This window comes from Amycolatopsis alba DSM 44262, from assembly GCF_000384215.1.
In the GTDB taxonomy this organism is placed as follows: Bacteria; Actinomycetota; Actinomycetes; order Mycobacteriales; family Pseudonocardiaceae; genus Amycolatopsis; species Amycolatopsis alba.
In genome coordinates this window covers 575184-690526 of sequence record NZ_KB913032.1, presented here as the reverse complement: position 1 = coordinate 690526, position 115343 = coordinate 575184, and the positions used below count along the sequence as shown (strand labels likewise).

Here is a 115343-nt window from a genome sequence, read left to right as displayed (position 1 = left end):
GAACTCGGCGCGATCGCCTACAACCCCGCTTCCTACGAAGCCGCGCGTACCTCGGGCATCAGCGGGCTCGACACCTGGATCCGCGCGGGTGCCCAGGCTTCGCTCGGGCTGGCGCAGATCGGCTTCTATTCGCTCGCGAAGGGCGGCGCGCAGCCGCCGACCAGCAGCGTTTCGGAAACGCCGACGACCTCGTCCGAAACGGGCTCGCCCACGAGCACCCCGACTTCGACCACGAGCGAACCGGTGCCGACCAGCACCACCACGACCACGACCACGACCACCACCACGACCACAACGACGACGACCACCACGACCACGACGTCGGTGACACCGACGCCGAGCACGTCGTCCCAGTCGGTCAGCCCGCCCGCGCCGAGCACGGTCACCGTCACGAACACCCCGCCCGCAGCCAAACCGGTGCCGGACAAGCCGGCACCGAAGACCGTGGCGCCGAAACCCAAGAAGACCGTCACCCCCAGGGCGTCGACCGGCGCCAGGGTCCCGCCGCCGACCGCGATCGCCACGCCGGTCGCGGTCCCCGGCACGGCCACCGCGGCTTCCCGGCTCGGTGCGTACCTGACGAACCGGCTCGTCGGCGGTGACCACGTCGAGGTCACCGAGGACGGGAAGACCTACGTCGACTACGACGCCACCGCCGATCTCGTGCTGGCCCTGCGGGCGCTGGACGAGCAGCCGGACACGGTCGCCCGCGCCTCGAAGTTCCTGCTCACGAACGAAGCCGTGCAGGCCTACGCCCACGGCGCGCCCTACGAGCAGAGCGGGGCCGCCTACGCCGAGCCGCTCGCGAAACTCGTGCTCGTCGCCGAATTCGCCAAGGCGGACGTCGCCGGGCAGTTGCGCGCCGATCTGGTGAAACTGCGTGGCGTGGACGGCAAGTTCACCGATATCGGGTCCTTCGCCGACGCTGACGAGACCGTCGAGCGGCACTCTTGGGCGGTGCTCGCCACTGCCGCCGACCCCGGCCCCGCGGTCGAACTGCTCCTTTCGCGCCAGTGCGCCGACGGAACCTTTCCGAAGCACCTCGACACCGCGGAGTGCGGCTCCGGCGACCTCGGCGCGACGGCCGCGGCGGTCACCGCGCTGGCCGCCCGTCCGCACACCGACGCCGCGCCGTCGACCAAACGGCCCGACGGCTGGACCGAGCGGCGCGTTTCGGCGTTCGTCTCCGCGGTGGGCGCGCTCGGCGTCCGGCCGACCGGCGAGGGCATGGTGACCGGCGAAGCGGGCGAGCCGGACGTCGCGCTCAGCGCCGTCGTGGCCGCCGCGCGGCAGATCGCCGGCCTCGACGCGAGCGGAACCGCGCGGTCGCTGGGCAAACTGGTCCAGGCCGACGGCGGTTTCGTCAAGGGAGCGGTCGCGGCGAGCGACGGGAAGACCGACTTCCCGACCAGCCTGGCCGCCGCGCAAGGGGTCGCGGGCCGATCCTGGCTCACCGCCGCGGATTCGCCGCTGTCTCCCGCGATCCGGCTGCCGCTCTCGCAGCCGGACATCGCCGCTGCCGTCTCCGGCACCCAGGTGCAGGCGGCCGCCGCCCAAGCTCCTCAGCCACCGTGGCTGATCTGGGGACTCGTCGGCCTCGCCGGGCTCCTGCTGGCCGCCGCGATCGTGCTCGTCTTCCTGCTTCGCCGGTTCATCAAGACAAAGGGGGCTACACCATGAGAAAACTGCTCACCGTCGCGACCGTCCTCATCGGACTGATCGGGCTTTCCGCCGCACCCGCGAACGCGGTCGATCCCGCCAAGGGCTACGACGGGATCTGCACCGGCGCCGACGCGCTCACCGGCACGACCGTCGTCGTCGACTTCCAGGAACTGGACGGCAACGGCGGGACCGCCGCGCCGACGATCACCCGCTGTTCGCCGAACGCGAGCCCCGGCACCGCCCGCACGGGTATCAAGGCGTTGCAGGACGCGGGGATCGCGGTCGCGGGCACCGCCCGCTGGGGGCTTGGTTTCGTCTGCCGCCTGGAAGGCCGCCCGTCCGCGACGGAGACCATCCCGCTGTCGAGCAACCCGGCATACAAGGAACCGTGCGTCAACACGCCGCCCGCCGGCGCGTACTGGGGTTACTGGCACGCCGACGGTTCCGGTACCACCTGGACCTACAGCAGCTACGGCGCGCTCAACCGCAACGTCGTCCCCGGTGGCTTCGAAGGCTGGTCGTTCTCGCTGAACAAGTCGGCGACGACCAACCCGGTTCCCGGTGTCACGCCGAGGAACCCGGCCATCCCGTGAGGAAGGTCTTCGGGGTGGTGGCGGCGATCTTCCTGATCGCCGCCACGGCGCCGTCCGCGCACGCGGTCGACCAGGGCAAGGGCTATCCCGGCTTCTGCAAGGACGCCACCGGGGTCACCGTCGTCGTCGACTTCCAGAAACTCGGCGGCACGACCATCGTGCGCTGCAACCCCCAGTCCACGCGCGGCACCGGGCTGGACGCGCTCAAGGGCGCGGGTTTCCAGATCGCCGGGGTGCAGCGCTGGGGCGAGTCGTTCATCTGCCGGGTCGAGAACCGCCCGTCGGCGACCGAGAATCTCCCGATCGCGGGTCGCGACAAGTACCGCGAGCTGTGTGTCGACACGCCCCCGGCGCAGGCCTACTGGTCGTACTGGCACGCCTCGAACAACTGCGCGTGGGACTACAGCCAGTGGGGCGTCAAGAACCGCGACTTCATCCCCGGTGGTTTCGAGGGCTGGTCGTTCTCCCTGAACGCCACCGCCCAGACGAACCCGGTGCCGCGGGTCTCCGCGGTGCGGCCGGGCACTGAGAGCCAGCCGTGCGTGCCGCGTGAGGAGGCCAAGCCGGTCACCGACGACCCGGCCGAGCAGCAGCAACAGCGGCCACCGGCGGGGAACGGGCAACAGGCCGACGGTCCGCAAGCGACGGAGGAGGTCCGGCCAGGGGAGGCGCCGGTCGCGGGCCCGAGTTCCGGAGCGCTGCCGCCGCCCAAGCCGCGTCCGAGCGCTTCGGCGAGGCCGAAGGCGCAGGACCCGTCGCTGAACGTCGCGTTCACCGGCGGCGAGAACGCCGAGGACGTCAACGTGGTGATCGAGCGCGAATCCGGCGCCAGCGGCTGGGCGCCCTGGGCGGCCGGTGGCGCGGTACTGGCGTTGTGCGTGGCAGGATTCCTGGTCGCACGCAGACGCAAACGCGCACAAGGAGCTTGATGACGTCCTACTTCCTGCCGCGCGACCTGCATCCGGCCGCCTGGTGGGTGTGGGCGCTGGGGCTCGCCGTCGCGGCGACCCGGACGACGAACCCGTGGCTGCTGCTGACCATCGTGGCGGTCACGGGTTATGTCGTCGTGGCCCGGCGCAGCGAGGCGCCCTGGGCGCTGGCGTTCCGGCTCTACCTGTACCTCGGCGCGTTCATCGTCGCGATCCGCGTGTTCTTCCGCGTCGTGTTCGGCGGCGCCGAGGGCTCCACGATCATCCTGCGGCTGCCCGAGATCCCGCTGCCGGAATGGGCGGCGGGAATCCGGCTCTTCGGGGACGTGTCCGCGGAATCGTTGCTGGGCGGGCTTTACGACGGGATGCGGCTGGCGACGATGGTGATCTGCCTCGGCGCTGCCAACGCGCTGGCGAATCCGAAACGGCTGCTCAAGGCGATGCCGCCGGCGTTGTACGAAGTGGGCACCGCGGTGATCGTCGCGCTGTCGGTGTTCCCGCAGCTGGCCGAAAGCGTGCTGCGGGTCCGGCGCGCCCGCAAACTGCGCGGCGGCTCGGGCAAGAAGAAGGTCAAGGCCTTGCACACCGTGCTCATCCCGGTGCTGGAGGACGCGCTTTCCCGCTCGCTGCAGCTCGCCGCGTCGATGGACTCCCGTGGCTACGGCCGCGCGGGACTGGTCGAAGCGCGGACCAGGCTGATCACGGGCACCCTGATGATCGTCGGCCTGATCGGTGTCTGCGTCGGCGTTTACGCCACTTTGGACGGTTCGACGCCCAGATATCTCGCCGCACCGGTGCTTTCCGTTGGCCTCGTGATCGGCCTGGTCGGGTTCTGGTCGGCGGGCAAACGGGTCCGGCGCACCCGGTACCGGCCCGACCGCTGGCATCTGCCGGAGATCGTCGTCGCGGTGAGCGGGATCGCCGTGGCGGCCATCCTGTTCACGACGTCGGAAGTGAACCCGATGAACATGAACCCTTCGCTGATCACCCTGTCCTGGCCTTCGCTCTCGTGGGGTCCGTTGCTCGGTGTCCTGATCGGCGTGCTTCCCGCGTTCCTGACCCCGGTCCCTGAGCCTCCTTACGCCGCACTCGAAGAACCAGTGCTCGAAAAAGAAGGCACGGCATGATCGAACTCGACCACGTTTCCTTCACCTACCACGGCCGTTCCGAGCCGGTGCTCGCCGACGTGACGCTGTCCATCGGCGAAGGCGAGCTCGTGTTGTTCGCGGGCCAGACGGGCGCGGGCAAGTCGACGCTGCTCGGCACGATCAACGGTCTCGTCCCGCATTTCACCGGCGGTCACCTCGAAGGAACGGTTTCCGTCGACGGCGTCACGACGTGGTCCCGGCCGCCGCGCGAGTTCGCGCATCTGGTCGGTGTCGTCGGGCAGGATCCCTTGGCGGGCTTCGTCACCGACACGGTCGAGGACGAACTCGCGTACGGCATGGAGCAGCTCGGCCTGAGCCCGCAGGTGATGCGCCGCCGGGTCGAAGAGACGCTCGATCTCCTCGGCATCGCGGAACTGCGCAGGCGCGCGCTGCGGACACTGTCCGGTGGGCAGCAGCAGCGGGTGGCGATCGGCTCGGTGCTCACCACTCATCCGAAGGTGCTGGTGCTGGACGAACCGACGTCGGCGCTGGACCCGACCGCCGCCGAGGAGGTGCTGGCGACGCTGGCCAGGCTGGTGGAAGACCTCGGCACGACCGTGCTGATGGCCGAGCACCGGATGGAACGCGTGATCCCGTTCGCGGACCGGATGATCCACGTCCCCGGCACCGGGGGAGTGGTCGACGGGACCCCGCCGGAAGTGCTGAAGGACATGCCCATCGCGCCGCCGATCGTCCACTTGGGACGGCTGGCCGCCTGGGATCCGCTGCCGATGACGGTCCGTGACGCGCGACGCCGGGCTTCTTCGCTGACGCTGGGGACTCCGCCCGCGCGGGACACGACCGCGGGCGACGAGCTGCTGATCGCCGACGGCGTCGTCGTGCGGTACGGGCCGAAGGTCGCCGTGCGCGAGGTCGACCTTGCCCTGCGCGCCGGCGAGGTGCTGGCGATGATGGGACGCAACGGTTCCGGCAAGTCGTCGCTGCTGTGGGCGGTGCAGGGGTCCGGTCCCCGCCACGGCGGCAAGGTCACCGTCGGCGGCAAGGACCCGAAGACGCTGAGCAGCGCCGAGGCGCGGAAACTCGTCGGCATGGTGCCGCAGACCGCGAGCGACCTGCTGTACCTGCAGACAGTCGCCGCCGAATGCGAGGCAGCCGACGCCGAGTCGGGAGCGGAGCCGGGGCACAGCCGTGGCCTGCTCGACAGGCTCGCTCCCGGCATCGATCCCGCGTCGCATCCGCGGGACCTTTCGGAGGGCCAGCGGCTCGCGCTCGTGCTCGCGGTGCAGCTTTCGGCCGCCCCGCGGATCATGCTGCTGGACGAACCGACCCGCGGCCTCGACTACACCGCGAAGGCCGCGCTGGCGCAGATGATCGCGTCGCTGACGGCCGAGGGCAAGGCGGTCGTCGTGGCCACCCACGACGTCGAGTTCGTCGCGACGATCGCGCACCGCGTGCTCGTGATGGCGGAGGGGGAGGTCGTCTCGGACGGCCCGACCGGCGAGGTGCTCGGCGGCTCCCCGGCGTTCGCCACCCAGGTCGCCAAGATCCTCGGGGAGCCGTGGCTCACCGTCGACGACGTCCGATCCGCGCTGCCGCAGGAGGTCCCGTGAGCACGGCGCCCGCGGTCCGGCTGGGCCCGCGCTCGGCGACGGTGCTCGGCCTCGCGTCGCTGGCGGGGCTGATGATGTTCGTCTGGCCGCTCCTGGTCCGGGTCGAACCGCAGTCGATGCAGCACGGTCCGGACGCGCCGTTCGTGTTCATCGGGATCCTGCCGATCCTGATCGTCATCGTGCTGGCCGAGATGTCCGAAGGGGGCATGGATTCCAAGGCCCTCGCGATGCTCGGCGTGCTCTCGGCGGTGAACGCGGCCCTGCGGCCGCTCGGCGCGGGGACCGCGGGGATCGAGACCGTGTTCTTCCTGCTGGTGCTGGCCGGGCGGGTGCTCGGGCCCGGATTCGGTTTCGTGCTGGGCTGTACGTCGCTGTTCGCTTCGGCGCTGCTGACCGCCGGGGTGGGGCCGTGGCTGCCGTTCCAGATGATGTGCTCGGCGTGGATCGGGATGGGCGCGGGACTGCTGCCGCGCCGCGTCACCGGCAAGGCCGAGATCGCGATGCTGGTCGGCTACGGGATCTTCGTCGCGTACGTGTTCGGCTTCCTGATGAACCTGTGGTTCTGGCCGTTCATCACCGACGCCGAAGTGCCGTACCACGACGGGCACATCTCCTACGTTCCCGGCGCCCCGCTGCTGGAGAACCTGCACCGGTTCGCCGTCTTCACCCTGCTGACGTCGACGGCGGGCTGGGACACGGGGCGGGCGATCACCAACGCGGTGGCGATCCTGGTGCTGGGGCCCGCCGTGCTCGCGACGTTGCGCCGCGCGTCACGGAAGGCCTCCTACGGCGTGATCCCTTCGTTCACCGACGGCACGTCCCGCGTTTAGTCCGCTACTTGCGTGCGCGGACGTGGTACGCGACGGCGAACGCGACTCCCGCGGCGACGATGATCGCGGCGAACACGGGATGCATGTCCTTCGAGAGGCTCTGCGCGCGTTCGGGGCCGATCGCCCAGAGCGCCAAGGGCGTGGCGTAGGCCGCGGCGAGGGCGGCAGCGCCCCATCTGAGCGCCTTGAGGCGGGCGTCGCGCAGGGTGCCGATCAGCACGACGGCGACCGGGACGACGGCGAGCATCGCGAACTGGCCGATGACCATGATCGGGACGGCCCAGGCCGAGATGATGACGGAACGCGGGGCGCGGCGGACGGTGGTCGTCTGGGTGGACATCGGTTCTCCTCCTGAAGGTTCGAGTGTGGTCAGCAGTGGGCTTCGGCAGTGGCCTTGAGGTCCTTCAGCCAGGCTTCGAGGCCCATACCGAGGAACTGGGTCGAGGTGGGCACGTCGGCCTCGACCTGGGCGCCGGACCAGTTCTCCTCGGTGCGGACGAGGACGCCGCCCTTGACCTCGGTGAAGTTCCAGACGTGGACGCCGTTGTCGATGGTGAGGCCCTCGCCGACCGCGGGCCCGCTCCAGCGGAGGCACTTGCCGCGCTGGATCTGGTGCACGGCCGAGGTGATCGACAGCGTGGTGGCGGGGGTCGTGGCCGTGGCGGGCACCGGGGTGGTCCAGCGGAACCGTGAGTTCTTCCGGAGCGGGCCCCGGTCGAGGCGCTTGGTGGTCAGGACCGGCTCCTGCCAGGACGGCCAGCGCTCGACGTCGGTCTGCAAGTGCCAGATCTTGCTCAGCGGAGCGTTGATCAGGGTCTCGGTCCGGTAGTGGATCGGGGCTTTCGTGTCGATGGTCTTGCCCTGGCACGACAACGGGGCGGGAGTGGCGGTGGCGGCCTGGGCGGGCGTCACCGCGCCACCCAGCAGGCCGATGGCCAGCGGAAGGGCGACTGCGGCGGCACGGGCGGCGGTGCGGCGGCGGGGCTTGGTGTCCGTCATGATCCTGCTCCTTGGTTAGTGCTAATTGCGATAGTTAGAAGCTATAACCACGATGAGGTGAGTGTCAATAGGGAAAGTGATAGCCTCTAACGAGCGAGTCCGGAAGGAGCGGGTCGATGGATGCGGACAGGAAGACCTCACGTGAGCGTTACCGGGCTCAGGTGTGCACGGAGATCAAGCGGCACGCGTGGGAACAGCTGGCCACGACGGGCGTCTCCGCGTTGTCCCTCAACGCGATCGCCAAGCACGTCGGCATGAGCGGTCCCGCGCTGTACCGGTACTTCCCGAGCCGCGACGACCTGATCACCGACCTCGTCCGCGACGCCTACCGGAGCCTCGCCGACGCCGTCCTGGCCGCCGGGCCGGGTGGCGGCGTGGCTGGGGTCGCCCACGCCATCAGGGAGTGGGCGCTGGCGGATCCGCAGCGCTACTTGTTCGTCTACGGCACGCCGATTCCCGGCTACCACGCGCCCGGCGACACCACGAAGATCTCGAACGAGATCATGGCCGTGCTGCTCGACGTCCACGCCGCTCTTCCGGACGACAGACGGGCGACGCCGTTCGCCGCGCATCTCGACGATCATCGCGAGTGGGCGGGTGACCTGCCGGTCTCGTCCGCGGTGCTGTGCCGGGCCTTGACGTTCTGGACGCGGCTCCACGGCGTCCTGTCCCTTGAACTGGCCGGCCACTTCGCCGGGATGGGATTCGATCCAGCGGTGCTGTTCGAGGCCGAACTCGGCACCCTGCTTGACGGCGCGCGTCGGTCGGCCGCAAGTCCGTGAAGGCCTCCTTGAGGGACTCGGAGTCCCTCAAGGAGGCCTTCACGGACCACTCGGCCCACTGGTAATGGTCCACAAAGGACTGTTCCCGCTGAGTGGGGCATGGGGGCGGTTTTCCTGTTGTGCGGCGGGTTTTTGGGTGATCGTTGTGCTAGCTTCCGGGGATGCGCGGAGGATCCAGGGTTCCTTTCAGTCGTACGTTCGCAGTGATCGCGTCGATGCTCCTGGCTTCGCTGATCGGCCCCGCGGCCGTCGCGAACGCGTCGCCGTCGCGGCACGTCTGTGAATGCGCCACCCCGTCGATCGACCGGTTGCAGCAATGGCTCGCCTCCGGTGAGGGCACCACGGTTCCGGCGACCGGCAGCCTGCTCGTCCGCGAAGGTGGCGGGTACGCGGCCAAGGTGGCGTTCCTCAAGGCCGAATGGCACGTGGTCGTCGTCTGGCTGGGGAACAAGTTCGAGGCGCAGGCGAATCTCTCGAAATCCGCCGGTTTCTGGATGACCTACAGCGCGACCGACGACCTCTACGTCCAGCTTCGCCCGGCTTCGCACTGGAGCGGCGGCGACAAGTGGCTCACGAAGGTGCCGTCGACCGGCGGGAAGATCGTCAAGAAGTTCTTCAGTTTCGCCCCCGACGCGTGGACGACACTGCCCGAGTTGGGCAAGCCCAACTACTCCTTCGCCTCGGCGCTGACCGAAGCGCGAGGCCTGGTCTTCGTCGGCAAGACCCCCAACAAGCTCGACTTCCGCGGCCTCGCGATCGACGGATATCAGCCGCCCTGCCTCTGAGTACTTCTCGGTGATTCACCTGTCCGGAGTGGCCGCTATCGCGCACCGTGCCCGATTTGTCCTGTACGGTGAACTTTCAGCCGCCTCCGCACGACCGATCCGAGGAGTACCCCTGATGAGCCTGTTCGACTCGCTGAAGGAAAAGGCCGCCGAACTGCTGGGCGGCGCGGGCGACAAGGTCGGCGAACTGACCGGCGTCGACCTTTCCGGTGCCGCCGACCAGGTCACCCAGTCCGCCGGCGACCTCGCGGGCGCCGGGCAGGGTCTCGCCGAGAACGCCACCGCCGCGGGCCAGGACGCCGTCGATTCGGCCACCGCGGCCGGTCAAGGTGCCGTCGACTCCGCCGGTGCCTTCGGCGACGCCGCCACCGGGCTGGCAGGCGGCGTGATCGATCCGAACGCCAGGGGCTGACCGTCCCCGGAATCCCCCGGTATCCGCGGATACCGGGGGATTCCGTCATTTCCGGGCGATGTGATCAGCGGCACTTTCCGCTCCGGGCCGCCGGTACGCCGCCGGCCGGACGCGGCGCGATCCCCGGCCGCGCGCGACGCGCGTCGGGGCAGCCCAGCCAGGGTCCTCCGGTGGGACGACGTCCGATTTTCGGCATGACGATCTTCCGTTTGCCTTGTCCCGCAAGAGGAATCTCGCCGGACAGGCGAAACGGGCAACGGTTGTGGTAACCCGGTGGCCGCCGGGAATCTCAGTCCGTGATCGTCAACCGACTGAAGCCGATCGGCCTGTGCGCCGCGCTCACCGTGCCCGCGCTCGTCCTGCGGTTCTCCGGCGCCGAACCGGGCGCGGTGGCGGGGCTGCTGCTGTTCGGCCTCGCCGTCGTCGCGGCGTCGTTCCTCCTCGCCTGGGCCGCGGAAGCCGCGCAGGTCGACATCTCCGGCGGGCTCGCGATCGCCCTGCTCGCCGTCATCGCGGTGCTCCCCGAGTACGCGGTCGACCTGTACTTCGCCTACACGGCGGGCTCGAATCCCGAGTACGTCGCCTACGCCGCGGCGAACATGACCGGCTCCAACCGGTTGCTGCTCGGCCTCGGCTGGTCGACCGTCGTGCTGATCGGCCTCGCCGTCGCGAAGAAACGCAGCGGGGCCACGGTCCGGGAACTGGTCCTCGATTCGCCGTACCGGATCGAACTCGGCTTCCTCGCGATCGCCTCGATCGTCGCGTTCGTCATTCCGGGGACGGGACAGATCTCGCTGGTCCTCGGCTTCGCACTGCTCGGGTTCTTCGTGTTCTACCTCTGGAAGGTCTCCCGCGCCGAGCCCGGCGAACCCGAACTGGTCGGCCCCGCCGCCACTCTCGGCGCGCTGTCGAAGAGGCCTCGCCGGATCCTGGTGACCACGCTGTTCGTCTTCGCGGCCGTGGTGATCCTCGCCAGTGCGGAACCGTTCGCGCACAACCTGATCGCCGTCGGGACGGAACTGGGCATCGACCGGTTCCTGCTCGTGCAATGGCTCGCGCCGCTGGCGTCGGAGGCGCCGGAGTTCATCGTGGCGATCTTGTTCGCCCTCCGCGGCAAGGGTGACGCGGCGATCGGCACCCTGCTTTCCAGCAAGGTCAACCAATGGACGCTGCTCGTCGGCAGCCTGCCGATCGCCTATGTCCTCGGCGGCGGAGGGACCGCGCTGCGGCTGGACGCCCGCCAGATCGAGGAATTCCTCCTCACCGCCACCCAGACCTTGCTCGGCGTCGCCGCCTTGCTCGCGTTGCGGTTCCCGCGCTGGGCCGCCTGGACCCTGCTCGGCCTGTTCGCGGTGCAGTTCGCGCTGCCCGGCCAGACCGCGCGCTACGTCCTGTGCGGCGTCTACGCGGTCATCGCGCTCGCCGCCCTGATCCGCAACCGGCGCCACATCCTGCCGACGCTGACCGCCCCGTTCCGCCGGGCCCCCTATGCCGCCGGGAGTAGTCACCAGGAGCGGATTTCGGCCTGAGGACAGAGGTTTTCGCGAGTTTCCACGCTTAGCGTCCAGGTATGACGAAGAGAAGACGAACACTCGCGGCGGGGCTCACGATCGCGCTTTTGGCGAGCCTCGCGCAGAGCCAACCGGCCGCCGGGGCGCAGCGGATCGGCTGGCACGACTGCCGGACCGGGCCGGACGACGCGACCGGGCAACTGCTCGCGGCGGCCGGAGCGACCTGCGGTGAGGTCACCGTTCCGCTGGACCACGCCGATCCCGGCGGCCGGACCCTTTCGGTGGCCGTCGCACGCCGTGCCGCGACCGACCCCGCGCGACGCCTGGGCACCCTGATGGTCAACACCGGCGGTCCCGGACCGTCCCGTGAGGGGGTGGCACTGCTGGCGCAAGGCCTGCCACCGGAGGTCCCGTCCGGGGCGCCATCGCTCGCGGCGCGGTACGACCTGGTCGGGATCGACCCTCGGTTCTTCGGGCTCAGCGCGCCGTTGGAATGCGGCTGGCCCACCGGGCGGTACCTGCAGAGTGCCCAGCTGGCGAGTCCGGACAGGGCCTCCTTCGAACGCGGTGTGGCGGTCGCGCGGGATCTCGCGGCGCGGTGCGTCGGCCAGGGCGACCTCCTCGCACACGCGTCCACCCGCGACATCGCGCGTGACATGGACCTTGTGCGAGCCGCTCTCGGGGAACCGAAGATCTCTTATCTTGGCTGGTCTTTCGGCAGCCATCTCGGCGCGGTCTACCGCCAGCTCTTCCCGCGACGCGTCGAGCGGATCGTGCTCGACAGCGCCGCGGCTCCAGGGGCCGCCGGTCCGGCGCTCACCCGTGAAACCGCTCCGGCGGACGCCGCGGCCTTACGTGACTGGGCACGCTGGGCGGCCGTCCGGGACGGGCGCTACCACCTCGGCGCCACCGCGGACGAGGTGCTGGCCGGAGTGGACCGGATCGCCCGCGAACCGCTGCTGCTCGTCGGCGGCCACCGCGTCGACGCGGCGATGATCCCCGGATTGCTGCTCACCGTCGACGACAGCGACGCGTTCTACGCGGAGTTCAGCGCCCAGGTCGTCGTGCTGCGCGATGCCGCACGCGGCCTCGCCGTCACGCCGACGCCCACGCAGGAGTGGAAGCTTTCCCTGTACACCGACCCGAAGGTGGAACCGGCGTTCGGGTTCAGCGCCACGGTCGCGAACCAGTGCGCGGACCGGGCCGCTTCCCGCGATCCCGAAAGCTACTACCGGGACATCCAGGCGCACCGGGCCGCCGAGCCCTTGTTCGGCCCGCTGGCGCGACACATCACGCCCTGCGCGTTCTGGCCCGTCCGGCCCGCGGAGACGCCCGTCGTGATCGGCAACGACCTTCCCGCGCTGCTCGTAGGGGCTTCAGGAGACCCTGTCACGCCGTATGCCGGACAGCGGGCGCTGCGCCGCGCCCTGCCGGGATCCCGCATGGTCACGCTGGACGGCGCCTTCCGGCACGGGGTCTATCTCTTCGACACGGCGCCCTGCGTCACCGAGGTCGTCGAGTCGTACCTGCTCGGCGGCCCTTTGCCCCGGACCGACGTCACCTGCGCCCGTCACCGCTCGCCGGGCCGGACCACGCCCGCTTCGTAGGCGAGGACCACCGCCTGCACCCTGTCCCGCACCCGCAGTTTGGCCAGGATGTTGCCCACGTGGGTCTTCACCGTCCCCGGTGCGACCACCAGCCACTCGGCGATCTCGGCGTTGGACCAGCCTCGGGCCATCCCGGCCAGCACCTCCCGCTCGCGTCCGGTCAGCGTCTCCGCCGACCGGGCCGCGAGCGGGTCGAGCGGGGGCGCCAGCCGGTCCAGCAACCGGCGGGTGGTGGAAGGGGCGATCACCGCGTCGCCTTCGTGCACCGTCCGGATCGCGGCCAGCAACTCCTCCGGGGTGGCGTCCTTGAGCAGGAAGCCGCTGGCCCCGGCCCGGATGGCGGCCAGCGCGTGCTCGTCGACGTCGTACGTCGTGAGCATGACGACCTTCGGCGCGTCAGGCAGGGTCAGCACCCGTCGCGTGGCCTCGATGCCGTCGAGCACCGGCATCCGCACGTCCATCAGCACCAGATCCGGGTTCAGCCGCCGGGTGTGCTCCACCGCGGCGAGACCGTCACCCGCCTCGCCGACCACGGTCACATCCGCCTGCGACTCGATGACCAGCCGGAACCCGGACCGGACCAGGATCTGATCGTCGGCAAGCAGGACACGGACCGGCTCCCCGGTCACGCCGGGCCGTCCCGCAGGACACCGAGCACCCGCCGGAGATCGCCCAGCGCCTGCCGGGCGCATTCGCCGATCGTGACCAGCGCGGACCGGCAGGCCTCGGGCGAGGTCGCGTACCGGCCGCCGTCGGCCTGCGCGATCACCACCGCGAGCGAATGGGCGACGATGTCGTGCATCTCGCGGGAGATCCGGTTCCGCTCCGCGAGGACGGCGAGCCTCGCCTGCTGTTCGCGGTGGGCGAGCCGCACCCGGCGCAGCGTCCCGGTCGCCCAGGCGGCCACCACCGTGCTGGCCAGGAAGACGCCGACGAGCAGATGCGCGGTCACCGGCGACGGCAGCATCGGCCAGCTCAGCCCGCCCAGCGCGGAGCCGGCGAGACCGGCCGCGAGCGCGGCGCCGCCTGCCCACCGCGGTCCGTAGGCCGCCGCGGCGTGCACCGCCAGAGGTACGGCGAGGTCGGCGGGCAAGGCGCCGATGTCGTTCCGGATCGTGAGCCACTGGGCGCCCGCGGTCGCCAGCACGAGCGCCGCGCACACGCCGGCGTCGCGTCGCCGCAAGGCCAGCGGAAGCGCAAGGAGCAGGGAGAACAGGAAATAGACGGGATCGGCGTCGACGAGCAGTCCGAAAAGGACACAGCAGGCCGCGAGCAGCGACGCGGTCAGGACGTCGACGAGCGACTCATGTCCGCGCAGCCAGGAATCGAGTCGTTCACCGGGCACGCCGTCACCTTATGGCGCCGGGCCCGCCACCACCTCGCCGTGTGGGCTGAAGTCACCTACGCCCGCCGGGCTAGCCCGAATGGAGCAAGAAGGCGAAGGTGGTGAGACAGAAATTTTGTTCTGCGACGCCTGTTGTCGCGCTAACCTTGCCGAAACGACTTCATCTGCGGGGGAGCGGACATGGTCGGAATCTGGATAGCGCTCGGGGTATTGCTGCTGGTGATCGGCATCGCGGTGGTGACCGATCTGCGTGATCGGGGGCGAGGCGGCACCCGCAAGATCATGTTGCCTGGCTGGTCTTCCCGGCGTGCGGATTACACGGAGAACGATCTCGTCCACGGGCGCTGGACCGAGAAGCCGCCGCGTGAGCAGGACGAAGAACTCCAGCGCAGGTACAAGGGGAGCGAAGAGTAGGCGCGCTTCTACGCGGCGGGCCTGGTCCAGCGCCACGCGGCGTGCAGGACGGCGATCAGGGCTTCGTCGTCGGCGAAGGTGGGTTCTTCACCGACCGGTACCCACTTCCGGTCGACGACTTCGCCCTGTCTGCTGGACACCACGGAGATCCCTGGATAGGACAGCTCCACGCGACCGTCGTCGGCCACGTGGCGGGGCTCCCAGCGCAGCTGGACAACGCGATCAGCGCTCATCGACCACAACTTTCCGTACTTGCGTACCTGGTAAGTCGTTCGTCGAGGCCGGTATGTTTCACCCCGCCGTCGCGATCGGCTGCGGATTCCCGCGCCGGATCCGGTTCTTCCGGCGAATTCCGCGGAAAGAATGGCGTCGCGCCAAGGCGGTGACCCCGATCACAGCGACCTCTCGGATCGTGGGAACATGAGGTGTACAGCTGCCGGATCCCGGAGGGTGAATGCTCCGCAAAATGCGTCGCTGGCTCGAATTACTCAGTCTCGGCGGTTTGGCGGTGGTCGGTTTCACGGTCGGGATCGCCGAGCAGCTCGGCTGGCTGGACAAAGTCGCGCCGAAAGGGGTCAGCACGCTGACCCTGATCATGGTCAGCGGTGTGGTCGTGGTGCTGCTCATCGAGCTGACCCCGTTGCGCGCCTTGGAAGACATCCGTGATCGCCTCGCCGGTCTCGACATCGACAGCATCGCCTCGAGCCTCCGCCGTTCGCACTACGGCGGTGTGGTCGAGGTGCACAAACGCTTTCCGGACGACGCGTTCGCCGCCCGCGTCGCGAAGGCCAAACAGATCACGATCCTGAACACCTGGATCCCGAACCTGGAACTGCTGGAACACGAACTGGAGGCCGCCATCGTCGACCGCCGGGCCGAGGTGCGGATCATGTTGCTGCACCCGAACTCGATGCTGGTCGGGTTGCGGGAGGCGGCACTGGGCCGGACCGACGGGGCGGGCAACGCCTTCGTGAGCACGGGGATCACGAACTGCCTCGAAACGCTCTCCCGGCTGCACCGGCGGCTGGCGAGACGTCAGGGAAACCTGAAGGTGCGGGTGTTCAACTCGCAGGCCTCGGTCTCGGTGTACCGGGCCGACGGGCACTACCTGGTCAGCATGTTCCTGCACGGCCAGCTGGCGATCAACTCGCCCCAGTTCGAGATCGAGGGCACGCACGACACCGTGCTCGGCGAGCAGATCCAGCGTGAGCTCGACACGTTGTGGGACATCGGCCGTGACGTGGACCTCGGCGACTGGAACCGAAGCATCGACATGATCCGTTTCTGAGCAAGAGGTGTAGTGATGCGAGACCTTGACGAGTTCGAAGACGGTTTGATCGAGGAGTTCCGCAACCACCCGACGCTGCGGGGCGTCACCGAGCTCTCGCAGGACGACCTGTGGAGTGTCCTGCTGCAGCGCCGCTTCCTGTCGCTGGCCTTCACCATGGCCTACGACCTGGCGATCGACCTGCTCACCGACGAACAGTCCATCAGGATCGCCCGTGTCATCATCCGGGAGGAGTACCCGGACAACTCTTCGCCCGGCAGCACCCCTTCGCATCGCGAGGACCTGATGGCGGACATCCTCGCCCTCGGTGTCCCGCGTGAAGAACTGGTGCGGTCCCGGCGGTCGCTGGTCACGACGGCCTGCGTCGACACCACCATGGAGCTGATCTCGTCGGCGGGCGACTCGAAGCACGCCGACGTCGAACTGCTGACGATCCTGCGCTTCTGGGGCGAAGTGCTGGTCTCCGTCGAGTACGGCGAACTGTGGCGCCGGATCGGCCCGGTACTGGGCGACAAGTCCGTCTTCTACTATCCGCACCACGTGCACGACGCGAAGTCCCGCCCGCTCGCCGCCGCGTCGCCGCTTTCGCTGACGCATTCCGACCAGCTCGGGCTGCGGCTGGTGCAGCTGATCGACTCGACCGAGGCGCGGGAGCGGTTCCGGGAGACCGAACAGGCCGTCGTCGCGGTCAAGACGGCGTTCTACGACCAGTTCACGCCCGGCTCGTGAGTGGCTCGGGTTGAAGCCGACGTGTCTTGAGCGCCACTGTGGTGCGGGGGTGGCGGTGGCGGTGTCGTGTGTCCAGCGGGACGACACGCTTGCCCCGGCCCGGCCGCGTGTGGCGTCCGTCCAATCACGCGAGGCGGCCGGCCCCGCATTGGGGTCGTGAGTGACAAGGACGGTCAGAGCGGACCAGCATTTACCTACCCGCGCCTGACCTGAGCGAAGGTGGCGGTTTCGCGGCTGTCGGGCTTGACGGTGAAGGAATCAGGACGTTGAACGTCCTGATTCCTTCACCGTCGATCAAGGTCGCACCGGTCACGACCGGTGGCAGATACGCGACGGGGGAAGCTTCCGGACGTACAACGTCCCGAATCCCTCATCACCGAGACCGAGCGTGGAGGATTCAGGACGTTCAACGTCCCAAATCCTCCACACCCGACCACCAATCGCACCAGTGGGCAGGCAAGGACGGTCAGAACCGGCCTTGCCACTCACGACGGGGTCACTCGCCCACGAGACCGGAGAACCGGCCCAGCGTCTCCTCGCGCCCCAGCGCCTGCGTGATCGAGTGCAGGTCCGGGCTCCGGGTCGAGCCCGTGATCGCGATCCGGATGATCTGTGAAGCCTCGCGAATGGAGCCGGGGAAGCCCTCGGGGTTCTTCTTGAGCTCCTTGGCGTTCTTCGCGAAACCGTGCTTCGCCGCCACGTCGCGGATCTGCTGGAACCACTCCTGGCCGTCGTCGAGCTGCTGGTAGTTCCCGACGAAGTCACGCACCACGGCCTTGACGACCTCGCCGTCGACGCCGAGGGCGGTGATCCGCTCGTCGTCGGGGCCGGCGACGGTGGCGTGCAGCTGCGGGAAGAAGAATCCGTAGACGGCGCGGAACTCGCTCCACTTCTTCAGGTCCTTGCGCGGGTTCTCGGCACCGTCGCGTTCGACGGCGAGCGCCCGCAGCGCCAGGTCCGGCTCGGCGTCGAGGACGGCGAGCAGCGCGGGGTCGAAACGCTCCGCCCAGGCGCGGACCTCGTCGAGGATCTCGGCGCCGGACAGCGTGGCGATGTGGTCGGCCGAGATGTCGTCGAGTTTGACCAGGTCGACGAGCGGGCCCGCGACGCCGCATTCGTCCAGGTTGATCGGCTCGGCCAGGGCCTGGTCGAGCGGCATCTCGGCAAGCCGTCCGTTGGCGAGGCCGCGCAGGTAGTAGAGGACGGCCTTGGTGGGGTAGCCGGACTCGATGTAGAAGTCGACGCTCGCTTCCGGGTCCTTGCGCTTCGACAGCTTGCGCTTGCTGCCGCCCTCCTGCTTCATCAGCGGCGCGATGTGCGCGTAGGTGATCGGCTCGAACGCGAGCGCCTCGAACAGCTGCTGGTGCACCGGCACCGACGAGATCCACTCGTCGCCGCGGATGACCAGGTTGACGCGCATGAGGTGGTCGTCGACGGCGTGCGCGAAGTGATACGTCGGCAGCCGCGGGCTCTGGTCCGAGCTCTTGAGGATGACGACGTCGTTGCGGTTGGCCTCGGCCTCCAGCGGGCCGCGGATGGCGTCGGTGAACCGGGCGCGGGCGCCGGTGTCGTCCGGGGCGCGGAAGCGCACGACGTACGGGTCGCCGGCGTCGAGCTTGGCCTGGACGTCGGCGGGGGCGGCGTCACGCCAGATGGCCCACGAGCCGTAGTAGCCGGTCGGCAGCTTCGTCGCCTGCTGCCGGGCGGTGATCGCCGCCAGCTCGTCCTTGGTGGCGAAGTCGAGGTACGCGCGGCCTTCGCGGAGCAGGTGGCGGACGTAGGTCAGGTAGATCTGCTCGCGCTCGGACTGCTGGTACGGGCCGTAGTCGCCGCCGCGGTGGATGTCCTCGTCGGCGGCGAGGCCGAAGTAGGCGAAGCCGCGCTCGAACTGGTCGATGGCGCCTTCGACCTCGCGGGACCGGTCGGTGTCCTCGACCCGGACGAGGTAGCGGCCCTCGCTGCGGCGGGCGATGTCCTGGTCGATGGTGGCGACGTAGACGCCGCCGATGTGGACGAATCCGGTCGGCGAAGGGCCGAACCGGGTGACCTTGGCGCCCTCGGGGAGCTCGCGGGCGGGGTAACGCTGTTCCCAGTGCTCGGGCTCGGGCAGGTCGGCGGGGAAGAGGGCGTCGATGACTGCTCGGTCCAGCATGGCGGTTCAGATCTCCCGGCGTCGTGGTGCATGGCGGTTTTCGCCACCGAAGAGAATAACCGTCCGGCCTCCGGGCCTGATGAAGGTGGGTCCCGAAGCGGCCGGAAGCCGAATCGAGACGTGCTTTTCCGTCGGTGGTTCCCGCTAAAATGGGCCTTGCCGGACATCGGGGAGGAATTCGGTGACCACCGATAGCTCACTTCGTGAAGAACCCCAGCTCACCATCAGACCAAAACCCTCGGCCTTCTTTCTGCGCCGCCGCTTTCTTCGCGGTTTCGGGCCCGCGCTGGCCTTCGCCGTGAGCGGGCTGATCGTCCTGCTCGTGTCGGGGACGGTCGTGGTGCCCTTTCAGCAGACACTCGTCCTGCGCGGCAAGATGGGCTCCAAATCGGATCTCTTCGCCGACGCGAAGGTCCAGGAAATCCTGATGCGCCACCACATCCGGGTCCACGTGACCAGGACGGGCTCACGGGACGTGGCCACGCACGACCTCAGCCAGTACGACTTCGTGTTCCTGTCCGGCGAGCCCGCCGCGGGCCTCGTCCGGCGGGCCAGGGCGGACCAGTGGACGGGCACCGCGCGGCAGCCGTTCACCAGCCCCATCGTGCTGGCGACGTATCGCCGCTACGCGAAAACACTGGAGAAGGAAAAGATCGCGAAACCGGTGGGACAGCAGAATCCGCTGTACTACACACTCGACACCGAGAAATTCATCCAGGCGATGAGGCAGGAGCGCTCCTGGGACTCGCTGGGCATCAGCACCTTCGGCGCGGCGAACGGGAACCGGGTACTGGCCCAGACCTCGAACATCTGCGACTCCAACTCGGGCGCGACGTACCTGACCCTGCTGGCATTCCTCGAGAACGGCCGTCGGGTCCCGGTCGTCGACCCGCGACCGGCGGGCGAGCCCGCCGGTCCGCCGGGCCTGTCGGCCGCGCAGGAGCTGGCGAGCCGGATCAAACCGCTCGTGGCCGCGCAGGGCTTCCCGTCGTCGGACCTGTCCGAGTCCTACGCGAACCTCGCCGAGGGCGACAAGCCGATCGTCGTCATCTACGAGCATCAGTACCTCGCCATGCAGTTGCGGGCCAAGGCGCAGAGCGGGCAGCCGGACTCCGACCGCGTCCTGCTGTACCCGAAGGACAACATCCTGACGAAACCCCAGTTCCTCGCCCTGAAGCCGGAAGCGGAACGGCTCGGCGAACTGATCACCTTCGATCCCGATCTGCAGCGCCGCGCGATGGAGCTCGGATTCGGCGTCGCGACCCCCGCGGGCAGCACGAAAAGCACGCGGCTGTACGACTTCCTGCGCGAGCAGGGGCTGACGGCTCCCGAAAACGCGGACAACGACAGCACCACGCCACTGCCGGACAACCCGGTGCTGGAACAGATGATCAAGACCGTCGGGGACTGCCCGTGAAGCGGCTCCTCGCGGTCTTCTGCTGCCTGCTTCTGCTGGTCGCCGCCTGCACCAGCGGCGGGGACAAGATAAAACTGCGTGTGCTGGCCAGTTCCGAACTGGCGGACCTCGGGCCGATCCTCGAAGACCTCCGCGAGGAAACGGGAATCGAACTCGAGATGGATTTCCAGGGAACGGTCAACATGAGCACGGCTCTCGTCCCCGGCAGGGCCACGCACGATCTCGCCTGGATCTCCACCGACCGGTTCTTTCAGCTCGACTTCCGGCGGGCCGCGGACAAGGGGGAGCGGCCACTCACCACCAAGACGATGATCTCACCGGTCGTCGTCGGGGTGACCCCGGCCAAGGCGGCGGAACTGCGCCGCGGCAAACCGGACGGGAAGCTGTCCTGGGCGGATCTGGCGGATGCGGCGGCGGGCGGCGGGTTCCGGTTCGCGATGGCCGACCCGGCGAAGGCGACCAGCGGGCTCACCTCACTCGTCGGGGTGGCGACGGCCGCCGCGGGGACAGGGGCGGCGCTGCGGCTCGAAGACGTGAAATGCGACAAGCTGCGAGGATTCCGCACCGGGCACACGCTCACGGCGGACACCTCGGCCGCGCTGGTCGACCGGTTCGCCGAACGCCAGGACACCGACGCGATCATCGGCTACGAGTCCACTTTGCTCACTCTCAACGCGAGCGGCAGGCTCAAGACACCGCTCGAACTGGTGTACCCGCGCGACGGCATCGTTCAGGCGGACTACCCGATCCTGTTGCTCGACCCGGCCAAACGGGAGGCCTACGACAAGATCGTCTCCTGGGTCAGAAGCCCGGCGACGCAAAAGAAACTGATGGAACGGACCTTCCGGCGGCCGATCACCGGCGACGTGGGGCTCGATCCGAGGCTGCCCGCCTCGATCGGGAACTCGCTGTACTTCCCCGACGACCCGGCCGTCGTGGACAAACTGCTCGACGACTACGCCGTCCGGCCGCCCGGCCGGGTGATCTTCGTGCTCGACTTCTCCGGCTCGATGAAGGGAGCGAGGATCGACGCGCTCCGGGCGACCATCGCCGGGCTGAGCGGCGGCCCGGACGGCGGGTTCGACCGCTTCTACCGCGGCGAGCGGCTCACGGTCCTGCGTTTCGGCGGGAAGATACTGGGGGACAAGGAGTTCACCGTCAACGGGCCGCAGGATCTCGACGCCCTGCGCGCCTTCGTCGCGGCCGAAGACTTCGACACCAGCACCGCCGTCTGGTCGGCCCTTGGCGAAGCCTACGCGAAAGCCGGCGCCCATCGCCGGGCCGAACCCGATCGGGACGTCTCGATCGTGCTGATGACCGACGGCGAGAGCAACGCCGGCACGGGTCTCGAAGAATTCCTTCGCGCACCAAGAGATCCAGCGGTGCACACGTACGCCATCCGGTTCGGTGAGGCGAATCCCGCCGAACTGGGCCGCGCGGCCACGGCCACCGGCGGCCGGATGGTCGACGCCAACGCGACATCCCTGCTCGACGCCTTCAAGGAGATCCGTGGCTGCCGATAATCTGTGGTGGGAAGTCTGGGGAATGTGGCTGGGCGTCTGGGCCCTGACCGTGGCCGCCTTCCTCGTCGCCGCCGTCGTCTTCGTCAAACACTGGCGCCGCGCGCGATCCGACGGTGACCAGGGGATGATCCGGGGCATCGGCTTCTACCTGCACACGAAATCCGTGATGGGCCTCTATCAGCTGCATCGCTACAACGAGGCACTGGAACAGGAGGTGGAGAAGCGGCGGAGCCGGGGCTGGCGGTTCTGGGGGTCGGGCGGATTCGGTCCGCTGAAAGGCGAATCGGAGCGCACCGACACCGACGAGGAGTTCCGGCGGTACATCCGCAAGGCCGAGCCGATCACCGTGATCGGCATCGTGATGAAGGTGCTGGAGAAGCACCACGACATCATCTACGTCGATCTGGCGAAGCAGGAGCTCGTCCAGAATCGCGCGCTGGTCAAGGAACTCGGCTGGTCCGACGGTCCCGAGAGCACTCGTCAGCTCAAGACCCGGCTGCGCGGCATCGAGGCGTTCGTCTCCGTGAAAGGCCTGTTCCGCAAACGTTCCCAGACCGATACCGAGACGGTTTTCGTCGCACCGTACGGAAATCCGGACGACCCGGAACTGGGCAGGCGGATCCGCTTCACCTGCGTGACCGGCGACCTGCGGGACACCGCGCCCTCAGGTGCCTTCCGGGCGCGGTGTCTCGGCAAAGTCGAGGACTGGGACCCCGAAACCGGCGAACTCGTCGTCCATCCCATCGCCATCTTCAAGTAACCCTCCCTGCTCCACTTGGCGCAGTCGAAAGCCACACGTCGCCCATGGTGCTTCGCACTGTCGGGCGACGGGGGCGAACCTGCACGATTCCGGTATCCAACACCGCAGGTTCGACAGGGAGATTTCCCATGAAGACAGCCATTTCCGATGACCTCCGCCGCTTCTTCGCCGACTCCGGCGTCGACGTCACCGCGGCCGGGCAGGCCGAAGTCGAGGTCGTGATCGATCACTTCGACAACTGGAAGAACACGTCAAGCGGAGGTGCCTTCGGCTGCTTCACCGGCGCCTGCTGCATGATGTCCTGAGTGGTCCGCGCAGAAGCAGCCGACACCTTTCGCGATCCAGTCCTGGCCTTCCCATTCGGGGTGGCGTTCGATCATCAGCGCTTCGACCTCCGCGGCGATGGTCTCTTCGGGGAGAGCCGAGTCGCGCCGCGCCCAGGTCTCGTCGCGCAGCAGTTCGAGGTACTCGCGGACGTCGGTCAGGATCCGGCGTCCGGAGACGGCGCCATGGCCGGGGACGACGATGTCCGGCCCGGTGGCGTCCAGCCGGCGCAGGACTTCGATCCAGCGTCGTCCCGAGACGTCGGTGTCGTACGGCGGGAACCACGGGAAGATCGAGAACTGGCCTGCCTCGACCAGGTCCCCGGTGAACAGCACACCCGCGTCGGGCACGGTCACCACCTGATCGCCCTTGCTGTGGGCGCGTCCGGTGGCCTCCAGCCGGACGACCCGTCCACCGAGATCGAGGTCGTACGCGTCGTCGTAGACCACGTCCGGGGCGACCGGTTCCACGCCTTCCAAGGCCCGTGCGACCGGCGCGCCGAGCCCGCGGAACATGTCGAGATAGCCCGGTCCTTTGTGGACCAGGTCGGCCGCCTGCGCGCCGTTGACGAGATAGGTCGCCTCGCCGGTGAAGACCTGCGCGCCGAAAGCGTGCTCGGGGTGGAAATGCGTCGTGGTGAGGTGGATCTTGCGGCCGCGGGCGTATTCGGCCGCGAAAGCGAGCACCTTTCCGGCGTTGCGAGGACCGAGCCCGGTGTCGACGACGAGCACCGAGTGCTCGCCGCCGATGACCCCGATGTTGGGGACGAGGTCGACGCCGAGATTCGGGATCACCACGAGGTCGCGGGCGATTTCGCGGGCCTGGCCGGGGTCGACGGCAGGCTCGTGGGTGAGTGGTTCGAAAGGCATGACCCCACTGTCGCCCCGTTGCCCGTCAGGCGTCCAAGACCGATCTCCTCGCCCCGATACCGGCTGGGTATCATCGCAGGTGATGGAGCTTCGTCTGCTGCGCTACTTCGTGGCCGTCGCCGAGGAGAGACACTTCGGCCGGGCGGCCGCGCGGTTGCACATGACCCAGCCGCCGTTGAGCCGGGCCATCCGGCAGCTGGAGAACGACCTGGGGGTTGTCCTGCTGCTCCGCTCGGCCGCCGGTGTCGAACCCACCGCCGCCGGAACCACCCTGTACGCCGAGGCTCGTACCCTGCTGGACCAGGCAGACCGCGCCCGCGCTCGAGTGACGGCGGCCGCCACGTTCACCATCGGCACCCTCGCCGACGGTGCTGGGGAGGCAGGCACCCGGCTCGCCGCGGCGTTCCGGCGGCTTCATCCCGAGGTCTCGATCCGGTTCCGCGAGGCGGACTTCACCGATCCCACCACCGGCCTGCGCGCCGGGCTGGCCGACGTCGCGCTGACCCGGTCGCCGTTCGACGAAACCGGGATCAGCGTCCGCGTCCTGCGCTCGGATCCGGTCGGGCTCGTCCTGCGCACCGGCGACCCGCTCGCCGGTCGTGCGTCGCTCAAGCTCGCCGACGCCGCCGACCGGCCCTGGTTCCAGCTGCCGGAGGGGACGGACCCGCTGTGGCGCGCCTACTGGAACGGGGCCGCGCCCGTCGGCGAGCGGCCAGCCGGACCGGTGGTGCGCACGGTGAGTGAATGTCTCCAGGCCGTACTGTGGAACGGTTCGGCCGGTATCGCGCCGCTCGGGCACGCTCTTCCCGACGGGCTCACCTGGGTGCCACTGACCGACATGCCGCCGAGCCCGCTGGTCGTCGCCTGGATGACCGGGCGGGAGAGCCCGCTGATCCGTTCGTTCGCCCGGATCGCGCTCGGCGGGGTGTAGAAACACCGGTTCCGGGGAATCCATCGGCATGCCGGAATCACGTTCGGAACCCGACGACGCGACCGTCGACGCCGTCGGAAAGCTGGTTGCCGCGTTCGAAACGGTCGAACAGGCGCGAGGGCATCTGTACGCCTTCCATCACCTGACGGGTAGCGCCGACTTCGCGCTCGACGAGGCCACCGACGCGCTTCGGAAGGCCGGGCATCCCGAGTGGGCCGAGCGGATCCGGACCGAGCTGACCTGGCTCAACGTGCTGCCGGAGCGGTGGACCTTCCAGCTGATCGAGGAATACGACGACGGCTACTACGCGGCCTTCCGCGGGATGACGCGGGAAGTCACCGGCGACCTGACCGGCGGACGGCGGCATCTGCACGAAGAACGGATCAAACGGCGGCGCCGTACCGAGGGGCGGCCGGGGCACGAGATGGGCGAGCCCAGCACCTGAGGCTCAGAAGATCGACCACCCGGTCAGGGTGGTGAACCGGTCCAGCGCCGCGACACCCGCGACGGAGTTGCCGCGCGCATCAAGACCGGGGCTCCACACGCAGACCGCGCACCGGCCGGGGACGATCGCGACGATGCCGCCGCCGACCCCGCTCTTGCCGGGAAGCCCGACACGGTAGGCGAATTCGCCAGCCGCGTCATAGGTGCCGCAGGTCAGCATCACCGCGTTGACCCGCTTGGCCCCGCTCAGTCCGAGCAGCCGTGAGCCGTCGTTGCGCAGGCCGTGGCGGGCGAGGAAGACCGCCGAGCGCGCGACGTCTCCGCAGTTCATCGCGATCGAGCACTGGCGCACGTACTGGTCGAGGACGGCGGGCACCGGATGGCGCATGTTCCGATAGGACGCCATGAAGTACGCGAGCGCGCGGTTGCGGTCGGCGTGCCCGGCTTCCGACGCGGCGACCTCGGCGTCGATAGCGATGTCCGGCCGGCCGCTTTCGTCGCGGAAGAATCGCAGCAGCTTCTCCGCCGCGTCCCCGTGGTGCGCCAATTCGTCGGTCACCACGAGCGCGCCGGCGTTGATGAAAGGATTGCGGGGGATCCCGTCCTCGTTCTCCAGCTGCACGAGCGAGTTGAACGGGTTGCCGGACGGCTCGCGGCCCACCCGTGCCCACACGCCGTCCCCATGGGAAAGCGTGAGCGCCAGGGTGAAGACCTTCGACATGCTCTGGATGGAGAACGGCACCTCCCAATCGCCGACTCCGTGCACCCCGCCGTCCACCTCGGCCACCGCCATGCCGAACTGCCGGGGCTCGACCCTGGCCAGTGCGGGGATGTAGTCGGCGACGGCCCCGCGGCCGATCTCGGGCGCGACGTCGTCGGCGATCCGGTCCAGCAGCGCTGCGAGGTCCACGGCCGTAGCGTAGGAGCCCGCCTGCGCGCGCGAAGATCGGGGTTCGCGGGCGAATTTGTCAAATCGAAAAGGGAAATTCCAGTAAAACCACCAGAGTGACGTCCCGCACACCTTAAGTCTTCCTTAGCACTGTTGGTGACGTGCCGCACACGCTCTAGCGTCTGGCAACCATGGATTCCTCGCTGCTCACCGAAAAAGGTGAAAGCTACTCAAAAGCGCTGGGCAACCGCCAAGTGCAGATGATCGCCATCGGCGGCGCGATCGGCGTCGGGCTTTTCCTCGGTGCCGGTGGCAAGCTCCACCAGGTCGGGCCGTCGCTCGTCCTGTCGTACGCGCTCTGCGGCATCGCCGCCTACTTCGTGATGCGCGCGCTCGGTGAACTCGTGCTGCACCAGCCGACTTCCGGCAGTTTCGTCACCTACGCCCGCAAGTTCATCGGGCCGTGGGCGGGGTTCGCCTCCGGCTGGATGTACTGGGTGAACTGGGCGATGACCGGGATCGCGGAGATCACCGCGGTGGCGATCTACGTGCACAAGTGGCTGCCCGACGTTCCACAGTGGATCACCGCGCTGGTCGCGCTCGGCGTGCTGATCGTGGTGAACCTGCTTTCGGTGAAACTGTTCGGCGAGCTGGAATTCTGGTTCTCGGTGGTCAAGGTGCTGGCCATCGTGGTCTTCCTGATCACCGCGATCGGGCTGGTGCTCACCAGCGCCGACATCGGCGGCACCACCGCGGGCGTGCACAACCTGACCGCCCACGATGGATTCTTCCCGGCCGGTATCGGCATCGCCCTGATGACGCTGCAGGCGGTCATCTTCGCGTACTCGGCGATCGAGGTCGTCGGCATCGCCGCAGGTGAGACCAAGGACGCCCGCAAGGTGCTGCCGAAGGCGATCAACGGTGTGGTCTGGCGGATCGGCGTGTTCTACGTGGGATCCGTGCTGCTGCTGGCGATGCTGCTGCCGTGGCCGTTCTACAACGGCGGGGAGAGCCCGTTCGTCACCGTCTTCAGCCGCCTCGGGATCCCTGGTATCGGCGACGTGATGAACGCGGTCGTGCTCACCGCCGCGCTGTCGAGCGTCAACTCGGGGCTCTATTCCACCGGCCGTATCCTGCGCGCGCTGGCGGACAAGGGCGAAGCGCCGAAGTTCGTCGGGAAGATGAGCGGTCGTCAGGTGCCCTACGGCGGCATCCTGTTCACCTCGGTGGCGTACCTGCTGGGCGTGGTGCTCAACTACCTCGTGCCGAAGGACGCTTTCGACATCGCGATCGCGATCGCCTCGCTCGGCGTGATCACCACCTGGGCGACGCTGGTCTTCTGTCAGATGCGGCTGCGCCAGGCGGCGCTGCGCGGGGAGCTGGAACGGCCGTCCTACCGGATGCCGTGGGCGCCCTACAGCGGCTGGGCGACACTGGGTTTCCTCGCGCTGGTCGTGGTCCTGATGGGCTTCTCCGACGGCGCCGAGAAGATCGCGTTCTACTCGATTCCCGTGCTGGTCGTGGTGCTGGCTGTCGGCTGGCGGATCGTGGGGAAGCGGCAGCGGCAAGAAGTGGGCTGACTTCCCGCATTTCGTCCTCTGAACGCGACACGCGTTCAGAGGACGAAATGCGTGGGTCAGCTCGAAGTGGGGAAGTTGAAACCGGAGGCTCCGGGGCCCGCACTGTGCGGCCACCGCGTCGTGACGACTTTCGCCCGCGTGTAGAACCGGACGCCCGCCGGACCGTGGATCGGACTGTCACCGATGAGGGAGTCCTTCCAGCCGCCGAAGGAGTAGTACGACATCGGCACCGGGATGGGCACGTTCACCCCGATCATCCCGACCTTCACCTCCCGCTGGAACCGCCGCGCCGCCTCACCACTGCCGGTGAAGACGGCTGTCCCGTTGCCGTAGGGGTTCGCGTTGATCAGCGCGATCGCCTCGTCCAGTGTGGACACCCGCACGATCCCGAGCACCGGCCCGAAGATCTCGTCGCGGTACGCGGACATCTCGGCGGTCACGTTGTCCAAAAGGGACGGTCCGACGAAGAACCCGTCCTCGTGACCGGCGACGCGCAGCTCCCGGCCGTCGACCACCAGGGTCGCGCCCTGCTCCGTGCCGAGGGTGACGGAGTCGATCACCCGCTGCCGGGCGGCTTCGGTGACGACGGGACCCATGTCGTTGCCGGCGTCGGCGCCGGGGCCGACCTTGATCCCGGCCGCCTTGCGCTTGAGGATCTCGACGAGCCCGTCGCCCGCCGAACCGACGGCGACGCCGATGGAGATCGCCATGCAGCGCTGCCCGGCGGAACCGAACGCGGCCGCCGTGAGATGGTTCGCGGCGTATTCGAGATCGGCGTCGGGCAGGACGACGGCGTGGTTCTTGGCCCCGCCCAGCGCCTGCACGCGTTTGCCGGTCGCCGTCGCGCGCTCGTGGACGTACCGCGCGATCGGGGTCGACCCGACGAACGACACGGCGGCGATGCCGGGATGCGCCAGGATCGCGTCGACCGCGACCTTGTCCCCGTTGACCACGGTGAACACGCCATCGGGAAGACCCGCCTCCGCGTACAGTTCGGCGACCAGCCGGGACGCGGACGGGACCCGCTCGCTGGGTTTGAGCACGAACGTGTTGCCGGTCGCGATGGCGATCGGGTGCATCCACAGCGGGACCATGATCGGGAAGTTGAACGGCGTGATCCCGGCGACGACCCCGAGCGGCTGCCGGAAATCGTGCACGTCCACGTCCCGCGAGACCTGGTCGGAGAAGCCGCCCTTCAGCGCGTCGGCGATGCCGCAGGCGTACTCGACGATCTCGCGGCCGCGGACGATCTCGCCGCGCGCGTCGTCGATCACCTTGCCGTGTTCGGCGGAGATGATCCGCGCGAGTTCGTCCTCGTGTTTCACCAGCAACTCGCGGAAGGCGAACATCACCCTGGTCCGCTGCGACAACGACGAATCGCCCCACGACTCGAAAGCCTTGCCCGCGGCGGCCACCGCAGTGTCCACATCGGACGGCTCCGCGAGCAGCACCTCCGCACGGGCCCGCCCGGCGGCCGGGTCGTACACGGGAGCTGTGCGGGTGGAGCCCGCCGTGGTCGCGGCGCCGTTGATCCAGTGCTCGATGGTCTTCACGCGTTGTCCTCCACGGGTGTTCACAGCAATCCGACGGCTGTGTCGACAGCCTTGGCGACGTCGCCGTCGCGCGGGTAGAGCAGGGAGCGGCCGACCACGAGGCCCTGCACGGTCGGCAGCGCGAGCGCGCGCTGCCAGGCGGCGAACGCGGCGTCGGGGTCCTTGACCTCGCCGCCCAGCAGGACGGCGGGCAACGTCGAAGCGGCCAGCACGCGCTCCATGTCCTTCACCACCGGGAGTTTCAGCCAGGTGTAGGCCGACGACCGGCCGAGAGCGGAGGCGATGGTGATGGAACGGATCACGGCCTCGGGGGAGAGGTCGTTGCGCAGGCGGCCGTCGACCCAGTCCGCGACGAACGGCTCGACCATCGCGATCAGTTTCCGGTCGGCGAGGCCGTTGATCGCGTTCGCGGTGTTCTCGAGGACGCTCGGTGTCGCCGGGTCGGTCAGGCAGATCCTGGTGAGCGTCTTACCGCCGTCGAAGCGCATCCGCTCGATCGTTTCGGCGTCGTAGCAGGCGAAACGGTCGTCGATCTCGAAACTCGACCCCGCGAGCCCGGTACGGTTCATCGAGCCGATGACGGTCTTGCCTTCGAGGGCGCCGAGGAGCAGCAGATCGTCGATGATGTCCGGCGTCGCCAGCACACCGGTGACCCCTGGCCGCTCCAGCGCCAGGCCGAGGCGGTCCAGCAGTTCGCCGCGGTCGGCCATCGCGAGGGGATCGGAGCCGACGCTGTTCGCGCCGCGCGCCGGATGGTCCGCGGCGATGATCATCGTGCGGCCCTTGTCGTTGAACGGCGATTTCGCCCGGACACGGGTGGCCGCGGCCACCGCGATGGCCTCCGGGTCACGCACCCGCGCGGCGACTACCCGGCGTACTGTTTCGGACACCCTTTGTTCCTTCCGGCTCGCGTGATGCCCCGACCATCGCAAGAGCCGGAAGACTTTGTCAAGACATATGGACATAAGGTCATAGTGGCGGGCCACGATAGGCTCCGCGCATGAAACCCTGGGTGCCCGGTGAGATCGTGGTGGATCCGAACGGCCCTGAGCCGCTGTACTCCCAGGTCGCCCGGCAACTCGGCGCCGCGATCGAAGACGGCAGGCTGCCGAACGGCGCCAGGCTGGACAACGAACTGGATCTGGCCGCGCGGCTGCACCTGTCCCGGCCGACCATCCGCCAGGCGATCCAATCGCTGGTCAATCAGGGGCTGCTCGTCCGCAAACGCGGTGTCGGCACCCAGGTCGTCCGCACGAAGGTCGCCCGGCCGCTGCGGTTGAGCAGCCTATTCGACGATCTCAGCGAAATCGGGGACAAGCCGGAGTCCGTCGTGCTGATCAACCGGGTCGAGCCCGCGGGCGACGAGGCGATCGAGCACCTCGAGACGCCGGGCCTGGCTCGCGTCCGGCGGCTGAAGCGGGTGCGTTCGACCGGCGGCGAACCGCTGGCGATCATGAACAACTACCTGCCGGACGGCATCATCGACCCGGCCGACGACGAGCTGCGGGACAAGGGTCTCTACCAGTTACTGCGTTCGGCGGGTGTCCGGTTGCACGCCGCTCAGCAGAACGTCGGCGCCCGCCAGGCGACCGAGGAGGACGCCGAACTGCTGGACGAGAAGCCGGGAGCGGCGCTGCTCACCATGCGGCGCACCACCTACGACGAATCCGGCAGGGTCGTGGAACACGGATGGCACGTGTACCGGGCCTCGCGCTACTCCTTCAATCTCTCACTGACCAACAACGTCTGACGGTTCGCGTTCCAGGTCGGACTCCAGCGCCGCGTACACCGCGGGGCGGAACCGGCGCAGCCAGCCGGCGAGCGCGAGCCCGGCCAGCGCGACGATCAGCAGCAACCACGGCAGCAGCGGGACGACGCCGTTGCTCGACCCGGCGAGCGTCGGGAAGTTGAGGATCGCCAGCGTCACGATGAGCCCGAGCCCCACCGCGCCCAGTCCGGGGGCGATCAGCGTCTTCACGACCCGGCGGTCCCGTGTCCGGCGGAAGTACACCAGGATCGCCACCGCCGCGAACAGCTGCAGGGTGAGGATGCCCAGGGTGCCGAAGCCGGTCATGCTCGCGGTGAGGTCGGCGACCGGGTCGAGCCCGGAGAGCCGGAAAGCCAGCGCCACCAACGAACCGAAGGCCAGCTGGACGATCGAGGCGTAACGCGGTGCGCCGTTGCGCCGATCGGTCTTGCCCAGCAGGCGCGGCAGCACGCCGACCCTGCCCAGCGCGTACAGGTACCGGGTCGCCGAATTGTGCAGCGCCAGCAGGGCCGCGAACAGGCTGACCACCAGAAGCAGCAACATCACCTTGGTCAGCGGGCCGCCGAGGTACTCCTGAGCGACCGAGAGCACGAGATCCCCGCTCGACAGATGCGCCGCGGCCACGTCCTGCGCCTGCTCGGCACCGATCGCGCTGACCACCGCCCAGGTCGTGAACGCGGCGAACACCCCGATGAACCCGATGGCGATGTAGGTCGCCCGCGGGATCGTCCGCTTGGGATCCTTGGCCTCCTCGCCGAACAAGGCCGTCGCCTCGAACCCGATGAAAGCGTTGGCGGCGAACAACAACGCCAGGCCGCTCGCACCCTGGAACATGACGGACGGGCTGAACGCCGCGAACGAGAAACCGTGCCGGAACAGCACGCTGAAGTCCATGATCAGCAGGATCGACACCTCGAGGATCAGCGAGGCTCCCAGTATTTTCGCGCTGACCGCGATGCCGCGACGGCTGAGCAGGAGGACCAGCACGACCGAAAGCGCGCTCCAGAAGAGCCAATCGAGTTTGAGCCCGAAGACGTCGTCGATCGCCGTGGAGGTGAAGAAGCCGCTCGTGCCGATCGCGCCCGCCACGAAACAGTTGTAGCCGAGCATCGCGACGAACCCGGCGACGAGCCCAGGAGTCCGGCCCAGCCCCTTGACCACAAAGGCGTAGAAGCCGCCCGCGCTGGTGAGCACCCGCGACATCTGCGCGTAGCCGACCGCGAACAGCAGCAGTACGACCGTGGCCAGCAGGAACGCCGCGACCATGCCGCCGCCGTTCCCGACCGCGATGCCGATGGCCGCGATGACGATCATTCCGGTCAGTGGCGCGACAGCGGCGAGCACGAGGAACACGATTCCTGGCACGCCCAGGACATTCTTGGCGAGCGACGTGTCGTCTCGGCTCATGCGGTGCTCCTCATCTCGGCTGGAAAGCCAGTATGGGAGCGGCCGAGGGTGTGGGCTTTGGCTCTGCGCGCTCGGCGCTTGTTCGCCCGCGCCTAGTCTTTCGGTCCGGCCCCTGCTGCTGGGCCTCGTGAGCGGCGCTGGCTCTCTTGGGACGAAAGCGTCGTGAGACTCCGGTGAACGTCGGCTGATCACTCGAGTTCCGTCCCTGATCACGAGTGATCGCCGTCTGATCACGCGAGATCGCCCGAATACGGCACCTTTGACCTTCTCCGCAATAGCCACCTTTATCGCTCGCGCCTCTTTCCTTCGGTTGGAGTCACCTATCCATTCGGTTGATAGCACAGGTGTTCGAATCGGTGTACTATTGATCTTGTGGCCAGCGACAGCGCATCCCCGACGACATCCACCGAGTGGTGGCGTGCCGACACGGCGGTGCTGCATGCCCGCAAGCAGGAACTCGAAGTCCTCAAGCGGCAGCTGGACGCGGAGCAGAACGCGATCTTGGCGGAGATCAACATCCGTGGGGTTCGTGGCTGCTCGGGTCATTCGACGCTGGCGTCGATGATCTATGAGGATTTCCGTGTCACCGCGAAGGAAGCCGACGATCGGGCCGACCGGGTCCTGGCTCTGCATCCCGGCCCTTCTATCGGCGGTGATCCTGCTCCGCCTTTGGCGCCGTTGACTGCTGCTGCTTCCGCGGAGGGCGCGATCGGGGGTTCGCAGATCGATGCGATCATCAAGACCCTCGCCCGGATCCCTTCCATCATCCCGGAAGAGGACGTGCGGGGCGGGGAGAAGATCCTCGTGGATCTCGCTCGCCACGCTGGGCCGCGGGCGATCGCGCAGGCCGGGCGGCGGCTGCTGGACGAGCTCGATCCCGATGGGAAAGAGTCCCGCAACGAGGACCCCAAAGATGGTCGTCCGGAACTGCGGTTCGTCAAGCACCGTGACGGCACCCTCGGCCTGAAGGGCACCCTCGACCTGGAAACGTATGCCCGGTTGAAGTCCGACCTCGACCCCATGGCCAAACCCCACAAAGCCATCGACGGAATCCGTGACTCCCGTACCCATGACGAACGCTACGGCGACGCCTTCACCGACTATGTGCGGCTAAAGACCACCAGCCGGAACTTGCCCGGTCAAGCCGGGGAAGCCACCCACATTCTCGTCACCATGTCGTACGAGGACCTGATCCGGGACATCGGCGAAGCGCATCTGGATCTGGTGGGGCCGATCAGCGCTACCGACGCCCGGATCCTGGCTTGTGATGCTCGTGTCCGGCCTGGCGTTCTGGGTACCGCGGGTGAGCCTTTGGACATCGGCCGGTCGAAACGTACCGTGTCCCTGGCGCAGAAGTACGCTTTGACCCTTCGTGATGGTGGCTGTGCTTTTCCGGGGTGCGATATGCCGGTGCCACGGTGTACGGCGCACCATATTGTTTTCTGGCGGCACCACGGTGAGACGAAGATCGACAATTTGGTGCTCTTGTGCACGAAGCATCACCGGCTGATCCACCGCAGCGAATGGAAAGTCCAGATCGCCCAAGACGGACTCCCCGAATTCACCGCACCCGCCTACCTCGACCCCACCGGCCAACCCAGACGCAACACCATGCACCTCAGAACATAGGCCGAACACTTGCATGACACCGGTCAGCACCAAGCGCGGCAGGGACCTGGCCGGTCGCCCGTTGATGCCTGTCGCAACGTGCCCGGAACCTCAGGCGCGAGTGGCCGGGAAGGAAGGCCATCCGTGCGGCTTGTCCAGGATCTCGATGGTCGCCTGGTCGACCAGGAAATACTGTCCGCCGTCTTCGCGGGGATTCGTGTAAGCCGCCGTCGCGACGAGGCGTTCGAAGTCCGCCATCACCGTGATGGGGTAGCCGCCGTCGAAGATCTCGCCGTGCGCGGCCGTCGCGACGGTCCCGGTTTCGTACCAGGTCACGAAATACTGGGCGGGACCGACCGCGAACACGCGCAGCGTCTTTTCCTTCTGCCGGACGCCGGTGAAGTCGCCGGACACGCCGGTCCAGATCATCGTCGTCTTGTCCGCGTAGTGCTGCTCCAGCACGTTCCCCGAGCCGTAGTGGAAGTTCGCGCGCAGTCCGACGAGATCGTTGCTGAGCTGGTGGGTGCCGGTCACGGGGAAGAAGCGGACATCGAGTTCCACGGGCTGAACCTCCGGAAGGATCGCGGTTTCCGAAGGTTTAGCACCGGGAATGTCCAGAATCGTTGTCCGGCGAGGCAATCCTGTTGTCGGTGAACGCGGGGCTCAGCCGAACATGCCGGGCTGGTAGTCGCCTGCCGAGGTTCCCGCGATGACGTTGAGCCGGTTGTACGCGTTGATCGTGGCCACCAGCGAGATCAGCGCGCCGATCTCGTCGTCGTTGTAGTGCTTGCGCACGTCGGCCCAGGTCTCCTCGCTGACGCCGCCGTGCGCGTCGGAGATGCGGGTGCCCTCCTCGGTGAGCGCCAGTGCCGCGCGCTCCGCCTCGGTGAACACCTTCGCCTCCCTCCAGGCGGCGACCAGGTTGAGCCGCACCGAGGTCTCGCCGGCGTGCGCGGCGTCCTTGCTGTGCATGTCGGTGCAGAAGCCGCAGCCGTTGATCTGGCTGGCGCGCAGCTTCACCAGCTCCTGGGTCGCGTGCGGCAGCGAGGACTCCTCGATCGGGCGGCTCGCGGCGCCGAGGCGCTTGACGAACTTGACGGCGACCTCGTTCTCGAACAGGTTGAAGCGCGCTTCCATGATCTTTCCTCTCCGTCGGTTTCTGCACACATGACGATCCGGCCGAGGAGGTTGTGACAGCTTTCGAAGTGACGCCGGTCACTGGCGCAGGAGGTCCGCGAGGATCTCGGCGCCGTCGACGGGTCTGGCGGCCGTGGGCAGCGAGACGATCCGGGTAGGTGACCGGGCCATCCTGCACATCTGAGCGGGACAATTGCGTGAAAGTGCGCTAACAGAGCATTGACGTTGCACAAAACTGCACCTAACGTGACAGCTATTGCGCACAACTGGCACGGATGGGGAGTTCATGAGCGGGACCTTCATGGCGGCGGAGATCGCGAGCCAGCCCGGCTGCTGGCGGGACGCGGCGGCCCTGGCCTCGGCGAACAGTGATCTGCTGCCGCCGCCGGGCGCGCGGGTCGCGATCGTCGGCTGCGGCACGTCGTGGTTCATCGGGCAGGCGTACGCCGTCCTTCGCGAGTCCGCGGGGCTCGGCGAGACCGACGCCTTCGCCGCGTCGGAATTCCCGGTGGGTCGTGGCTACGACCATGTCGTGGCGCTGACCCGGTCGGGTACGACGACCGAGGTCCACGCCCTGCTGGCGAAGCTGCGGGGCAAGACGCCGACCATCGCGATCACCGGCGTGCCGCCCGAGATCGAGAACGCTGCGGACACGATCGTCGACCTGTCCGTCGTGGACGAACGCTCGGTCGTGCAGACCCGCTTCGCCACGACCGCGCTGGCGATGCTGCGGGCGCACCTCGGCGAGGACCTGACCGCGGTCGCCGATCAGGCCGAACGCGTGCTCGCCGAACCGTTGCCCGAAGAACTGGTGAGCGCGGAGCAGTTCAGTTTCCTCGGCACCGGCTGGTCGGTGGGCATCGCGAACGAAGCGGCGCTCAAGTTCCGCGAAGCCTGTCTGCTGTGGACCGAGTCGTATCCGGCGTGGGACTACCGGCACGGCCCGATCAGCATCAGCGAACCCGGCCGCGTGACCTGGATGTTCGGGCAGGCGCCGGAGGGGCTGGCCGAGGACGTCGCCCGCGCGGGCGGCCTGTTCGTCGAGAGCGGCCTGGACCCGCTTGCCGACCTGGTCCGCGCGCAGCGCGTCGCCGGGGCGATCGCCGCCCGCAAGGGGCTCGACCCGGACAACCCCCGCAGTCTCACCCGTTCCGTCGTCCTGACCTGAGGCCGCCGTGATCGTCACCGTCACGCCGAACACCGCGCTGGACGTCACGTACACGGTGGACGGTCTCCGGCCGGGCGAGGTGCATCGGGTGAGGGACGTGCGGCACCGGGCGGGCGGCAAGGGTGTCAACGTCGCCCGTGTGCTGCGCGCGCTCGGTGCCGACGTCCGCGCGATCCTCACCGCCGGTGGTGCGACGGGGTCCGTCGTCGAGGACGACCTCGCGGCGGCGGGCATTCCGGCCGAGGTCGTCCCGATCGGCGGGGAGACCCGGCGCACCACCACGGTCCTGGCGGACGACGGTTCGGTCACGCTGCTGAACGAGCCCGGTCCCCGGCTCGCCGAAGACGAGTGGCAAGCGTTTGCGGCGTCCGTTCGAACCCGGAAACCGGATGTGCTCGTCTGTTCGGGCAGCCTCCCGCCGGGAGCCGGGAGCTACGCGGACCTCCTCGGAGACTCTGAGTCCATTTTGGACACTTCCGGCCAAGCCCTGCTCGACGGCTTGGCCGGACGGCCGTCCGTGGTCAAGCCGAACGCCGACGAACTGCGCGAGGTCACCGGCCTGCGGGACCCGGTGGCCGCCGCGGCCGAACTCCGCAGGGCGGGAGCGGGCGCCGTCGTCGTCTCGCTGGGCTCCGAGGGGCTGCTGGCGGTGACCGGCTCCGGCAGCTGGCACGCGGCACCATCCACTGTGCTGCGTGGCAACACCACCGGCGCGGGCGACGCCGTCGTCGCGGCGCTCGCACTGGGCTTGAGCGAAGGCGAATCGTGGCCGGACATCCTGCGCCGGGCCGTCGCGCTGTCCGGCGCGGCCGTGCTCGGCCCGCTCGCCGGCGACGTCGACCTCGCGCACTACCAAGCCGAACAGGGGCTGGTCGCCGTGCGCGCCCGCCCGGATTAGGAGAAACCGTCATGCCTCTGGTGGGAACCGGGGAGATCGTCGGAGCCGCCGCGTCGGCCCGGCAAGGCTGCGGCGCGTTCAACGCGATCCAGCTCGAACACATCACCGCGATCGTCGACGGGGCCGCCGAGGCGGAAGCGCCGGTGATCGTGCAGCTGAGCCAGAACGCCGTGAAATACCACGGCTCACTGGTGCCGGTCGGCACGGCGGCGCTGGCCGCGGCCAGGGATGCGGCCATGCCGGTCGCGGTGCATCTCGACCACGCCGAATCGGCCGACCTTGTCCGTGAGGCCGTATCGCTCGGCTTCGGCTCCGTCATGTTCGACGCGTCCAAACTGGACTACACCGACAACGTACGCGTGACGCGTGAAGTCGCCGCGTACTGCCACGACCACGGAGTGTGGGTCGAAGCCGAACTCGGCGAGGTCGGGGGCAAGGACGGCGTCCACGCACCCGGCGCGCGCACCGATCCGGACGAGGCGGCGGAGTTCGTCGCGTCCACCGGCGTCGACGCGCTGGCGGTGGCGGTGGGCAGTTCGCACGCCATGCTCACCCGCGACGCCGCGCTGGACTTCGAGCTGATCGCACGGCTGAAGGAGCGGGTCCCGGTGCCGCTGGTGCTGCACGGTTCGTCCGGCGTGCCCGACGACGGGCTGGCCGAAGCGGTGCGCGCCGGGATGACGAAGATCAATATCGCCACCCAGCTCAACAAGGTGTTCACCGCGGCCGTCGCGGACGATTGGCGTGCGCATCCGGACCGGGTGGACCCGCGGAAGTACCTCGGTGCCGGACGGGCCGCGGTCGCCGTCGAGGTGCGGCGGCTCTTGGGAGTGCTCAAGCTTGATCAGGGTTGAACCGGTCAAGGTGACGATTAAGCAGACTTTGCGCGATTGAGTGTTGACATGTGCGCGAAACCTTACGAAACTGCGCAATAACAAGCAGAACTTGTGTGATCTTCGATCCAGGTGGTGGCGGATGCGGGTAGGCAGGCTCACGGCATTGACGGCAGGGGCGGCGCTCCTGCTCGCGGGATGCGGCGGCGGGGACACGGCCGGAGGCACCGGCGAGAACGCCCTCCCTGGCGTCGACCAGTTCCTCAACGCGCCCTGTCCCGAAGCGGGGGTGAAACCCGCCACGGACAAGGAATTCACGTACTGGTCCATGTGGACGGCCGACGAGCCGCAAGGCAAGGTCCTGCAGAAGGCCTTCAAATGTTTCCAGGAGAAGACCGGCGTCAAGGTCGACGTGCAGTGGCTGGGCCGCAAGGCCTACACCCAGAACCTGGTGCCCGCGCTGAACACCGACGCCGTGCCGGACCTGTTCGATCAGGACGTCAGCAAGGTCGGCGCCGCGATCATGACGCCGGGCGGCACGCAGAGCGTCGACGACGTTTTCGCGATGAAGGTCGGCGAGGGTGACAAGACCGTCAAGGACGTGCTTTCGCCCAGCTCGTACGACTTCCCGCAGAACAAGGACCGCGAGGGCCACAACTTCATGGTCCCGTACACGATCCAGTCGAGCGCCTGGTGGTTCAACAAGGACACCGCCGGCGACATCCAGCAGCCGAAGACGATGGACGAGCTGATCGGCCTGTTCGACAAGGCCAAGGCCGACGGCAAGTCCGCGATCAGCCTCGACGGCGATATCCCGTTCTACAACATGTACTTCTTCACCCAGCTCGCCGAGCGCTACGTCGGCGCGGGCGGCATCTACAAGGCGGCCACCGACAAGACCGGCCAGGCGTGGAAGACCGAGCCCGGTTTCCTCAAGGCCGCCGCCGAAACCGCGAAGCTGCCCAAGCACTTCATCGACGGCTGGGACGCGGCGAAGTTCCCGCAGGTGCAGCAGCGCTGGGCCGACGGCGACTCCCGTTTCCTCTATGTCGGCAGCTGGGCGCCGAGCGAGACCCGCGAATACCTGGACAAGCAGGGCGCCGGGACGAAGATCAACTACGGCTCCTTCCAGTTCCCGATGCCCGCGGGCGCCACGCACGACACCGTCGAGCAGATGTCGATCGGCTTCTCGGTGACCAAGAAGGCCAAGCACGCCGAGGCTGCCAAGGCGTTCATCGCCTACTTCCTCAACAAGGACCTGCTTTCCGGGATCCCCGCGGTGGCCGACAACCTCGTGCCGCGCGCCGACCTCGCCGTGCCGGACGACCTCAAGCAGGTCAAGGCCGCGCTGGACGACCCGAAGAAGGAACACGTCCTGCAGTACGACGGGATCGACGGCATCGCCGGCGGCAAATGGCAGACCGACGTCTTCGACCCGGCCGACATCGCGCTGCTGAAGGGCCAGATCACCCCGGAGCAGTTCGTGGACCAGCTCGCCACCAAGGGCGCCGAGTTCTGGAAGAACCAGGGTTGATGGCCACGGTCACGACGACTCCGGCACGGGCCGTGAAAGCCGGCGCGCACCTGCGTCGCAAGAAACGGCTGTTCTGGCCGTTCGCCGCGCCTGCGCTGGTGCTGTACCTGGCCTTCCTGGTGCTGCCGACGATCGCGACCGTGGTGCTGAGCTTCACCAGCTGGGCCGGGGCGGGGGACACACCGAAACCCAACGGCGTCACCAACTACACGCAGATGGTGTCGAGCGACTCGTTCCAGTACGCGTTCGGCAACACGCTGATCTACGTGTTCCTCGGCGGGATCGGCACGTTCGCCCTGGCCTTCCTGTTCACCATGGTGCTGCGGGACATGAAGGGCGGGAAGATCGTCCGCGCCATCCTGTTCTTCCCGAACATCGTGGCACCGGTGGCGCTCGGGATGTTCCTGGGCTTCGTCTTCAAGTACCAGCCGGGGAAACAGGGCCTGGCGAACTACGTGCTGGAAAGCCTCGGCGCGGACGCGGCGAAGTTCCTCGCACCGTCCAATGTGACCGGTGTGGTGACGGCATCGCTGATCTGGGCCAGTTCGGGCTTCTACATCACCATCCTGATGGCCGCGGTCGACCGTATCCCGCCGTACCTCTACGAGGACGCGGAACTGGGCGGCGCGTCGCCGTGGCAGAAGTTCAAGAACATCACGCTGCCGATGACCTGGGACGTCGTCGGCGTCGCCGGGGTGCTGTGGACGATCAACGCGCTCAAGATCTTCGAGCTGGTGTTCGTGCTGGCCGGGCCGGGCACCTACGCCCCGCCCAACGAGGCGTGGACGCTGGGGATCTACGTGTTCGACCGGACCTTCGGCTCGAACGGCACCCCGGACTTCGGTGCCGCCTGCGCCTGCGCGGTGGCGATGATCGCGCTGGTGTCCGTGCTCGTCGTCCTGCTCCGTCGTTTGATGCGCCGTGACGCGATCCAGTTCTGAGTTGTCTATGGGAGACGAAATGTCCGTCACCGACGTCGAGGCGCCCGCGCGGCGACCGGCGAAACCGGTGCGCAAGCCGCCGCGGAAACCGCGTCCGGCACCGGGCTCGAAACGGTTCAGTCCGTTGCGCGTCGTGGGCTCCACGATCGTGTGGCTGTTCACCGCGGGCAACATCCTGGTGCTGTACTGGCTGCTCACGGCGTCGTTCAAGACGCCGGTGGAGATCTTCACCAAGCCGTTCGCCCTGCCGTATCAATGGTTCAACGTCGGCAAGCCGTTCCGGAACTTCATCTACGCCTGGAACAACGCGGGCTTCGGCGACGCCGTGCTCACCACCGTGGTCCTGGTCGGGCTGGCGACCGTCGTGACCGTCGTCGTTTCGGCGCCGTGCGCGTACGCCCTGACCAGGCTGGGTGTCCGCGGCGCGGGACCGATGACGAACGTCGTCGCGATCGGCATGGGCGTGCCGTTCCAGACCGTGATCATCCCGCTGTTCGTGGTGCTGAGCAAAGTCCACATGGACAACGAGTACGGCCTGTTCGTGCTGTACGTGGCCCTGTCCATCCCGTTCACGGTGTTCCTGATGACCGGCTTCTTCCGGTCGCTGCCGGACGAACTGGAGGAGGCGGCCGCGCTCGACGGCGCGTCGCCGATGCGCACGTTCTTCTCGGTCATGCTGCCGCTGACCCGCGGCGGCATGATCACCGCGCTGACGCTGAACGCCATCGGCCTGTGGAACGAGACGCTGCTGGCGATCGTGTTCCTCAAGGACCAGGCGCATTTCACGCTCTCCCGCGCGCTCTTCACCTTCTACGGGGCCGCGAGCTACCAGTCGGAGTACGGCGGCCTGATCGCCGGGGTGGCGATCGTCGTGCTCCCGATGCTCGTGCTCTACCTCGTGCTCGCCCGCCGGATCATCACCGGCCTGACCCTCGGCGCCGGAAAGTAGGACCTGATGGCCACCGTGACCTTTTCCGACACCACCCGCTACTACGCCGGGGTGGAACGCCCCGCCGTGGACGGCCTCGATCTCGAGGTCTCCGACGGCGAATTCCTGGTGCTGGTCGGCCCGTCCGGCTGCGGGAAGTCGACCACGCTGCGGATGCTGGCCGGGCTGGAGGGCGTCGACGACGGCTCCATCCACATCGGGGACCGCGACGTCACCGAACTGCCGCCGAAGGACCGGGACATCGCGATGGTGTTCCAGAACTACGCGCTGTACCCGCATATGACGGTGGGGGAGAACATCGGCTTCCACCTGAAGCTGGCGAAGATGCCCAAAGACGAACGCGAACGCAAGGTGCGCGAGGCCGCGGCCGTGCTCGACCTGACCGAGTATCTCGACCGCAAGCCCGCGAAGCTGTCCGGCGGGCAGCGGCAGCGGGTCGCGATGGGCCGGGCGATCGTGCGCGAGCCCAGCGTCTTCCTGATGGACGAACCACTGTCCAATCTGGACGCCAAGCTCCGGGTGCAGACCCGGACCCAGATCGCGTCCCTGCAGCGGCGGCTGGGCATCACCACGCTCTACGTCACGCACGACCAGGTCGAGGCGATGACCATGGGCGATCGGGTCGCCGTGCTGAAGGACGGGCTCCTGCAGCAGTGCGACACGCCCGTCGGGCTGTTCGCCAAGCCGGTCAACGTGTTCGTCGCCGGGTTCATCGGCTCGCCCGCGATGAACCTGCTGGAGACCACCGTGGACACCGACGGCGCCGTCGCCGGTGGAACGCGGCTGCCGCTGACCCCGGCGCAGCGGTCGGCGCTGACCGGCCCCGGCATCGTCGTCGGCGTCCGGCCCGAGGGCTGGACGATCGGGGACGGCGGGTTCGAGGCCGTCGTCGAGGTCGTCGAGGAACTCGGCAGCGACCAGTACCTCTACTGCCGGGACGGCGACCGCGTGCTGACGGTCCGCACCCCTGGCATGGCCCCGTGGCAGCGTGGTGAACCGATCTCGCTGACGCCGCAACCGGGCGCGGTGCACCTGTTCGACGCCGCCACGGGTGACCGGCTCCCGGACGCATGACCCGCCTGTACCGCACCGGGCTGGTGCTCCCGGCCGCCGGGCTGGGACCGGAGAACCCGCTGCCACCGCTACGGAAACCCGAAGCGGTGGCCAAGGTGTCCAATGTGGACGAACTGCCGCCGGACCTGGCGGAGAACATCGGGTACGGCCGCCTCGACACCACGTTGCCGTGCCTGCTGCAGGACGGCTACACGCGCGAGCGCACCGAACGCGAGCTTCCGGCGATGGTGCTGGAGAACGACAAGCTCCGCGCCACGGTGCTGCCGTCGCTCGGCGGGCGGCTGTATTCGCTGGTCCACAAGCCGTCCGGGCGTGAGCTGCTCTACCGCAACCCGGTGTTCCAGCCGGCGAACCTCGCCCTGCGGGACGCGTGGTTCGCCGGCGGCGTCGAGTGGAACCTCGGGAGCACCGGGCATACGACACTGACGTGCGAGCCGATGTTCGCCGCGGAGATCGAAGGCCCGGACGGTACGCCCTTGCTGCGCCTGTGGGAGTGGGAACGCACTCGCGACCTGCCGTACCAGATCGATTTCTGGCTGCCTGACGGGTCGGACCAGCTGCTGGTGGCGGTACGGGTGCGGAATCCGCATCCCTGCGACGTCCCGGTGTACTGGTGGTCGAACATCGCGGTGCCGCAGAACGCGGGCACCCGCGTGCTGGCGCCCGCGACACAGGCGTGGCACTACGGCTATTCGGGACGCCTCGACCTGGTCGACGTCCCAGGCGAGCTGACCTATCCGTCCCGTGCGGAAGCCGCGGCGGACTACTTCTTCGAGGTGACCGGAAGACCGTGGGTCGCGGCCGTCGAAGAGGACGGGACAGGGCTCGCCCAGCTGTCCACCGGCCGCTTGCGCGGGCGGAAACTGTTCCTGTGGGGCGAGTCCGCCGGCGGTCGCCGCTGGCAGGAGTGGCTGGCGCCCGGCGCGGGCGGTTACCTGGAGATCCAGGCCGGTCTGGCTCGCACCCAGCTGGAGCATCTGCGGTTGCCGCCGGGGGAGAGCTGGGACTGGCTGGAGGCCTACGGCCCGGTCGCCGCGGATCCCGCGGCGGTGCACGGGAGCGACTGGGCGGTGGCTCGCGAGGCCGTCGCCGCCGGTTTGCCGTCGGCCGAGACGCTGGACGAGTACCACGAGGCTTGGCGGAAGATCGCCGACGTCACCCCGGAAACCTTCCTGGCCACCGGTTCCGGCTGGGGAGCGCTGGAGAGCCGGCGGGCGCCGATGTGCCTGCCCGGCACGCCGTTCCCCGAGGATTCACTCGGTCCGGACCAGGAGCCGTGGCTCGCGCTGCTCGGCGGCGCACCGCCGGACGGGGACCCGCTCACCGTGCCCCCGCCGACGCTGGTGAACCGGTACTGGGCGGATCTCCTGGAGTACGCCCCGAAGAACTGGCTGACCTGGTACCACCGCGGCGTCGCGCACTGGGCAGCCGGACGGCAGTCGGACGCGGTCCGCGCCTGGCGCGAGTCCGTTTCGGCGGACGAGAACCCTTGGGCGCTGCGGAATCTCGCGGTCGCCACGGCCGGGCACGAGGCCGCCTGGCTGTACCGGCGGGCGGTTGCCCTCGCCCCGTCGCTGCGCCCTTTGGTGGTCGAGGCGATCGCGGCGCAACTCGCGGCGGGGCTCCCGGAAGAGGCGAGCGAGTTGCTGGACGGTCTTCCGGTGGAAGGGCGGATCGCCCTCCTGACCGCGCGTACCCGGCTCGCCCGAGGCGACCTCGCCGGGGCCAAGGCCGTCTACGACAACGGTTTCGAGGTCGCGAACATCAGGGAAGGGGAAACGTCGCTTTCGGACACCTGGGCGGCGGTTTCCGATGAACCGCTGCCGGAACACCACGACTTCCGGATGAAGTGACCGGCCGGGCCACTCGACCGGCGTGCCGCTCGCGGCGGACAACCGCGATGCAGCATACTGCTCGAAACAGTGGCCAACAGCGCAACGCCATGCGCGATAGGCCGCAGCGAGCTAGGAGTGGCGCCGATGGCCCGGCACGAACGGCTGAGCACCCTGCTGGACCTGCTGGGGCAGCGGGAGAAAATCGACGTCGAGGACGTGGCCGAGGAGCTGAACGTCTCCGCGGCCACGATCCGGCGCGATCTCGATCATCTGGCGGAGCAGCAGTTGCTCACCCGCACCCGTGGTGGCGCGGTGGCCAACGACCTCGCCTACGACCTGCCGTTGCGGTACAAGACCGCGCGGCACGTGCCCGAGAAACAGCGGATCAGCGTCGCCGCGGCGTCGCTCGTGGCGCAGGGCATGGTGGTCGGCCTCAACGGCGGGACGACGACGGCCGGGGTCGCGCGTTCGCTCGCGACGCGGTCGGATCTGGCGGGCCTGCGTGATTCGCCGGGGCTGACGGTGGTCACCAACGCGCTGAACATCGCGCACGAACTCGCGGTACGGCCGCATGTGAAGATCGTGGTCACCGGCGGTGTCGCGCGCCCGCAGTCGTTCGAGCTCAGTGGTCCGCTGGCCACGCGCGTGCTCAGCGAACTGACGATCGACCTGCTGTTCCTCGGGGTCGACGCGTTCGACGCCGAGGCCGGCGCCTTCGCCCACCATGAGGGCGAGGCGAGTATCAACCGGCTGATGGTCGAGCGGTCGGAACGCGTCGTCGCGGTCGCCGACGGTTCGAAGCTGGGCCGCCGGGCGTTCGCGCGGATCTGCGCGACGCCGCAGGTGCACGCCCTCGTCACGGACTCCAACGCCGATCCGAAGGTGCTGCGGGCCTTCGAGGCCGCCGGGGTCGAGGTCCAAGCCGTCTAGTCCCAAGTACGTGAAGGCCCCCTTCCTTGCGCCTAGGTACAGGAAGGGGGCCTTCACGTACTTGGGCTCCCTTGTGGCATAAGGATCTTCGTCCGACCCGACGAAAGTCGGCAGCACCGCTTCGGCGGATGACTTTGCGCGAACCGTGCGCTATACAGAGACCCTATTGCGTATTCATGCGCGAAAGGTGTCTCGAATGAGCAGAGTTGCGCAATCCCTGGGTAGTTTGGCCGCAGTGGCCCTGCTCGGGCTTTCCCCGGTCGCCGCCCACGCCGATCCCGCCGCGGCCGCGGCGGGCAAACTGGGCGATCTGACCGGGATCTCCGCCGACGGCCCCACGGTCACCCTGAATTCGGGGAGCGACGCGGTCCGCGTCAGCTTCCCGGCCGAAGGCGCCGTCCGGGTCTGGCTCGGGCCGGACGGCAAGTTCACCGATCCGGCCGGGAGCAAGATCGTGCTGCCGCGCACCGGCGAGGTCACGCCGAAGAAGACCGACAAGGGGGACTACTGGGCGGTTTCCACGGCCAAGGCGACGCTGCGGGCGTACAAGCACCCGATGCGGCTCGCGCTGTACGACGGCGCGGACCGCAAGCGGCTCTGGGAGGAATCGGCGCCGCTGTCCTGGACCGACAAAGCGACCACGCAGACCCTGGCGCGCACGGCGGCCGAGCAGTTCGTCGGCGGTGGTGAGCAGAACGGCCGGTTCAGCCACCGTGACCAGACGATCCGGATCTTCGCCGACTACAACTGGAATGACGGCGGGGCACCGAATTCGCAGCCGTTCTACGCCTCCACGGCGGGATACGGCGTGCTGCGCAACACCTTCGCGCAGGGCACCTACGCCTTCACCGAGCCGGTGCGCACCACCCACGACGAGCGCCGCTTCGACGCGACGTATGTCGTCGGCAACGGGCTCAAGGACGTCATCACCGGCTACACCGACCTGGTCGGGAAGCCTTTCCTGCCACCGCTCTACGGGCTCGAACACGGTGACGCGGACTGCTACCTGCACAACGCCAACCGCGGCGAACGGCACACGCTGGACGCGGTGAAGGTCGCGGAGGGGTACACCGAGCACGGGATGCCCAACGGCTGGATGCTCGTCAACGACGGCTACGGCTGCGGGTACGAGAACCTCCAGCAGACCGGCGAAGGCCTCCGCAAGAACAACATGCAGCTCGGGCTGTGGACCGAGAACGGCGTCCCGAACCAGGTCGAAGAGGTCAAGGCCGGGGTCCGGGTCCGCAAACTCGACGTCGCGTGGGTCGGCCCCGGATACCAGTTCGCGCTGGACGCTTGCGACACCGCCCACAAGGGCATCGAGGACAACAGTGACGCGCGCGGCTTCGTCTGGACGCCGGTCAGCTGGGCGGGCGCGCAGCGCTGCGGTGTGTTGTGGAGCGGCGACCAGGCCGGTTCGTACGACTACATCAAATGGCAGATCCCGACCTACGCCGGCGCGACGAACTCGGGTATCGCGTACAACACCGGCGACATCGACGGCATCTTCGGCGGCAGCCCGCAGACCTACGTCCGCGACCTGCAGTGGAAGGCGTTCCTGCCGGTCTCGATGACGATGGACGGCTGGGCCGCGTCGGACAAGCAGCCGTGGAAGTACGGCGAGCCGTTCACCTCGATCAACCGCAAGTACCTGCTGCTCAAGGAACGGCTGCTGCCCTACACCTACAGCCATTCGGTGGACGCGCACCAGACCGGGGTCGGCCAGGTCCGCCCGCTGGCGCTCGAATACCCCGACGACCCGAACGTCTGGGGCGAGAAGGCGAAGTACGAGTTCCTGTCCGGCAAGGACTTCCTCGTCGCGCCGGTGTACGAGAACTCCACCGTGCGCAACGGCATCTACCTGCCGAAGGGCACCTGGGTCGACTACTGGAGCGGCAAGACCTACACCGGACCGGCCACTGTGGACGGTTACGACGCGCCGCTCGACACGCTGCCGCTGTTCGTCCGTGCCGGTGCCGTGGTGCCGATGTGGGCCGAGGGCACGAAGTCGTGGCAGACGAGGGACAAGGGTGTCCTCGACCTCGACGTCTACCCGCAGGGCAAGGGCTCGTTCACGCTCACCGAAGACGACGGCGTGACCAGGGCGTACAAGAACGGCGACCAGGCGAAGCAGACGTTCACCGTCGACGCGCCGACGTCCGGGCTGGGCACGGTGACGGTCGGGATCGGCGCGAGTTCCGTTTCCTACGCAGGGAAGCCCGCGTCGCGGAACTACCAGCTGACCGTCCACACGGGAAGCAAGCCCGCGACAGTGCTGGCCGGGATGTCGGTCCTGCGGCAGTACGGCAGCAAGGCCGAGCTGGACGCGGCACCGTCGGGCTGGTGGTTCGATCCGGCCACCGGCGGGGTCGCGCGGGTCAAGACCGGCAAGATCGGCGCCGGTGACCGTCAGGACGTCCGCCTGTTCGGCACGAGCGCGGTCGGCGGGATCTTCCCCGAGGACCGCAACGGTTCGGTCGCCCTGTCCGTGCCGGCGGTCGCCGGTCCGGGGCAGGCCGCGACGGGCACGCTGAGCTTCACCAACGGCACGCCGCTGCCGGTCCGGGACGTCACGTTCTCCTTGCCCGCCAACGGTTTCCGCGTCGAGGTGCCGTCAGGTCCTCGGCTGGTGATGCCGGGCAAGACCGTGAGTGTCCCGGTGAAGGTGACGCCGGACGCGGGGATCAAACCGGACGACTACCAGCTCACCGCGTCGGCGTCGTACAAGGCGCGGCTCGGGGAGAACCGGGTCACCGACTCGGTGACGGTCACCGTCCCGCACGGTTCGCTGGCCGCGGCCTACGGCAACATCGGCGTCACCGACGCGGCCCATGTCGCGGTGGGGGACATCGACGGCGGCGGCAGCAGTTTCCGGGCCGAAGGGCTCGCCGAAGCCGGTCTCAAACCCGGCGCGGGCTTCACCGCCCTCGGCGCCCAGTTGACGTGGCCGGAAACCGGCACCGGGCAGAAGGACAACGTCCTCGCGTCCGGTCAGACCATCGCGGTGCGGGGGACGGGCGCCAAGCTGGTGCTGACGGGAACCGGTACGGGTACGGCGAAGGGCACTGTCGTCGTCCGTTATGCCGACGGCACCACGAGCCAGGCCGAACTCGGCTTCCCGAACTGGTGCTGCGCCGATCCCGCCCAGTACGGCGCGACGACGGTGGCGACCGTGATGGGCAAGAACACCCGCGCCGGGGCGGCCTATCCGACCACGCCGTACCGGGTGTTCGCGAACTCCGTCCCGCTGACCGCGGGGAAGGAGGTCGTCGCGGTGACCTTGCCGTCGAACACCGCGATGCACGTGTTCGCGGCGGGCATCGGCTGAGCGGTCGGTCCGGTTGGTCGTGAGTGGCGTTTCGGGTTCTAACCCGAAACGCCACTCACGACCAACCCGCGCCACCCTGTCCGCTCGGGCGACGTTGCGTGGCCGCCATCCAGGGTGTCGCGAAAGCCACTTTCGGGACATCAGACGTCTCGAAAGTGGCTTTCGCGACACGGCCACCAGGCACTCACGACGCCCGCAGCTTGCGTGCGTGCGAGGCCGCGCGTTCCGAAAGGTGCGGGACCGTCGAGTACCAGTGGCCGCTCTCCTTCCCCGGCGGCGGGCAGGCGTGCGCCGGTACCCGACGGCCGAGCCGCTTTTCCTTCACCCGCAGGTTCTCGTACTCGGCGACCGCCGAAAGCCAGGCCGCGCGACTGGCTTCCAGCGCCTCCAAAGCACGCAACAGGGCTCGTTCGTGTCGCTGGTACGGCCCGGCCAGTTCCTCGAGGAAGCTCAACGTCGCCCGGTGGCCGATCGGGTGGTACTGGCTCACGCACGAACACAACGCCGCGACCCGGCGGCCGTGTGCCAGACGCCCGTCGCGCACCCGTCGCGCCCGTTCGCTGAACCCCATCCGGCGAGCCTAACCCTCGTGAGTGGCAGGGACGGTGAGAACCGTCTTTACCGCTCGCGAGGCTTGCGCCCCGGTCAGGCGGCCGCCGGCGTCCACAAGGTGTCGATGGCGCGCTCTGCCGCTGCCTGGCTTTCGTCGGCCAGCGGGATGAGATCCGCCATCGCCGGGTTGGTCTTCGCCATGGTCAGCTCGGCGGTGACGAACCGCGGTTCGAGACCGGTCAGCGAGACGCCGTGCGGGATCCAGGACTGCGCGTGGTCCCAGCCTTCACGTGGGGTGCCTTCGCCGTAGCCGCCGCCGCGCGAGGCCAGGACGACGAAGTCCCGCCCGCCGAGCAGACCCTGGCCGGTCTCGGGATCGATCGACAGCCTGGGCGCGATCAGATGATCGACCCAGGACTTGACCGTGCTCGGCGGGCCGAAGTTGTAGAGGGGCAGGCCCAGCAGGACCGTGTCGGCCGCCTTGACCTCGTCGATCAGCTCCTTGATGCGCCGCCAGCCCGCGGCCTGCTCCGGGGTGTGCTGCTCCGGCGGCAGGGTCCTGGAGAAATGGGTCGCCGCGTCCAGATGCGGCAGCGGATCGGTGCCCAGGTCGCGGTAGGTGACGGTGCCTTCCGGATGCGCGGCGCGCCAGGCCGCAGCGGCCCGCGAGGTGAGCCGGCGGCTGATCGAGTGCTCGCCCGTGATGCTCGAGTCGATGTGCAGCAGATGCGTCATACGCATCATCTTGCACAGATAGTTTGTGTAACGCAAACCATTGATGCTGTGGCGGTCATCATGTGGGAACGTACACTTGACGAGTGCCCGAACTTCCGGTGGTGAACCAGCCCCCGCATCGCTGTGGTGCGCTGCTCGACCACGTCACCCGCCGGATCCGGCTGCGCAGCGAGACCGTCCTGACGCCACTCGGCCTGCGCCCCCGGCATCTCGTCGCGCTCACCGTGCTGCGCGATCTCGGCGGCTGCTCGCAGCAGGACCTCGCGAAGACGCTGGAGATGGACAGCACGAACGTCGTCGGGCTGCTCAACGACCTGGAATCCGCGAACCTGATCGAACGCAGGCGTTCACCGGAGGACCGGCGGCGGCACATCGTCGAGCTCACCGACGTCGGGCTGAAGCAGCTCGTCAAGGCCGAGTTCGCCCTCGCCGGGGTCGAGGACGAGGTGCTCGGCGCGCTCGACAACGTCCAGCGCGAGACGCTGTACAACCTGCTGTACCAGGCCGCGGGCCACGCCGAGGCCGGCGCCTGCGTCGAAGCCGCCCACGACGCCGACTGCTAGGCCCCGAGGCTGAACAGGTCGTAAAGCTGCTGCGTGGCCTCGCCGCCGTACATGACGCTTCCGACTGGAACCCGTGCTCCCACCGCGTCGATCACCCGCGCCGTCCACACGGGACCGAAAGCGCCGCACAGTTCGATCAGCTGCGCCCCTTCGGTCACAAGCCGTTCGGCCACGGCCACTACCTGCTCCACCTCGCCGACACCGACCAGCACGGTCAGGCATGCCCCGGTGTCCACACGGGACACGTCCCGCTCCGGATCACAGCCGTCGGCCAAGTACACGAAACCCCATTGCCGCATGACGATTCTCCTTCGTTCTCGAACACCGTGAGGTAATCGCGAAACGGGGATCGTTGTCCACGAGGAGGATCCGAACGGCCGTTCGGGATCACCGAACAGGCGAGGCTGGGCGGGCGGCGCGCGAATCCGTTGTGGGCGCCGTCATAGCAGTGCCGCGATCCGGTCCGAAGACGCGTGCGCCGGATCCCACACGAGCGCGTGCCGGACGACAGGCGCTTCCCGCAGCGGAAGCCAGCGCAGACCTTCGGCCGGTTCTTCCCGTGGGCGCAAGGCGACGACGTCGCCGCCATGCCGCAATTCGGCGACGAACAGCGTCCGCCGAGGTGGCCCGGAGCGTACGTGGGCCGGGCGCCAGCCCGCTGCCGCGCACTCGGCGAGCAGCGCGTCGTGATAGCCCGGCGCCAGCTCTCGTTCGTACAGAAGGAGGTCGAGCCCGGTGAGGTCGTCCCAGCCGACGTCCTCGAGCCGAGCCAGGGGATGAGTGTCGGAAACGAGCACCCCCAACGGTCTCTCGCTCACGACGACGACCCGCAGGCCGTCCACCGCCTCCGGAAGGGCGAGAAGACCGGCGTCGAGCGCGCCCCGGCGCAGGAGTTCGAGTTGCCGGGCGGCGGAAAGGTCGTCGATCTCCACCGCTTCCGCGTGCAGGGCGGGAAGTACGGACGGCGGCGCGCCCGGTGTCACGCCGACGCGGAGCGGCCGGTCCACGGTGTCGCGGACGGCCTGTGCACCCAGATCGGCTTCTTCCAGCATCCGGCGGGCGTGGGGGAGCAGCGCCAACGCGGCGGCGGTGGGTGTCATCCCGGCCTGGGTGCGCACGAACAGGGGCGTGTCCAGTTCCCGTTCCAGCGCGATGATCTGCTGGCTGAGCGACGATGCCCGGATGCCGAGGCGCTCCGCGGCGCGGGTGAGATGCCCTTCCTCCGCCACGGCGCACAGATATCGAAGACGTCGTAACTCCACAATCGCACAGTAGCCGTAGGAGAATGGCAGTGTGAGTGACACGAGCGCGCGATGGGGCGACACCACGCACGACTGGGCCGGTTCGGTGGACCACGACCGGCTGATGGGCATCCGCCGGAACGCGGCCGAATTCGTTCCCGGTGGCGGGCACCGTCCGCGTCGCGGAGTGTCGGTCGTGGTGGCGGCGGTCCTCCTGCTGGCCGGCTGCTCCGGCGAGCAGCCGCAGCCGCCCGCCAAACCCGTCTACGACTTGCCCGCGCGGGAGGTCCGTCCGGACGAGACGGCGCTGCATCTGCCGCCGGCGCTCAACGGGGAGACCGAGTTCTCCCTCATCGGGCTTGCCGCCGGGCTGCCCAGCCTCACCGGCAGCCACACCGAGTTCGAGGCGAAGGGGCAGTTCGTCCGGCTCCGGCTGGTGGTGACGGGAAAGGGGGTGTCCGGAATCGTCTTCGACACCCGTCGCCAGCAACTGGTCACCGATTCCGGCGCCGTGATCGCGGTCGACAACCAGGCGATGACGATCAAACGGCAGCCGGACAAGTTCGAGCTCGGACGCGGCGTTCGGGTCGAGTTCGATCTCTACTTCGATCTGCCCAAGGGTGCGAAACCGTTGGTGCTGCGGGCTTTCGGTGGGCCGACGCTCACCGACATGAAGAACCTCACCGGCACCGACATCAAACTGGGTTGACACGGGAAAGGCCCCGCCGCGAAACGCGACGGGGCCCTTTCACAGAAGGCGTCAGACGCCCAGGTCGCCACCGAGGTAGGCGGCCCGCACCTGCGGGTCGTCCAGCAGCTCGGCACCGCGGGCGCTCTTGACCACTTCACCGGTCTCCAGCACATACGCGCGGTCGGAGAGCTTCAGCGCCTGCTGCGCGTTCTGCTCCACCAGCAGGACCGTGGTCCCGCGCTTGTTGATCTCGCGGATGATGTCGAAGATCTGCGCGATCAGCATCGGCGCCAGGCCCATGGACGGCTCGTCGAGCAGCAGCACCTTGGGCTTGGTCATCAGCGCGCGGCCGATGGCGATCATCTGCTGCTCGCCACCGGACATCGTGCCGCCGAACTGGGTCTTGCGCTCGTTCAGCCGCGGGAACAGCTCGTAGACCTCGTCGAGGTCGGCCTTCAGGTCGTCCTTACGGGTGTACGCGCCCATCAGGAGGTTTTCCTGCACCGTCATACCGGGGAACACGCCCCGGCCTTCGGGCGACTGGCCGATCCCGAGTTCGACCCGCTTGTGACCGGGTGTCTTCGAGATGTCCTTGCCGTCGAAGAGGATCCGGCCGCTGGTCAGCGGACGCAGGCCCGAGATCGTCTTCAGCGTCGTGGTCTTGCCCGCGCCGTTGGCCCCGATGAGCGAAACGATCTCGCCCTGGCCGACCTCGATGGTCATTCCCTTGAGCGCGGCGATCTTCCCGTAGTGGACGTTGATGTCCTGAACCTCAAGAAGCATCTTCCGCCACCCCCAGGTAAGCCTCGATCACCTTCTGGTTGTTCTGCACCTCTTGGGGGAGCCCTTCTGCGATCTTCTGGCCGAAGTCGAGCACGGCCAGCCGGTCGGCGATCTGCATGACCAAGCCCATGTCGTGCTCGATGAGCAGCACGGTCCGGCCGTCGTCACGGATCTTGCGGATCAGCTGCTGCAGCGAGTTCTTCTCCGCCGGGTTCATCCCGGCGGCGGGCTCGTCGAGCAGCAGCAGCTTCGGGTCGGTCGCGAGCGCACGCGCGATCTCCAGACGGCGCTGGTCACCGTAGGAGAGGTTCTTCGCGGTGTTGTGCTCGACCCGCCCGATGCCGACGAAGTCCAGCAGTTCCCTCGCCAGCTCGCGGCCCCGCTTCTCTTCCCTGCGGTGCACGGGCAGGCCCAGCGTCGCCGAGATCGCACCGGTCTTGTGATGCGAGTCCGCACCGACCATCACGTTCTCGAGCGCCGACATGTTGTGGAACAGCCGGATGTTCTGGAACGTGCGGGCGATCCCGGCCTGGTTGATCTTGAACCGCTTCATCCCGCTGACCGTGGTGTCGCCGAAGCGCACCTGGCCCTCGGTCGGCTGGTAGACACCGGTGATCACGTTGAACACGGTGGTCTTGCCCGCGCCGTTCGGGCCGATCAGGGCGAAGATCTCACCCTGGTCGATGGTGAGGTTGACGTCCTTCAGGGCCGTGACACCGCCGAAGCGCATGGTCACGTTGTCGAATGCGAGCAATACGCTCATTTCGTCACCTCCGCCGAAGCCTCGGAATCCGGACCCGCGACCTCGGCGCCCATCGCACCCATTCCGCCCGTTCCTTCATGTAGTTCCGCCTTGCGCTGCCGTGACGGCAGCAGACCCTCCGGCCGCAGCGCCATCATCAGCACGAGCACGAAACCGAAGATCAGGATGCGGTACTCGGACAGGAACCGGAACCGCTCCGGGAGCCAGGCGACCAGGAAGGCGCCGAGGATCACGCCGGGCAGGTTCCCCGCGCCACCGAGCACGACCGCCGCGAGGATGGTCGCCGACAGGATGAACGGGAAGTTGTTCGGCTCGATGAAGACGGCCTTGCTGGCGTAGACCGCGCCCGCCATGCCGCCGAGCATGGCGCCGATGGCGAACGCGAGCAGCTTGAACTTGAACGTCGGGACGCCCATGAGTTCGGCGGCGTCCTCGTCTTCGCGGATGGCCGCCCAGGCCCGCCCGACCCGGCTTCGGTGCAGCCGCACCGAGAAGACGATCGCGACCACGATCGCCGCCAGGACCAGGTAGTAGTACGGCGCCGGGTCGAGCAGGAACTCGGTACCGAAGATCGGCTCCGGGTGCGGGACGTTGGTGATACCGCGGGAGCCGCCGATGCTGTCGGTGTTGACCGCCGTGATCCGGACGATCTCACCGAAGCCGAGCGTCACGATGGCCAGATAGTCACCGCGCAACCGGAGCGTCGGAGCGCCGAGGATCACCCCCGACATCGCCGCCAGGAAGATGCCGAGCACGAGGCATCCCCAGAAACTCCAGCCGTATTTGGTGCCCATCACGGCGAGCGTGTAGGCGCCGATCGCGAAGAACGCGACGAAACCGAGGTCCAGCATGCCCGCGTGGCCGACCACGATGTTCAGGCCGATCGCCAGCAGGATGTAGATCCCGACCGGGAAGATCAGGACGGTGGTCCAGTCCGAGTCTGGCGACATGAAGGAGCCGATGGCCGGTGCGGGCAGGATCAGCGCGCCGATGATCAGGGCGAGGTAAACGCCATAGCGCTGCCAATGCGGAGCGCGAGCCCACCAGTCCCGCAGACCGTCGACGGGGTGAAACCCGGCGCGCGCGGGTTTTCCGTTTTCTGTAGACACTTCTTCGTCGCCCTTCATGCGCGTGCCCGCTGCAGCGATTCACCGAGGATGCCGGTGGGCCGGAACATCAGGACCAGCACCAGCACCACGAAGGCGGTGACGTCCTTCCATTGTGAACCGAAGAAGATGGAACTCCAGTTCTCCACCAGGCCGAGCACGATGCCACCGAGCAGGGCGCCGCGCAGGTTGCCGATACCGCCGAGCACGGCCGCGGTGAACGCCTTGATGCCGAGAAGGAAACCGATGCGGTAATCGGTGTTCTCGTACTCCATGACGTACAGCGCCGCGGCGACACCGGCCATCGCGCCACCGAGGAGGAAGGTGAGCCGGACGATCTTGTCGATGCTGACACCCATCAGCACGGCGGCTTCGGGATCCTGTGCCGTGGCACGGATACCGCGGCCGATGCGAGTGCGGCTGACCAGCTGGTCGAGGCCGATCATCATGATCACGGCGCCGACGACGACGAACACGTGGTCCGTGCGGACCACGCCGTTGCCGATGTGGAACAGCTCCTCGTGCGGGATGAACCGCGGCGCGTTCTGTTGCACACGGCCGGATTTCCCGGTGATCCATTCGATGATCTTGAGGCCGAACAGCTCCTGCAGGAACAGCGAGGCGCCGATGGCGGAGATCAGGGCGGCCAGGCGGGTCGCGCCCTTCTTGCGGAGCGGCCGGTAGGCCACTTGCTCCAGCAGGACCGCCGCACCGCCGGACACGGCGGCGGAAGCGATGATGATCAGCAGCAGGACGGCGATCATCCCGAACACGCCGAGCGTGATCGGGGCGGTGCCGCCCGCGATGGTGATCAGGACGAACAGGGACGTGACCGTCCCGATCATGAAGATCTCGGAATGTGCGAAGTTGATGAGCCGGAGCACGCCGTAGACCATTGTGTAGCCGAGGGCGATGAGAGCGTAGATGCTTCCGGCGACCAGCCCGCCGATGGTGCTACCGAGGAACTGGGCTTGCAGATCTTGAAGCATGACGTGGATGCCTTACGGGACGGGGCGAGGATTCTTTCGCCGCATTTGCGCCGAAGCGGGGGAGCTGTGCCCGCACAGCGCCCCCGCTTCCGTTAGGTGTTCCTACCTGCTCCGTCAGCCGTTGAGCTTGGCTTCGGTCGAGGCGCCGAGGTTCTTGATGACGCCACCGGTGACCTGGTAGACGTAAATCGCGTTCGTCTGCGGCTCGCCGTTCTCCTTGAACTTGATCTGCTTCGAGACACCCTTGAAGTCGATGGTCTTCAGGTACTCGTTGATCTTCTCCGAGGTGGTGTTGCCCGCCTTGACCGCGTTGATGATGGCGGTCGCGGCGTCGTAGCCCTCGGTCGAGTAGATCGCGGGGTCGACGTTGTAGGCGGCCTTGTACTTGGTGACGAACTCGTCGCCCGTGCCGGCGTCCTTGATGTTGCAGGGGCAGCCGATGACGGCCTTCTCGGCGGCCGCGGCACCCGCACCGCTGACCAGCTGGGCGTCGAGCGAACCGTCGCCGGTGGCGAAGGTGGCGGTCACCTGGCTGTCACGCAGCTGCTTGAGCAGACGGCTGCCCTGGGCGTAGTAGCCACCGAAGAGGATGATGTCCGGGTTCGCGGCCTTGACCTTCTGCGCGGTCGAGGAGTAGTCCGACGCGTCCTTGGCGAACTTGTCGCGTTCGGTCGGGACGTTCTTCTCCTTGAGCGTCTTCTCGAAGGCGTCCGCCAGACCGACGCTGTACTCCTGGTCGTCCGAGATGACATAAGCCTTCTTCGGCGACTTCGAGGTGATGAGGAAGTTCGCGATGGCCGGGCCCTGGTCGTTGTCGTTCGCGACGACACGGTGCCAGTACTTCCAGCCGTTGGCCGCCAGGCCGGGGCCGGTCGCCGAGGGCGAGACGCTCGGGATCTTGTTCTGCTCCAGCTGGCCGCCGATGGCCTTCGACTCACCGGAGAAGGCCGGGCCGATCAGCGCGGTGATCTTGTCCTTGCCGACGGCGGTCGCGATCAGCGACGTCGCCTGCTCGGGCTTGCCCTGGCTGTCGTATTCCTTGAATTCCAGCTTCGTCGCCGGGTTCGTCTTGTTGTACTCCTCGATCGCGAGCTTGGCGCCGTTCCTGGGCGGAATCACGATCCCGGAGCCTTCACCGGTGAGGTCACCCATGAATCCGATCTTCAGCGTGCTGCTGTCACCGCTGCCGGACGAGCTGCTGCCGCCCGCGCAGCCCGCCAGCGCCAGCGACGCAGCCGCAGCGACGGCGAAAACCCGTCCAAAACGCACTCCTGACACCGACTACCTCCCATGACCAACCAGCCGCCGGTAGGCGTTGCCCCCGACACAGGGGCTAGGTTAGGGCAGGAAGATATCCCCCTACGCCATGATCTGCACAGACGCCCATCACTCTGTGTCCACATCGTGACGGTCGAAACCAGAACGAATTGCACGAAAAGGCGAATGTTGCCGGTTGGCGAGTCTTCGCTGGTCACGCTGGGGATTCACCGCTACCACGTTGATCATGCCCGTGGGTGATGATCGTGTTTCGGCCGCGTATCTTGCGACTTCCCCCCGCTTCGATGGCGTCCGTTCGTCGTAGCAATGCTGCCCCAAAGGGCGTCAACCATGCCCTCCCTTCTCTCGTACCGATGACAACCGATGGTTGTCATCGGCGTCCGAACGGCTGTTGGATCCCGGCCCGGACCTCGCGGTTAGCTGTTCCCAGAGCCGGAAAAACCGAGAAGGACCTGGGAGAACATGACGATGAGCGTCGAACTGAGCGGAGCGATCGAAGGCGTGGCGGCGGGAGTCCCGTTCGTGGCGTTGCCGCCGTCGGACGAGTCGCGCCCGGCGCCGCTGGTGCTCACCTGGCATCTGCTGGACGCGCCGTTCAGCGAGGCGGCGATGGCGGCGGCGCTGCCGATGCGGGAACTGCACGCGTGGCGGGTGCACCTCGGGTTGCCGCTGACCGGGAAACGGTTCCCGGAAGGCGGTTTCGAGGGCTTCTTCCGCCTCGCGAGCGAAGACAACGTGCTCAACGTCGTCGAACCGCTCACCAGGCAGGCTGAGGCGGAATTCCCGGCGGCGGTGGCGGAGCTGCGCTCGCGGCTGTCCATTGAGGACGGTCCGGTGGGGCTGGTCGGCGGTTCGCAGGGCGGCGGGGTCGCGCTGCAGATGCTGACCCACGCCGAGATTCCCGTGGCGGCGGCCGCGCTGGTGAACCCGGTGACCCAGCTGGCGCCGGTGATCGCGGCGAACGAGCGGTTCTTCGACGTCACCTATCAGTGGTCGGACCGGTCCCGCGCGGTCGCGAACGAGTACGACTACGTGCGGCGGGCGGGGGAACTGACCGCGCCGGTACTGCTCGTCATCGGCGAGGAGGACGACGTCTCGATCACCGAACCGGCGGCGGCGCTGCACAAAGCGCTGGGGGAGCGGCGATCCGAACTCGTGACGATCGCGGGGATGGCGCACGGGTTCGCCGAGGCGCCGGGGCTGGAACCCGCTCCGCAGACCGGCCACGCGAAGCTGGTCGACGCCGAGCTCACGCGCTGGTTCGCCCGGCACCTAGCTGCCTGAGGTCGTCGTCCGGTAGCCAGGATCTTTCGGGATCGTAGGTGCACCAACCTTCTTCGTGGCTGGTCCGGCCCACGAGCGCCAGCAGGCGCCGCAGGGCCAGGCCTTCGCCGCGCCGCCACACGACCGACCACGGGAACAGCGGCGACGGCTCGAAGGGCAGGACCCGCAGGTTGAGATCGGAGGCGAGGTCCATGTCGGCGCCGGCGAGAGTGACCCGCTGCTTTCCGTAACGCGTCTGTTCCAGTGTGTGCCGGAGGTCGTAGCTGACGCCCGAGTCGTCGATCGGGACGCCGAATTCTTTGCATAGGCGTTGCAAATAAGAAAGCCATTCGACCGGGCCGCCCAATTGCGGAATCCAGATGCCGTCACCCCGGAGATCGGACAGTTTCAGGACGGCGTTGCCCGCGAGCGGGTGTTCCGGGGCGAGAAGCGCGACCAGTGGTTCGAGCCGGACGAGCCGGTGCTCGAGTTCCGCGGGCACGTCGCGGCCGAGATCCGCGACGCGGCCGAACGCGAGGTCGATCTCGCCGCGGACCAGCGGGTCGAGGGCGTTGACGAGCCCTCGCCCGGTGACGCGTTCGACGGCGAGCGCCGGATCGCGCTGCGCGACGCGCCGCAGCATGTACATCGGGGAGAGGCGCGGATCGATGATGTCGAGGCGGGGTGGCCGGTCCTGCAGGCCCATCGCGGCGACGGCGGCGTCCGCCGCGCGGATCAGCTCGCGCGCGTGCGGGAGGAAGCGGTCGCCGTCGGGGGTCAGCTCGACGGACCGGTTGGTGCGCCGGAAGAGCTGGACCGACAGGGTGTCCTCGAGCTTCCGGATCCGTTTCGACAGCGCTTGCTGCGTGAGGAACAGGGATTCTGCCGCGCGACCGAAATGACCGTGGTCGGCGGTCGCGACGAACGCCCGCACCTGAGCCGTGTCGAGATCCATGGAGATGGTGCGTGCTCAGGCGCCCGGCGGACGCTCCCGCACCACGCACGTCAGCCGCGCCGTGCACGACCGGCGTCCCTGGTCGTCGGTCAGCACGATCTCGGCGGTGACGGTGCCGCGGCCCACGTGCACCGGGGTCGCGACGCCGGTCACCCGGCCGGAGCGGACCGCCCGGTGGTGGGTGCACGAGAGTTCGAGCCCCATCGTCGCCTTGTCGGTGCCGGCGTTGAGCGCGCACACCATCGAACCGAGCGCCTCGGCGACCACGGCGTTCGCCCCGCCGTGGAGCAGGCCGTAGGGCTGAAGGTTGCCCTCCACCGGGATGCTGCCCACGACGCGTTCGGGACCGAATTCGCTGATCTCGAGCCCGAGCTTGTCGTTGAGCTGCTGTCCGGCGAAGGCCGGGTCGATCCCGGCGAAGGATTCGAGGGTTCGTTCGGTCACGCAAAGCTCCTTAACAGACACGACACGTAGGACTGTCAGACCCTCACCCTAGACTCGCTCCCGTGAGCCCGAGTGAGAACACGACCATTGCCAACGCCACACCCGCCACCGCACAGGCCGAGCGGCCCAAGCTGCTGCTGATCGACGGCCATTCGATGGCGTATCGCGCGTTCTTCGCGCTGCCCGCGGAGAACTTCAAGACGAAGACCGGGCAGACGACGAACGCGGTGTTCGGGTTCACCTCGATGCTCATCAACCTGCTGCGCGACGAGGCGCCGACCCATCTCGCGGTGGCGTTCGACCTCTCCCGCAAGACGTTCCGCTCGGAGACGTTCAAGGAGTACAAGGCCAACCGCAGCGCCACCCCGGACGAGTTCAAGGGCCAGGTCGGGCTGGTCGAGGACGTGCTCAAGGTCCTCGGCATCCCCGCGCTGACCAAGGAGAACTACGAAGCCGACGACATCATCGCCACGCTCACGACACAGGCGACCGCCGACGGCTTCGACGTCCTCATCTGTACGGGCGACCGCGACGCGCTCCAGCTGGTGACCGATCAGGTCACCGTGCTGTACCCGAAGCGCGGCGTGTCGGAGATGACCCGCTTCACGCCCGAAGCGGTCGAGGAGAAGTACGGCCTCACCCCGGCGCAGTACCCGGACTTCGCCGCCCTGCGTGGAGACCCCTCGGACAACCTGCCCAGCATCCCCGGCGTCGGCGAGAAGACGGCCGCGAAGTGGATCAGGCAGTTCGGGTCCTTCAACGAGCTGATCGACCGGGTCGACGAGGTCAAGGGCAAGGTCGGCGACGCGCTGCGCGAGCACCTCGGCGCCGTGATGCTGAACCGCCAGCTCACCGAGCTCATCCGCGACGTCGAGCTGGAGCTCGCCCCGGCAGGGCTCGAGCTGCGCCCGTGGGACCGCGAGGCCGTCCACGCGCTGTTCGACGAGCTCGAGTTCCGCGTCCTGCGAGACCGGCTCTTCGCCACCCTGCAGAGTGCCGAGCCCGAGGCCGAAGAGGGCTTCGAGGTCAGCGGCGCGAAGCTCGCTCCGGGCGCGCTCACGGAGTGGCTGTCCGCGCACACCGGGCAGGATCAGCCGGTCGGCCTGGCGTTCCGCACCACCGGGGCCTCGGTCCGGTCCGATCTGCGGGCCATCACCTTCGCGGCCGCGGACGGCGAAGGCGCGTACGTCGACGTCACCACGATGGACGCCGAAGACGACAAGGCGCTCACCGCGTGGCTCGCCGACGAGAAGATCCAGAAGATCGGCCACGAGCTCAAGGTCGCGCTGCACGCCGTCCAGGCACGGGGCTGGGCGTTCGCCGGGCTCGTCATGGACACCGCGCTCGCCGCGTACCTGGTCCGCCCCGGTCAGCGCACCTTCGAGCTCGACGACCTCGCCCTGCGGTACCTGCACCGTGAGCTGCGGTCCGAGGCCGACACCGGCGACGGGCAGCTTTCGCTGCTCGACGGCGGCGCCGAGGACCTGGAGCAGAAGGAGATCCAGGCCGAGCTGGTCAAGGCCCGCGCGGTCGCCGAGCTGGCGGGCGCGCTGACCAAGGAACTCGAAGAACTCGGTGGCGCGCAGCTGCTCGTCGACCTGGAACTGCCGCTGCTCCAGGTGATCACCGGGCTCGAAGCGGCGGGGATCGCGGTCGACATCGAGCACCTGACGAATCTGGAATCGCATTACCTCGGCCGGGTCACCCAGGCCGCGGACGAGGCGTACGCGGTCATCGGCAAGCAGGTCAACCTCGGTTCGCCGAAGCAGCTCCAGGTGATCCTGTTCGACGAGCTCGGCATGCCGAAGACCAAGCGCACCAAGACCGGCTACACCACCGACGCCGAGGCGCTGCAGAGCCTGTTCGAGAAGACCGAGCACCCGTTCCTGCAGCATCTGCTGGAACACCGGGACGCGACCCGGCTGCGCACCACGGTCGAGGGCCTGATCAAGGCGGTCGCCGACGACGGCCGCATCCACACCACACTGCTGCAGACGATCGCCGCCACCGGGCGGCTCTCCTCGGTCGACCCGAACCTCCAGAACATCCCGATCCGCACCGAGGAAGGCCGCCGCATCCGCGACGCGTTCATCGTCGGCGACGGCTACACCGAGCTGATGACGGCGGACTACAGCCAGATCGAAATGCGGATCATGGCGCACCTCTCGCGCGACGATGGGCTGATCCAGGCCTTCAACAGCGGCGAGGACCTGCACACCTTCGTGGCGTCCCGCGCGTTCTCGCTGCCGCCGGAGGAGATCACGCCGGAACTGCGGTTCCGGGTCAAGGCGATGTCGTACGGCCTGGCGTACGGGCTTTCGGCGTACGGGCTTTCGCAGCAGCTGCGGATCTCGACCGAAGAAGCCAAGGAACAGATGGAGGCGTACTTCTCCCGCTTCGGCGGCGTGCGCGATTACCTCCATTCGGTCGTGGGCGACGCGGCGAAGGTCGGTTACACCGAAACGATCTTCGGCCGCCGCCGGTATCTGCCGGACCTCAACAGCGACAACCGCCAGCGCCGGGAGATGGCCGAGCGGATGGCGCTCAACGCCCCCATCCAGGGCAGCGCGGCCGACATCATCAAGGTCGCCATGCTGAATGTGCACAAGGCGCTGACCGAGGCGAAGCTGAAGAGCCGCGTGCTGCTCCAGGTCCACGACGAACTCGTCCTCGAAGTCGCGGAAGGCGAGCGCGAGGAACTGGAAGCGTTGGTGCGTCAGGGAATGGGCTCGGCGTACGAGCTCGCGGTACCGCTGGAGGTCTCGGTCGGATACGGCCGGTCCTGGAACGACGCTGCACATTAGGCTTCGTGAGTGGTAATGACGGTGAGAACCGTCATTACCACTCACGATGGGTAGGGTCTTCCGGGTGACTTCCGAGCGCAGACGCTGGCGGGTGCGGCTGCGCGATCATCGTGGGCGGATCCTGGGCGCCGGGACCATGCTCGACGGCGAGCATCTCCTCACCTGCGCTCACGTGATCGAAGGCCATGACGACGTCGCGGTGGATTTCGTGGCGCTTCCCGGTGTCGAGTCCGGAATCGCGAAAATCGTCGCGCAGGCGGCGCCCATCGGAGACGACGGCGGGGACATCGCGCTGCTCCGGTTGCGTGACCCCGAGGAGCAGATCAGCGGGGCGCCGCTGCACCGGACGGCCCTCGAAGACAACCAGCCCGTACGCGCGTACGGCTTCCCGTGCGGCTCGGACGGCATGTGGTCGCTGGCGACCGTCGTCGGCGACGGCGGGCACGGTCTCGAGCGCGTCCAGTTGCACCGGACCGCCGACACCGAGCCGATCACGCACGGCTTCAGCGGTTCCGCGGTGATCGCCGACAAGACCGGGCACGTCGTCGGGATGGTCGCGACCCGGTACGCGAACGAGGCTTCCCGCGTCTCCTGGATGATCCCGGTCGAGACCATGCTCGGCTACCTGCCGGAACTGCGCCGCTGGGCCGAGGGCAGCCCGGCGATCGACCCGAGTTTCGTCCAGCACCCGGAACCGCCCGCGATCGACGTGCTGTTCGCCCGTGAATTCGCCAGATGGCTCGGCGGCCACGGCCGGTCGGACGTCCGGGTGATCATCATGGGCGCCGATGATTCCGCCGTCGCCGCCTCGTTGCGCCGCGCGGTCGTCCTCGCCGACCGTGAACACGGAGCGGGCCGGAGCGCGTCCGGGCCGACAGTGCCGCCGGTGGGCAGTGTCGTGCTCGCCGTCGACGCGGTCGGCAAGACCGCCGACGCGGTCCAGCGCCGCATCTCCGACCGGCTGGACGTCGCCGCGGACTCGACGGCAGGCCGTCACGGATCCGGCCGCACCGTCGTCGTCTACGGGGTCGACGAATCGGCCGAACCCGACGAGCTCGTCGGTGAGGTGCTCGTGCCGCTGGCCCAGCGCGCGCACGAACTCGGGCTGCGGCTCGCGCTGGCCTTTCGCGAGGAGACCTCGCCGGGGGTGAGCGTGGTCCGGTCGAGCACCGACGTCCTGCTCGCGGGCGAGGACGACATCGAGGGCCGTCTCGCGCTGCTGGAGAACAGGCTGGCCGAACTCGACCGGCTGGAGAAAGACAATCTCGGCGACGCGCCCCGCTTCTCCGACGCTCCGCACGTCCATCCCAAGGCCCGGCGGTTGAGAGGCGCTGTGACGCAAGTGCGTTCGGCGGAGCGGGACGGTGAAACCGATTGGGTGAAACGGCAGCTGCCAGTCTGTGAGCGAGCCGTGGCCAAAACCGTCGAACGTGCCCGTGACCTGCGCCGTCTCCTCGACGAGAACCTCGCCCGGCGCGCGGAACTCCGTGCCAGGCTCGACGCGTACGGCGAGATGGCCCGTAACAGCGGCCTCGTCGAAGACGTCGAACTGGATGCCGCCTACGCGCCCGCCTGGCGGATGCTCTTCGAAGGACCGTGCGACCTCGGGGCCGCGGCGGTCGCCGTCGAGCGGTACGCGGACACCGTACGGAAACGGATCGACGGATGACGGCCTGCGGACGGGACGGCTGCCCCGGCGCGCTCGGCAAGACCGGCTTCTGCCAGGTCTGCGGGCTGCCGCCCGGAATGCCGGAAGAGCCGACGGTGGTGCTCCCCGGCCCGGAGACACCGACCCGGATCACCGGCACGGTTCTCACCCGCTCCCAGCAGATCGCGGGTCATGCGACCGCGGACGACCGGGTCCCGCTGCCGGTCGTCGAACTCCCCGACGTCGCCGGCCGCCTGGTGACCGAACCGCATGTCCCGGAGGAGGAACGGTTCTGTGGCAAGCACGGCTGCACCGCCACCCCGGTCGGCCGCTCGATCGGCGGCGGGCCCGCGCCCGCCGAGGGATTCTGCCCGGTCTGCCGGACGCCGTTCTCCTTCTCGCCCAAACTCGCGGCGGGTGACGTGGTCGACGGCCGCTATCACGTACTCGGCTGCGTCGCGCGCGGCGGACTCGGTTTCGTCTATCTGGCAACGGATTCCGGGCTGGGCGACCGGTACGTCGCGCTCAAGGGCCTGATCAACACGAACAACACCGCCGCCGTGCGGATCGCGGAGACCGAGAGCCAGGTGCTCACCGCGCTGGAACATCCCAACATCGTCCGGATCTTCGACGTGGTCGAGCACGACGACTCCCGCTACATCGTCATGGAGTTCGTCGACGGGTATTCCCTGCGGGAGATCAAGAACCGCGGCCGGGCCGGGCTGGACTCCAGCGAGGGACGGCTGCTGGTCGAACACGTCGTGGCGTACGGGCGCGAGATCCTGACCGCGCTCGACTATCTGCACGGCGAGGGCCTGCTGTACTGCGACATGAAGCCGGACAACGTGATCCACGGTGAGAAGCGGATCAAGCTCATCGACTTCGGCGCCATCCGCAAGATCGCCGACGACGAAAGCCCGGTCGTCGGCACCGAGCACTATCAGGTGCCCCCGCGGGAACGGGTGAAACACGGGCTCACCGTCCGGTCCGACATCCACACCGTCGGCGTGACGTTGCGGGAACTCTTTCAGGCCAGCGACGGCTGGTCGGTCGTCACCGACGCACGCGGTGTCCGGTTCGGCATCGAGTCGTTCCTCCGCGTCCTCGACCGTGCGACAGCCCCGTTCGAGCAGCGGTTCGCGACCGCGCGCGAGATGCTGGTCCAGCTCGACGGCGTGCTCGATGAGATCCTTTCCTTGCGGGACAAGCAGTCCCGGCCCGTCGGATCGACACTGTTCACCGAGGGAGCGGTCCTGCTCGACGCGGGACTCGGCCAGGCGCCGCCGTTGGAGCATTGGACGCGGGGGACACCCGTCTCGCTCGGCGCACGCCCGACCGCCGCGGAGATCGCCGTCGGCCTGCCGGTGCCGCGCGAGGATCCGGAGGATCCGCAGGCGAACTTCCTCCGGGCCGTCCGCGCGCCCGACGCGGCCCGGTTGCTGAAGAAGCTCGACAGGGTGACCGAGTCGGTCGAGGTCGAGTTCCGCCGGTGCCGGGCGAGGCTGGAACTCGGGGCGACCGTCGAAGGCGCGCTGGCGGTGGCGGACGCCGAAAGGCTGCTCGGTGACCGCGCCGTCCACGACTGGCGGGTGGCGTGGCACCGGGGCCTGCTCGCGCTCGGCGAGGGCGATTTCGCGGCGGCCAAGGAGAAGTTCACCGCCGTGTACCGCGACATCCCCGGCGAGGAGCCGCCGAAACTCGCACTGGGCCTGTGCGAGGAGCACCTCAACGGCGCGGCCGCCGCCGAGCGGTACTACGACGCCTTGTGGGTTCGCGACCGGTCGCAGGTCAGCGCCGCGTTCGGGCTCGCGCGGGTCCGGCTGCTGCGTGGCAACCGCGCCGCCGCCGTCGAGATCCTCGACCAGGTCGAGGAATTCTCGCGCTACGACGAGGCGGCGCGGATCGCCGGGGTGCGGGTGCTGTCCGCGCCGATGCCGGGGACCGGGGATCTCCCGGCGTCGGCCGAACTCGACGACGCCGTGGTCCGGCTGACCGCCTTGGACCTCGACGGTGACGCCCTCGACAGGCTGGTGACGGCCGTGCGCGAGACCGGGCTGGCCGGGGTGCTGCTCGGGCAGGACGGGATCGGCGACGGCGCGATCCTGCGCGCCACCGAAACGGGCGCCCGCACGGTGCTGGACAGCTCGTACCGGCGGCTCGCCCATCACGCGCCCGCGCCGGAAGCGCACGACGTCCTGATCGATCTCGCCAACTCGGTGAGACCGGTTACGTTGGTGTGAGCGCCTTGCCGAGGTCCGTCGCGGGTCGCGGGTTCACCTGGAAAAGAAAGGGGTTTGATGAGCGGGCAGCCGAGTCTGGGGCTCGAAGTGCACCAGAACAAGTTCCTGGCCGACGGCGACCGGGCGATGACCGCGATCGTGCGGGTCGTGTCGCGCGGCGGTGAAGCGGCCGTCACCAGGACGGCCGCCGAGGTCCTGATGATCGACTGCTCCAGCTCGATGCGCTTCCCCAGCACCAAGATCGGCGAGGCCCGGCGCGCCGCCGCGGCGGCCATCGAGGTTCTTCCCGACGGCGTGCGCTTCGCCGTCATCCAGGGCACCGAGCACGCGACGCTGATCTACCCGGCCGAAGACGGTCTGGTGGCGGCCTCCGAGCGGACCCGTGCGGAGGCCCGCGCCGCGGTCGAGCATCTCGCGGCGGTCGGCGGCACCGCGATGGGCGCCTGGCTCGCCAAGGCCCGCGACCTCTTCGAACACGAGCCCGACGCCGTCCGGCACGCGATCCTGCTCACCGACGGCCGCAACGATTCGCAGACCAGGGCCGCCCTGATGAGCGTGCTGAACAGCTGCGAGGGCCGGTTCGTCTGCGACGCCAGGGGAATCGGCGACGGCTGGGAGCCTGCCGAACTCACCCAGATCGGCCGGGTGCTGCGCGGGAACGTCGACTCCGTCGTCGAGGACGACGAACTCGCCGAAGACTTCCGGCGGCTCGTCGAGAGCGCGATGACGAAGGTGCTGCCCGAGGTCCGGCTGCGCATCGGCACCATGCCGTTCAGCAGGCTGCGGTCGGTCAAGCAGGTGTTCCCGGACGAATACGACCTCACCGACCGGTGCCAGGAGGTCGCTGCCCGCGAGCTGGAGCTCTCCCTCGGTTCGTTCGCTGGCGACGAGGCACGGGACTACCAGCTGATCCTGGACCTCGATCCCGACCTCGAACCCAGCCACGGACAGGACCGTCAGCTCGCGTGGACGGAACTCGTGCCCGTTCCCGGTGCCGCGGCCGAGGAGGGAGCGCTGCCCATCGCTGGGCGGTGGACGCGCGACCCGGTCCCGCCGACGCTGATTCACCCGATGGTCTCGAAGTACGCCGCCCAGGCCGATCTCGGCGAGGCCTTGACCGCCGGCGGCGACGCCTATGCCGCGGGGGATCAGGCCGGGGCCGAACGGCACTGGGGCCGGGCGGTCACCTTGGCCACCGCCGCGGGCGACCAAGAGACGCTCAGCCGTCTCTCGGGGGTCGTGGAGATCGTCGACGCGGAGAAGGGCGTCGTGCGCCTGCGCTCGGACGCGACGCGCAGTCACGCGCTGCACGTCGTCATCCCCTCGCGGGTTTCGGAAATCGCCCTTCCGCAGGAAGACCGGCCGATGCCCGAAGCGGCACCGGTCGCCTGCGCCGGCTGCCCCGCGCTTTCCCCCGCCGGGGCGAACTTCTGTGTCGGCTGCGGACGACCGTTCGGCGAGGCGGTTTCGTGACGCCGACCCGTGTGCGGCTGGTCCGGCTCCGCACCGCGCTGCTGGCGCTCACCCTCGCGGTACTGGTGGTCTCGCTGTGGGCGTTCCACAGTGTCCAGAACACGGCGGAGACCGTCCGCGACCGGACTTCGCAGGCGGTGCTGGAGGTGACCGCCGCACGGGCGGCGCTGGTGGCGGCCGACGCCGCCGCGGTCGCCAGTTTCGCCTCGGGCGAGGCGAAACTCGCCGGTCCGGGGCAGGAGTACTCGAATCAGCTGGCGCTGGCGAGCCAGAGCCTCGCACGGGTCGCGGAGTTCAATCAGGCGGGCGAGGACGGCGGTAACGGGCTGCAGGTGGTGGAAAGCCAGGTCGCGGCCTATTCGGGCTCCATCGGACAGGCCGACGTGCACTTCCGCCAGCCGGACGCCGCCGTACTGGGCGCTGTCGACCTCTGGCACGCCTCACGGCTGCTGCACGCCCCCGGCGGGGTCCTGGAGGAACTGGAGAAGTTGCAGTCCGGGCAGCGTCTGGCGCTGGACCGGCAACTGTCGTCGACCGGGATGAGCCTCGTGCTGCTCCCGCTGTGGCTCCTGCCGGTGCTGGCCCTGCTGGTGCTCCTGGTGCTCACCCAGCTGTATCTGAAGAAACGCTTCCGCCGGGTGGCGAACGTCCCGTTGCTCGCGGCGACCGTGCTGGTCGCCGCGATCGGGGCCGCCTTGGTGTTCACCCTGATCAGCCGGGACCGGCTGGATTCGGTCGGGGAGCGGCTGGACGGCGTCGCCGCCGCACGGGGCGCGCAACTCCAGGCGGCCGACGACGCGGGCCAGCGACGGCTCGCCGTCCTGCTGACCGAGTACTGCGACGAGGAGCAGGGATGCGGAGTGACCGCCGACGAATTCCGGGAAAGGGCACGGAAGACCACCACGGTGGAGACGGACAACACGCGGGTGGCCACGGCAGGCGCGAAGGCGGTGGCGGACGACGCTTCCGAAGCGGCGGAATCCGGTGGACGGGAGTTCCTGATCCCGGCGGGCACCCTGCTCGCGGGCGGACTGGTCCTGCTCGGGCTGCACGCCCGGATCGACGAATATCGGTACCGCCGGTGAAACGATTGCTGGCCTTGGTGATGGCGCTGTCGCTGGTCACGAGCGGCTGCGCGGCGTCGAAAGCGGACGGGACGGTCGTCGTCCTCGCGTCCTGGAGCGGCGACGAGGAGCAGGCGTTCCGGCAGGTGCTGAACGCGTTCACGGCGGACACCGGGATCGACTACGTCTATCAGGGCACCCGTGCCGTCGATCAGGTACTCGCTTCGGACGTCCAGCGCGGTACGCCGCCGGACGTCGCCGTCCTGCCGAACGCGGGGGTGCTGGCGAAGTACCAGAAGTCGGGCGACCTGCTGCCGCTCGACGACGACCTCGCCGCCGCCGTGACCAGGTCGTTCAGTGCGCAATGGGTCACCCTGCAGCAGATCGGCACCGGGAAGCTGTACGCGGTCACGGTGAAGGCCGATCTCAAAAGCCTGATCTGGTACAACCCGGCCCGGCTGACCGGGATCCGCCCGACGACGTTCGAAGGTCTCCGCGCGTTCTCCGCCGGGCAGACGGCGGCGGGCGGTACGCCCTGGTGCGTCGGGATGGGGGCCCCGCCCACCTCGGGCTGGCCGGGGACCGACTGGATCGAGGACATCCTGCTGCATTCGGCGGGACCCGACAAGTATTGGCGGTGGGTGTCCGGCGGTCTGGAGTGGACGTCTCCGGAGGTCAAACAGGCTTGGCTGGACTGGGGTTCCATCCTCGATCCCGCCGCGATCCGCGGCGGCACCGCGGCCGCGCTGCTGACCGACTTCGGTGACGCTGGCAAGCCGATGTTCACCGACCCGCCCGGCTGCGCGCTCGAACACCAGGCGTCGTTCATCATGAGCCGCTACCAGAACTTCACCCGGTCCGACGGCTCGTTTCCCCAGCCCGGCAAAGATTTCGACTTCCTCTCCTTCCCAGGACGGGACGTCTCGGAGGTCGCCGCCGACCTGGCGGGAATGTTCAAGAACACCCCTCAGGCCCGGAAGCTGATCGAATACCTGGCTTCGGAGAAGGCACAGCGGATCTGGCCGTCGATTCCCCGCGCGAACGCGTTCTCCGCCAACCGGAAGCTCGATCTCAAGGTCTATCCGGACCAGGTGAGCCGGAGGGTCGCGGAAACGATCACCTTGGGCACCGCCCTGTGTTTCGACGCCTCCGACCTGATGCCCGCGACGATGACCGGCGCGTTCCACCGCGCCGTCCTGGAATACCTGAGCAACCGTGACCGGCTGGACATCCTGCTGAAGCAGCTCGACGACGTCCGGAAGAGCATCCAGCAGGGCGAATGGCTGAGAATCCCTTGTGGACAGTGAAGGAGTACCGGTGAACGATCTGGCGCGGTTCCCGCTCGAAGGCGGCGGTTCGGTGGTCGTCGAGATAGACCCCGTCCCCGGTACCTCCCGTGTTTCCCGGCGCGACGACCTGATCGAGGACACCAAGGGGTCCTTCGAAGCGGCGCTGGCGAACGTGAAGGACGCGGCCGCCGCGGCGCTGGACACCTTCCGGTCGATGGCGAGGGGACCGGACGAGGTCGAGCTCAAGTTCGGTGTCAAGCTGACCGCGCAGGCGGGCGCCGTGATCGCGAAAACGGGGCTGGAGGGGAACTTCGAGGTCAAGCTGAAGTGGGTCCGGGAGACCGAAGACCCGTGATCAGAGCCGGAACTCGCGTGATCAGAGCCGGAACGCGCGCAAGCACGCGTGATCCGGCTTCAATCACGTGAGATCCGGCTTCAAGCACGCGTGATCCGGGTTAGCGGCCGAGGCCCCGGATCAGCACCATCACCGACTCCCGGACGTCCGCCCGCGTCCGCTTCGGCTGGAACACCTGCCAGTCGAGGGCGACCACCAGCATCGTGCCGAACAACCCGGCCGCGGCCGTCGGGATCTGGACGCCGTCGGGCAGCCGCCCGGCGGCGTCCAGCCGGTGGAGTTGTTCGCGCACGATCGAGATGATCTCCTCGCGCAGCAAGGTCAGTGTTTCGTGCCAGGTACCTGGCGTACGCCACATCTCGCTCACCAGGATCTGGGAGAAACCGGGGTACTCGGCGATGAATTCCAGCGTGCCGTCCACCTGCGCTTCGATGACGTCCATCGGGTCGCCGTCGCCGGTGGCCTCGCGCAGCCTGCCCGCGAGCACCCCGACGCCGTAGCGCAGCAGTGCGTCGACAAGACCGTCCTTGCTGCCGAAGTTGTAGTAGACGGTGCCCTTGGCGACCTTCGCCTCGGCCGCGATGTCGTCCACCGTCAGGCCGACGAGGCCGCGGCTGGCGGACAGCCGCAGCGTCGCCTCGAACAGCTTCTGCTTCGTCGCCTCACCCCGTGTGGTCACAACGCCAGCTCGGGTTTCAGCGCGGAAACCGTCCAGGTGCGCCGTTTCCGTGCCGCCAGTGTCGAAACCAGGATCGCGCCTACCAGATACGCCACCAGGACACCGATGTCACCGAGGATCTCCATCGAGGCGCCACTGTAGAGCAGGTGCCGGAACCCGTCGATCGCGTAACCCATCGGCAGCACGATGTGCAGCGGGTACAGCGCGTCCGGGATGGTCTGCCACGGGAACGTGCCGCCCGCGCTCACCAGCTGAAGCACCAGCAGTACCAGGCCGAGGAACTTGCCGACGGCGCCGAAGAACGAGTTGAGCGCGTGCACCACTGCGGTGAAGGTGAGCGACACCAGGATGGCGAACCCGATTGCACCGAGCGGATGCGCGACGTCGATGCCGACCAGCCAGGTCACCGCGCCGAACAGCACGATCACCTGCGCGATCCCCAGCAGCGCCGAGGACAGCCAGCCGCCGAGCGCGACCTTGAACGGCGACGCGCCGGCGGTCAGCGCGCGGGTCGAGAGCGGGCGCAGCAACAGGAACAGCACGAACGCGCCGATCCAGGTGGCGAGGGAGATGAAGAACGGGGCGAGGCCCGCGCCGTAGGTCCCGGCCGAGGCGACGCCGGAGGAGTTGACCGCGACCGGGTCGGCGATGGTGTTGGCGGTGGCCGCGCGGGTGGGATCGTCCGGATTCGGGATCTCCTTGAGCCCAGCGGCGAGCCCGTCGCGCAGTTTCACCGCGCCATCGGCGAGCTCGGTCGTGCCGGTGACGGCGGACTTCTCGCCGTCGTTCAGCTTCGCGGCGCCGTCACGGATCTGTGTCGACGCGTCCGCGGCCTGCGCGATCCCGCTGGTGAGCTGCGGGGTGGCCGAGGCCAGCTGACGCGCGCCGTCGGACACCTGCCGCGCGCCGGACGCGAGCTGGATCAGCTGGCTGTTCGCGCCCTGGATCTTCGTGTTCGCCTGGTCGACCGGGGACCGGAGGGTGTCGAGGCGGCTCAGGATCTCCTGCACCTTCGCCTCGGGGACCTCGGCGGCGCGCAGATCCTGCGCGAGCTGGGTGCGGTAGCCGTCGAGTTTGCCCTGGATGTCGCCGGACGCCGTCGCGGCGAGCGAAGCCGCGTCAGAGACCTTCTGGTTTCCGTCGGCGACCTGTCCGGCGCCGTCCGCGAGTTTCTGCGTCTGGGCGGGGAGCTGGGCGGTACCGGATTTCAGCGTGCCGAGCCCGGTCGCGAGCTGGGAACTGCCGGAGGCGAGCTGATTGGCGCCGTCAGCCAGTTGCTGCTGGCCGGTCTTGAGCTTGCCCGCGCCGTCCGCGAGCTGTGAAGCGCCTGTCGAGGCCTCCTGGATCTTGGCGTAGATCGTGGAGAAACCGACGAGGAACTTGTCCGCCGCCTCGCTGCCGACCTTCTCCGCGATCGTCTTGCGGACCTGTTCGGCCACCTGTTTCGCGATGGTGCCGGACAGATAGTTGTTGGCGTCGTTGGTGGTCAGCGTGATCGTCGCCTGCTGGGGCTGGAGGTTGCCCGAAGACAGCAGCGCGGTGGAGAAGTCGCGCGGGATGCCGATGGCGAACGAGTACTTGTCGTTGCGGACGCCCGTGAGGGCCTCGTCCTGCGACACCTGGTGCCACTGGAAGGTGCCGGACTTGACCAGCTCGTCGGTGACCTCGCGGCCGACGTTGCGTTCCACGCCCGCCGAGTCCTTCGCGCCGGCGTCGGAGGTGAAGACGGCGGCGGGCAGCTTGTCCAGGCGCGAGTACGGGTCGTAGTTCGCGTAGAGGTAGAAGGACGCGTAGAGCAGCGGCACCAGGACGAGCGCGACCATGGCGAGCTTCGGCAGGGTGCCGCTGCTCAGCCGGCGCAGCTCGTTGGCGGCGATCCGGACGGGGTTCATTCCTGGTCTCCTGAAGTCTTTTCGATCTCTTCGGTCTCGTCCGGCTCGGCCTCTGCTTCGAGAGGCGCGCAGCGCACGGGGTCGGGCTGTTCGAGGGCGCCGCAGAGCGCGGGCTTCTCCGGCAGGGCCGAAACCGGGGTGGTGGCGGTCAGCACGATGACGGCGAGGCCGCGCTCGGCGTATTCGCGGGCGAGCCGCGCCCAGCTGTCGACGTCGCTGGTGTGCCTGTCCGGGGTGTCGAGCACGAGGACGCCGACGCCCTTGCGGCCCGCGGCGAGCGCGGTGAGCAGCCGGGTGCGCGTCACCGCTTCGAGGTTCTCGAAGCGGGTGCCGGCGAAGGCGGCGGCGTCGTGCTCGGCCAGCCAGTTCGCGACGGCGGCCTTGTTCGCCGGGCGTTTCGCCAGTTCGAGTTCCTCCCCGACGACGACCTGCAGCGACAGCGCGCCGTCCGGTTCGCTCACGCCGGGGGAGTCGACGACGGCCACGACCTTCCGCGGGTCACCGCCCTCGACGGTCACCGTCCCGGTGGCCGGCTTCAGTCTGCCCGCCAGCGCCAGCCCGAAGGCGGTGACGCCGACTCCTGGCTCGCCGTGCACGATCGCCAGCTCACCACCCGAAACGGTGAGCGAAGTAGGCGACAGCAACGTGCCGTGGGGTCCGGTCACGGACACCCTGTCGGCTTGAACCCGCACGAAGAACTCCCAGGTCGGTGACTCGTGGAACTTTTGAACTGACTGGTCAGTTCAAAAGTTAGCCCTGACCTGGGAGGTGCACAACCGTGGGGGGCCCACGTCACACGCAAGAGTGACGAAACCTCCGCAAACCGGACGGCTGACTGTGCATTTCGGCTAACGCAGGGCGGAAGCCGGGTGGACCTCCCAGGACGTCCATAGTGGACGATAACCCTGCCGGTGCCAGAACACCGAAGAGAGCGGGTTGGTCGGGTTGTAATAGAGGTACGTGCCGTCCGCGCCGTCGGCGCAGAACTCCTTGTGCACCACCGACATCAGGGTCCGGCCGAGGCCGCTCCCGCGCAGGTCCGGCACGGTGACGACGTTGTTGACGTACCCCCAGCGGCCGTGGGGGAGCAGTTCGGCCTCGGCCGACCCCGGTGACGACGTGATCCAGGCGGCGTGCGCGAACGCGGCGACGCGGGCGTGCCGTTCGGCCAGCCACAGCAGCGGGGCGTCCTTGTCGAGGGCCCGTTCCAGCGCGGGGGCGAGCAGTTCGGCGGCGTTCGGGCGGTGCCGGGTGGCGACCTGGCCGATGTAGTCGTGGGTCGACACGGCCATCGCGAGCACGTCTTCGAAGTCGCCCTGCCGGGCCCGGCGGATCTCCACGCCGTCGTCGGCCTTGTCGTCGTGGTGGCATCCGGTGCGCACGGCGAGCGCGGACATCGGCACCAGCCCGTGGTCGAGGAAGGCGCGGATCGCCTCGGCGTCCCGGCTCGGCCAGTTCACCACGCAGGACGAATCCTCTCCGGGTGATTCGGCATCCATCCACGTCCGCCAGGCGCGCAGCAGCACGTCCATCCCCTCGGTGCCGGTGTTCCCGACGAACGGGAACAGCTGGCGCACGTCGGCGGACGCCCAGAGCAGGGGTACGTCGTCCGGACCATGCAATTGGCGCTGGATCACGCCGGTGACCTGGACGCCCGACGCGGTGGCGGCGTCCACACGCTCACCGACGACCGGGGGCGGGGCCGCTTCGGGCAGCAGCCTGTCGATCGTCGCGAACCGTGCGCGGTGCGCTTCGAACAAGGTCTTCTCGATTTCCATCCTGTCCCCAGGGTCGGCCGCGCCCGTCACCGCTACCGCAGGGCCGCGGCGGGGCTGGCCGCCCACGTCGTCCACAGTGGACGATAACCCTGCCGGTGCCAGAAGACCGGGGAAAGCGGATTGGCCGGATTGTACGAGACGAAGGTACCGCGCAGCGACGGCGAGAACAGCTCATCGTGCGCGGCGGCGGTCAGCGCGCGCCCGATCCCGCGCCCCCGCGCCGCCGCGGTGACCGCGAGGGTGCCGACATAGCCCCACTCGCCGGGCGGCAGCCGTCCGGCGAGCGCGTCACCGGGGAGCGGCGAGCGTTTTCCGCTGGTCACCATCCCTACCGTGACGCCTTCCTCTTCGGCGACCCAGACGCGGCCGCCGAACTGGAGGCCGCGCCGGATCTCTTCGGCGAGCAAGGCCTCGGCTCCGGGCCGGACGACGCCGTGACCGACGAACGAGGTGTAGCGAAGTTCTTCGAAACGCAGGGCGACGATCTCCTCCAGGTCGCCGCTGGAGGACTCCCGGACGATCACGCCGGGCACGGAGCAGGTCTCGCCCTTGGCCGGCGCGCGGACGGCGAGCGCCAGTTGCGGCGCGAGCCCATGGTCGAGCAGGGCCCTCGCGACCACGACGTCACGGCTGGGCCAGGTGAGGGTGCACGACGAATCGGGTTCGGCGTCGGCGAGCGCGATCCGCTCGCGCCAGGCCGAGAGCAGCGCGCTCATCCCCGCGCCGGCGTCGGGCGGGAGGATCGCGGACAGGATCTGCAGATGCGCCGGGCTCCACAGCCGTTGCCAGGAACCCGCCGCGAACCGCACGTGCGCGATCGTCCCGGTGGCGCCGCCCGCTTCGACGGGCTCACCGGGCGGGAGCGGGGGCGGCGCCGGAAGCAACGGGTCGAGCGCGGCGAACCGTGCCCGTTGCCGCTGCGCCGCCGGGGTCATCCCCGCTGGGTGCAGAAGATCGCGGTGCCGGGGAAGAGCTTGCCGCGCAAGGGGCTCCACTGCCCCCAGGTGCGGGAGTGGCCCTCCGGCCAGGCGGGCTCGATGAGGTCCGTCAGCGCGAAACCGGCGTCGGCGAGCGCGCGGACGTAGTCGCCGAGTGTGCGGTGGTACTCGACGTAGGTCGCGACGCCCTCTTCGTCGACCTCTACGTAAGGCGTGCGGTCGAAGTACGGCTGGGTGACGGTGAGGCCCTGCGGCCCTGGGTCGTCGGGGAAGATCCAGCGCATCGGATGGGTCACCGAGAACACCCAGCGGGCACCCGGCCGGAGCACCCGGTGCACCTCCGCGAACACGACGTCCACCGAGGCCACGAACGGGACAGCACCGAAGGCCGAGCACGCCGCGTCGAAGCTCTCGTCCGCGAACGGGAGCGTCTCCGCCGTCGCCTGCACGAGCGGGACGGGTGGGCCGGTGCGCTCGTTGCCCTCCCGAGCGTGCCGCAGCATGCCCGCCGACAGATCGGTCGCCACCGCTTCGGCGCCTTGCGCGGCGAGCCAGCGCGCGCAGGCCGCCTGCCCGCAGCCGACTTCGAGGATCCGCTTGCCGCCGACTTCACCCAGAAGTGCGACGTCGGCCTCGCGGACGCCCTCCGGGCACCAGACGAAGTCCGCGTCGCCGAGGAAGCCGCCGTGGGTCGCTTGGTAGTCGTCGGCGTCGGCGTCCCACCACGCCAGGTTGGCGGCCGTCGCCTCCGGTGCCGAGACCGCCCGATAGGCGACCCCCGCGGTGCCGAGCCGCTCCTCGGCCTGCGCGTGCCTTTCGGCCGCCGTCTCCTGCTCGGTGGTGGACTGCTGACTCAAACCGATATCCTTTCCCCAGGTCAGGGCTGTGTGACAGAGCTTATCCGCCCGGTGTGATCGCGGGAGGCACCCTGATTGTGCCGTGTACAGGGGGCCGCGTAGGATATCTGTTAGCGCAGTGGGTTCGCGCTACTCTTTCCCCCGGTTCGCTCAGCGTCCGGGTCAGGGGGTCGCGCACCGGATGCGGTGATGCTCGCGGTCGTTCCCTGTGGACGTTTGCTTATGCGGTCGCCTCATGTCGGAAGAGCCCATGGTGCCCTAACCGCAAACCCACTACTTCCCATCCACCGGAGCAACCCGCCTAATGACGACCGACACCGCCACCGCCCCGACCGCCCCCAGCGGACCTCAGCAAGTCGCTATCAACGACATCGGGTCGGAGGAAGACTTCCTCGCAGCGATCGACAAGACGATCAAGTACTTCAACGACGGCGACATCGTTGAAGGAACCATCGTCAAGGTCGACCGTGACGAGGTCCTGCTCGACATCGGCTACAAGACCGAGGGTGTCATCCCCTCGCGCGAGCTCTCCATCAAGCACGATGTCGACCCGGCTGAGGTTGTCACCGTCGGCGATGAGGTCGAAGCCCTGGTTCTCCAGAAGGAGGACAAGGAAGGCCGTCTGATCCTGTCCAAGAAGCGTGCGCAGTACGAGCGCGCCTGGGGCACGATCGAGGAGCTCAAGGAGAAGGACGAGCCCGTCAAGGGCACCGTCATCGAGGTCGTCAAGGGCGGCCTCATCCTGGACATCGGCCTGCGCGGCTTCCTGCCCGCGTCGCTGGTCGAGATGCGCCGCGTGCGCGACCTGCAGCCGTACGTCGGCCGCGAGCTCGAGGCGAAGATCATCGAGCTGGACAAGAACCGCAACAACGTGGTCCTGTCCCGCCGCGCCTACCTGGAGCAGACCCAGTCCGAGGTGCGCAGCGAGTTCCTCAACGCGCTCGCCAAGGGCCAGGTCCGCAAGGGCGTCGTGTCGTCCATCGTCAACTTCGGTGCCTTCGTGGACCTGGGTGGCGTCGACGGCCTGGTGCACGTCTCCGAGCTGTCCTGGAAGCACATCGACCACCCGTCCGAGGTCGTCGAGGTCGGCCAGGAGGTCACGGTCGAGGTTCTGGACGTCGACATGGACCGCGAGCGCGTCTCGCTGTCGCTGAAGGCGACCCAGGAAGACCCGTGGCGTCAGTTCGCCCGCACCCACGCGATCGGCCAGATCGTGCCGGGCAAGGTCACCAAGCTCGTTCCGTTCGGTGCGTTCGTGCGCGTCGAAGAGGGCATCGAGGGCCTGGTGCACATCTCCGAGCTGGCCGAGCGCCACGTGGAGATCCCGGAGCAGGTCGTCCAGGTCAACGGCGACGTGATGGTCAAGGTCATCGACATCGACCTCGAGCGTCGTCGCATCTCGCTGTCGCTGAAGCAGGCGAACGAGGGCGTCACGCCGGAGACCGAGTTCGACCCCACTCAGTACGGCATGGCCGCCGAGTACGACGCCGAGGGCAACTACATCTACCCCGAAGGCTTCGACCCGGACACCCAGGAGTGGCAGGAAGGCTTCGACAAGCAGCGTGAGGAGTGGGAGCGTCAGTACGCCGAGGCTCACACCCGCTACGAGGCTCACATGAAGCAGGTCGTCAAGGCCGCCGAGGCCGACGCCGAAGCCGCGGCCGACGCCGCGACCGGTGTCACCTCCGGCGACTCGGGCGAGCAGAGCTACACCTCCGCTCCGGCCGAGGCCAAGAGCGGTGGCACGCTTGCCAGCGACGAGCAGCTCGCGGCTCTCCGCGAGAAGCTGTCGGGCGGCGCGTGATCCAGGCGCTCAGCCAGTAGCTGACAGACAGCGGCCCCGGTCCTTCTCGGACCGGGGCCGCTGTTTTTCGCGTTTAGTGAGGGGCAGGGGCTGCGGATGATGTCTCGAGCGCCACGTTCGAGACGTTGAGCGTCTCAGGCGAGGCGCGCGAGGCACTCGACGCCGTCACCCGGACCGACCTCTGAATGCGGGGGGGGGGGCGGGAAGAGCGTCAGGAGGTGGCGGGCCGGACGGCGGGCACCCAGATGCGTTCGAGTGCGGCGGCGCGGGCCTTGCGGCGGAGTCCGGCGAAGCTGTGCTTGGCGGGGACCAGGAGCGCGCTCAGCCAGGTGCGCCGGTACTCGGCGAGGGCCTCGGCCACGGGGCGATGGACGACACAGTGCACCAGCCCCGGCGATCCGAGCCGGTGCCTTCCCGTGTGCTTGCTGTCTGCCATCTTTCCTCCGTGTGGGCTACCTTCGCCGCGCACGGTACGCAATCAAGCCCTCGAAACCGCGTAACCGCCCGGCGTGTCACTCGAAATGGTTGAGTCGCGCGTCACGATGATCTTGCCTTTTGCATCCTTCTGTGCCGGATGTGCCTATTCGGTGACCCTGCGCTGTCACCCCCCAGAGCGCCACTAGGCTGATCGTCATGCTGCGTGTGGGCCTGACCGGCGGGATCGGCGCCGGAAAATCGACGGTGGCGAACCGGCTTTCCGAGCACGGCGCCGTCCTCATCGACTCCGACAAGATCGCCAGGGAGGTCGTCGAGCCGGGGACACCGGGTCTCGCCGGGCTCGTCGAGGCGTTCGGGGAAGACATCCTCGCGTCCGACGGCTCGCTGGATCGTGCCGCGCTCGCCGCGAAGGCGTTCGCCGACGAAGACTCCCGCAAGCGGCTGAACTCGATCGTCCATCCGAAGGTCGGCGCCCGGACGGCCGAGCTGATGGCGGCCGCGGCGCCGGACGCGATCGTCGTCCACGACATCCCGCTGCTGGTCGAAGGCGGCCTCGCGCCGATGTACCACCTCGTCGTCATGGTCGACGCGCCGGAAGAGATCCGGGTGCGCCGTCTGGTCGAGTCGCGGGGGATGGCCGAGTCCGACGCGCGCGCCAGGATCAAAGCGCAGGCGACGACCGATCAGCGCCGGGCGGTGGCCGACGTCTGGTTCGACAACAGCGGGGCGCCCGACATCGTGCTCGCCGACGTCGACGCGTTGTGGGCGGACAGGCTCACCCCGTTCGAAGCGAACGTGCGGCTCCGCAAGCCGCGAGCGCCGATGTCGCCGAAGATCGCGCAGTACGACCCGACGTGGCCGGCGCAGGCCGAGCGGGCGCTCGCCCGGATCCGCGTGGTGGTGGGCGAAAAGGCCGTGCGCGTCGACCACATCGGTTCGACGTCCGTGCCGGGGCTGCCCGCCAAGGACATCCTCGACCTCCAGCTGACCGTGTCCACTCTGGACAGGGCGGACGAGCTGGCCGACGTGCTGTCCGACGCCGGGTTCCCCCGCGCGGAAGGCGAGTGGTTCGACGACGCCCACGGCGAAGAGGGCACCTGGCCGAAGCGGTTCCACTTCGGTGGCGACCCGCGCCGTCCGGTCAACCTGCACGTCCGTTCCCAGGAGACACCGGCCTGGCGGCTCGCGCTGCTGTTCCCGGAGTGGCTGCGGCAGAACCCGGACGAACGTGACGCCTACGCGGCGGTCAAGAACGCCATGGCCACGAAGCATGCCGGCGACGGGACCGTCGAGCGCTACACCGACGAAAAGCAGGTCTGGGTCGACGCGGCCTTCGCGCGCGCCGATGCCTGGGCGGAGTCGGCGGGCTGGACCCCGTAGCCCTCAGCCTCCGAGCAGTCCCCGTGCGAACGCTGTCGCGACGGCGGCGGCTCGGTCCTTCACCCCGAGCTTGGCGTAGGCGTGCACGAGGTGCGTCTTCACCGTGGCTTCGCTGATGAACAGCTGTTTCGCGGCCTCCTTGTTGGAGGAACCGCGCGAGATCAAGGTGAGGACTTCGAGTTCCCGGCGGCTGAGCGGTTCCGGCGCGGGCGCGCGCATCCTGCCCAGGATCAGGTCGGCGACGGCGGGGGAGAGCACCGCCTCGCCGCGCGCCGTGGCCCGGACCGCGCGGAAGAGTTCTTCGCGGGGCGCGTCCTTGAGCAGGTAGCCGGTCGCGCCCGCTTCGATCGCGGGGATGACGTCGGTGTCGGTGTCGTAGGTCGTCAGCACGAGGATCCGCGCGGGATTGCGGAGTTCCGCCAGCTTCGCGATCGCGGCCACCCCGCCGGAGCCCGGCATGCGCAGGTCCATCAGCACGACGTCGGGCCGGAGCTTCTCGGTCAGCGCGACGGCCTCGTCACCGGAGGACGCTTCCCCGAGTACCTCGAACCCCTGGTCCGCGGTGAAGATGCCGCGCAGACCGTCACGGACGATCGGATGGTCGTCGGTGATCAGCAGCGTGATCGTCATGGCCGGACCTCCAGCGCGACGGCGGGCAGATCGGCGGAAACGGCTGTCCCGCCGCCCGGCTCCGACTCGACGTGCAGTGTTCCCGCCAGCCGGGCGACGCGGGCGCGCATCCCTGGAACGCCGAAACCGCCGTCACCCGACGGGCGCGCGGTGTCCGGCTCGAAGCCCCGGCCGTCGTCCCGGACGTCGACGGTGACCTGATCGGCCATATAGGACAGCGTGAGCCCGACGATCGTGGCGTCGGCGTGTTTCTCGACGTTGGCCAGTGCTTCCTGCGTGATCCGCAGCAGCGTCGCCTCGATCTCGGGATGCAACGCGCGTGCGGTCCCGGTGGTGGCGAACCGGAGTTCGACGCCGGTCCGGCCGCTCCACGACCGGGAGACCTCGTCGAGCGCGTCCGGCAGGGTCGCGGTGGCCAGTGGCTGCGGGCCGAGCGCGCGCACCGAACGACGGGCCGCGGTCAGGTTCTCCCGCGCCAACGCCATCGCGGAGCCGACGTGCCGCTGCCATTCGACGGGATCGCCGTTCGCCTCGTCGGCCGCCTCCAGCTGGGTGATGATCCCGGTGAAGCCCTGGGCGAGCGTGTCGTGGATTTCCTGGCTCAGTCGCCGACGCTCGTCGAGGACGCCCGCTTCGCGTGCCTGGCTCAGGAGTTGCCGTTGCAGCACCGCGTTCTCCTCGTGGGCGGCGGCCAGTTCGTCGAGTGTCCGCTTGCGTTCCGCGTGCTGCCGCGCCATCGCCGCGGAAGCGAGTCCGCCCCCGCCGACGGCGGCTGTCTGCACCAGCGTGATCACGATCCACAGCGCGGGCTGCTCGGCGAACGCCCGCAGCGGGCCGCCGTCGGGCATCGTGTTGATCAGCGCCGAGACCGTGAAGATCCCGGCCAGCGCCAGCGGGGCGGGCCGCAGCCGCATCGCTTCGAAGAACCCGGTGATCATGAAGATGAGGAAGATCGTGTCGTGTCCTTCGAGCACCGCGGCGATCGTGACCAGGCCGGCGAAGGAGACCGCGACCGCGACGGGATGCCCGGCCCATCGTCGCGGCGGCAGTGTCGAGGTGAGCAGGAGCCAGACGGCGGCGATCCCCGCCAGCGCCAGGGTGACCGCCGGATCGTGGCCGGAGAGCGCGAGACTGAGCACCGCGCTCAGCGCCAGCAGCGCGTACGGCAGGAACTTCTCGATCCGGCCGAGCCAGGGCCGAAACCCGTCACCGGGTGACGGCCACAGCGAGTCCTGCCACCGGATCCAGCTGGTCATACCCGGAATTCTCTCAACCCTGGCCAGGCGGACGCCCAGGTTTCGGTGCGGCCCGTGACCAGCCAGATCGGCATTCCGCGGCTCACGTTGCGGACGCCGAGGTCGTTGTCCACGCGGGAAACGATCCGGGCATCGGTGAAGGAACGCAGCAGCCGCGCGGGATCCGGCCCGACGAAGAGGACGTTGTCCGCGGACTCGGGCGGGCTGCCGAAGTACCAGAAGCCCCGGCTGGGGCTGTACGCGGCGGGAAGGCCGTAGTCGGCGCCGTACCGGTCCAGCGCTCCGGCCTGCCAGTACCCGGCCGTGACGAGCGTGGTGCGTGCCCGCTGTTCCGGCGGGAGCCGGTGATAGGCGTCCGCGACCGAACGGGCGAGATCCGGCCAGCCGATCTCCTCCAGCGCGTACGCCGGACGCGGGACGTCCCGGCCTTCGGCGAGCCAGACGGCAGGCCACACCGGCAGCGCGTAGGGGAGGGTGTACAGCGCGGAGAGCAGGAAAACGGGCCAGGTCGGGATCCAGCGGAACCACCGGGACGGCTTCAACTGTCCGAAGTGGACGGCGGCGCCCGCCCACAGGACGCCGAACATGCCCGCCGCGTAGTAGTACCGGCCGTTGGACAGGATGAACAGCGCGATCACGCCGACGGTGGCCCAGCCGAGGAACCGGAACTCCCGCAGCTTCGCCGAGAACAACAGCACGAAGAGTCCATAAAGGACGCCGACGACACCGATGCCGAGGCCCGCGCCGGTCAACAGAGCGGGCAGGAACCCGGCGCGGCCGCTCCAGCCGCCGGTGGTCTCGTGCGCGATGACATCGCCCATCTCCAGTTGCGGCCAGCCGTTCGCGGCCTGCCACCAGAGCGTGGGCACGAGCGAGAGCGCCGCGATACCCGCGCCGATCCAGAGTTTGGGCCTGCGCAAGAGATCCCGTGGCCCGAAGACGAGGATCGCGACCCCGGCGGCGACCCAGAACGTCGCGATGAGGAGCTTGACGTTCAGCGCGATCGCGGTGGCCACTCCCAGCCACAGCAACAGGTTGTCGTCCCGTTTCCGCATCCACCGCACGAGCAGCCAGGCGATGAGTGCCCACAGTGCCGGGTCGATCGTCGAGGTGGCCAGGTAGTGCCCGCTCCCGAGGAACTGCCCGCAGATCGCGTACGCGGCGGCGGCGCGGGTCTGCGCCCGGCGGTCTCCGCCCATCTCGTAGGCGACGAGCCCGGTGAACACGACACCCGCCGCCGTCGCGAGGACGGCGGGGAGGCGGAACACGAAGACGTTGCCCGGCGCGAGCGAATCCATCACCAGCGCCAGGAACGGGAGCACCGGTGGCTGGTCGGCGTATCCCCAGGCCAGCCGCTTTCCGGCGGAGAGGAAGTACAGTTCGTCGCCGAAGTAGCCGTACCGCCAGGCCGTCGCCAGCAGGACCGCCGCGGCTGCGGCGGCGAGCAGCGCCACCGGGAGCCGGGCGAACGCCGCACTGGACGCGGTCGGTGTTTCGGCCGCGCTGGCGGCTTCCATCCAGTCCTCGCAGATCCCTCGGGTGCCGGTCCCCTCGCACCTTACGTGCCACCGCCGTGGCGCGTCGGTCGTGAGCGGACCGGTGAGGCTCAGAAGCCCCAGTCCGTGAGTTTCGACCACACCGTGTCCCAAATCCCGTTCCGGCCGGTGGCCAGCCAGATCTTCATGCCCTGACTCACATTCGGGACCCCGGCCCGGTTGTCGAGCGCGCCGACCTCACGCACCTGCGTGAAGTACGGCACAAGCACCGAGGGGTCGTTCCCGACGAAAAGGATGTCCTGTGCCGATTCCGGCGGTCTCGGCAAGGTCGCGTAGCCGCGGTTGGGGCTCGACGGCGACGGAAGGCCCAGTTCGGGTCCATAGTGGTCGATGGCGCTGGCCTGCCAGTACTTCGCCGCGACGACCCCGGTACGGGCCGGATCGGGAGCGGCGCGGTACGCCTGCGCCACCGACTCGGTGATCTCCCGCCACCCGATCTCCTCGTCGGCGAGGGACGGCCGCGCCCACTCCGGGACGTTCGCCAGCTTCGACTGCGGGAGGACCGGGAGTGTCTGCGGGATCGCGATCACCGCGGCCACGAGGAACACCGGCCAGGTGGCGATCCAGCGCCAGTACTTCGACGCCTGACCCGCTTCGATCTCCACCGCGGCGGCGGCGAACAACGGGGCGAACATCCCCGCCGCGTAGTAGTAACGCCCGTTCGCCAGCAGGAACAGGACGAGTACGCCGAGCGCGGTCCACCCCAGGAACCGGTACGGCCGCAGGCGTTCGGACCGCAGCAGCCGCCACAGGCCGTAACAGAGGAGGACCATCCCCACCGGGACCCCGGCGGTCATCACCAGCGTCGGGACGAACGTGGCCCGCCCGCCCCAGGTCGCCGAGACCTCTTGGGAGATCGCCGCGCCCATGGTCAGTTGCGGCCAGCCGTGCGTCGCCTGCCAGACGAGCGTGGGCGCGGTCATCGCGGCGGCGATCAGCGCGCCGATCCAGAGCGCCGGACGGCGCACGAGGTCGCGGGGACCGAAGACCATCGTTGCGGCCAGTGCGACGACCCAGAACGCTCCGATGAGGAACTTCGTGTTCAGCGCGAAGCCGGTCACCACGCCGCTCCAGAGCAGGAGCCCGTCCGCGCGGGTCCGGGTCCAGCGGACGAGCAGCCAGATCAGCAGTGTCCACAGGAACGGGTCGAGGGTGCTGGTCGCCAGGTAGTGCCCGCCGCCGAGCATCTGTAGCGACACCGCGAAGGTCGCCGCGGCGATCGTCTGAGCCCGGCGGCCGCCGCCCAGTTCCCTGGCGATCAACGCGGTCAGCACGACACCGGCGACCGTCGCCAGCATCGACGGGATCCTCAGGACGAACGGCGAATCGGCGCCGAACGCGTCCATCATGCGTGCCAGGAGCGGCAAAAGCGGTGGCTGGTCGGCATACCCCCAGTCCAGATGCCGACCGGCCGCCAGGAAATACAGTTCGTCGCCGAAATAGCCGTAACGCCCGGCCGTCGCTGCCAGAACCGCCCCCGTCGCGCCGGCGATGGCCAGCACCGGTGCCCTGGCGAACGGCGCGATCCCCGCGCGTTTTCGTTCGCCGGCCCGTTCCCGGAGTCCCTCGGTCTCGGTGACCATGGTCGTCCGCCCCTCTCGATCGGTTTCGCTCGTGATCGAGAGTCCCGCGGGGACGTCTTTCCGGGAATCCATCCCTCGGTCAGGAACCGTTAGCCGAAGAGCTAAGGCCGGATCAACCGATCGGTTGATGCGGACGGCTCAATGCCTTCTCCAGGCGAGTGCCACGTCCTTTGTGGACAGCCAGCCGCGGAGGTCGTGACCATGGGTGGCCAGTCCGTCGACGGTCGTGTGACTGACGCCGAGCGCGCGTTCGCCGTCGGCGAGCGAGATCAGCCCGGAGGCGACCGCGGTGAGGAGTTCGTCGGTGTCGATCACGCGGACGGACACCTTGTCCTTCAGGACGAGGTCGAGATAGAGGTCGGTGGCGACCCAGACGCCGTCTTCGCGGTGGACGTCGACGACGTCGAGGTAGAAGTCCTGATCGCGTTCGTGGCCAGGGTTGAACCAGAAGTCGGTGATCCGCAGGCCCAGGTCCGGCAGCAGCCAGGACTCGAGATAGTGGAACTGCTTCCGCCCCGGTGCCGGCCGCGCCATGTAGAGGCCGAAGGGCTCTTCGCGATATTCCTCGACGTCCCTCACGACGCCCTTGGGGTCCGTGTTGGTCTTCGCGGCCGGGTCGAAGTACTCGACCTTGGGCGGGTGCAGCGCGGTCATGCGCCCATCTTGGAAGGCCCCGGCGTCCGCGACCACCGCCCAACCGGGTGGACGATCACGGTTTGACGATTCCGAGGAGGAGAGGCCGTCCGGCCGGATAAGGTGCGCGGGTTCCGCCGAAAGGGTGAGTGGGAGTCAACGCATGTTCGGGATCATCAGGCCGTGCCGTCACCGGCTTTCCGCAGGTCTGCACGCGGATTGGCTGGCCCATCTCTGCGGTCTCTGCCTGGCGTTGCGCGACGAACACGGACATCTCGCCCGAATGGTGACGAACTACGACGGGCTGATCATCTCGGCGCTCGTCGAAGCCCAGTCGCCGCGCGCGGAGGGACGGCGCGACGCCGGTCCTTGCCCGCTTCGGGCGATGAAGGGGACTTCAGTGGCGAAGGGCGGCGGCGCCCAGCTCGCGGCGGCGGTCTCCCTGGTGCTGGCGTCGGCGAAGATCAGTGACCACGTCGAAGACCGTGACGGCGCCTTCGCACGGCGCTCGGTCGCTCTCGCCGCGAGGCGGGTGGCGACGCGCTGGGCGGACCAGGGGAGCCTCACGGGTACCCGGATCGGCTTCGACACGGCCGTCCTGACCGAGGCGGTCGACCGGCAGGGTGAGATCGAAAGCGCCTTGCGCCTCGGTGATTCCGCGGTGCTCGCCACCGAACCCGCCGAACTGGCGACGTCGGCCGCGTTCGCGTACACCGCCGTACTGGCGGGCCGTCCGGAGAACGCGGCGCCGCTGGCCGAGGCCGGACGCCTGTTCGGCAGGGCCGCGCATCTGCTCGACGCCGTCGAGGACCTCGCCGAAGACGAGGCCGTCGGCGCGTGGAACCCGCTGGCGGCCACCGGTACCGGGCTCGCCGAGGCGCGACGGCTGTGCGACGACGCCGTGCTCGGCGTCGAACTCGCCCTTCGCGAGGTGAGGTTCGACCAGCCCAAGCTGATCCACGCGCTGCTGGTGCACGAGCTGAGGCAGTCGGTGCGACGCGCCTTCGGGCACGGTTCCCAGCATCCGCCACCGGGCTGGATCGGGCCGGGGCCGCGGCCGCAAGGACATCCGCACCAGCCCCACCAGCCCCAGCAACCCCACCAGTACCCGCAGGGCGGTTACCAGCCGCCGCCTCCGCCGCAGGGCGCTCCCGGTGGCGGGGGCCCGCCCCAGGAGCCGCCGAAGAAGGGGAAGCACGGCGGTGGCGGTCCGGTCGACGGCCAGGGCGGGGCCTGCTGGACGCCGAAGTTCCGGGTGCCGCCGCGGCCGCGGGGCTTCTTCTTCGGCTGCGCCGTGGCCACCTACATGTGCTGTTCGTGCCAGTTCTGCTGCCGTGACCCGTTCCCTGGTCCGTGGAGCGGGAAGCCGCACGACGCCTGCGCGAACGGCGACTGCGGTGGCTGTGACTGCACCGGCTGTGACTGTTGTGACTGCTGTTCCTGTTGTGACTGTTCGTAGGGCCTGGACCAGGCGAACCGGAAACTGTCGGACCCAGCGCCTACTCTGGTTCCCGTGGCTTTCGCATCCGAACACCCCGTACTCGCCCAGTCGGACCACCGGCCCGTCACCGACATCCCCCGGACCGGCGGCCGGTTCGAGGTCGTCAGTGACTACAAGCCCGCCGGTGACCAGCCGGCGGCCATCGACGAGCTCGAACGCCGGGTCAACTCTGGCGAGCGGGATGTCGTGCTGCTGGGCGCCACGGGTACCGGCAAGTCGGCGACGACGGCCTGGCTGATCGAGCGCGTCCAGCGCCCGACGCTGGTGATGGCGCCGAACAAGACGCTCGCCGCGCAGCTGGCGAACGAGCTGAGGGAGCTGTTCCCGCACAACGCGGTCGAGTACTTCGTCAGCTACTACGACTACTACCAGCCCGAGGCGTACATCGCGCAGACGGACACGTACATCGAGAAGGACTCGTCGATCAACGACGACGTCGAGCGGCTGCGGCACTCGGCGACGATGAACCTGCTGTCCCGGCGCGACGTCATCGTGGTCGCGAGTGTCTCGTGCATCTACGGCCTCGGCACACCGCAGTCGTACCTGGACCGGTCCTCGAAGCTGAAGGTCGGCGAGCAGCTCGACCGCGACGTCTTCCTTCGCGCACTGGTGGACGTGCAGTACACCCGCAACGACATCGCCTTCGCGCGCGGCACGTTCCGCGCCCGCGGCGACACGGTCGAGATCATCCCGGCGTACGAAGAGCTCGCCATCCGGGTCGAGTTCTTCGGCGACGAGATCGAAAAGCTGTACTACCTGCACCCGCTCACCGGCGACATCGTGAAAGAGGTCGACGAGGTCCGCATCTTCCCGGCCACGCACTACGTCGCGGGCCCGGAGCGGATGGAGAAGGCCATCCACGGCATCGAGGCCGAGCTGGAGCAGCGGCTGGCCGAGCTGGAGAAGCAGGGCAAGCTGCTCGAGGCGCAGCGGCTGCGGATGCGCACCGCGTACGACATCGAGATGATGCGCCAGGTCGGGTTCTGCTCCGGTATCGAGAACTACTCGCGGCATATCGACGGCCGCGAAGCAGGCACCGCGCCCGCCACGCTGATCGACTACTTCCCGGACGACTTCCTGCTGGTCATCGACGAGTCGCACCAGACGGTCCCGCAGATCGGCGGCATGTTCGAAGGCGACATGTCGCGGAAGCGGAACCTGGTCGAGTTCGGCTTCCGGCTGCCCAGCGCGGTCGACAACCGGCCGCTGACCTGGGAGGAGTTCAGCGACCGGATCGGGCAGACGGTGTACCTGTCGGCGACGCCGGGGCCGTACGAGATGGGGCAGGCGGGCGGCGAGTTCGTCGAGCAGGTCATCCGGCCCACCGGCCTGGTCGACCCGAAGGTGGTCGTGAAGCCCACCGAGGGCCAGATCGACGACCTGGTGCACGAGATCCGTGACAGGGCCGAAAAGGACGAGCGCGTCCTGGTCACCACGCTCACCAAGAAGATGGCCGAGGACCTCACCGACTACCTGCTGGAGCTGGGCATCCGGGTGCGGTACCTGCACTCCGAGGTGGACACGCTCCGCCGGATCGAGCTGCTGCGGCAGCTGCGCGCCGGCGATTTCGACGTACTGGTCGGCATCAACCTGCTCCGTGAGGGTCTCGACCTGCCCGAGGTCTCGCTGGTCGCGATCCTCGACGCGGACAAGGAAGGTTTCCTCCGCAGCGGCACCTCGCTGATCCAGACGATCGGCCGTGCGGCACGGAACGTGTCGGGCGAGGTGCACATGTACGCGGACAAGATCACCGACTCGATGCAGCACGCCATCGACGAGACGGATCGCCGTCGCGCCAAGCAGGTCGCGTACAACGAGGAGCGAGGGGTCGACCCGCAGCCCCTGCGGAAGAAGATCGCCGACATCCTGGACCGTGTCTACAGCGAGGCCGAGGACACGGAGTCCGTCGCCGTCGGCGGTTCGGGCCGGAACGTCTCCCGCGGCAAGAAACCCGAGCAGGGCGACCGCGTGCGCAGCTCCGGGATGCTCGCCGACAAGGACGTCGCCGGTATGCCGCGCGCCGAACTGGCCGACCTCATCCAGCAGATGACCGATCAGATGATGCAGGCCGCCCGCGATCTGCAGTTCGAATTGGCCGCCAGGCTGAGGGACGAGGTGTCGGATCTGAAGAAGGAACTCCGGGGTATGGACGCCGCCGGTATCAAATAACCGCGATCACACCCTTTACGGGCACCGTGAACACAGGTCTTTTCTTATTTCCATGCTTCATGGGAAACGGGAAACCGTGGGCGTGCTCGTCGGCCCGGTGCGATGTTGGTAGAGATCGTATGTTCTCGAGGTTTCCAACGTTGGATGCGTAGCCGGGAGAGCGGACACGACGCCGCGCGATGCCCGCGGCCGACAATGGGGTGGTCACGTGACACTGGCCGACGGACGCGGAACGGTCTCCGAATCAGGGTGGAAGCTACTCCGGACCGACGTCGTGCACAAGAATCGCTGGTTCGAGGTAAGGGCCGACGCGGTGATCCGGCCGGACGGCGGCCGTGACGTCTACTCGCATGTCGTCGCGCCGGGTTCGGTGACGGTGCTGGCGCTCGACGGCGCGGGCCGGGTCGTCCTCACCAGACAGTGGATCTACACGCACGGTTCGGTCCAATGGCGACTTCCCGGCGGCGGGGTCGAGGCCGACGACGCCGACCCGTTCGCCGCGGCGCGCCGCGAATTCGCCGAGGAGACCGGTTTGCGGGCCTCCACCTGGGAACCGCTCGGTCTCATCCACAGCGCGGATTCGCTGAGCAATCATGTCGACCGTATCTACCTCGCGACCGGATTGACCGGTCACGACCAAGCTCTCGGGCCCGGCGAGGCGGATCTCGTGGTGACGAGACTGCCGTTCGAGGAGGTCCTCGATCTCGTCAGATCGGGTCAGGTGCCGCACGCGGGGAGTGCGCACGCGGTGCTGACCATGGCGTTGCGCCTGTCCCGCTGACGTTTCCCGTTGTCCCGCCCGGTAGTCGCGGGGAAGCCTGTTCTGCGCCTCGCCCGTACCTGTCATCGTCGAAGGACAGGTACGGGCTATCGAGAGGGGTGCGGGCGATGCGTTCGTTTTTGACCTTGGCTGTCGCGGTCAGGATCGCTGTAGCGTGTTTGCTTGTCGGTTTCGTTCTGGGCGTCTACGCCGGAGGGATTCCGGGCGGGCCGAGTTGACTCGAGGAAGGTGCTGATCTTGAGGCAGGCAAGGGCACGCCACGTCGTTCGCGCGGGCACGGTCTTGTGGCGGGTGCACGACCGCGAGGACCCGGCGGTGCACCTGCCTGCCGAGGGCGCGGTGTTCTCGGCGGATCGAGGCTGCGCGGTGATCGAAAGCCTGCTCCCGGAACCGAAATTCACCTCGGAGGGGCGCCGCGTCCTGGCCGGGCGAGGTTTGGAAGGCAAGGTCCTGTCCGCCGTCAAGACGACACGGGAGCTTCTCGTCTCCTTGACGGAGTCCCCGGCGCGGGACCTTTCCCTTGTCCACGACGACGTGGAGGGTGCGAGATGGCCGTCTTCGCAGGCGTGGCCGGAGCATGAGCTGTGGCTGTCCGGCGAACGGGTGAAGACGGGGACGTTCACGAGCCTGCCCGGCGAATCGTTCGGCTTGGACACGCCCGACGGGGTGCGGCGGCTGACGGAACTGCTGGCGCCGTACCGGATCCGCGTGCGCACCCGCGCCTCCAAACCGATCGTCTTCATCAACTACCGGACCGCGGGCGGCACGGAAGAGATCCTGCGCCTCGACGACGAGCTCCGTGGCCGCCTCGGTGACGACGCGGTGTTCCGGGATCATCGGAGCCTGACCGCGGGCGACGATTTCGCGGACAAGCTGATCGAAAGCGTTCGTGCGGCACGGGTTCTGCTGGCCGTCATCGGCAGGAGATGGGAAGAAACCTACGACGCCGACGGTCGGAGACTGGTCGACGACAGCAGTGACTGGGTCCGCCGGGAGATCGCCGAGGCATTCCGTGTCGGTGTTTGTGTGGTGCCGGTGATCGTGGGCGTGCGGGACGGTTTGGTCAGGGAGGAGTTGCCGGAGGACATCCGGCGGCTGGCCGACCTGCAGTTCATGCATCTGCGGCATCGCAGCACGGACGCGGATGTCACGAACTTCGTCGACGATTTGTTCGAGCAGGTACCGATCCTGGCCAAGGCGAAGGCCGACCGGGATACGACGAGGGGGTGAATCATGCAGCGGGAGCCCGCTTTTGGCGCTGAACTCCGCAGGCGAAGGGAGGCGGAAGGGATCTCCCTCACCGAGCTGGGCGTTCGGGTCCACTACAGCAAGGGCCACCTGAGCAAGATCGAATCCGGGCAGAAGACGCCGACCGTTCAGCTCGCGCGGTTGTGTGACGCGGCGGTGGGCGCGGAGGGGGAGCTGCTCCGGCTGGTGGGGGACGGTGTCGCGGCCGGGGCGCCGGCGAGGGAGCTCGACGCCGTGGAGCGGGACGGCTGGACCTTGGGCGTGACGCCGGGTGGGTCCGGCTTCTTCGTGCCGGGCGGGGAAAAAGTGCCGAAGGAGACCGAGTTCGGCATGACGTTCGGTGACCGGGCCACCTACGGCGGGGACGTGACCACGCTCGCCGGGGTGTTCTGGAGCCGGTTCGAGTCCGCGCGTCACCTCGCCCAGGTGTCCGGGCCCGCGGTGGTGCTCCCCGGTGTCATCGCCGACACCCAGACGTTGCGCGGGCTGGCGGGCAACGCCTCGCCGGAGGACCGGCCGGTGCTCTGGCGGCTGGCGGCGCGCTACGCCGAGTTCGCCGGTTGGATGACCCAGGAGGCAGGCGACGATCGCATGGCGCTCTGGTGGACCGAGACCGCGGTGCGGATGGGCGTGCTCGGCGGTGATCATTCCCTTTCCGCCTACGCGCTGGTCCGGCAGGCCGATGTCGCGTTGCACGCCGCGGACGCGCTGACCACGATCTCGCTGGCCCGTCAGGCGCAGCTCGACGAGCGGACCCCGGCGCGCATCCGCGGACTGGCCGCGCAGCGGGAGGCCCAAGGGCACGCGCTGGCCGGGGATCACGCGGCCTGCCGTCGCGCGCTGGACCTGTCCGCCGAGCTGCTCGGCGGCGCCGAGTCGGAAGCCGGTACTCCCGAACTGGGGACCACGTACACCCCTGATCTCAGTGCGCTGGTGGGCGGCTGGTGTCTCTACGACCTCGGGTTGCCCGCCGAAGCGGCCGAAGTGCTCGACAGGGGGGTGACGCGATTCGCGCCCGACGCTCACCGCAGCCGTGCTCGCTACGTCACCCGTGCCGCCCTCGCCTATGGCACGGCGGGAGAACTCGACAGGGCCTGTGAGCTGATGGCTTCCGTGCTGGATCAGCTTCGCTTGATCGACTCGGCCACGATCCGTCATGACCTCAGGCAGCTGACCCAGGTGCTGGCCCGGCGGCAGAACCACGCGGCGGCGAGGGAGGTGCGGCAGCGGCTGGTGAGTGTGCTGCGGGTGCCGGGGATATCGCCCGCGAGGTGAGAAGCGTTCGCTGCCAACGGGATTTCACAGCCAGCCGAGTTTCGCCGCGGCGACTCCGGCCGCGAAACGGTTGTTGACGCCGAACTTCTCGTAGATCGCTTTCACGTGGCGCCGGACCGTCGTGGCGCTGATCCCGAGCAGCCGGGCGATCGTCTCGTCGCCATGCGCCTGGAGCAGGCCGAGGACCTGGCGCTGGTTCGACGTCAGCGTGGCCGAAGGCGTGCCTGCCGGGGCCGTGGTCCCCGGCGCCGACCAGAGCAGGTCGAACCACTCGGCGAGCAACCCGAGCAGCAACGGTGATCGAATGACAAAAGTGGAGTCCGTGGACCGCCCGGCTACGGAAACCGCCGCGATTCGATCGTCGACGTGAACCATTCGAAAAGGAAGGTGTTCGCGGACACGGAATTCTCCTGGCTGGGTGTTCCGCTGTGAGAACGTCGCCATCTCGTGTCGTCGGACCAGGGTCTGGTACTGAATCCGTGCGGAGCCCGCCGGTGCGGCGAAATCGGATTCCCCCGGCGAAACGACACGTGCCCGGAACTTCACCTGGCGGTGGAGTTCATCGAACAGCGCGTCGATTTCGGTGACGTCGTCGAGTCGTCGCAGGTCGTCGGCGTGGACCGGCCCGTCGGGCGTGCTGCAGGCCGATCTTGTCGCGGTCACAACGGACTCCTCGTGATGGCTGAGGTCCGCGACCCCCTCCCGAGATCGCGGACACCGTCCAGCATCGCGCATTCGGGGCGCCTGGTGTGCGGTTTTCTGTTTCCACTGTGGTGGACGACAGGAAACGATCTTCCGGGGGCGGGAACGACGGTAACCTGTTACCACAAAAGTCCGGTCGGCGGAATGGTGATTAGTTGTCAATGGGGCTTATCGGCCGGGGATACGTCAACGCGGTGATGGCGACAGTGGTGGGTAAGGCGAAATCCGGCCGTGTTCCGCCGAGCGGTAACGTGTCGCCCCGGTCAGCGACTTGGAATGCTGAACGGTCTTATCGCGAGGTGGGAAAGGGGTGGCCGGCGTGAGTGACGCGGGTACCGACGGAGTCGCCGAGGGCGCGGCGGACGATGCCGAGGAGGCCCCGTCCGGCGTCGCCGAACACGAAACCGCGGACCTGGCGCGGCTGGCCGACGTCGTTTCCCGGCTGGGGACGGAGATCGAAGCCCATCACGCCAGGGCGGCCGCCCGCGAGCGGGTCATCGACCGGCTGCACGCCGAGGTCGAACGGCTTCGCGCCGGGGAACAGGGAATCCTGCTGCGCCCGGTGATCACCGATCTCCAGAATCTGCGAGCCGACCTCCTGCGGCAAGTGCGCACTCTTCCCGCCGAGTTGAGCGGCGAACGGGTTGCTCAGCTACTGGAATCTTTCGCGCTGACCACGGAACTGGCCTTGGAACGGTGCGGTACCGAACCGTTCAGGCCGGAAACCGGGGACAAATTCTCTCCCCGTGAACATCGCGCGGTGAAGGTGGTGGCGGCGTCGAGTGCCGGCGAGGACGGGACCATCGCCGAGGTCGTCGCCGATGGTTATCGCGATCTGGCGAACGACCGGGTGGCCACCGCGGCGAAGGTGCACGTCCGACGCTGGGAGCCCTCGGCGGATCAGGTCGGCGGAGCGGAAGAAGCCGGCAAGGCGAACGAGAACGAACTGGAAGGAAGCATGGATGTCTGACGGGAGCCTCCGGGTCTTCGGCATCGACCTCGGAACCACCTACTCGGCGATCGCCTATGTCGACGAGAGCGGCCGGACGACGGTGTGCCGCAACACGGACAACCTCGAAACCATTCCCTCGGTGGTGTATTTCGAGAACGAGTCGAACGTGGTCGTCGGCTCCGTCGCCAAGGAGTCCGCGGTCACCCAGCCGGATCGCGTCGTCTCGCTCGTCAAACGCGAGATGGGCACCAAGGCGGTGTTCGACTTCGACGGCAAGACGCACACCCCGGAAACGATCTCGGCGCTGATCCTCAAGCAACTGGCCCAGGACGGCGCCGGGTACAGCGGCGGCGGGGTCGACAAGGTCGTCATCACGGTCCCGGCGTACTTCGGCATGCTGGAACGGGACGCCACCAAGAACGCGGGCAAGATCGCCGGTCTCGACGTGATCGGCATAGTTCCCGAACCGGTCGCGGCCGCCCTGCACTACGAGGCGACGACAGGGGCGCAGGACAAGACCGTGCTGGTCTACGACCTCGGCGGCGGAACGTTCGACACGACGGTCATCCGTGTCTCGTCCGACGAGATCGAGGTGGTCTGCACCGACGGCGACGACCGGCTCGGCGGCGCCGACTGGGACGCGCGGCTGCGGGATCACCTGCTGGCGTCCTTTTCCGAACAGGTCCCGCCGGGAATCGACCCGGAGGAGGACGAGGAGTTCCTGCAGTCGTTGTCCACTTTGGCGGAGAACACCAAGAAGCAGCTGTCCAAAGTGGACTCCAGGCCGGTGGCACTGCGCGGCGCGGGCGCCAGCGCCAGGATCGACGTCACCCGCGCGCAGTTCGAGGAGATGACGAAGGATCTCCTCGACAAGAGCATCGACATCGTGCGGCGCACGCTGGAAACCCTGCAGGACAAGGCTCCTGGCGCGAAGGTCGACGAGATCCTCCTGGTCGGCGGTTCCACCAGCATGCCCGCGGTCGCCGAGCGGTTGCGCGCGGAGTTCGGCTGGGAGGCGAAACTGCACGATCCGCATCTCGCGGTGGCGAAGGGCGCGGCTCTCTACGCGCTCGGCCGCGTCGTCCACAAGGAACAGGAAGAAGCACGCGAGAAGGCGGGTTCGGCCACCGACGGCGAAGACCGGGCCGCCGATGTGGTGAGCGATCTCGAAAGCCGCACCGGTATCGCCGCGGGGACGTTGACCAGCCTCGCGGACAAGCAGACCCGGAACGTGCTGCCGAAGGCGTTCGGCGTCAAGCTCCTGGACACCAGTGACCCGGACTGGGAACGCAAACCCGAACGCTTCTACGTCGAGCACCTCGTCCACGCCAACGACGCGCTGCCGACGGGGCCCCAGACGCTTTCGGCGCGCACGGTCGCCGAAGGCCAGCGGGAAATCGAAATCGAGCTCTACGAACAGTCCGGCGCGCGGCCCGGCCCCGAGATGGAGGAGAACAAGTTCCTCAACGAGGGCAAGGGAGCGATCACCGGACTTCCGGCGCTGCCGAAGGCATCGCCTCTCGAGATCGAGATGCAGGTCGACGAGGAGGGCCTGCTCAAGGTGGAGGCCACCGAACCGAGCACGGGGAAATCCCTGCGTATCGAGGTCAGGGTGAGCGTGCTTTCCGAGGAAGAGGTCCGCGAAGCGACCAGCACGGTGTCTGCTCTCACGGTTTCCAGCTGACATGGCGACGCCTTTCGACGCGAAGGCCTACGAACAGGCCGTCGTCAAACCGCTGCGCGGATGGTCGGGGCGGGAGCTGCCGGACGATCTCGTCGCCCGGTACGCGATCGATCTCGCCATGTCCGACCAGGAGGTGGAGCGACGGCTGCGTGAGGTCCGCTCCCGCTGGAACAAAGGGCTCAGCAGCGCCGGGTTCGCGCAGAAGGTCTACCGCGCCTTCCTCAAGGCCGACGAGCGGCTCCAGCAGGAGCACGGCGCGAAGTTCTCGGCGATCGCCTGGTGGCAGGCGTACGCCGCGGCGAGGCAGGGGGCGAACCAGGAGCGCGTCGACGATCTCGCCGCGACGCTGCGAAAACACTTCGGTGAGCTCGGGCTGATCGCGCCGGGACAGCTCGACGCGACCGTGCGCGCGGCCTACTCGTCCCTGTCGCCGGACGAAGTCGAGGAGGCGGTGGCGAAGGCGGGCGTGCGCCGGAGCACTCCGGTCGAACTGCCGAAGGCGAGCGGGCTGCTCGACACCACGTACCGGCATCTCCGTGATCACCTGATCGACGCCGCGAAGAGCAGCGTGGTGGAGCTCCTCCACGACGACGCCGCGTCGTTCCGCTTGCTGGACAGGCCGGTGGATCTCTCGGCCGCCGTGGTGAACCGGGCGGTCGAGCGGGAGAACAAACGGGCGGGCAACCAGGGCGCGCGTCAGGCGCTCGGGATCCTCGCCACCGCCGCGAAGGACGGCGACCTGCGGAAGCTGGCGCTCTTCCACCTGGTCGACGAGATCCGGAAGCAGCACGGGCACGGCGCGCCGCCCAGCGTCCTGCTCAAGCAGCTCCGGCAGACGCGCTGGGATCCCGACGAAGCGCGGCTCGCGTTGTTCAGCGTGCTCAACGAATCGGGCCGTGCGCCGTCGGGAAACCTCGGTTCGATCCGTGACCTGCTGGAGCAGGGCATGTTGCGCGCGGCCCAGCAGATGCTCTCCTCGATCGCCGGCGCGGAGGACTCGGCGGCGGCCACCGCGCTGGTCGACCGGCAGCAGGCCAAGGTCCAGGAACTGGTGGCCGGAGCGCGGGAAGCCCTGCGTGAAGGTGCCGAGGCGGACGCGGCGAACCGGTTCCGCCAGGCTGTCGCGCTGGCCGGTGACGACGAGGAGCTGCGCGCGGAGCTGCGTCGTATCCCGCCGGAACCGGTTCTCGGTGTGGTGGCCCGTGAAGACGGCGTGACGCTCCGCCTTTCGTGGCGTCCTGCCGCGAGCCATGGCGAGGGAACCCGCTATCGGCTGGTCCGCAAGGAAGGGCGGGTGCCAGCGGACCCCGATGACGGGGTGGTGATCATGGTCGAGGCGGGGAAGTCGGTCGCGGTCGATCGGAAGGTCCCCGCGGGCACACCGGTAGGATACGCCGTGTTCGCTTCGGCGGAAGGAAGTCCTTGGTCCCGCCCGGCCGGGGTGACGGCCGAGGTGCTCCCCGGTGTCGGCGACGTCCGGTTGTCGTTCTCCGACGGGGCGATCGAAGGCCGGTGGATCGTCCACCCCGAAGCCGTCGGGGTGGACGTGGTCCGTGGTGACGGCGTCACGATCACCACCGGCGGCCGGACCCAGTTCCGGGACCGGACCGCGCCCGAGGGAAACGAGCAGGTCTACACGCTGATCGCCCGCTACCGCCGTGGTGACGGCACCGAGGCCGCGTCGGCGCCGGTGCGGGTCCGCACGGCTGTCGGCGGGCGCCCGCTTCCGGTGCGCGCGTTGACTCTTCAGGCGGCCAAAGGCGGCACAGGCCCTCGGGTGAAACTCGCCTGGAAGGCACAGGCGGACACCGAAGTCGTGATCCGCCGGGCCGCCACGCCCTGCCGATGGCAGTTCGGCGAAGTCGTCACCCCGGCGGACGTCGGAGACTACGGCGAAGAGGTGCTGGGCACCCGTGACGAGAACGACGGCTGGCAAACGCTCGTCGCCGACGTCCCGACCGGCCGTTTCCACTATGTCGCCTTCACCGTCGGGCCGAACGGGGCGATCCGCGGGCACGACGAAGCACTGGGCCTCGCACTGCCCGTGTCCGGCCTGCAGTGCCGTCGGCTCGGCGACGCCGTTCTTCTCGCCTGGGAATGGCCGGAGCAGGTCGGCACCGCCGAGGTCCGCTGGCAGGCCGGGCAGGAATCCGGGAAGCAGCTGCTGACCCGGCAGCAGTACCAGACCGGCGGCGGCTGCCGGATCCCGTGCGGACAGGTCGAGGTCCGGGTGAAGGTCCGGACCAAGGTGCTGGCCGAGGGCGGCGAGTGCACGTCGGCGGACGTCGAACTGACCGTGCCCGCCCGGCCGCCGACGGTGCGCTACACCGTCGACATGACCCGGAAACCCCTCGTCGGCGGCGGGACGGTGAAGGTGCTGCTGAGGGCGGACCAGGCGATCCCGCGGTGCACGGTGATCGTCGTCGCCGCGGAAGGCCCGGTGATGCCGAGACGTCCGGCGGACGGCCGTGAGCTGATCCGCGGCGAGCGGGCGCTCTCCCCGGATCACGACGTCGATCTGATCACCGCTCTGCCGCGGTTGCGGAAGCCCTACTGGGTGCGCTGTTTCGTCGACACCGCCGGTGTCCACATCGTCGATCCTCCCGTCAAGCAGCTGAAGGTGTCCTGATGTCCAAAGTGGCCTGCCCCTACTGCTACCACCGGATCGATCTCGGCAAGCTGAGGTTCCAGTGCACCGGCCGGGCTTCACCGGGCCGCGACCGTTGCAAGCGCGCGATCGACGAGGACCGGCAACGGCTCACCGGGTTCGGCTCGGCCGCGCTGCCGACGTTCCCGCCGCCCGAATCGCGCAACCCGATCGCGGCCAGGACCGCGCCCTGCCCGGACTGCGGAACCTCGACCGGGATCAGGGCCTGCCCGGTCTGCCGGACCCCCCTGCCCGCGAATTTCGCGGACAGCCGCAGCCCGCTGATCGGCATGGTTGGCGGAAAGAACGCGGGCAAGACCGTGTACACGACCGTGCTCGCCCACGAACTGCGGAACAACATCCGGCGCCGGTTCGCCGCGGACATCTGGTTCGCGGGCGACCAGCAGGGCGGGATCGGTTCGGTGAGCGACTGGCTCGCCGACTACGAGCAGGCCCTGTTCGGTGACAGCAGGCTGTTCGAGACGACGGCGAGCGCGGCCGACGGGATCAAGGTGCCGCTGGTCCTGCAATGGCGCCAGCCCAAGCGAAGCTTCGGCCGCGAAGTGCACAACACGACGACCTTGTCGTTCTACGACGCGGCGGGGGAGGACATGACGACCCAGGAGTTCGTGAACGCCCAGGCGTACCTGACCTCCGCCGACGGTCTCATCGTCCTGCTCGATCCGTTCCAGCTCAAGGGTTCGCTCGACCGGATCTCCGTGCCGGAAGCGAGCAGGCGGGACACGGAGCCGCCGATCAACGTCCTCACCCGGATCACCGAATTGCTGCGCAGCAGCCAAGGGGTGAGCGCGCGGCGGAAGATCACCACCCCGATCGCGGTGGTGTTCTCGAAGTTCGACGCCTTCTTCCCGATGCTCGGTGATGATCATCCGCTGCTGAAGGCGCCGTCTCCCGGCGCGAAGTACGACGAAGCGCACGGCAAGGACACCGACGAGCACCTGCGTGCGCTGCTGACCGATCTCGACGCGGACGACATCGACACCCATCTCCGTTCCCACTACAAGAAGTACCGGTACTTCGCGGTGTCTTCGCTCGGTGCCGAGCCGGACTACGACCGCAACCGGGTCGATCCCCGTGGTGTCCGGCCGTTCCGCGTCGACGAGCCGCTGCTGTGGCTTCTCGGGTTGTTCAAGGTCGTCGAACGGAGCGCCTCTTGAACGAGACGGAGCCGAGCCGGTTCGACTCGCTGTACTACACCGACTGCGTTCCGGGACAGGGACTGCGCGGTGGTGCCGGATTCCAGTTCCAGGCGGTCTCGGCCGGGGTATCGCACGACACGATGTCGCTGGTCCAGCGCACGTCGCTCTACGAGGCGCCGGTCGCGTGGATGCGCGAGCAGCGGGACGTCGCGGACTATCCGCCCTCGCTGACCCACGTTCACGACGACGGGGTGTACGCGACCGCCCGCGGGCGCTACCTGGGGACGGAGGCGAACGGGGTCCGCGAGGGCAACCAGTTCACGCACGCCGTCGCGACGACCGATCCGGACACCTACGGGCTGGTCCGGCCGGCACAGTTGTGGGAAGCCCCGTGGTGGGCGGAAAAGGCCGCCCCGACCACGAACTGCGAGCCGGTGGCGGCGGATCCGGAAGCCGGGCCCTGGGGAATCGACGCGGTCCGGGAATGGGTGCTCGGCCGCCCTGACGGCGAAGAGTGGCTGCTGGCCGTCCAGTCCGCGTTCGATCTCGTCCACGAGCCCGGTGGACGGCGGGTGCTGTTCGTCGGGGCCGACGTCACCGAGGTGCTCGGCTGGATCTCCGCCGGCACCGTGCTCATGGCACAGCGGCGCGCCCTGCGCCTCGGGTTCCGCGTGTTCGCGACGAATCCGCGGCAAAGCAGGCATGACGTCCTGGCGGTGCACGACGACTGGGCGGGTTCGTTCGGCGATCCCGCGCGGGACAACGGCTTCGTCGTCTTCAACCTCACCACCGGCCGCCATTCCGAGATCGAGTTCACCGAAGGCGCCCGGTTCTGGGTGCCGCGTTTCCTGCGGGAAGACCCGTACGACGTGGTCGACGCGATCGAACTGGCCCAGCGCTTCGCCGGGAAGGAGGCGCGGCCGTCCGCCTCGGACCGGTCGGTGGCGGCGATCGTGACGCTGGGGGAAACGGCCGAGGGGACCGGCCACGCGGGCGATCTGGTGCGGTGGCTGGCGGACTGCCCCGCACCGCAGCCGGAAGAGGTCGTCCACCCGGTCCTCGAGGCCGTCTTGGCGGCGGACCCGGACATCACCGCGCTGCGCGCCCTGCCCGAAGCGACCGAATGGCACGGAGCCGGACGCGAGCTCGCCGATAGGGGGATCCGCGCGCTGTTCGAGGCCGAACTGGCGCAGCTCACCGGGGCCGTCCCTGTCGTCGAAGAGTCCGGTTCGCTCGCGGCGATCGCCGAGGCCGCGGCGAACGTCGTCGAACCCGAGCGGATGGACGAGCTGCTGCGGCTGTGCACCCGATTCGACGTGACACCCAACGTCGGGGGCTTCACCGAGGGGGCCCGCAGATTCACCGGCTGGTGGGTGGAGCACAAGAACGCCCCGCTCGAACCGGACCGGTGGTCCTGCCGCGAGCAGATGATCGATCTGCTGCGTGACGAACTCGCGGGACTGCTGGAGCGGCCCGACGGTCCCCACTACCGCGACGACATCAAGCGGTTCTGGTGGGAGATCCTGGTCGAGACCGCGACCGATGTCAGCACGCCGCTGGACAGCGAGATCACCGCTTCGGCGATCGCGGGGACCGACGCCGCCTACCGCGAAGAGCTGATCGACTACGTGCTGGACAGTCTCCGGTCGGCGGATCCGGAGACGCGGGGGCATCTGATGTGGCGAGCGACCTTCGCCCACTCCCTTCCTTCGATCGCGGAGCTGACTTCCCTGCTGGAGAAGCTCGCGCCAGGGCCGTTGACGGATTGGCTCGGGGACAAGGTCGGGGAAGCGCTCGACGCCGTGATCGGCCCCCGGCTTTCGGTCGAGGGGCTGGACGTCCTCGCGCTCGCGTACTCGCACGGCGACCTTCCGGGGCGCCCCGAGTTCGCCGACTTCGCGAGGCAGGACAAGGGGTTGAAGGACTGGCTGGCGGTGGTCGCCGGCGGCCGTCCGCCACGGGCGTCCGGCTTGCGGCAGATCACCGAGCCGATCATGACCGCCCGCGCCGCCGACATCACGGCCGTGTTCCTCGACCGCTTGCCGGTCGGTGAAGCGGGCAAACTCCTCGAACGGAGCGGGGGCACGCTCCCCGCGGTGCTCCTGCGTGAACTGCCGCGTCATTGGTACGGCTCGGTCCTGACGCAGCGCGCGGACACCGCGGTCGCTCTCACCTTCGTGGCCGTCGGGGCCCCCGGAACGACCGAGCAGCTGGCCGTCAAGACCGAGCGCGCGTTGCGGAAATGGCTCAAACAAGCCGACAAGCAGCGCCTCGCCAGGGTGAGCCGATTGCTCGACGCCGTCGATCAGCGAGTCGCGGGGGAGTGGCGCCAGTTCAGCGGGGTCAAGGAGGTCAAGCCGACCGGACAGACCGCCCGTGCGAAACAGCGCGGCGCGGAGGCGGCCAAGAAGGCGGAGGAGAAGAAGCCCGCCTGGTGGTCACGCCGTTCCAACAAGGACAGGTGAGACGTGCAGTACCTGATCGGTTTCGCGCTGGCGATGGTCGCGCTCTACTTCGTCATCTGGCTGGTCGTCGCCGGCCTGATGTGGTTCCTGTTGCCCGGCTTGATCTTCGCCGCGCCCATGACGATGGGGGCCGGTGTCCTGATGGCGGCGGGTTCCGCGATCCTCACGCTCGTCGGCCGGACCGGCGGGCCGAGGCTGATCACCCCGGACGACGTCGTGGCGGACAAGAACGCACTGCCGAAACGGCGCGGTGACACGACTTTCGACCGGGACTGGGCGTGGCCCACCTACTTCGCCGCGCAGGCCCGAGCCGACCTTTTCCGGGTGTGGCGGGCCGATCTCGAACTGCTCGGCCGCGGCTGGAGCTGGATCCGGGGAACGGCCGCGGACTCGTGGCCGGGGCGGATCGGCGCCGTGCTGCTGTTCGTCCCGCTCTGGTCCGGGGTGAGCCTGGGAGCGTTGGCGGCCACGACGGCGATTCTCCTGGTGGCCGCGTTCGCCTTGTTCGCGGGCTGGGTCGTGTGGGCCCTGCCGACCGGCCTGCTGCGGGTGACCGACCAGCTGATCCGACGGCAGAAGAAGGCGAGCGGCAGCTGCCAGACCTGTTACCACGTGACCTCCCTGCCCGTCTTCGACTGTCCTGGGTGCGGGAAGGTGCATCGTGACATCCGGCCCGGCAGGCTCGGCGGGCTCTGGCGCCGGTGCGGATGCGGCCGGGTACTGCCGACCTCGGTGCTGCGGATGGCCGGGAAGACGCGGCCCCGTTGCCCGCGGTGCGGGGAAACGCTGCGGAGTGGCGCGACGCTCGTGACCGATGTCCGGTTGCCGGTGTTCGGCCCGGTTTCCGCGGGCAAGACCAGGCTGGTCTACACGGGGCTGCTCGGCATCCGCGACGGAGTCGCCGCGAACGGCGGAGTCCTGGACTTCGTCGACGAGGACAGCGAACAGACCTTCGACGCGGCGGTGTCCCTGATCAGTTCCGGTGGCGACACGGTCAAGACGCCGTTCGGTGAGCTGCCCCGTGCGGTCACCGCGCGCTACACCGCGGGCAAGCGCCGGGCACTCCTGCACCTGTTCGACGCGGCCGGGGAGTTTTACGCCGATCGCGACGACAACACCGCTCTCGAGTTCCTTGACCACGCGCAGGGCCTGGTGTTCGTGATCGACCCGTTCTCGATCCCCTGGGTGCGTGATCAGCTCGGCGCCACGTCCGAGGTCGTTTCGCGGGCCGCGCCGGCGTCGGAGGCCCCCGAACGGGTTTACCACGTGACCGCGAAGAGGCTGCAGGACTTCCGGGTCGCCACCACGAAACGACGGCTCGCGGTGGCGGTGGTGAAGGCCGACCTGCTCGCCGGTCTGCCGCCTGCCGCCGACCTGGGACCCGGCAACGTCCGCGAGTGGCTGGAACGAGCCGGGCTCGACAATCTCGTGCTGTCCGCCGAGCGCGAGTTCGGTGAAGTCGAGTACTTCCTGGTGTCCTCCCTCGCCGGGGTCCCGGTGAGCGATCCGCGGTCGCCCGCCCGTCCGCTCGCGTGGGTCGTCGCAGGCTCGGGTCTTCAGCTGTGGCCTGACACGGGTCCCGCGCGTGCGGAACCCGCCGAGAAAGAGCCGGAGGAAGCGGTATGACCGCGCGTACGTTCGTCCCGCCTGGTTACCTGAGCTACCGCGTCGCCGTGATCGCGATCGTCGCCGTGCTGCTGCTGGCGGCCGCCTTCGTGGTCGCCGCCTGGTATCCGGAACTGAAGGACTTGGTCCTGTCCTGGGTCAACGGTGTCCGCGCGGCCTGGACCGAGATGAACTGGCAGGCAGTGTGATCATCGGTATCGATCTCGGGACGACCTATTCGGCGGTCGCGGCCCTGGACGGGAACGGGGAGCCGACCGTCCTGCGGAACAGGGTGGACGAGCTGATCACGCCGTCGGTGGTGTACTTCGAGTCGGCGTCGTCGGCCTTGGTCGGTACCGCCGCGCGCGAGTCCGGGACGGTGGACCCGGACAACGCGGTGTCGCTGATCAAGCGGCGGATGGGCACCGAGTTCGAACTGTTCTTCCACGGGGTCGCCCACACCCCCGAATCGATCTCGGCGCTCATCCTGCGGAGCATGGTCGAAGACGCGCAGGCGCACCTCGGCGTGGATGGCGAACCGGTCCGCGCGGTCATTACGGTTCCCGCCTATTTCGGGGTCCGTGAACGGGAATCGACGTATCAGGCGGCGCGGCTGGCCGGGATCGACGTGCTCGAACTGCTCAGCGAACCGGTCGCGGCGGCACTGCACTACGGTGTCACGGCCAGGACGGGCGACGTCGTCCTCGTCTACGACCTCGGTGGCGGGACTTTCGACACCACGGTGCTGCGCATCACGCGCGACGGCGCGGAAGTGGTGGCCACGGACGGGGACAGCAGGCTCGGGGGCGCCGACTGGGACGAGCGGATCGCGGACCTCCTGGTCGAAAGCTTCGTCAACGCGGTGCCCGACGCGGACCCGTTCGACGACGAGGAATTCCTGCACGAGACCAGGCTTCTGGCCGAGACGGCCAAGAAAGACCTGAGCAGCCGGGTCTCGCGGCCGGTCACGGTGCGGTTCGGCACGGACCGGGTGACCGTGCCGTTCGACCGGACGATCCTCGGGCGGGTCGGCGCGGATCTGGTCGAGCGGACCCTGTCGGTCGTCACCCGGCTGCTGGCCGACGCGTCGGGCAAGGGCGTGCAGCGGGTCCACGAAGTGATCCTGGTCGGCGGTTCGACGAGAATGCCCGCGATAGCGGCGGCCGTCGGGGAACGGGTGGGCCGCGCCCCGCGCCTGATGGACCCGGATCACGCGGTGGTCCGCGGCGCGGCGATCCGGGCCGGTCAGCTGGCCTCTTCGGCGCGGGAGCGGTCGTCGACGCGGTCGGTGGTGCCGCGCAGTTTCGGGGTGCTCATCGAGGACAGCCACGATCCCGGCGGCACGCGGCAGATGGTCGCCCACACGGTGCACCGGAACGACCCGCTCCCGGCGAGCCGGACCACGGCCTTCTGCACCGTGATGGACGGCCAGGACGCGGTGCGGATCCAGATCTTCGAGCAGGCGGGGGAACTGCCGTCGGAGGAGGTCGCGGACAACCGGCGTGTCCTCGACGGCGAACTGACGGGGCTGCCCCCGCTGCCCGCCGGTTCCTTGATCGAGGTGACCCTGCGGGTGACCGAGGACGGACTGCTCGGCGTCACCGCGCGGGAACCGGGTTCCGGGACCGCGCTGGCGCTCGAGGCGTACATGGACGGAGTCGCCGACGCGGAAACGACGCGGCGGCTGGCAGGTTCGCTCGGCGCCATCACGGTCCGGCGATGAGTTCGGAGGGTGCATGAGTGGCTGGGTGCGCAAGCGATTCGAGGGTGCCGGGCTGACGCAGTCCCCGCCCGGCCCGCATTTCGGGATTCTGCAAGCGAAATACCGCGGAACCGTGCTGCTGTGCATCGACGTGAGCGGTTCGATGCGCGGAAGCCCGCTGCGGCAGGCGGTCGACGGCGGGATCGCCTTTCTTGACGAGGCCTTCGACGCGAAGTACGACTGCGGGCTCGTGCTCTGGAACCACGACGTCGAGGCGTATGTCCGGCCGGGGAGCAGCCGCGCGGAGCTGACGAATCGGCTCGAGGCCGCCGTTTCCACCGGTGGCAACAATCTGCTGCCGACCTTGCGGATCGCGAAAGAAGATCTCGCGCCGCTGACCGGTGATCGCGTCCTGTGCGTCTTCGGCGACGGTGATGTGGGGAAACGGGGGCCCGCGGTCGGGGCGGCCAGGGAGTTGTGCGCGCTCGGCGTGCGGATCGTCGTGCGGGGACTGGGCCATGGTGCGACGAAAGCACTGTCGGCCTTGGTGTGCCCTGGTCAGCAGGACGAAGACCGGCTCATCGAGGACGTGCGTTCGATCAGCGCCGGGATCGCGTCGATGGCCAAGGGGCTCACCGTGTCCCGCAAATCCGGTGGGAGGAGATGACGGGGCCGCACACCTCGGTAGCGGCCCCGCCGGCCTCACTTCTTGATCTTCGGCGGCATGATGCGCGCCCGGTATTCGACCAGGACCCCGTTCAGCCAGGTCGCGCCGAACTCGTCGTCGAGGTGCACCTCGTACAGGGGGTCGGGTTCCATCACCGCGGAGTCGCACCGATCCCCGAACAGGACCACCGATCTCCGCTCCGGGCCGTCGCGCGGCGGCCAGATGAACCCTTCCGCCCACTCCGCGTTGGCGCGGATCCACCGCGCCCACCGGCGTACCCGCGGATCGTGGCACTCGTCGCTGTGGATCAGCCAGAGGTCCTGCCCGACCGCGCTGAGGTCGATGGCGTCGCAAAGACTCACCAGGCTCAGTTCGGCGGCCGTGGCGACCACGCTCATCTGCTGACGGGCGACCGAAACCCTGCGCACGGTACGGAATTCGGAGTAGGGCGCCGGAATCCCGGTGAGGAGCACGTTCGCCACGGCGGTGGAGGCCTCCAGTCCGGCGTTGTACGCGTCGAACGGTTCCTCGTCGGTGCCGTCGAACCGGCCGTCGCCCGTGCGCGGCCGCCGTCGATAGGGGGTGAACTCGGTGGGTTTCCGGCTCTGCGGGTGAATGTGCCAGAGGAGAGTGCCCGCGGGCAGCAGGAACCGGTTCGGGGTACCGGAGTAGTTCTCCGGGGGATCGTAGTCCGGCATGGTTCAGGCCTCCGCCCGTTCGGTCCTGGCGGCGTCCAGCAACACCTGGTCGTCCACTTCTCCGAGTAGCGCCGCCGGGGCGCCACCAAGCCGGGAGTGGCGTCCCAGCCACCAGTCCGCGGCGCCCCAAGGATCGTCCGCCGCCGCCAGGATCCCGTTGATCTCCTTGACCAGATCGGTCCGTGCGCCGAACTGGAAGGCGGGCCACTGTACCCGGCCGTCGTGACCTTCCAGCTGGATGAGATCCGGCGCGCCGGGATCCGCGCCCCTGGTGACGAGTTCGTTCTCCGACAGGGAATCCGCGGCCAGCAGCCAGGCCTCGGCCCGTTCCTGGACTTCCGCCGCTGTCGCTTGCCGGGTACCTCGCCGCGCGACCAGGTACAGCAGGATTTCGCGGGTACTGAACCAGTCGGCGAGCGCCACCGGATCCGGGTCCGACCGCAGGAAGCGGGTTCCCCCTTCGGTCAGCGCCACCCGGAACGGATGCACCGGTGGCAGTTCGTTGCCGATCAGGAGGCAGAGCCGTCCGGCTTTGCCGGTGATGAGTTCGGGTATCGGTTCGGAAGCGAGTTCGGCGATCTGGTCCTGGACGAGCTCACGGGTCCGGTCGGTCAGCCGTTCGCGGATGCCGGGCCAGTCCCTGATGAGTACGTCGATCGCTTCGGATGTCCCCATTTCCGCCTCTCAGTCTCGTACCACGTGGCGGGCGATGCCGGTTCGCGCGGCCGCCACGGCCGCTTGGCTCATGGCGCCTATCTGAAGCTCGAACCGGACTTCGGCACCGGAGGACGGTTCCTCGGCGTGCACCGTCAATTTGCCGGTTTCGGACATGAGGAATGTGACGTCGAAAGGGGATCCGGCCGGGCGGGGCGGAAGATTTCGGAGCAGGCCCCGGCCGATGCGGACGTTGTCGGAAGGCTCTTCGGATTCGACTTCGCTGGTCTGCTCCCACACTTCGATCTCCACCATCCGCTGCTTGTCCACGGCAACGGCGAACGGGTAGGGGCCGGTGTCGGCCGGCAACGGGGTGTTCGCCGCGAGCAGGTGCACCACCATCTTGCGGGCGTGCAACGGATCGGTCAGCGCCAGCGGGTCGCGGGGATCGACGGCGATCACCCCGAACGCCTTCGAAACCACGGTGGTGACCTGTTTGGCGGCCAGCGCTTCGACCCGTTCCTGGCTCATCCCGAGTTGCTCGGCGACCCGGTCCGCCGCCATCCCCGTCTTGACCTGGTTCAGCACCGCGTGCAGCGCGGCCCCCTTGGCGACGGTGAGGTCGGGCTCGTGGTGCCGTCCGCGGAGCCCCAGACGCCGTTCGAGCCGTTCGGCGACGGCGGGCATCTTGGACATCCCGCCGACCAGCACGACGTCGTCGAAGCGCTCGACTCCCTTGGCCTTGGCGGTTTCGACGGTCTGCTCGGCGACCTGGACGACCCGGTCGAGCAGATCGGAGGTGAGTTCTTCGAGTTTCTCCCTGGTCAGCTCGACCCTGGTCACGGCGCCGCCGAAATGCAGCGCGGTCCGGCGGGCCTCGGTCTTGCTGAGATCCTTTTTCAGCTGTTCGGCGGTGGTCGCCAGATCCTGCAGGAAGGCTTCGTCCTTGGTCGGATCCAGGTGCGGGTGCTGTTCGGTGAAACAACCGAGAAGGTGCGTGCGCACTCGTTCGTCCCAGTCGGCGCCGCCCAGCCTGCCGTCGCCCCCGGTGCACAGCACGCGGACGTCGTCTCCTTCGAGCCGGATCACCGTCGTGTCGAAGGTTCCGCCACCGAGGTCGCAGACGAGCAGATGGCGTGTCCCCGTCCCGGTGTCGAGGGTCTGGTAGTGCAGCGCCGCGGCGACCGGTTCCGGCAGCACGTCCAGCACCCGGAGGCCGGCGATCTCACCCGCTCTCCGGGTGGCTTCTTTCTGTGCCACACCGAAATACGCGGGCACGGTGATCACCACGTCCTCGACCACCTTGCCGGTCGTCTCCTTGGTAGCGCGGACCAGTTCACGCAGGATCAGCGCGCCGATCTCCTCGGGGGAGTAGTCCTTGCCGTGATAGTGACCGGCGATCTTCCGCTCCCCGATGAACCGTTTCGTCAGCTGCGCGACCAGATGCGGGGCGAGCACGGCGGCGTTCTTCGCGCTGGTTCCGACAGTGGCCTGCTCCGATGCCTCGAAGTAGACCACCGAAGGCGTGGTCTCCTCGCCGAGGACGTTCCTGATGACCGCGGCCTTCCCCGCTTCGTCGACCGAAGCGATACAAGAATGGGTGGTGCCGAGGTCGATTCCGAACGTGGTCTTCGCGGGCATTTCGAGGTGCCTCTTTCGGGGTTGTCGGTCAGCGGCCCTGATAGGTGAACGCGGCCCAGGAGTCGAGCGTTTCAAGGTCGGTCCGTTTTTCGGTGCCGGCCAGCAGACCCGTGACCCACTCCGGGAGTTCCCGGTCCGGGTCGAGCATCCAGAGCTGGGCGGCGCGAAGTGCCGTCGGCGGTGCCGGATAGCCCGAGTTGAGATAGTGGTGGAACATGATCATGAACAGCGCGGTCGGGAGATCGGCGACCGGCCAGCGAGTGCCCACCGCCCCGGCCGCCCCGCCGGCGAGGAACGCGGTCGCCAGGGTCAGCGCCTCGTCCTGGGAGGTTTCGGTCAGGTCGCTGGCGCACGCCGCGAGGACGACGAGCCCGCCGTCGGCGTCCGGCGGGCGCTGGGCGGCCTGGCGCAGGATGTCGCGCACGTACAGCTTGGTGTTGCCGGCGAGAACCAGATACGAGTCCAGCGGCGGATCGGTCCGCACCGCGTGGCAGCTCAGGTGGAGCAGGGAGGCCCCCGGCCCCCCTTTGTGCGGCAGGAGCCGCCGTACGACGGCCTGGCGCGGCCAGCCGACCCCGGCCCCCGGATAGAACCGTTCGAGCGCGGCGATTTCGGCTTCGACCCAGATGAGGTGATCTTCCAGCGAACTCGTCCCCGCCACGCCCACCAGCGCGGGTTCTTTCGCCCAGTCCCGCTGCCCGCGGCCGGAGGCGTCGACGAACTGCCTCGCCGACGCCGCATAGCTGATGATCGCGTCCTGGCAGGCGTACCGGAGACCGCCGGTGACCAGACGTCTCGCCGCGTGCCAGGGAACGCCGCCGAGCCGTCCGACAGGGGCGAGGACGAGCCTTGGCACACCACGGATCCCTCGGGAGCGAAGGTGATCGAGGAGGGGGCCCATCGCGGCGGGCCATGCCCAATCGGAGAGCGTCTCGGCCGCCTTCGTCCAGCGCGCTTTCGCCTGTCCGTCGTCCTCGTCGGAGCGAGTGCGCTGGACATCGCGTTGAGCGTCCTCGAATTCGCCGATCGGCCCGCCGTCGGACACGGACAGGCCGGGAAGCGGGATCTCGCCGGTGGATCCGTCGGAGGACACCACGACGGCGAATCCGGCGGCACCGTCGTCGTGCGGGACCAGGTACGCCATCGCCGCCGCGCCCGCCTGCCGCAACGCGGTGGCGATCTGGGCGACCGGCGGCGGTGAGAGCAGGCGTTGCTCGGTCTCGGTCCCTTCGATCGCGAGCAGGACGTCCCGGCGCAGGGTGCTCGGCATCCTGGCGGTGGCGATCGGCCCGGCGAGCCCCGCGGCCTGGTCACGGCCGACCTGTTCCTCCCAGCTGGCCGCCAGCTCCGGATGCCCGCTTTCGCGGAGCAGACCGGGGGTGTCGGCGTCGACGGTCGCGGAGTGCAGGACCATCGCCCGGCCGAGTTCCAGCGCTCGCACGGCGGATTCGTGGTCGGCCGCGGCGACGCACCAGCGCGCGACCTCCGCGGCCTCGCCCTCGGCATGCCGTGCCGCGCCGAGCGCGCGGCTCGCACCGGTTTGGATCACCACTTCCTTCATGCGCGCGCTGAGCCCGTCGAGACCGGCCGCCACGGCACGCGCCTGGTCGCGGCGATGGGTGTCGCCGCGCGCGAAGTAACACTCGCCCAGCTGGTTGAAGATCGGTGCGGCGTCGGGCATACCGGGTTCACGGAGCGCGAAGAGCCGGGCTTCCTCCAGCCGGGTGATCGCGTTGTCGAGGTCCTGGGCGCGCCGCCAGATCAGGTTCCGCATCCGGAAGGCGAGACCCAGCTGGCCGAGCATCACCAGCCGTTCGTGCGTGAATTCGGAGGGTTTGGCGTACTCCCTCGTCAACAGGGCGATGCCCTCGTCCAGCCGCTCACGGTTGCGGGACGCGAACGCCTCGCCGATCAGCAGGGCCGCGCTCTCGTGGGACCAGTCGAGCAGCGGGTCGACCGGCACCTCCCGATGGACGAAGTTCTGGACGGCCTCCCGGAAAGCCGCCAGACGTGGTCCCGAACTGGGGAAGTCGGCGCCGGTTTCGTCGTGTGAGGCCTGGAGCATGTCCAGTATTCCCCGCAGCCGGTCCCAGCCGCCCGAGGCCAGATCTTCGGCGGGAACGAGGGCGAGCGCGGCATCGAGTTCGGCGCTGAGCTCGGTGATCCGCGCCGGGGACAACCGATCGCCCCGCGCCAGGGCGGTGATGACCTTCAGCATGCGCGGCATCCAGGCCGCGGCCGCGTCGGCCCTGGTGGAAGGTGCGTCGGTACCCTCGGCCGACGCCGAGGGCCGGTCGAGATCGACGATCGCGTCGAGGTCGGCCAGATCCCGCGTCATGCTGTAGCGCTGGGCGAGCATGGCGTAGATCTGCGGAGCCAGCAGCGGGCGGAGCTCGTCGTCCTCGGGAAGCCGTTCGGCCGCCTCCTGGACCAGCTTGATCGCCGCGCTCGTCCGGTCGGTGTCACCGTCGAACCGGCTGCGCACCGCTTCGGTCCAGCCAAGGAGCAGCGCGAGGATCGCGTCGTTCCGCGGCGACGTGCCGGGACGCTCACGGCTTTCGGTCAGCAATCCGTGGATCCGGATCACCGAGTCGGGCGACTTGCTGTCGATGGCCTGCTTGATCGCGAGGATGGTGAGTTTGGTCAGTGCGCTCGAGCGTGCGGGGTGGTCGTCCAGTTCGCGCAGGGCCCGCTCGAGTCGTTCCAGCGTGCGGTTGACGTCGCCCCGCAGAAGGGAATCGGAGTCGGGAGCGGTCGCGACCGCTCCGAGGAGATCGCGGGTGAGCGACTCCATCGGATGGTCGCCGTGCCGGGCCAGGATGTCCACCAGCGAGTCCATCGGCTCCGTCGAATGCCAATCCTCGGTTCCTTCGAGCCTGGCCAGTTGCGTCTCGAGGGTGACCCGGATACTCGTCAGCAGGCCGGATTCCAGCGAATCGGGGGTCGTGTCCTGCTGCGCCTCGACGAGGGAATCCCGGAGCAGGCGGATGTCGTCCGCGGAGGACTCGGCGGGGTTCCGGGTCATCCTCGTCAACGTCTGGAGCAGCGAGACGCCCGCTCCGAACGGGTTGTCCCGCGCCGAAATGGCTCCCAGATGATGCAGCACGGCATCGGTCGAGGCCTGATCGTGGAGGGTGTAAGCGTTCTTGAGGTCGTCGAGCACTTTCGAGGTCAGCCCTTCGGCACCCCGGCGCAGGTCGGCGGGCGCCGATCCGGAGAGCGTGAGCAGGGCGAGACCGAGATGAGCGGAATCGACGATTTCCTGCGGCGAGGCGGGATCCGCGACGAGCCCGTCCAGTTCGGCGGTCGCGCGGATCCGGTCGTCCTGGTCGCCGCCCGCCCTGAGGAAGCGGACCGTGAACAGGGCGCCCAGCCGTTGCCTCGCCGGCCGGATCATGGCCGGGTCGAAGGATTCGGCCGCGTCGAGCGCGGCCGTCAGCGAGTCGATCGCCTCGGTCAGGTCCGTCGGCGGCGTCTTGTCCTGCTGGAGGATCCGGTGGGCGAGCGCCATGCCGAGGCGCAGGGCGACTTCGGGACCCGCTGGGTTTTCCGGTGGGAGAGCGTTCCTCACCTCACGAAACGCGTCGATCGCGCGATCCCGGTCTTCCCCGTCCGAATCCGGATCCGCTTTCCGCGTTTCGTCGAAACGCTGCAGAAGAGCCAGGCCTTGCAGGTAGCGGATATGGAGTCGATCGAGTGATCCCGAGCCGTCGTCCCGCTCGATCAGGGCGTCGCCGAACTCCACGACCTCGGTGAGGGCGCCGACCGAACCGTCCGTCGCGCGTGACACGGCGTCGTCGAAGGCCGAACACAGCTCATCGAACGCGATGTCGTCCTCGTCGATCCCCTCCAGCATCGCCGGTCACATTAGCCCCGTGGCGGGAGGGGCGGAAGTGACGAGAAGTTGTCATTCCGCCCCCGGACCCGATCAGAGGCGCGGGCGCTCCACCATGGTCAGGTCCGCGTCGAAGTCCGGGAACCCGGCGGGGACCGAACGTGTGCTGACGCCGGGTGAGACCGGGGGCAGCCCGGCCCATCGCCGCACGGTGTTCGTCGCTTCGGCGGCCTGGGCCGCGGGAAGCTGCGCGATCCGGGCGCCGTGGTTGCCGCCCGGCACGGTGTAGCTGTAGGAGTCCTTCGTGCCGAATCCGAGGCGGAACGGTTCGGCGCCCCAGGGGTCGTTGCCGCCGTAGACGAACAGCAGCCGCTTGCCCTGCGACTTCACCCAGAAGTCGATGTCCGGCATCGCCAGGTGGTCGAACCGGGGGATGTCGACGGACGACGGCACGAACGTCCGTGACACGTTGCGGCCGGGGTAGCGCAGCAGGTCCCGGAGATAGTCTTCGTACGACTCGGGGGCGCCGAGCTGGTAGGCCGCCTGGAAGTAGTAGGGGACATAGATCTCGAGGTTCTGGTCGGCGTAGGTGTTGAGGCTCTCGACGCGCTGGAACCAGGCGTAGACCTCGGACGCCGGGGCACCGGCCTTCGGGACCGTCGCGCAGTCCGCCTGCTTCTGGTACTGCCAGAAGGCGAAGTACGAGTCGATCACCGAGATCTCCAGCGACACGTCGGCCGAGCCGACGGTCTTGAACGTGTAACCGTTCCTGGTCGCGTCGGCGGCGGCGAGCGCCGCGAACTCCGAGCGCCGCGTCAGCACGTCACGCTGGATCGCCTTCAGCGCCGAACGGCAGGCCGGGTCGTCGCCGACCTTCGCCAGGAACCGGTTGTAGCGGTCGTGCGAGTTGACGACGTCGTTGGGCGCGACGTAGGGGATCGTCGCGTCGACGTCGTTCGGGAAGAACCTACGGAAGTAGGTCGCCGTCATACCGCCCTTGCTGCCGCCGGTCGCGAGCCACTTGCCCGGATAGAGCCGCTTGAACGCCTCGACCGCGCGGTGCTGGTCGGCGGCGGCCTGCCAGATCGTCAGCTGCTTGCCCCAGTCCGGGTGCTCCGGCCGCGAGGGAGTGAAGAACCGGTACTCCATGGACAGCTGGTTGCCGTCGACGATCTGCGTCGGCTCCGAGCGGTTGGCCGCCTCCGAGACGTTGTACCCGCTCGTGTACGCCACGGTCGGCGAACGGAAGTCCTTGTGCAGCAAGGTGAAGCGCTGCTGGAAGGTACCGGCGCCCGGCCTGCGGTGATCGACGGGCTGGGTGTAGGCGAGTTTGAAGAACCGGAACCCGACCGGCGCCGGATTCTCCGAGACGACGGTCAGGCCGGGGATCCGTCCCAGCGCGTCCTTGATGTCGTCGGGTGCCGCCTGCGCGGCCGGAGTCAACCCGGCCAGTGCGAGAACGGTTGTCGCCAGAACCGACCACGCGGCCGTGAGCTTCCGCATCCATGCCCTCCCCATCGGAGCTGCTGAGCGGTCGGATACTCACAGAGTCCCCGCCGGTGGGCAATCGCCTATCCGGACGGTGTCCCGGTGACCGGGACGCTCAGCCGTCGCGGTGGAGCACCCTGTCGACGTAGGCCTTGATGGCCGTGAGCGCCTCGGGAGAGCTCCACAGTTCGAGGACGTGGGCGTCGTCCCCGGAGCGGTGTTCGGCGATCCGCTCGTGGAACGGCCGGTGCAGCTGCGCCTTCGTGTGCGCGTACGCGGCGGCGGGGATCTCGGCGAGCTTCGTGGCCACCTCGATCGCCCTCGGGAGCACGGTCTCCGGCGCGGTCACCTC

At 68.7% G+C, this 115343-nt stretch carries 101 protein-coding genes and 2 pseudogenes (2 of these 103 cut by a window edge); 60 read left to right on the top strand and 43 right to left on the bottom strand.

From position 1 onward, the window contains the following. The 6 genes in view from AMYAL_RS50120 to AMYAL_RS0103025 are tightly spaced (each overlapping or abutting the next) and all read left to right on the top strand, a layout consistent with a single transcriptional unit that may run on beyond the window. Nucleotides 1–1680, top strand: the 3' portion of a protein-coding gene (locus AMYAL_RS50120; protein ID WP_020629829.1) for a hypothetical protein. 1044 nt of this gene lie to the left of the window's left edge; only the last 1680 of its 2724 coding nucleotides appear in the window; its start codon lies beyond the left edge, outside the window; the stop codon is at nucleotides 1678–1680. Then, complete coding sequence (locus AMYAL_RS0103045; protein ID WP_020629828.1) at nucleotides 1677–2255, top strand: hypothetical protein; 579 nt, start codon at nucleotides 1677–1679, stop codon at nucleotides 2253–2255. The genes AMYAL_RS50120 and AMYAL_RS0103045 overlap by 4 nt, the downstream gene beginning before the upstream one ends. After that, a complete protein-coding gene (locus AMYAL_RS0103040) occupies nucleotides 2252–3184 on the top strand; it encodes a hypothetical protein (protein ID WP_020629827.1) in 933 nt (310 codons plus the stop codon). Before AMYAL_RS0103045 ends, AMYAL_RS0103040 begins: the two co-directional genes overlap by 4 nt. Then, nucleotides 3184–4311 (top strand): energy-coupling factor transporter transmembrane component T, encoded by a 1128-nt coding sequence (locus tag AMYAL_RS0103035; RefSeq protein ID WP_020629826.1) that lies wholly within the window; start codon nucleotides 3184–3186, stop codon nucleotides 4309–4311. Before AMYAL_RS0103040 ends, AMYAL_RS0103035 begins: the two co-directional genes overlap by 1 nt. Then, nucleotides 4308–5903 (top strand): ABC transporter ATP-binding protein, encoded by a 1596-nt coding sequence (locus AMYAL_RS0103030; RefSeq protein ID WP_020629825.1) that lies wholly within the window; start codon nucleotides 4308–4310, stop codon nucleotides 5901–5903. Before AMYAL_RS0103035 ends, AMYAL_RS0103030 begins: the two co-directional genes overlap by 4 nt. Beyond that, entirely contained in the window at nucleotides 5900–6733 is an 834-nt protein-coding gene (locus AMYAL_RS0103025; protein WP_020629824.1) for an ECF transporter S component family protein, read from the top strand. The genes AMYAL_RS0103030 and AMYAL_RS0103025 overlap by 4 nt, the downstream gene beginning before the upstream one ends. Before the next feature lie 4 nt (nucleotides 6734–6737). Here AMYAL_RS0103025 and AMYAL_RS0103020 read toward each other — a convergent pair whose 3' ends face one another. Both AMYAL_RS0103020 and AMYAL_RS0103015 read right to left on the bottom strand, forming a co-directional pair. Further along, a complete protein-coding gene (locus AMYAL_RS0103020; RefSeq protein WP_020629823.1) occupies nucleotides 6738–7073 on the bottom strand; it encodes a hypothetical protein in 336 nt (111 codons plus the stop codon). A 29-nt stretch (nucleotides 7074–7102) separates the two neighbouring features. Further along, nucleotides 7103–7732, bottom strand: a complete 630-nt coding sequence (locus AMYAL_RS0103015) for an SRPBCC family protein (protein WP_020629822.1) — start codon at nucleotides 7730–7732, stop codon at nucleotides 7103–7105. Nucleotides 7733–7848: 116 nt separating this feature from the next. Here AMYAL_RS0103015 and AMYAL_RS0103010 point away from each other — a divergent pair, with 116 nt between their 5' ends. From AMYAL_RS0103010 to AMYAL_RS0102990, 5 genes are all read left to right on the top strand, one after another. After that, complete coding sequence (locus tag AMYAL_RS0103010) at nucleotides 7849–8514, top strand: TetR/AcrR family transcriptional regulator (RefSeq protein WP_026466693.1); 666 nt, start codon at nucleotides 7849–7851, stop codon at nucleotides 8512–8514. Nucleotides 8515–8717: 203 nt separating this feature from the next. After that, the gene (locus tag AMYAL_RS0103005; RefSeq protein ID WP_020629820.1) at nucleotides 8718–9299 is read left to right on the top strand and encodes a hypothetical protein; all 582 of its coding nucleotides are present in this window, start codon (nucleotides 8718–8720) and stop codon (nucleotides 9297–9299) included. 115 nt (nucleotides 9300–9414) lie between these two features. Then, complete coding sequence (locus AMYAL_RS0103000) at nucleotides 9415–9711, top strand: hypothetical protein (protein ID WP_020629819.1); 297 nt, start codon at nucleotides 9415–9417, stop codon at nucleotides 9709–9711. Between the two features lie 296 nt (nucleotides 9712–10007). Beyond that, nucleotides 10008–11240 (top strand): hypothetical protein, encoded by a 1233-nt coding sequence (locus AMYAL_RS0102995; protein ID WP_020629818.1) that lies wholly within the window; start codon nucleotides 10008–10010, stop codon nucleotides 11238–11240. A 41-nt stretch (nucleotides 11241–11281) separates the two neighbouring features. Next, a complete protein-coding gene (locus AMYAL_RS0102990; protein WP_020629817.1) occupies nucleotides 11282–12829 on the top strand; it encodes an alpha/beta hydrolase in 1548 nt (515 codons plus the stop codon). Here AMYAL_RS0102990 and AMYAL_RS0102985 read toward each other — a convergent pair. Continuing rightward, on the bottom strand, nucleotides 12793–13458 hold the full coding sequence (locus AMYAL_RS0102985; protein WP_020629816.1) for a response regulator: 666 nt from the start codon (nucleotides 13456–13458) through the stop codon (nucleotides 12793–12795). The two genes, AMYAL_RS0102990 and AMYAL_RS0102985, sit on opposite strands and share 37 nt — an antisense overlap. After that, nucleotides 13455–14174: a sensor histidine kinase gene (locus tag AMYAL_RS0102980; protein WP_020629815.1), complete on the bottom strand. Its 720-nt coding sequence runs from the start codon at nucleotides 14172–14174 to the stop codon at nucleotides 13455–13457. The genes AMYAL_RS0102985 and AMYAL_RS0102980 overlap by 4 nt, the downstream gene beginning before the upstream one ends. Nucleotides 14175–14354: 180 nt before the next feature. Between AMYAL_RS0102980 and AMYAL_RS0102975 the strand changes: the two genes are divergently transcribed. Then, nucleotides 14355–14588: a hypothetical protein gene (locus AMYAL_RS0102975; protein ID WP_020629814.1), complete on the top strand. Its 234-nt coding sequence runs from the start codon at nucleotides 14355–14357 to the stop codon at nucleotides 14586–14588. An 8-nt stretch (nucleotides 14589–14596) separates the two neighbouring features. Here AMYAL_RS0102975 and AMYAL_RS0102970 read toward each other — a convergent pair whose 3' ends face one another. Further along, nucleotides 14597–14821: a hypothetical protein gene (locus AMYAL_RS0102970; protein WP_026466692.1), complete on the bottom strand. Its 225-nt coding sequence runs from the start codon at nucleotides 14819–14821 to the stop codon at nucleotides 14597–14599. 221 nt (nucleotides 14822–15042) lie between these two features. Here AMYAL_RS0102970 and AMYAL_RS0102965 point away from each other — a divergent pair, with 221 nt between their 5' ends. Both AMYAL_RS0102965 and AMYAL_RS0102960 read left to right on the top strand, forming a co-directional pair. Continuing rightward, nucleotides 15043–15876 (top strand): hypothetical protein, encoded by an 834-nt coding sequence (locus tag AMYAL_RS0102965; protein ID WP_020629812.1) that lies wholly within the window; start codon nucleotides 15043–15045, stop codon nucleotides 15874–15876. A 15-nt stretch (nucleotides 15877–15891) separates the two neighbouring features. After that, nucleotides 15892–16605, top strand: coding sequence for a hypothetical protein (locus tag AMYAL_RS0102960; protein ID WP_020629811.1), 714 nt, complete (start codon nucleotides 15892–15894; stop codon nucleotides 16603–16605). A gap of 496 nt (nucleotides 16606–17101) precedes the next feature. On the opposite strand, the gene AMYAL_RS0102955 is transcribed toward AMYAL_RS0102960, so the two are convergent. Further along, the gene (locus tag AMYAL_RS0102955; protein WP_020629810.1) at nucleotides 17102–18757 is read right to left on the bottom strand and encodes a glutamate--tRNA ligase; all 1656 of its coding nucleotides are present in this window, start codon (nucleotides 18755–18757) and stop codon (nucleotides 17102–17104) included. 181 nt (nucleotides 18758–18938) lie between these two features. On the opposite strand from AMYAL_RS0102955, the gene AMYAL_RS0102950 reads away from it, so the two are divergent. The 4 genes from AMYAL_RS0102950 to AMYAL_RS49805 all read left to right on the top strand — a co-directional run bounded on the left by AMYAL_RS0102950 (nucleotide 18939) and on the right by AMYAL_RS49805 (nucleotide 22762). Then, the gene (locus tag AMYAL_RS0102950; RefSeq protein ID WP_020629809.1) at nucleotides 18939–20174 is read left to right on the top strand and encodes a hypothetical protein; all 1236 of its coding nucleotides are present in this window, start codon (nucleotides 18939–18941) and stop codon (nucleotides 20172–20174) included. Next, nucleotides 20171–21697 (top strand): vWA domain-containing protein, encoded by a 1527-nt coding sequence (locus AMYAL_RS0102945; RefSeq protein WP_020629808.1) that lies wholly within the window; start codon nucleotides 20171–20173, stop codon nucleotides 21695–21697. Before AMYAL_RS0102950 ends, AMYAL_RS0102945 begins: the two co-directional genes overlap by 4 nt. After that, on the top strand, nucleotides 21684–22457 hold the full coding sequence (locus tag AMYAL_RS0102940; protein ID WP_245192773.1) for a hypothetical protein: 774 nt from the start codon (nucleotides 21684–21686) through the stop codon (nucleotides 22455–22457). Before AMYAL_RS0102945 ends, AMYAL_RS0102940 begins: the two co-directional genes overlap by 14 nt. A gap of 128 nt (nucleotides 22458–22585) precedes the next feature. Beyond that, nucleotides 22586–22762 (top strand): hypothetical protein, encoded by a 177-nt coding sequence (locus tag AMYAL_RS49805; protein WP_020629806.1) that lies wholly within the window; start codon nucleotides 22586–22588, stop codon nucleotides 22760–22762. On the opposite strand, the gene AMYAL_RS0102930 is transcribed toward AMYAL_RS49805, so the two are convergent. Then, the gene (locus tag AMYAL_RS0102930) at nucleotides 22709–23650 is read right to left on the bottom strand and encodes an MBL fold metallo-hydrolase (protein ID WP_020629805.1); all 942 of its coding nucleotides are present in this window, start codon (nucleotides 23648–23650) and stop codon (nucleotides 22709–22711) included. The genes AMYAL_RS49805 and AMYAL_RS0102930 overlap by 54 nt on opposite strands. 82 nt (nucleotides 23651–23732) lie before the next feature. On the opposite strand from AMYAL_RS0102930, the gene AMYAL_RS0102925 reads away from it, so the two are divergent. Further along, nucleotides 23733–24581 carry a LysR family transcriptional regulator gene (locus AMYAL_RS0102925; RefSeq protein ID WP_020629804.1) on the top strand — a complete coding sequence of 283 codons (849 nt, stop codon included), beginning with the start codon at nucleotides 23733–23735 and terminating at the stop codon, nucleotides 24579–24581. 28 nt (nucleotides 24582–24609) lie between these two features. Beyond that, complete coding sequence (locus AMYAL_RS0102920) at nucleotides 24610–25026, top strand: hypothetical protein (RefSeq protein ID WP_020629803.1); 417 nt, start codon at nucleotides 24610–24612, stop codon at nucleotides 25024–25026. Nucleotides 25027–25029: 3 nt separating this feature from the next. Here the strand turns inward: AMYAL_RS0102920 and AMYAL_RS0102915 are convergent, their stop codons facing one another. Continuing rightward, the gene (locus AMYAL_RS0102915) at nucleotides 25030–25935 is read right to left on the bottom strand and encodes a glutaminase (protein WP_020629802.1); all 906 of its coding nucleotides are present in this window, start codon (nucleotides 25933–25935) and stop codon (nucleotides 25030–25032) included. Nucleotides 25936–26105: 170 nt separating this feature from the next. Here AMYAL_RS0102915 and AMYAL_RS0102910 point away from each other — a divergent pair, with 170 nt between their 5' ends. After that, a complete protein-coding gene (locus AMYAL_RS0102910; protein WP_020629801.1) occupies nucleotides 26106–27494 on the top strand; it encodes an amino acid permease in 1389 nt (462 codons plus the stop codon). Between the two features lie 56 nt (nucleotides 27495–27550). On the opposite strand, the gene AMYAL_RS0102905 is transcribed toward AMYAL_RS0102910, so the two are convergent. Next, complete coding sequence (locus tag AMYAL_RS0102905) at nucleotides 27551–29047, bottom strand: CoA-acylating methylmalonate-semialdehyde dehydrogenase (protein ID WP_020629800.1); 1497 nt, start codon at nucleotides 29045–29047, stop codon at nucleotides 27551–27553. Nucleotides 29048–29067: 20 nt separating this feature from the next. After that, a complete protein-coding gene (locus AMYAL_RS0102900; protein WP_026466690.1) occupies nucleotides 29068–29937 on the bottom strand; it encodes a Cgl0159 family (beta/alpha)8-fold protein in 870 nt (289 codons plus the stop codon). Nucleotides 29938–30047: 110 nt separating this feature from the next. Between AMYAL_RS0102900 and AMYAL_RS0102895 the strand changes: the two genes are divergently transcribed. After that, a complete protein-coding gene (locus AMYAL_RS0102895; RefSeq protein ID WP_020629798.1) occupies nucleotides 30048–30797 on the top strand; it encodes a GntR family transcriptional regulator in 750 nt (249 codons plus the stop codon). Here the strand turns inward: AMYAL_RS0102895 and AMYAL_RS0102890 are convergent. Then, entirely contained in the window at nucleotides 30777–32222 is a 1446-nt protein-coding gene (locus tag AMYAL_RS0102890; protein WP_020629797.1) for an APC family permease, read from the bottom strand. The two genes, AMYAL_RS0102895 and AMYAL_RS0102890, sit on opposite strands and share 21 nt — an antisense overlap. A gap of 372 nt (nucleotides 32223–32594) precedes the next feature. Between AMYAL_RS0102890 and AMYAL_RS0102885 the strand changes: the two genes are divergently transcribed. Beyond that, entirely contained in the window at nucleotides 32595–33851 is a 1257-nt protein-coding gene (locus AMYAL_RS0102885; RefSeq protein ID WP_026466689.1) for an HNH endonuclease signature motif containing protein, read from the top strand. 90 nt (nucleotides 33852–33941) lie between these two features. On the opposite strand, the gene AMYAL_RS0102880 is transcribed toward AMYAL_RS0102885, so the two are convergent. After that, on the bottom strand, nucleotides 33942–34391 hold the full coding sequence (locus AMYAL_RS0102880) for a MoaF C-terminal domain-containing protein (RefSeq protein WP_020629795.1): 450 nt from the start codon (nucleotides 34389–34391) through the stop codon (nucleotides 33942–33944). A gap of 102 nt (nucleotides 34392–34493) precedes the next feature. Then, nucleotides 34494–34967 (bottom strand): carboxymuconolactone decarboxylase family protein, encoded by a 474-nt coding sequence (locus AMYAL_RS0102875; RefSeq protein WP_020629794.1) that lies wholly within the window; start codon nucleotides 34965–34967, stop codon nucleotides 34494–34496. A 286-nt stretch (nucleotides 34968–35253) separates the two neighbouring features. On the opposite strand from AMYAL_RS0102875, the gene AMYAL_RS0102870 reads away from it, so the two are divergent. The 10 genes from AMYAL_RS0102870 to AMYAL_RS0102825 all read left to right on the top strand — a co-directional run bounded on the left by AMYAL_RS0102870 (nucleotide 35254) and on the right by AMYAL_RS0102825 (nucleotide 48457). Beyond that, complete coding sequence (locus tag AMYAL_RS0102870; protein WP_020629793.1) at nucleotides 35254–36135, top strand: SIS domain-containing protein; 882 nt, start codon at nucleotides 35254–35256, stop codon at nucleotides 36133–36135. A gap of 7 nt (nucleotides 36136–36142) precedes the next feature. Continuing rightward, the gene (locus tag AMYAL_RS0102865) at nucleotides 36143–37033 is read left to right on the top strand and encodes a 1-phosphofructokinase family hexose kinase (RefSeq protein WP_020629792.1); all 891 of its coding nucleotides are present in this window, start codon (nucleotides 36143–36145) and stop codon (nucleotides 37031–37033) included. Nucleotides 37034–37044: 11 nt separating this feature from the next. Beyond that, nucleotides 37045–37887: a class II fructose-bisphosphate aldolase gene (locus AMYAL_RS0102860; RefSeq protein WP_020629791.1), complete on the top strand. Its 843-nt coding sequence runs from the start codon at nucleotides 37045–37047 to the stop codon at nucleotides 37885–37887. A 121-nt stretch (nucleotides 37888–38008) separates the two neighbouring features. Beyond that, nucleotides 38009–39400, top strand: coding sequence for an ABC transporter substrate-binding protein (locus AMYAL_RS0102855; RefSeq protein WP_039793770.1), 1392 nt, complete (start codon nucleotides 38009–38011; stop codon nucleotides 39398–39400). Further along, complete coding sequence (locus AMYAL_RS0102850) at nucleotides 39400–40341, top strand: carbohydrate ABC transporter permease (protein ID WP_020629789.1); 942 nt, start codon at nucleotides 39400–39402, stop codon at nucleotides 40339–40341. The genes AMYAL_RS0102855 and AMYAL_RS0102850 overlap by 1 nt, the downstream gene beginning before the upstream one ends. A gap of 19 nt (nucleotides 40342–40360) precedes the next feature. Then, complete coding sequence (locus tag AMYAL_RS0102845) at nucleotides 40361–41290, top strand: carbohydrate ABC transporter permease (protein WP_020629788.1); 930 nt, start codon at nucleotides 40361–40363, stop codon at nucleotides 41288–41290. A 6-nt stretch (nucleotides 41291–41296) separates the two neighbouring features. Continuing rightward, a complete protein-coding gene (locus AMYAL_RS0102840) occupies nucleotides 41297–42364 on the top strand; it encodes an ABC transporter ATP-binding protein (RefSeq protein ID WP_020629787.1) in 1068 nt (355 codons plus the stop codon). Continuing rightward, a complete protein-coding gene (locus AMYAL_RS0102835) occupies nucleotides 42361–44217 on the top strand; it encodes a DUF5107 domain-containing protein (protein ID WP_020629786.1) in 1857 nt (618 codons plus the stop codon). The genes AMYAL_RS0102840 and AMYAL_RS0102835 overlap by 4 nt, the downstream gene beginning before the upstream one ends. Nucleotides 44218–44343: 126 nt before the next feature. Then, nucleotides 44344–45129 (top strand): DeoR/GlpR family DNA-binding transcription regulator, encoded by a 786-nt coding sequence (locus AMYAL_RS0102830; protein ID WP_020629785.1) that lies wholly within the window; start codon nucleotides 44344–44346, stop codon nucleotides 45127–45129. Nucleotides 45130–45325: 196 nt separating this feature from the next. Further along, nucleotides 45326–48457, top strand: a complete 3132-nt coding sequence (locus AMYAL_RS0102825; protein ID WP_245192770.1) for a TIM-barrel domain-containing protein — start codon at nucleotides 45326–45328, stop codon at nucleotides 48455–48457. 184 nt (nucleotides 48458–48641) lie between these two features. On the opposite strand, the gene AMYAL_RS45550 is transcribed toward AMYAL_RS0102825, so the two are convergent. Together AMYAL_RS45550 and AMYAL_RS0102815 are read right to left on the bottom strand one after the other, a co-directional pair. Beyond that, nucleotides 48642–49028 carry a hypothetical protein gene (locus AMYAL_RS45550; RefSeq protein ID WP_020629783.1) on the bottom strand — a complete coding sequence of 129 codons (387 nt, stop codon included), beginning with the start codon at nucleotides 49026–49028 and terminating at the stop codon, nucleotides 48642–48644. A gap of 74 nt (nucleotides 49029–49102) precedes the next feature. Further along, nucleotides 49103–49744 (bottom strand): FMN-dependent NADH-azoreductase, encoded by a 642-nt coding sequence (locus AMYAL_RS0102815; RefSeq protein ID WP_020629782.1) that lies wholly within the window; start codon nucleotides 49742–49744, stop codon nucleotides 49103–49105. 83 nt (nucleotides 49745–49827) lie between these two features. Between AMYAL_RS0102815 and AMYAL_RS0102810 the strand changes: the two genes are divergently transcribed. Then, a complete protein-coding gene (locus AMYAL_RS0102810) occupies nucleotides 49828–50307 on the top strand; it encodes a MarR family winged helix-turn-helix transcriptional regulator (protein WP_020629781.1) in 480 nt (159 codons plus the stop codon). Here the strand turns inward: AMYAL_RS0102810 and AMYAL_RS0102805 are convergent. After that, on the bottom strand, nucleotides 50304–50606 hold the full coding sequence (locus tag AMYAL_RS0102805) for a DUF6506 family protein (protein ID WP_020629780.1): 303 nt from the start codon (nucleotides 50604–50606) through the stop codon (nucleotides 50304–50306). The genes AMYAL_RS0102810 and AMYAL_RS0102805 overlap by 4 nt on opposite strands. Nucleotides 50607–50747: 141 nt before the next feature. Beyond that, a complete protein-coding gene (locus tag AMYAL_RS0102800) occupies nucleotides 50748–51536 on the bottom strand; it encodes a LysR family transcriptional regulator (protein ID WP_020629779.1) in 789 nt (262 codons plus the stop codon). Between the two features lie 64 nt (nucleotides 51537–51600). Between AMYAL_RS0102800 and AMYAL_RS0102795 the strand changes: the two genes are divergently transcribed. Then, nucleotides 51601–52257 (top strand): DUF4352 domain-containing protein, encoded by a 657-nt coding sequence (locus AMYAL_RS0102795; protein WP_020629778.1) that lies wholly within the window; start codon nucleotides 51601–51603, stop codon nucleotides 52255–52257. 51 nt (nucleotides 52258–52308) lie between these two features. Here the strand turns inward: AMYAL_RS0102795 and AMYAL_RS0102790 are convergent, their stop codons facing one another. From AMYAL_RS0102790 to AMYAL_RS0102770, 5 genes are all read right to left on the bottom strand, one after another. Beyond that, on the bottom strand, nucleotides 52309–53022 hold the full coding sequence (locus tag AMYAL_RS0102790) for an ABC transporter ATP-binding protein (RefSeq protein ID WP_020629777.1): 714 nt from the start codon (nucleotides 53020–53022) through the stop codon (nucleotides 52309–52311). Continuing rightward, nucleotides 53012–53785 (bottom strand): ABC transporter ATP-binding protein, encoded by a 774-nt coding sequence (locus tag AMYAL_RS0102785; RefSeq protein ID WP_020629776.1) that lies wholly within the window; start codon nucleotides 53783–53785, stop codon nucleotides 53012–53014. Before AMYAL_RS0102785 ends, AMYAL_RS0102790 begins: the two co-directional genes overlap by 11 nt. After that, complete coding sequence (locus tag AMYAL_RS0102780; RefSeq protein ID WP_020629775.1) at nucleotides 53782–54912, bottom strand: branched-chain amino acid ABC transporter permease; 1131 nt, start codon at nucleotides 54910–54912, stop codon at nucleotides 53782–53784. The genes AMYAL_RS0102785 and AMYAL_RS0102780 overlap by 4 nt, the downstream gene beginning before the upstream one ends. Then, on the bottom strand, nucleotides 54909–55880 hold the full coding sequence (locus tag AMYAL_RS0102775; RefSeq protein ID WP_020629774.1) for a branched-chain amino acid ABC transporter permease: 972 nt from the start codon (nucleotides 55878–55880) through the stop codon (nucleotides 54909–54911). The genes AMYAL_RS0102780 and AMYAL_RS0102775 overlap by 4 nt, the downstream gene beginning before the upstream one ends. Nucleotides 55881–55994: 114 nt before the next feature. After that, the gene (locus AMYAL_RS0102770; RefSeq protein WP_020629773.1) at nucleotides 55995–57149 is read right to left on the bottom strand and encodes a branched-chain amino acid ABC transporter substrate-binding protein; all 1155 of its coding nucleotides are present in this window, start codon (nucleotides 57147–57149) and stop codon (nucleotides 55995–55997) included. Nucleotides 57150–57620: 471 nt separating this feature from the next. Between AMYAL_RS0102770 and AMYAL_RS0102765 the strand changes: the two genes are divergently transcribed. After that, nucleotides 57621–58442, top strand: a complete 822-nt coding sequence (locus AMYAL_RS0102765) for an alpha/beta hydrolase family protein (RefSeq protein ID WP_020629772.1) — start codon at nucleotides 57621–57623, stop codon at nucleotides 58440–58442. Here AMYAL_RS0102765 and AMYAL_RS0102760 read toward each other — a convergent pair. Then, entirely contained in the window at nucleotides 58408–59376 is a 969-nt protein-coding gene (locus AMYAL_RS0102760; RefSeq protein ID WP_020629771.1) for a LysR family transcriptional regulator, read from the bottom strand. The genes AMYAL_RS0102765 and AMYAL_RS0102760 overlap by 35 nt on opposite strands. Nucleotides 59377–59391: 15 nt before the next feature. Further along, nucleotides 59392–59820 carry a PaaI family thioesterase gene (locus AMYAL_RS0102755; protein ID WP_020629770.1) on the bottom strand — a complete coding sequence of 143 codons (429 nt, stop codon included), beginning with the start codon at nucleotides 59818–59820 and terminating at the stop codon, nucleotides 59392–59394. Between the two features lie 62 nt (nucleotides 59821–59882). On the opposite strand from AMYAL_RS0102755, the gene polA reads away from it, so the two are divergent. The 7 genes from polA (at nucleotide 59883) to AMYAL_RS0102720 (ending at nucleotide 70693) form a co-directional block, all read left to right on the top strand. After that, entirely contained in the window at nucleotides 59883–62624 is a 2742-nt protein-coding gene (polA, locus tag AMYAL_RS0102750; RefSeq protein ID WP_020629769.1) for a DNA polymerase I, read from the top strand. A gap of 64 nt (nucleotides 62625–62688) precedes the next feature. After that, nucleotides 62689–64293 carry a S1 family peptidase gene (locus AMYAL_RS0102745; RefSeq protein WP_026466687.1) on the top strand — a complete coding sequence of 535 codons (1605 nt, stop codon included), beginning with the start codon at nucleotides 62689–62691 and terminating at the stop codon, nucleotides 64291–64293. Then, complete coding sequence (locus AMYAL_RS0102740; RefSeq protein WP_020629767.1) at nucleotides 64290–66512, top strand: serine/threonine-protein kinase; 2223 nt, start codon at nucleotides 64290–64292, stop codon at nucleotides 66510–66512. The genes AMYAL_RS0102745 and AMYAL_RS0102740 overlap by 4 nt, the downstream gene beginning before the upstream one ends. A 57-nt stretch (nucleotides 66513–66569) precedes the next feature. Continuing rightward, nucleotides 66570–67985, top strand: coding sequence for a VWA domain-containing protein (locus AMYAL_RS0102735; protein WP_020629766.1), 1416 nt, complete (start codon nucleotides 66570–66572; stop codon nucleotides 67983–67985). Then, on the top strand, nucleotides 67982–69070 hold the full coding sequence (locus tag AMYAL_RS0102730) for a hypothetical protein (RefSeq protein WP_020629765.1): 1089 nt from the start codon (nucleotides 67982–67984) through the stop codon (nucleotides 69068–69070). Before AMYAL_RS0102735 ends, AMYAL_RS0102730 begins: the two co-directional genes overlap by 4 nt. Further along, nucleotides 69067–70356: an ABC transporter substrate-binding protein gene (locus tag AMYAL_RS0102725; RefSeq protein WP_026466686.1), complete on the top strand. Its 1290-nt coding sequence runs from the start codon at nucleotides 69067–69069 to the stop codon at nucleotides 70354–70356. The genes AMYAL_RS0102730 and AMYAL_RS0102725 overlap by 4 nt, the downstream gene beginning before the upstream one ends. 10 nt (nucleotides 70357–70366) lie before the next feature. Next, nucleotides 70367–70693 (top strand): CU044_2847 family protein, encoded by a 327-nt coding sequence (locus AMYAL_RS0102720; protein ID WP_026466685.1) that lies wholly within the window; start codon nucleotides 70367–70369, stop codon nucleotides 70691–70693. A 100-nt stretch (nucleotides 70694–70793) separates the two neighbouring features. Here the strand turns inward: AMYAL_RS0102720 and AMYAL_RS0102715 are convergent, their stop codons facing one another. The 6 genes from AMYAL_RS0102715 to AMYAL_RS0102690 all read right to left on the bottom strand — a co-directional run bounded on the left by AMYAL_RS0102715 (nucleotide 70794) and on the right by AMYAL_RS0102690 (nucleotide 76837). Then, nucleotides 70794–71372: a TetR/AcrR family transcriptional regulator gene (locus AMYAL_RS0102715; RefSeq protein WP_020629762.1), complete on the bottom strand. Its 579-nt coding sequence runs from the start codon at nucleotides 71370–71372 to the stop codon at nucleotides 70794–70796. Further along, nucleotides 71369–73264, bottom strand: a complete 1896-nt coding sequence (locus tag AMYAL_RS0102710; RefSeq protein WP_020629761.1) for a YhgE/Pip domain-containing protein — start codon at nucleotides 73262–73264, stop codon at nucleotides 71369–71371. Before AMYAL_RS0102710 ends, AMYAL_RS0102715 begins: the two co-directional genes overlap by 4 nt. Next, complete coding sequence (locus AMYAL_RS0102705; RefSeq protein ID WP_026466684.1) at nucleotides 73261–73956, bottom strand: ATP-binding cassette domain-containing protein; 696 nt, start codon at nucleotides 73954–73956, stop codon at nucleotides 73261–73263. The genes AMYAL_RS0102710 and AMYAL_RS0102705 overlap by 4 nt, the downstream gene beginning before the upstream one ends. A gap of 156 nt (nucleotides 73957–74112) precedes the next feature. Beyond that, on the bottom strand, nucleotides 74113–75042 hold the full coding sequence (locus AMYAL_RS0102700) for a GNAT family N-acetyltransferase (protein ID WP_026466683.1): 930 nt from the start codon (nucleotides 75040–75042) through the stop codon (nucleotides 74113–74115). A 32-nt stretch (nucleotides 75043–75074) separates the two neighbouring features. After that, nucleotides 75075–75977 (bottom strand): GNAT family N-acetyltransferase, encoded by a 903-nt coding sequence (locus AMYAL_RS0102695; RefSeq protein ID WP_020629758.1) that lies wholly within the window; start codon nucleotides 75975–75977, stop codon nucleotides 75075–75077. Then, complete coding sequence (locus AMYAL_RS0102690) at nucleotides 75974–76837, bottom strand: class I SAM-dependent methyltransferase (RefSeq protein WP_020629757.1); 864 nt, start codon at nucleotides 76835–76837, stop codon at nucleotides 75974–75976. The genes AMYAL_RS0102695 and AMYAL_RS0102690 overlap by 4 nt, the downstream gene beginning before the upstream one ends. 304 nt (nucleotides 76838–77141) lie before the next feature. Here AMYAL_RS0102690 and rpsA point away from each other — a divergent pair, with 304 nt between their 5' ends. Then, nucleotides 77142–78641: a 30S ribosomal protein S1 gene (gene rpsA, locus AMYAL_RS0102685; RefSeq protein ID WP_020629756.1), complete on the top strand. Its 1500-nt coding sequence runs from the start codon at nucleotides 77142–77144 to the stop codon at nucleotides 78639–78641. Between the two features lie 211 nt (nucleotides 78642–78852). Here the strand turns inward: rpsA and AMYAL_RS0102680 are convergent, their stop codons facing one another. Then, entirely contained in the window at nucleotides 78853–79077 is a 225-nt protein-coding gene (locus AMYAL_RS0102680; protein ID WP_020629755.1) for a hypothetical protein, read from the bottom strand. 197 nt (nucleotides 79078–79274) lie between these two features. Between AMYAL_RS0102680 and coaE the strand changes: the two genes are divergently transcribed. Then, nucleotides 79275–80459: a dephospho-CoA kinase gene (gene coaE, locus AMYAL_RS0102675; protein WP_020629754.1), complete on the top strand. Its 1185-nt coding sequence runs from the start codon at nucleotides 79275–79277 to the stop codon at nucleotides 80457–80459. A 3-nt stretch (nucleotides 80460–80462) separates the two neighbouring features. Here the strand turns inward: coaE and AMYAL_RS0102670 are convergent, their stop codons facing one another. The 5 genes from AMYAL_RS0102670 to AMYAL_RS0102650 form a co-directional block, all read right to left on the bottom strand. Further along, nucleotides 80463–81089 carry a response regulator gene (locus AMYAL_RS0102670; RefSeq protein WP_020629753.1) on the bottom strand — a complete coding sequence of 209 codons (627 nt, stop codon included), beginning with the start codon at nucleotides 81087–81089 and terminating at the stop codon, nucleotides 80463–80465. Further along, entirely contained in the window at nucleotides 81086–82345 is a 1260-nt protein-coding gene (locus AMYAL_RS0102665; protein WP_020629752.1) for a sensor histidine kinase, read from the bottom strand. The genes AMYAL_RS0102670 and AMYAL_RS0102665 overlap by 4 nt, the downstream gene beginning before the upstream one ends. Further along, a complete protein-coding gene (locus tag AMYAL_RS0102660; RefSeq protein ID WP_020629751.1) occupies nucleotides 82342–83862 on the bottom strand; it encodes an ArnT family glycosyltransferase in 1521 nt (506 codons plus the stop codon). The genes AMYAL_RS0102665 and AMYAL_RS0102660 overlap by 4 nt, the downstream gene beginning before the upstream one ends. A gap of 89 nt (nucleotides 83863–83951) precedes the next feature. Then, the gene (locus AMYAL_RS0102655; RefSeq protein ID WP_026466682.1) at nucleotides 83952–85484 is read right to left on the bottom strand and encodes an ArnT family glycosyltransferase; all 1533 of its coding nucleotides are present in this window, start codon (nucleotides 85482–85484) and stop codon (nucleotides 83952–83954) included. Between the two features lie 138 nt (nucleotides 85485–85622). Further along, complete coding sequence (locus tag AMYAL_RS0102650; protein WP_020629749.1) at nucleotides 85623–86138, bottom strand: ribonuclease FAU-1 family protein; 516 nt, start codon at nucleotides 86136–86138, stop codon at nucleotides 85623–85625. Between the two features lie 142 nt (nucleotides 86139–86280). Between AMYAL_RS0102650 and AMYAL_RS0102645 the strand changes: the two genes are divergently transcribed. The 5 genes from AMYAL_RS0102645 to AMYAL_RS0102625 all read left to right on the top strand — a co-directional run bounded on the left by AMYAL_RS0102645 (nucleotide 86281) and on the right by AMYAL_RS0102625 (nucleotide 93091). Beyond that, the gene (locus AMYAL_RS0102645; RefSeq protein ID WP_020629748.1) at nucleotides 86281–87576 is read left to right on the top strand and encodes a DUF5685 family protein; all 1296 of its coding nucleotides are present in this window, start codon (nucleotides 86281–86283) and stop codon (nucleotides 87574–87576) included. 54 nt (nucleotides 87577–87630) lie between these two features. Next, a complete protein-coding gene (gene uvrB, locus AMYAL_RS0102640; protein ID WP_020629747.1) occupies nucleotides 87631–89787 on the top strand; it encodes an excinuclease ABC subunit UvrB in 2157 nt (718 codons plus the stop codon). A gap of 208 nt (nucleotides 89788–89995) precedes the next feature. Continuing rightward, nucleotides 89996–90568 (top strand): NUDIX domain-containing protein, encoded by a 573-nt coding sequence (locus AMYAL_RS0102635; protein WP_020629746.1) that lies wholly within the window; start codon nucleotides 89996–89998, stop codon nucleotides 90566–90568. 237 nt (nucleotides 90569–90805) lie between these two features. Further along, complete coding sequence (locus tag AMYAL_RS47720) at nucleotides 90806–91798, top strand: TIR domain-containing protein (protein ID WP_167336139.1); 993 nt, start codon at nucleotides 90806–90808, stop codon at nucleotides 91796–91798. Nucleotides 91799–91801: 3 nt separating this feature from the next. Then, nucleotides 91802–93091, top strand: a complete 1290-nt coding sequence (locus tag AMYAL_RS0102625; RefSeq protein ID WP_020629744.1) for a helix-turn-helix domain-containing protein — start codon at nucleotides 91802–91804, stop codon at nucleotides 93089–93091. Between the two features lie 24 nt (nucleotides 93092–93115). On the opposite strand, the gene AMYAL_RS47715 is transcribed toward AMYAL_RS0102625, so the two are convergent. Beyond that, nucleotides 93116–93754 carry a helix-turn-helix transcriptional regulator gene (locus AMYAL_RS47715; RefSeq protein ID WP_020629743.1) on the bottom strand — a complete coding sequence of 213 codons (639 nt, stop codon included), beginning with the start codon at nucleotides 93752–93754 and terminating at the stop codon, nucleotides 93116–93118. Between the two features lie 358 nt (nucleotides 93755–94112). Between AMYAL_RS47715 and grpE the strand changes: the two genes are divergently transcribed. The 10 genes and pseudogenes from grpE to AMYAL_RS0102575 all read left to right on the top strand — a co-directional run bounded on the left by grpE (nucleotide 94113) and on the right by AMYAL_RS0102575 (nucleotide 106675). Continuing rightward, nucleotides 94113–94763, top strand: coding sequence for a nucleotide exchange factor GrpE (gene grpE / locus AMYAL_RS0102615; protein ID WP_245192765.1), 651 nt, complete (start codon nucleotides 94113–94115; stop codon nucleotides 94761–94763). After that, nucleotides 94756–95802 (top strand): annotated as a pseudogene (locus AMYAL_RS51040) (Hsp70 family protein); the annotation flags it as partial. The gene grpE and the pseudogene AMYAL_RS51040, both read left to right, overlap by 8 nt. 264 nt (nucleotides 95803–96066) lie before the next feature. Next, nucleotides 96067–96429: pseudogene (locus AMYAL_RS51035) on the top strand (Hsp70 family protein); the annotation flags it as partial. 1 nt (nucleotide 96430) lies between these two features. After that, nucleotides 96431–99058: a SaeA-related protein gene (locus tag AMYAL_RS47710; RefSeq protein WP_020629740.1), complete on the top strand. Its 2628-nt coding sequence runs from the start codon at nucleotides 96431–96433 to the stop codon at nucleotides 99056–99058. Beyond that, nucleotides 99058–100254, top strand: a complete 1197-nt coding sequence (locus tag AMYAL_RS0102600) for a TRAFAC clade GTPase domain-containing protein (RefSeq protein ID WP_020629739.1) — start codon at nucleotides 99058–99060, stop codon at nucleotides 100252–100254. The genes AMYAL_RS47710 and AMYAL_RS0102600 overlap by 1 nt, the downstream gene beginning before the upstream one ends. Further along, nucleotides 100251–102701: a GTPase-associated protein 1-related protein gene (locus tag AMYAL_RS45530; RefSeq protein ID WP_020629738.1), complete on the top strand. Its 2451-nt coding sequence runs from the start codon at nucleotides 100251–100253 to the stop codon at nucleotides 102699–102701. Before AMYAL_RS0102600 ends, AMYAL_RS45530 begins: the two co-directional genes overlap by 4 nt. 3 nt (nucleotides 102702–102704) lie before the next feature. After that, complete coding sequence (locus AMYAL_RS45525) at nucleotides 102705–104327, top strand: TRAFAC clade GTPase domain-containing protein (protein WP_020629737.1); 1623 nt, start codon at nucleotides 102705–102707, stop codon at nucleotides 104325–104327. Then, the gene (locus tag AMYAL_RS49800; protein ID WP_020629736.1) at nucleotides 104324–104515 is read left to right on the top strand and encodes a hypothetical protein; all 192 of its coding nucleotides are present in this window, start codon (nucleotides 104324–104326) and stop codon (nucleotides 104513–104515) included. The genes AMYAL_RS45525 and AMYAL_RS49800 overlap by 4 nt, the downstream gene beginning before the upstream one ends. Continuing rightward, entirely contained in the window at nucleotides 104512–106029 is a 1518-nt protein-coding gene (locus AMYAL_RS0102580) for an Hsp70 family protein (protein WP_020629735.1), read from the top strand. Before AMYAL_RS49800 ends, AMYAL_RS0102580 begins: the two co-directional genes overlap by 4 nt. 13 nt (nucleotides 106030–106042) lie before the next feature. Continuing rightward, on the top strand, nucleotides 106043–106675 hold the full coding sequence (locus AMYAL_RS0102575) for a vWA domain-containing protein (protein WP_020629734.1): 633 nt from the start codon (nucleotides 106043–106045) through the stop codon (nucleotides 106673–106675). 35 nt (nucleotides 106676–106710) lie between these two features. Here AMYAL_RS0102575 and AMYAL_RS0102570 read toward each other — a convergent pair whose 3' ends face one another. The 6 genes from AMYAL_RS0102570 to AMYAL_RS0102545 form a co-directional block, all read right to left on the bottom strand. Beyond that, nucleotides 106711–107373, bottom strand: coding sequence for an RES family NAD+ phosphorylase (locus AMYAL_RS0102570; RefSeq protein ID WP_020629733.1), 663 nt, complete (start codon nucleotides 107371–107373; stop codon nucleotides 106711–106713). Nucleotides 107374–107376: 3 nt separating this feature from the next. Beyond that, entirely contained in the window at nucleotides 107377–108048 is a 672-nt protein-coding gene (locus AMYAL_RS47700) for a hypothetical protein (RefSeq protein ID WP_020629732.1), read from the bottom strand. A gap of 9 nt (nucleotides 108049–108057) precedes the next feature. Continuing rightward, nucleotides 108058–109668: an Hsp70 family protein gene (locus AMYAL_RS0102560; RefSeq protein WP_020629731.1), complete on the bottom strand. Its 1611-nt coding sequence runs from the start codon at nucleotides 109666–109668 to the stop codon at nucleotides 108058–108060. Between the two features lie 28 nt (nucleotides 109669–109696). Further along, the gene (locus AMYAL_RS47695; protein ID WP_020629730.1) at nucleotides 109697–113524 is read right to left on the bottom strand and encodes a CHAT domain-containing protein; all 3828 of its coding nucleotides are present in this window, start codon (nucleotides 113522–113524) and stop codon (nucleotides 109697–109699) included. A 72-nt stretch (nucleotides 113525–113596) separates the two neighbouring features. Continuing rightward, entirely contained in the window at nucleotides 113597–115006 is a 1410-nt protein-coding gene (locus AMYAL_RS0102550) for a S28 family serine protease (protein ID WP_020629729.1), read from the bottom strand. Nucleotides 115007–115106: 100 nt separating this feature from the next. After that, nucleotides 115107–115343 carry the 3' portion of an enoyl-CoA hydratase/isomerase family protein gene (locus tag AMYAL_RS0102545; RefSeq protein WP_020629728.1) on the bottom strand. Its footprint extends 534 nt past the window's final position, so 237 of the gene's 771 nt are visible here — the last part of the coding sequence; its start codon lies beyond the right edge, outside the window; its stop codon occupies nucleotides 115107–115109.

Coding starts and splice junctions, on each gene's coding strand:
- AMYAL_RS0103045 (WP_020629828.1), top strand. CDS start 1,677: ATGAGAAAACTGCTCACCGTCGCGACCGTCCTCATCGGACTGATCGGG.
- AMYAL_RS0103035 (WP_020629826.1), top strand. CDS start 3,184: ATGACGTCCTACTTCCTGCCGCGCGACCTGCATCCGGCCGCCTGGTGG.
- AMYAL_RS0103030 (WP_020629825.1), top strand. CDS start 4,308: ATGATCGAACTCGACCACGTTTCCTTCACCTACCACGGCCGTTCCGAG.
- AMYAL_RS0103020 (WP_020629823.1), bottom strand. CDS start 7,073: ATGTCCACCCAGACGACCACCGTCCGCCGCGCCCCGCGTTCCGTCATC.
- AMYAL_RS0103015 (WP_020629822.1), bottom strand. CDS start 7,732: ATGACGGACACCAAGCCCCGCCGCCGCACCGCCGCCCGTGCCGCCGCA.
- AMYAL_RS0103010 (WP_026466693.1), top strand. CDS start 7,849: ATGGATGCGGACAGGAAGACCTCACGTGAGCGTTACCGGGCTCAGGTG.
- AMYAL_RS0103000 (WP_020629819.1), top strand. CDS start 9,415: ATGAGCCTGTTCGACTCGCTGAAGGAAAAGGCCGCCGAACTGCTGGGC.
- AMYAL_RS0102990 (WP_020629817.1), top strand. CDS start 11,282: ATGACGAAGAGAAGACGAACACTCGCGGCGGGGCTCACGATCGCGCTT.
- AMYAL_RS0102975 (WP_020629814.1), top strand. CDS start 14,355: ATGGTCGGAATCTGGATAGCGCTCGGGGTATTGCTGCTGGTGATCGGC.
- AMYAL_RS0102970 (WP_026466692.1), bottom strand. CDS start 14,821: ATGAGCGCTGATCGCGTTGTCCAGCTGCGCTGGGAGCCCCGCCACGTG.
- AMYAL_RS0102965 (WP_020629812.1), top strand. CDS start 15,043: ATGCTCCGCAAAATGCGTCGCTGGCTCGAATTACTCAGTCTCGGCGGT.
- AMYAL_RS0102960 (WP_020629811.1), top strand. CDS start 15,892: ATGCGAGACCTTGACGAGTTCGAAGACGGTTTGATCGAGGAGTTCCGC.
- AMYAL_RS0102955 (WP_020629810.1), bottom strand. CDS start 18,757: ATGCTGGACCGAGCAGTCATCGACGCCCTCTTCCCCGCCGACCTGCCC.
- AMYAL_RS49805 (WP_020629806.1), top strand. CDS start 22,586: ATGAAGACAGCCATTTCCGATGACCTCCGCCGCTTCTTCGCCGACTCC.
- AMYAL_RS0102930 (WP_020629805.1), bottom strand. CDS start 23,650: ATGCCTTTCGAACCACTCACCCACGAGCCTGCCGTCGACCCCGGCCAG.
- AMYAL_RS0102925 (WP_020629804.1), top strand. CDS start 23,733: ATGGAGCTTCGTCTGCTGCGCTACTTCGTGGCCGTCGCCGAGGAGAGA.
- AMYAL_RS0102920 (WP_020629803.1), top strand. CDS start 24,610: ATGCCGGAATCACGTTCGGAACCCGACGACGCGACCGTCGACGCCGTC.
- AMYAL_RS0102910 (WP_020629801.1), top strand. CDS start 26,106: ATGGATTCCTCGCTGCTCACCGAAAAAGGTGAAAGCTACTCAAAAGCG.
- AMYAL_RS0102895 (WP_020629798.1), top strand. CDS start 30,048: ATGAAACCCTGGGTGCCCGGTGAGATCGTGGTGGATCCGAACGGCCCT.
- AMYAL_RS0102890 (WP_020629797.1), bottom strand. CDS start 32,222: ATGAGCCGAGACGACACGTCGCTCGCCAAGAATGTCCTGGGCGTGCCA.
- AMYAL_RS0102875 (WP_020629794.1), bottom strand. CDS start 34,967: ATGGAAGCGCGCTTCAACCTGTTCGAGAACGAGGTCGCCGTCAAGTTC.
- AMYAL_RS0102870 (WP_020629793.1), top strand. CDS start 35,254: ATGAGCGGGACCTTCATGGCGGCGGAGATCGCGAGCCAGCCCGGCTGC.
- AMYAL_RS0102860 (WP_020629791.1), top strand. CDS start 37,045: ATGCCTCTGGTGGGAACCGGGGAGATCGTCGGAGCCGCCGCGTCGGCC.
- AMYAL_RS0102855 (WP_039793770.1), top strand. CDS start 38,009: ATGCGGGTAGGCAGGCTCACGGCATTGACGGCAGGGGCGGCGCTCCTG.
- AMYAL_RS0102850 (WP_020629789.1), top strand. CDS start 39,400: ATGGCCACGGTCACGACGACTCCGGCACGGGCCGTGAAAGCCGGCGCG.
- AMYAL_RS0102845 (WP_020629788.1), top strand. CDS start 40,361: ATGTCCGTCACCGACGTCGAGGCGCCCGCGCGGCGACCGGCGAAACCG.
- AMYAL_RS0102840 (WP_020629787.1), top strand. CDS start 41,297: ATGGCCACCGTGACCTTTTCCGACACCACCCGCTACTACGCCGGGGTG.
- AMYAL_RS0102835 (WP_020629786.1), top strand. CDS start 42,361: ATGACCCGCCTGTACCGCACCGGGCTGGTGCTCCCGGCCGCCGGGCTG.
- AMYAL_RS0102830 (WP_020629785.1), top strand. CDS start 44,344: ATGGCCCGGCACGAACGGCTGAGCACCCTGCTGGACCTGCTGGGGCAG.
- AMYAL_RS0102825 (WP_245192770.1), top strand. CDS start 45,326: ATGAGCAGAGTTGCGCAATCCCTGGGTAGTTTGGCCGCAGTGGCCCTG.
- AMYAL_RS45550 (WP_020629783.1), bottom strand. CDS start 49,028: ATGGGGTTCAGCGAACGGGCGCGACGGGTGCGCGACGGGCGTCTGGCA.
- AMYAL_RS0102815 (WP_020629782.1), bottom strand. CDS start 49,744: ATGACGCATCTGCTGCACATCGACTCGAGCATCACGGGCGAGCACTCG.
- AMYAL_RS0102805 (WP_020629780.1), bottom strand. CDS start 50,606: ATGCGGCAATGGGGTTTCGTGTACTTGGCCGACGGCTGTGATCCGGAG.
- AMYAL_RS0102790 (WP_020629777.1), bottom strand. CDS start 53,022: ATGCTTCTTGAGGTTCAGGACATCAACGTCCACTACGGGAAGATCGCC.
- AMYAL_RS0102785 (WP_020629776.1), bottom strand. CDS start 53,785: ATGAGCGTATTGCTCGCATTCGACAACGTGACCATGCGCTTCGGCGGT.
- AMYAL_RS0102780 (WP_020629775.1), bottom strand. CDS start 54,912: ATGAAGGGCGACGAAGAAGTGTCTACAGAAAACGGAAAACCCGCGCGC.
- AMYAL_RS0102775 (WP_020629774.1), bottom strand. CDS start 55,880: ATGCTTCAAGATCTGCAAGCCCAGTTCCTCGGTAGCACCATCGGCGGG.
- AMYAL_RS0102765 (WP_020629772.1), top strand. CDS start 57,621: ATGACGATGAGCGTCGAACTGAGCGGAGCGATCGAAGGCGTGGCGGCG.
- AMYAL_RS0102760 (WP_020629771.1), bottom strand. CDS start 59,376: ATGGATCTCGACACGGCTCAGGTGCGGGCGTTCGTCGCGACCGCCGAC.
- AMYAL_RS0102740 (WP_020629767.1), top strand. CDS start 64,290: ATGACGGCCTGCGGACGGGACGGCTGCCCCGGCGCGCTCGGCAAGACC.
- AMYAL_RS0102735 (WP_020629766.1), top strand. CDS start 66,570: ATGAGCGGGCAGCCGAGTCTGGGGCTCGAAGTGCACCAGAACAAGTTC.
- AMYAL_RS0102710 (WP_020629761.1), bottom strand. CDS start 73,264: ATGAACCCCGTCCGGATCGCCGCCAACGAGCTGCGCCGGCTGAGCAGC.
- AMYAL_RS0102700 (WP_026466683.1), bottom strand. CDS start 75,042: ATGGAAATCGAGAAGACCTTGTTCGAAGCGCACCGCGCACGGTTCGCG.
- AMYAL_RS0102695 (WP_020629758.1), bottom strand. CDS start 75,977: ATGACCCCGGCGGCGCAGCGGCAACGGGCACGGTTCGCCGCGCTCGAC.
- rpsA (WP_020629756.1), top strand. CDS start 77,142: ATGACGACCGACACCGCCACCGCCCCGACCGCCCCCAGCGGACCTCAG.
- AMYAL_RS0102680 (WP_020629755.1), bottom strand. CDS start 79,077: ATGGCAGACAGCAAGCACACGGGAAGGCACCGGCTCGGATCGCCGGGG.
- coaE (WP_020629754.1), top strand. CDS start 79,275: ATGCTGCGTGTGGGCCTGACCGGCGGGATCGGCGCCGGAAAATCGACG.
- AMYAL_RS0102670 (WP_020629753.1), bottom strand. CDS start 81,089: ATGACGATCACGCTGCTGATCACCGACGACCATCCGATCGTCCGTGAC.
- AMYAL_RS0102665 (WP_020629752.1), bottom strand. CDS start 82,345: ATGACCAGCTGGATCCGGTGGCAGGACTCGCTGTGGCCGTCACCCGGT.
- AMYAL_RS0102660 (WP_020629751.1), bottom strand. CDS start 83,862: ATGGAAGCCGCCAGCGCGGCCGAAACACCGACCGCGTCCAGTGCGGCG.
- AMYAL_RS0102655 (WP_026466682.1), bottom strand. CDS start 85,484: ATGGTCACCGAGACCGAGGGACTCCGGGAACGGGCCGGCGAACGAAAA.
- AMYAL_RS0102650 (WP_020629749.1), bottom strand. CDS start 86,138: ATGACCGCGCTGCACCCGCCCAAGGTCGAGTACTTCGACCCGGCCGCG.
- AMYAL_RS0102645 (WP_020629748.1), top strand. CDS start 86,281: ATGTTCGGGATCATCAGGCCGTGCCGTCACCGGCTTTCCGCAGGTCTG.
- AMYAL_RS0102625 (WP_020629744.1), top strand. CDS start 91,802: ATGCAGCGGGAGCCCGCTTTTGGCGCTGAACTCCGCAGGCGAAGGGAG.
- AMYAL_RS47710 (WP_020629740.1), top strand. CDS start 96,431: ATGGCGACGCCTTTCGACGCGAAGGCCTACGAACAGGCCGTCGTCAAA.
- AMYAL_RS0102600 (WP_020629739.1), top strand. CDS start 99,058: ATGTCCAAAGTGGCCTGCCCCTACTGCTACCACCGGATCGATCTCGGC.
- AMYAL_RS49800 (WP_020629736.1), top strand. CDS start 104,324: ATGACCGCGCGTACGTTCGTCCCGCCTGGTTACCTGAGCTACCGCGTC.
- AMYAL_RS0102575 (WP_020629734.1), top strand. CDS start 106,043: ATGAGTGGCTGGGTGCGCAAGCGATTCGAGGGTGCCGGGCTGACGCAG.
- AMYAL_RS0102570 (WP_020629733.1), bottom strand. CDS start 107,373: ATGCCGGACTACGATCCCCCGGAGAACTACTCCGGTACCCCGAACCGG.
- AMYAL_RS47700 (WP_020629732.1), bottom strand. CDS start 108,048: ATGGGGACATCCGAAGCGATCGACGTACTCATCAGGGACTGGCCCGGC.
- AMYAL_RS0102560 (WP_020629731.1), bottom strand. CDS start 109,668: ATGCCCGCGAAGACCACGTTCGGAATCGACCTCGGCACCACCCATTCT.
- AMYAL_RS47695 (WP_020629730.1), bottom strand. CDS start 113,524: ATGCTGGAGGGGATCGACGAGGACGACATCGCGTTCGATGAGCTGTGT.
- AMYAL_RS0102550 (WP_020629729.1), bottom strand. CDS start 115,006: ATGCGGAAGCTCACGGCCGCGTGGTCGGTTCTGGCGACAACCGTTCTC.